Genomic DNA, 115,343 nt, shown 5'->3' with positions numbered 1-115,343 from the left:
CTGCCCGGTGCAAGTGCGCCATCGCATGCGCTACGTCTCGGAGCTCGTCAAGGACAGCATCGGCAACCTGCGCATTCAGTCCGAAGGGTTGGCGCTGGCCCGCCGCCCGGAGGAGTACAGCAAGAAGTTTCGTTATAACCAGCGTCGCGAGCAGCGCCTGCTGGAGGAAGCCGGAGGCCTGATCCGGCCAATGAGCGAGTTGACCTCCGAAGAGCAGGCAGCCATCTACGCCGACCTGTTTCACAAGCGATGGGGTTTTGATGTGCCGGGCAAGGCGCATCTGGTCGAGGTGTTTTCGCTGTTGCGGGAATTCATGACCGGTTCGGTTATATATGTGGCCGATCGGCCTGCCGCCATCCAGGTGCTGTACCGCGCCGAGGCACCTGAATGGGTGAGCCTTGAATATGTGAATGGTGGTGTCGATCCGCAGTTCAACGAGCTGAGCCCGGGCAGTGTCCTGAGTTTCGTGAATACCCAGACGCAATGGGAATATGCCAACTCTGTGGGCAAGCCCTTGCGTTATTCGTTTGGTCGCGCAGACCGGGAATACAAGACCCGCTGGTGTAACACGCACCCGGTCTATCAGATTTGAAAGGAGGGCTGCCATGAGTGGACGTAAGGACGAGTTGCTGAAACGCCACCGGCGGCGCAAACGTTACTCGGCCGTTCTGGTGCTGAGTGTGCTGGTGCTGGCGGGGGTTCTTGTCGCGTGGTGGCTGCCACCGGTGCTCGCCGTTCTGGCGTGGGTGGCTCACGAAGCCTGGTTTGCAGATCACCTGTTCTACGAACCTGACAGCGACTATCGCTACGACTTTCCTGACAGTGCCCGAACCTTTGACGTCAGGCTGCGCAATGACCGGCTGGAGCTGGATGCCGGAGCCTCACTGTCAGGCAGCGACACGCTGATTCTGGCGGTTCGCCTGAAGGCCACCTGGCTGGGACGCTGGCTTGATCCTTATGTGCTGCTGGGTAACGATCGTCAGGACTTTGAGCGTGGGGTTGCAGGCCGGCGCTACCTGAACCTGTCCGGCCAGGAAGCGGCATTGCTGCAAGGCGAGCTGTCTCTTGTATCGCGACGCTGCAAGGCGTTGGGTTCTTTTACGCTGTATGCGATGCACAATCCCGACTACAGCGCGCAATCTCTGCTGGTGCTGGCACCGCATGCCGACGATGCCGAGCTGGCTGCTTTCGGTCTTTACAGTCGCGCAGCCGATGCGGCAATCATGACTGTGACTCAAGGTGAGATCGAAGCCGAAAACTATCGTCGCCTGGGTCTGGATTCCACGCAGGCTGCTGTGCTCAAGGGCCGCTTGCGGACCTGGGACAGTCTGGCAGTGCCCTTGTGGGGCGGTGTGGCACAAAGTCATTGCGTGCAACTGGGCTATTACTGTTTGCGTCTTGCCGAAATGCAGGAGCAGCCAGCGCAACCGTTCGGCTCCCGTGAGTCCGGCGAGAGCGATATTCGTAGCTGGCGCCGGGCTTCAGCCTTTGCCCTGCCTTCCGAGGCCGATGGTCTTCCTACCTGGAAGAATCTGGTGGATGACATTGTGCGGGTTCTGGAACATTTCAGACCGCAAGTAGTTGTCACGCCGCATCTGGAGCTGGATCCTCATCGTGATCATGTCGCGGCGACCGAGGCGTTGTTGCAGGCTATCGAGTTGAGTGAATGGCGCCCCGGTACCTTGCTGTTGTACGCCAATCATTTGCATGACAATGATCGCTGGCCCATGGGCCCGGCAGGCTATGGTGTTGCCTTGCCACCGGCGACTGTCCCGATGAAGCCGTTACCGGTCTGTAGCCTTTTCTTGAATGATGCCCAGCGCATTGACAAGGCAATGGCCCTGGCCATGCAGCACGACCTGCAGGGGCCGCAGCCTTTCAAGAAGCAGGTTCGGCGCTGGATCCAGCGTCTGCTGGCAGGCCGGAGCTGGCCCGATACGGGGGAGAGCGAGTTTTTCCGCAAGGCCGTACGGCGTCACGAGTTGTTCTGGGTGCAGGACGTCAAGCCTCGTTCTGCTGCTGAAAAGGTATAACTGCGTTAGCGTCTTGAGCCAAATTGGCTATGTTATGATCCGCGTCGTTTTTTGTCTTCGGAGTTTCCATGAAGTTGTCCATGCCGCGTTTCGATCAAGCGCCTGTCCTTGTGGTCGGTGACGTCATGCTCGACCGTTACTGGCATGGCGGTACCTCACGGATTTCTCCCGAGGCACCGGTGCCGGTGGTTAAGGTCGACCAGATCGAGGATCGTCCCGGTGGTGCGGCAAACGTCGCGCTGAACATCGCCGCTCTCGGCGCCCCGGCTGCGCTGGTTGGCGTGACCGGTGAAGACGAGGCCGCCGACAGTCTGACCAACAGCCTGAAAGCTGCCGGGGTGCGTGCGCATTTCCAGCGCATCGCCCATCAGCCGACCATCGTCAAGTTGCGGGTCATGAGTCGCCACCAGCAATTGCTGCGTATCGACTTTGAAGAACCGTTCATGACGGATTCCCTCGCTCTGGGCGTGGAAGTCGACAACCTGCTCGACGGCATCAAGGTGCTGGTACTTTCCGATTACGGCAAAGGCGCCCTGAAAAACCATCAGGTGCTGATCAATGCCGCCCGTGAACGCGGCATTCCGGTGCTGGCCGATCCGAAGGGCAAGGACTTCGCCATCTATCGTGGCGCGAGCCTGATTACCCCGAACCTGAGCGAGTTTGAAGCCATCGTCGGCCATTGTGTCGATGAGAGCGATCTGGTCGCCAAGGGCGCGAAACTGATGCACGAGCTGGAGCTGGGTGCATTGCTGGTCACCCGTGGCGAACACGGCATGACCCTGTTGCGTCCGGAGCAGCCTGCCTTGCATCTGCCTGCCCGTGCCCGTGAAGTGTTCGACGTGACCGGTGCTGGCGATACGGTCATCTCCACTCTGGCGGCGGCTATTGCGGCTGGCGAGGAACTGCCCCATGCGGTGGCGCTGGCGAATCTGGCTGCCGGCATTGTGGTCGGCAAGCTGGGGACCGCGGCGATCAGCGCCCCGGAGTTGCGCCGTGCCATCCAGCGTGAAGAAGGTTCCGAGCGTGGCGTTCTGGGCCTGGAGCAACTGCTGCTGGCCATCGATGACGCCCGTGCCCATCAGGAAAGGATCGTGTTCACCAATGGATGCTTCGACATCCTGCATGCAGGCCACGTGACCTATCTGGAACAGGCCCGAGCCCAGGGTGACCGACTGATCGTGGCAATCAATGACGATGCCTCCGTCAGCCGTCTCAAGGGGCCAGGGCGCCCGATCAACAGCGTTGACCGACGCATGGCGGTACTGGCCGGTCTGGGGGCTGTGGACTGGGTGATCAGCTTCCCCGAAGGCACCCCGGAAAACCTGCTGCGCCACGTCAAGCCGGATGTACTGGTCAAGGGCGGTGATTACGGTATCGATCAGGTAGTCGGTGCCGAAATCGTCCAGGCTTATGGCGGCGAAGTCAAGGTGCTGGGCCTGGTGGAAAACAGCTCGACCACGGCGATTGTCGAGAAGATCCGCGGGCAGTGATCGTACAAGCGAATTAAGTGTTGTGGTGTCTCTGGTACAGCGCGGTTAATGTTGTGGGAGGCAGCTTGCTGGCGACAAGGTGAAGTCGCCAGCAAGCTGCCTCCCACAGTCCGGTGACGGACTTGCAACACTTGATGCAGACAGAGCCAATGAATTTGCTACGGGTTATTTGCTCAGGCTCTTGCGCGCCATCTGCAGCAGTTCCCTGGCCTTGCCGGTCAGGTTCTTTAGACCACTCTTGCCTGCTGGCGCGGTCAGGCCCTGCTGGCGCAGCCAGTCTTTCCAGCGTATCCGCTCTTCACGCACCACCCAGCCATCCTGGGCGGCGAAGCTTTCTGCCAGATATAACCCGCGCGTGCTCACCGGGCTCAGCTTGTCCTGCTTGAGCGTATAGAGCTCGGGCAGCGGCACACCGTTTTCCAGGGGCATCAGATACAGGTCGGGCTTGCTGCGATTGAGGCGGGCGACCAGTTGCTCTTTTTCCAGCGTCTCATCGACGTGGAACAGGCTCAGCGGACGTGCCTCCTTGGGGATTTCCAGGCGCATGTCGTAAATCAGTTGCAGTGAAGCCGTCGGCAAATGCACGTAGGCCCGCGGACGTTCAATCAACGGCATATTGCCGCAACGTACCGGTCTGGCCGCGCCTGACAGCGAACTCAGGCGAAAAGGCATGGCTTCGCGATAATGCAGCGCCGCCGCATACGGCGCCGGCAGCCAGGTTTCGTTGAAGCGCCCGCTCAGCCAGCCTTGAGGTGTCTCGATCAGGCACTCTTCGGCAACTTCCTGAATGGCGGTGTGCAAGGGCAGGGTAAGCTCGTGAGCTGGCACGTAGCCGGAAATCAGCTTGAGCACCACATCGCCGCGGTCTTGCCGCCGTTGCCTGACCAGCACCCAGTAATCGCGATTCTGCCAATGCAGGGTCAGCCGTATCGACACGCCCAGATTGGCCAGCTCGGTCGCGAAGCGCTCGTTGTCCGGCACTTCGATCTTGCGCCGACGCTGCAGGGTCTGGGAGAAATTCAACGGCATCCCTCCGCTCTGATAGCTCAGACCGTCTGGAGTGGCTTCTACGAACAACGGCAGGGTCTTGAAGTCGCTGGGGTTTTTCCGGATCAGGGTTCGCGGCATATCGGCTCCTTCTTGCGTTGGGGTCGGCCGCCTACATCAGGCTTGACGGCGAATGACAGCAGCTGCGCTGGCAACGTTGTGGGCCAGATGCAGGGGATTGATGGTCCCGACAATAGCACTGGCAACACCCGGATGTTCAAACAGCAACTGGAAACTGGCTTGCACCGGATCGATACCGGGGCTCAGGCATATGTGACCACTGGCCAATGCTTTCTTCACCAGAATTCCCTTGCCGTGTGCCGCAGCGTAGTCCAGAACCGGTTTTTCACCCTGCTCATTGAGATTGTAGGTGACCATCGCACAGTCGCCTTCGCGCAATGCCAGCAGGCCTCCCTCGACGGTCTTGCCGGAAAAACCGAAGCCGCGGATCTTGCCTTCGCGCTTCAGATCGGCAAGCGCCTGATAGACGTCTGTGTCGTTGAGAATCGCCAGGTCATTGCCGTCCGAATGCACCAGAACCAGGTCGATGAAATCGGTTTCAAGACGTTTCAGGCTGCGCTCCACCGACAGACGCGTGTGCCCGGCACTGAAGTCGTGGCGCGATTGTCCGCTCTCGAATTCTTCCCCGACCTTGCTGACGATGACCCAGTCCTGACGCTGGCCGCGCAACAGCGGGCCGAGGCGTTCTTCGCTGGTGCCGTAGGCTGGCGCAGTGTCGATCAGGTTGATGCCCATGTCGCGGGCCATCTTCAACAGCATCTGCGCTTGTTGATCGTCGGGGATCGTGAAGCCATTGGGATACTTCACGCCTTGATCGCGGCCCAGTTTGACGGTGCCCAGCCCCAGAGGCGAAATGCTCAGGCCGGTGCTGCCCAGAGGGCGATGCAGTTCATGCAGGGTCTTTACGGTCATGGCAGCAGTTGATCCCAGACAGGTATCGCCAGAGGCGGTTTGGGCAGGTCGCTCATGGATGGCTGGGGTATTGGCTGGATAGCATCTTTTGCCAGCGCGGCCAGTACCCGGTCAGCGAAGTCCGGCGCCAGTGCCAGTTTGGTCGGCCAGCCGACCATGAGCCGTTGCTGGACATCCAGGAATGCGTTGTCCGGACGTACCAGGCCCGATTGCGCCGGTTCTGCCCGATCAACCCGCAAGGTTGCCCATTGAGCCTGGCCGAGATCGACCCATGGCAGCAACGATTCCAGTTCCTTTCTGGCCGCCGCGATCTGCGCTGCCGGCTCGCGAGCCACGCCATCGGCTTCGGCAAGATCGCCACCCAGATACCAGACCCACTGGCCATCGGCGGCCGGATGGGTGGTAACGGTAATCCGCGGCTTGGGTCCGCCGCCCAGGCAGTGGGCGAACAGCGGTTTCAGGGTCGGGCCTTTGACCAGCACCATATGCAGAGGACGGCGTTGCATCTGCGGTTGGGAAACGCCCAGGGCGGCAAGCAGCTCGGCATTGCCTGAACCCGCACTGAGTACGACGCGCTGGGCACGGATCTCGCGGTCATCGACGCGCAGACCGACCAGTTCGCCACTTTCGTGCAATGGCTCGATCTGCCGGGCGGCGAGCAGGCTGTCGCCCGCCAGTTCGGCAAGGCGCTCGATCAGGCTCGGCACGTCGACCACCAGTTCGGCCAGCCGATACACCTTGCCCTTGAATTTCGGATTTTGCAGGGCGGGCGGCAGTTGCTCGCCCTTGACCTGATCCACGCGGCCACGCACCGCCTTGCTGGCGAAGAAGCTGGTCAGGTTGCCGGCGATGGTGCCGGGCGACCACAGATAATGCGCCTCGGACAGCAGGCGCACGCCGGACAGATCCAGTTCGCCTGTGCCATCGAGCGATTCACGCCAGCGGCGCGGCATGTCGGCAATCGCCTCGGAAGCACCCGACAGCGCGCCATGCAGCGCGTACTTGGCGCCGCCATGGATGATGCCCTGCGACTTCAGGCTTTGCCCGCCACCCAGGCTCGCGCTTTCTACCAGGACTGTCGAGAACCCTTGACGACGTAACCGGGCATTGAGCCAGAGACCGGCAACACCCCCTCCGACAATCAGGACGTCAGTGGAAATAACAGATGGCATGGACACCTCAGTGGCGTGAAGAATGGGCCATTATAGGGGATCGTGTTTTCAATGCCCGGCGGTTTTCGAGAACAACTGGATCACCACCACGCCGAGCACGATCATTCCCATGCCCAGCAAGGCGGGAAGATCCAGTTTCTGCCCATAGATAAAGAACGCCGCGATGCTCACCAGGACGATTCCCATGCCCGACCAGATGGCGTAGGTAATGCCGACCGGGATGGTGCGCATCACCAGGATCAGCATCCAGAACGCAATCCCGTAGCCGACGATGACCAGCAGCAGAGGCAGCGGTGTGCTCAGGCCCTTGACTGCTTTCATGGATGTGGTGGCAATGACTTCGGCGCAGATTGCGATGGCCAGCAGATAGTAGGCAGTCATGGTGTTACTCCTTTTTCAGGCTGCGTATGTTAGCGACTTTGCTACGGGCCATGGCATCCCGGTGCGCCATGGCCTGATGTATTCACGTCGGCAGGTAAGCGTGGCTTTGAGCAGACGTGCTGATAAACTCCGCGCCCATGAATAGAACTCTTTATACCCTGCTGTTTCATCTTGGCTTGCCGCTGGTTGCCCTGCGGCTGTGGTTGCGGGCGCGCAAGGCTCCGGCCTACCGCCAGCGCATCGGCGAGCGTTTCGCTATTGGCTTGCCTGCGATGCAGCGTGGCGGCATCTGGGTGCATGCGGTATCGGTGGGCGAGAGCATCGCCGCCGCGCCGATGATTCGAGCGCTGCTGGCGCTTTATCCGCAATTGCCGATTACTGTGACCTGCATGACGCCAACCGGTTCGGAGCGGATCAAGGCGCTGTTCGCCAGCGAGCCGCGCATCCAGCATTGTTACCTGCCTTATGATTTGCCGTGGGCGGCAGGGCGCTTTCTCGATCATGTCCAGCCCCGACTCGGCATCATCATGGAAACCGAGTTATGGCCCAATCACATTAACCAGTGCGCCAGGCGCGGGATTCCGGTGATGCTCGCCAACGCGCGGCTGTCGGAGCGCTCGGCGCGTGGCTACGGCCGTTTTGCCGGACTGACCCGGCCGATGCTGGCGCAAATGAGCGGCTTTGCGGTACAGACCGAAGCTGAAGCCCAGCGCTTTCTTGAGCTGGGTGCGCGACCTGAATGCGTGACGGTGACCGGCTCGATCAAGTTCGACCTGAGCATCGACCCGCAACTGCTGGAGCGGGCTGCACAGTTGCGTGAGCAATTGCAGACCACCCGGCGCCCGGTGTGGATCGCTGCCAGTACCCATGCCGGTGAAGACGAGAGCGTGCTGTCGGCTCATCGGCAGATCCTGGTGAGTCACCCCGAGGCGTTGCTGATTCTGGTGCCGCGTCATCCCGAGCGCTTCGACAGTGTGTACGGATTATGTCAGCAGACCGGTTTCGCTACCGTGCGCCGCTCATCCGGGCAGGCAGTAACGCCGGACACGTCGGTATTGCTGGGCGACACCATGGGTGAATTGCTGTTTCTGTATGCCCTGGCAGACCATGCCTTCGTTGGCGGCAGCCTGGTGCCCAATGGCGGGCATAACCTGCTGGAGCCTGCCGCACTGGCCAAGCCGGTGTTGAGCGGTCCGCACCTGTTCAACTTCCTGGAAATTGCCGCGCTGTTGCGCAAAGCCGGGGCGCTGGAGGAAGTGAGCGATTCGGTCGGCTTGGCGGTTGCGATACAGCGGCTTTTCGATCAGCCACAACTGGCGCGCACCATGGCCGAAGCCGGGCTTGGCGTGATGAAGACCAATCAGGGTGCATTGCAGCGTCTGCTGGATGGAATAGCCAAATATCTGTGAATGTGGAGCGAATTCATTCGCGAATGAATTCGCTCCCACACCACTTGTGCAGTGTGCTTAGCGCTGTGCCGGCTTCTCGAAATTCTTCTGCGCGGCGGCTGCCAGATCCGGTGGCAGGAAGTCCTTGTCCGGGTTGTAGTCTGACTTCAGGTAGCGTGACAGGTCCTGCAAATCTCCCGGGTTCAGCGTGCCGGCGGCCTGTTTCAGGCGCAGGTTGTCGATGATGTAGTCGTAACGGGTGTTGTTGTAGTTGCGCACCGACGCATAGAGCTGACGTTGCGCATCGAGCACATCGACGATGTTGCGCGTGCCCACCTGATAGCCGATTTCCGTGGCTTCCAGCGCACTCTGGTTGGAAATGATCGATTGCTTGCGCGCCTGGACCTGCTCCACGTCGGTATTCACCGCACGATGCAGGTTGCGGGTGTTTTCCACGACCTGGCGACGCAGGCTTTCCCGGCGCTGCTCGCTCTGGGTCAGGCGCGAATAGGCTTCACGGACCTGCGAGCTGGTCAGGCCACCACTGTAGATCGGGATATTCAACTGCACGCCAATACTGCGCTGCTCGACATCGCCGCTGAAGTTGCGCCCCGTGTAGTTGGGGTTGTTGAAACCCAGTGCATCGTTGTCGCCGCGCTGGTAGGTGGCGACGGCGTCGAGAGTCGGTGCGTGGCCGGCCTTGCGCTGGCGCAGGGTTTCCTCGGCGGCGCTGACCGCATAGTTGCTGGCCAGCAGGTTCAGGTTCTGCTGGGCGGCGGTATCCACCCAGGCCTTGGCATCGTTGGGGATCGGCGCCAGCACCGGCAAGGTGTGGACGATGCCCTCGATGGAGTTGTATTCGCGATTGGTCAGGGTTACCAGCGCCTGAAAGGCATCGTCTACCTGACGCTTGGCGATGATCCGGTTGGCCCGGGCGGTGTCATAGCTGGCCTGGGCCTGCAAGACGTCGGTCTTGTCGGAAAGGCCGACATCGAAACGCTCGTTGGCCTGATCCAGCTGCCGCTTGAAGGCCGCTTCCTCGGCCTTGGTCGAGGCCAGGTTGTCCTGGGCGCGCAATACCGCGAAGTAGCTCTGGGCCGAATCCAGGATCAGGTTCTGCTCGGTGGCCGAGAGCTCCAGGGCTGCCTGCTCGTTGACAGCTTCGGCGGCTTGCAACTGGAACCAGCGGTCGGCGCGGAAGATCGGCTGGCTCAGGGTTGCCTGATAGACCGTGCCGCTGCGCGTCGTCGTGGCGCTGGGCTGGTCGATGCTGGTCCGGGTGTTGTTGGCCTGGGCGTTGGCCGACAGGTTGGGCAGCAAACCGGCGCGAGCCTGGGGCACGACTTCCTTGCGGGCTTCGTAGTCGGCACGGGCTGCCGCCAGGTCGGCGTTATTGTCCACGGCCTGCTGGTAGACATTGACCAGTCCGGTCTTGGTCGGAAGCGGCGCATCCGCTGCCCAGGTCTGTACGCTGTAGGCACATGACACGGCAATGACCAACGAAAGTTTGCGCAGCATGAGGCAGTCCCTGTTCATGGTAATGATGCCGGTTTGATGCAAAACCGGGTTAGCGAGTGTAGAGCCAGTTGTTGACTGCAACAATCGGCCATTAGCCATTTATCGATGGCGGCATAAATAGACTGGTGTTTCCCGGGCTGCCCATCATAGACTGGCGACGTTCTTGTCGGGGTGCCTTGCTATGAGGCTGAGATCGGTTAAACCGGATCCCGTTGAACCTGATCAGGTTAGCGCCTGCGTAGGGAACAAGATTTCTCGTCTCCCGGCGAGTCCTCTTGAGTGTCGTCCGGGGTCGATTGTTCAAAAAATGAACAGTAGCACGCCCGCCGATACTCAGCACCTGTAAGGGTGCGTCCGTCCGTTTATCAGGTTACTCCGACAATAAATTCGTCTGGAGAGCCGTGATGACTAAAAAAGCAAAAAACGCCCCCCACTTGAGTGAATCCGCCCAGGTCGATTCTGGATCGGTACAACCTTTTACCCGTTCGCAGAAAGTCTATGTCCAGGGCTCGCGTCCTGACATTCGCGTGCCGATGCGGGAAATCACTCTGGATGTAACCCCGACCGACTTCGGTGGCGAAATCAACGCCCCGGTCACGGTCTACGACACTTCCGGTCCCTACACCGACCCGAATGTGATCATTGATGTGCGCAAGGGCCTGGCCGATGTGCGTTCGCCGTGGATCGACTCGCGCAACGACACCGAGCGTCTGGCCGGCCTGAGTTCGCATTTCGGGCAGCAGCGCCTGAGCGATGCCGAGCTGACTGCACTGCGTTTCGCCCATGTGCGCAATCCGCGCCGGGCCAGGGCGGGTGCCAACGTCAGCCAGATGCACTATGCGCGTCAGGGAATCATTACCGCCGAGATGGAATACGTCGCCATCCGCGAGAACATGAAGCTCCAGGAAGCTCGCGCCGCAGGACTGCTGAAGCAGCAACACGCCGGGCACAGTTTCGGTGCCAGCATCCCGAAGGAAATCACCGCCGAATTCGTGCGTGAAGAAATCGCCCGTGGCCGGGCAATCATCCCGGCCAACATCAACCACGTCGAACTGGAGCCGATGATCATTGGCCGTAACTTCCTGGTGAAGATCAACGGCAATATTGGCAACAGCGCGCTGGGTTCTTCCATCGAGGAAGAAGTCGCCAAGCTGACCTGGGGGATTCGCTGGGGTTCGGACACGGTCATGGACCTGTCCACCGGCAAGCATATTCATGAAACCCGCGAGTGGATCATCCGCAACTCGCCGGTTCCGATCGGTACCGTGCCGATCTATCAGGCGCTGGAAAAAGTCGGCGGCGTGGCCGAGGACCTGACCTGGGAGTTGTTCCGCGACACGCTGATCGAACAGGCCGAGCAGGGCGTCGATTACTTCACCATCCATGCTGGCGTCCTGCTGCGCTATGTACCGATGACCGCCAAACGCGTCACCGGGATCGTAAGCCGTGGCGGCTCGATCATGGCCAAGTGGTGTCTGGCGCATCACAAGGAAAACTTCCTCTATACCCACTTCGAGGACATCTGCGAAATCATGAAGGCCTATGACGTCAGCTTCTCGCTGGGCGATGGCCTGCGTCCTGGCTCGATTGCCGACGCCAATGACGAAGCACAGTTCGGCGAGCTGGAAACCCTTGGTGAACTGACCAAGATTGCCTGGAAGCACGATGTCCAGACCATGATCGAAGGCCCGGGCCATGTGCCGATGCAACTGATCAAGGAGAACATGGACAAGCAACTGGAGTGTTGCGACGAAGCGCCGTTCTACACTCTCGGCCCGCTGACCACGGACATCGCCCCCGGTTATGACCACATCACTTCCGGTATCGGTGCGGCGATGATCGGCTGGTTCGGTTGCGCCATGCTCTGCTACGTCACGCCCAAGGAACACCTGGGGCTGCCGAACAAGGATGATGTGAAGACCGGGATCATCACCTACAAGATCGCAGCCCACGCGGCGGATCTGGCCAAGGGGCATCCGGGCGCGCAGATTCGCGACAACGCCTTGAGCAAGGCGCGTTTCGAGTTTCGCTGGGAAGACCAGTTCAACCTCGGCCTGGACCCGGACACCGCCCGTTCGTACCACGACGAAACCCTGCCCAAGGATTCGGCCAAGGTCGCGCACTTCTGCTCCATGTGCGGGCCGAAGTTCTGCTCGATGAAGATCACCCAGGAAGTACGCGAATACGCGGCCAACCAGAAGATCGAAGCGGTGGACCTGTCGGTCGAGGAGGGTTTGCGTGAACAGGCCGAACGCTTCAGGCAGGAAGGCAGCCAGCTTTACAAGAAGGTCTGATTCAGCCCTGTAGGAGCGAATTTATTCGCGAAAAACGTTGATTCGCGAATGAATTCGCTCCTACAGGGGGGGCATTAGCCGCGACCGGGGAACAGCTCCGGTTTGATGACGCCATTGAGCTGTGGATAAGGAATCTTCAGCTCAATGTGGCCCATGGAGTAGGGCGCAATGGTGGTCACCGGATACTTGAGGATCACCGAGCCGTAAGTCAGGGCAATGTTCGGCGTGCGCTTGAACGGCCAGGTCTGCATGAACTCGCTGTCCTGATTCATCTTGGTCGAAACCAGCCAGGCCTGATGGGCCAGTTCGGCCTTTTCCCAGAACTCGTTTTCCTTGCCCGGTACGACCATGTCGGCCAGGGTCAGGACTTTCTGCTGCTGGCGCGAATAGTTGATGAACGCTCGGCCGGGGTTGCCGTGGGCGCCGCCGGTATCCAGATAGCTCGACAGCTCGACCACCACGATACCGTCATGCTGCTCGCGTACTTTGGCTTGCAGATAGCTGCTGTTGCGGCCCGTGGCCCGGCTCAGAAACTGTTCCTGATAGTCCTTGATCGAGGCTGGCAGCGGTGCGTTCGAGTCCGTGCGGGTCAGTTGCAGCAAGGTTTTCTGGACGATGGCGTCCAGCCTTGGTTCGTCGGGAAAGTGTACGGTGTCGATATTCACCAGCGGGCAATCGGTGCTGGTGCAGCCCGGCTTTATCAGCTCGGAAGCATCGCGCTGCACTTGCAGCGGTGCGCGCATGTTGGGCGTGAAGAGGCTTTGACAGGCGCTCAGTATCAGCCCCAGACAAGCCAGCGAAGTGATCCTCAATAACGACATGTTGGTCCTTGGCGGTATCAATGGAGGCGGTTGCGTTGTGCGTATGCAGGCTGCTTGGACTGCAAACCACGTGTTCGGTTCGCCACTTGGCGGATTAGAAGTGTTTTATGCCATGGCCGTCTACCCTGCATCTTCAGGGGGGCTGCATCCGGGTATCGATGCGCGTTAGGATGGTCCGCAGTCAAAGATCACCGCAAGCGAGAAACCTATGCCCCAGAACACCCGTTCAACGCCAACGGCGTTTGAGATTACCCGGCGCGAAAGCTGCTTTCGGGGTTTCTACAAGCTCGACAAGCTGTACCTGCGCCATGAGCTGTTTGCCGGTGGCATGGGCAAGGAACTCAGCCGCGAACTGTTCGTTCGCCATGACGCGGTGTGTGTCCTGCCTTATGACGCCAAACGCGATGAAGTGGTGCTGATCGAACAGTTTCGCGTGGGTGCCGTTGAGAAAAGTGGCAATCCCTGGCTGATCGAACTGGTGGCTGGCCTGATCGACAAGGACGAACAGCCGGAAGAAGTTGCTCATCGCGAAGCAGAAGAGGAAGCTGGACTTGTTTTCGGCGCCTTGTGGCCGATAACCAGATACTTCCCTTCGCCCGGTGGCAGTGACGAATTCGTTCATCTGTTCATGGGCCAGTGCGACAGTCAGGGGGCGGGCGGTCTGCACGGGCTTGAGTCCGAAGGCGAGGATATCCGCGTGACGGTCTGGTCGTTCGACGACGCAATGCAGGCTGTGGCTGACGGACGAATCATGAATGCGGCAACGATCATTGCCTTGCAATGGCTGGCGTTGAACCGTACGGAAATAAGGGGGTTATGGTCGTGAATCTCTTGCGCGAGCGCTACCGTGTCGATCTTTCCGGGCTACAGGCAGCGTGCGAGGCCAACTACGCGCGCTTGATGCGTCTGCTTCCCGACATGCGTAACCAGAAAAGCTCGCGCCGGGTGGCGATGACCCAGGGTGAGCAGATGCTCGGTGTGCTGGCCGTCGAAGTGCTGCTCGACTGCCCGTACACCACGACCCTGCAGGTTCGCCAGGAGCACAGTCTGCCCTGGCTGCCGGTCCCGCGCCTCGAAGTCCAGGTCTACCACGATGCGCGGATGGCCGAAGTCATCGGCGCCGAGCATGCCCGGCGTTTTCGGGGGATTTACCCGTATCCCAATGCCGACATGCACCAGCCGGACGAAAAGGCCCAGCTCAATCTGTTCCTGGGCGAGTGGCTGAGCCACTGTCTAGCCTGTGGCCATGAGTTTGAAGTGGTACGCTGAAACCTCCCCGCATACACAAATGTGACCTCAGGCCCGCTTTGCGGATTTACCTGCTCCTTTGCGCATCTCATAATCGTGCTGAATTCGCCTCAGGAGACGGCCTTGCCGAGCGCATCCCGATCATCGTCAGTTTTAGTGGTGCAACTGTCCGACAGTCATCTGTTCGCCGAGACGGACGGCACGTTGCTGGGCATGAATACCCGGGACAGCCTGGAAAAGGTTGTCGATCTGGTGCTGGCCGAGCAATCGGCTGTCGACCTGCTGATTGCCAGCGGCGATATCTCCCAGGATGGCAGCGTGGAGTCTTACCAGGCCTTTGCCCGGCTCAGCGCTCAGATCGCGGCCCCGGCGCGCTGGTTGCCCGGCAACCATGACGAACTGCCGCAAATGGCCCATGCCGCGCAGCACAGCGACCTGCTGGAGTCTGTGGTGGATGTTGGCCAATGGCGCGTGACGCTGCTGGATTCCGCTGTTCCCGGCTCGGTGCCCGGCTTCCTGCAGGACTCGCAGTTGCAATTGCTGGAGCAGTCCCTGCGCGAAGCCCCCGATCGCCATCATCTGGTGTGCCTGCATCACCATCCGGTGCCGATCGGGTGTGACTGGATGGCGCCCATTGGCCTGCGCAATGCCGATGCGCTGTTCGCCGTACTGGACCGTTATCCACAGGTGAGTGCCGTGCTGTGGGGGCATGTGCACCAGGAATTCGATCAGCCGCGTAACGGCGTGCGCCTGCTGGCTTCGCCGTCCACTTGTATCCAGTTCGCGCCGGGCAAGGTGGATTTCACCCTCGATAGCCTCGCACCGGGCTATCGCTGGCTGCGCCTGCATGATGACGGACGGCTCGAAACCGGCGTGTCCCGTGTGGTCGGCCTGAAATTTGAAGTCGATTATGGTGGCACCGGCTATTGATCGATGTCGATCCAGGCATTCCAGTGAGGCCTTGAGCCGTTCATCCCTGTAAACTACGTGGTTTTGTTTTGGGCTCCGGGAGAGACCGCTTGATCAGCGACACACCAGCATTGCTGTACATTCACGGCCTGAACAGCTCGGCTCAGTCATACAAGGCCCGTCAGTTGCTTGCCCTGATGAACTCATTGGGATTGGGCGAGCGATTGCGTGTGCCGGAATTGCACCACCATCCGCGCCAGGCCATGGAGCAACTGGAGTCCGCGATACAGGCGCTTGGGCGGCCTTTGCTGGTCGGCAGCTCGCTCGGCGGCTACTATGCGACTCATTTGGCGCAACGGCACGGCCTGAAAGCGATCCTGATCAACCCGGCGGTCAATCCGCACCAGTTGTTCGATGGTGTCCTTGGCCCCCAGCAAAACCTGTACACAGGTGAGCTCTGGGAACTGAGCCACGATCACATCGCGGCACTGGCGGCGCTTGAAGTGCCTGCTCCCCGAGATCCGGAACGTATCCAGGTATGGCTGCAGACCGGAGATGAAACCCTGGACTACCGACGCGCCGAGTCGTTCTACCGTGCCTGCGCCCTGCGTATCCAGGCCGGAGGCGACCACAGTTATCAAGGCTTTGCCGAGCAGATGCCGGCATTGTTGAGTTTTGCCGGATTCAAAGTGCAGTAACGGGCGATCCGCTCACTCGCTGCCACGGTCCGTATCAACCCCATGAACAATTGATGATGAGAACCCATGGCCACTCCCAGCGCTAGCTCTTATAACGCAGACGCCATCGAAGTCCTCTCGGGCCTCGACCCGGTTCGCAAGCGTCCGGGCATGTATACCGACACCTCGCGGCCGAATCACCTTGCCCAGGAAGTGATCGACAACAGTGTCGACGAAGCGCTGGCCGGACACGCCAAGGCTGTCCAGGTGATTCTGCATGCCGACAACTCGCTGGAAGTGTCCGACGACGGTCGAGGCATGCCGGTCGACATTCACCCTGAAGAGGGGGTTTCGGGTGTCGAGCTGATCCTGACCAAGCTGCATGCCGGTGGCAAGTTCTCCAACAAGAACTACCAGTTCTCCGGTGGCCTGCACGGCGTGGGGATTTCCGTGGTCAACGCGCTCTCGACCCAGGTCCGGGTTCGGGTCAAGCGCGATGGCAACGAATACGAGATGACCTTTGCCGATGGCTTCAAGGCCTCGGAGCTGGCGGTGGTCGGCACCGTCGGCAAGCGCAATACCGGCACCAGCGTGTATTTCGCGCCGGACCCCAAGTATTTCGACAGCCCGAAATTCTCGGTCAGCCGCCTCAAGCATGTGCTCAAGGCCAAGGCGGTACTCTGTCCGGGGCTGCTGGTCAGTTTCGAGGACAAGTCCACCGGCGAAAAGGTCGAGTGGCATTACGAAGACGGTTTGCGTTCCTATCTGCAGGATTCGGTCAGCGATTTCCTGCGCCTGCCGGACGAGCCGTTCTGCGGCAGCTTCGCGGGTAACAAGGAAGCTGTGGACTGGGCACTGCTCTGGCTGCCCGAAGGTGGCGACAGTGTCCAGGAAAGCTACGTCAACCTGATCCCGACCGCGCAGGGCGGTACCCATGTCAACGGTCTGCGTCAGGGCCTGCTCGATGCGATGCGCGAGTTCTGCGAGTTCCGCAACCTGCTGCCGCGTGGCGTGAAGCTGGCCCCGGAAGACGTCTGGGAACGAATTGCCTTCGTGCTGTCGATGAAGATGCAGGAGCCGCAGTTCTCCGGCCAGACCAAGGAGCGCCTGTCGTCCCGTGAGGCGGCGGCTTTCGTTTCGGGCATTGTCAAAGACGCTTTCAGCCTGTGGCTGAACACCCACTCCGAGCTGGGGCTGCAACTGGCGGATCTGGCGATCAACAACGCTGGACGGCGCCTGAAGGCCAGCAAGAAAGTCGAGCGCAAGCGCATCACCCAAGGGCCTGCGTTGCCCGGCAAGCTGGCTGACTGTGCCGGGCAGGACCCGGCGCGCTCCGAACTGTTCCTGGTCGAAGGCGACTCTGCCGGTGGTTCGGCCAAGCAGGCGCGGGACAAGGAATTCCAGGCCATCCTGCCGTTGCGCGGCAAGATCCTCAATACCTGGGAAGTCGATGGCGGCGAAGTGCTTGCCAGCCAGGAGGTTCACAATATCGCGGTCGCCATTGGCGTCGATCCCGGGGCGACCGATATCAGCCAGTTGCGCTATGGCAAGATCTGCATCCTCGCCGACGCCGACTCGGACGGGCTGCACATCGCTACATTGCTGTGCGCGCTGTTCGTCCAGCACTTCCGGCCACTGGTGGATGCAGGCCATGTGTATGTCGCCATGCCGCCGCTGTACCGGATCGACCTGGGCAAGGAAATCTTCTACGCCCTCGATGAAGAGGAGCGCAATGGCATCATGGATCGCCTGGTGGCCGAGAAAAAGCGCGGCAAGCCTCAGGTCACCCGATTCAAGGGGCTGGGCGAGATGAATCCGCCGCAACTGCGGGAAACCACCATGGACCCGAACACCCGGCGTCTGGTACAGCTCACGCTGGACGACTTCGCCGCGACTTCGGAAATGATGGACATGCTGCTGGCCAAGAAACGCGCCGGTGACCGCAAGTCCTGGCTGGAAACCAATGGCAACCTTGTCGAGGTCCTGATTTGACGAGAAGCTGGCTTGCCGCCCTGATGCTGGTCGCTGCACCGGCTCTTGCTGCGCCATTTGAAGAACTGGCACTGGTGTCCGAGCATCCGGTAGACGGTATGGTCGGTGGCAACCTGTCCGGGCTGGCGATGTGCAATGGGCGCATGTGGACGGTGTCGGACCGTGACGACAACCTGCTTTATAGCCTCGATATGTCGCAGCAGGCCTGGAAGGCCGAGCCGCATTCCATGGTCGTGCCTGAGCCGGTCAGCTATCTGCCGCTGAATCTGCGCTCGCTGGCCAGCCTGTCGGCGGTGGTGCGCGGCGGCAGTATGGATTTTGAAGGCGTGAGCTGCGACGCAGCGGGCAATCGCTATCTGGTCAGCGAAGCCCACGGCACGGTGCTGAAAGTACCGGTCGCCGGGGCTCCGGTGTGGCTCGATCTGCCGCAGGCATTGGTGGATCAGGCTCGCGCCCAGGGCATGTTGCAGCGTTTCAATGCGATCTTTGAAGGGATTGCGGTGAATGCCGCCGGTGACCGCATCTGGCTGGCTGCCGAGCGCGAAAGCCGTGGCTTGCTGGTAGTGCGTCGTGAACAGGATAAATGGAGCTGCAAGGACAGCTGTGTGCTGCTTGCCGACCCCGGAAAGGTAACTCCACCGCCGCAATTGAAGGGCGACAAGTTATCCACCAAGGATTTTTCGGATATTTCGCTGTTCAACGGCAAGCTGTTCACCCTGGAGCGTTCGGTCTATCGCATCTGCCGTCGTACTCTGGAAACCGGTAAGGTCGAGCATTGTTGGTCGTTCGCTGCTGAAGCCTTGTTGCCCAGGCGCGTCTACGACCAGCCGTATGGCTTGACCGAGGCCCTGGTGGTCGATGAAAACGGTGCCTGGATCGGTATCGATAACAACTTCAGCGCCCGTGCCGATGGCGAGAAGCGCCCGATCGTCTGGCGCTTTGCGGCGCCGGCAGGTGGCTGGAGTGCCGGACAATGAGCGCGCCGCTTCCCGGCAAGCGGGCAGGCAAGGTATTGATGCTGCTGGCCTGGGGCGCCGGGCTGTTTCTGGCCACGCGCTTTTTCGGCGACTGGGAAGACCGGCAGCAGAACCCCAATACCCACGTCGCTTCGCAACGCGGCGAGGGTTATGTAGAAGTGCAATTGCTGGCTAACCGCCAGGGGCACTTCGTCAGTAGTGGCCGGATCAATGGCCAGCCGGTGGAGTTCATGATCGATACGGGCGCCACCGATGTGGCGATACCGGCTGAAATGGCCGACGACCTTGGCCTGCAGCGCGGCTTGCCGGTCACGGTAAGTACCGCCAATGGCGAAAGCCGCGGTTATCGGGCGGTGCTCGACAGCCTGCAGGTTGGCGATATTGTCCTGCGTAACGTGCGCGCCATTGTGGCGCCCGGCTTTCAGGGCGAACAGGCGCTGCTGGGCATGAGCGCAATGAAACAACTCGAATTTACCCAGCGCGGTGGCACCTTGCTGCTGCGTCAGACGACAAAATGATGAGGCCCGCATGAGCGACACCCTTGACCTCAGCCTGGATGGCGTAGAACGCCGATCACTGGCTGACTTCACCGAACAGGCCTATCTCACCTACTCCATGTACGTGATCATGGACCGTGCCTTGCCGCACATCGGCGATGGCCTCAAGCCCGTACAGCGACGCATTGTCTACGCCATGAGCGAGTTGGGCCTGGGTGCCGACGCCAAGCACAAGAAGTCGGCACGGACCGTCGGCGATGTGCTCGGCAAGTTCCACCCGCACGGCGACTCGGCTTGCTACGAAGCCATGGTGCTCATGGCCCAGCCGTTCAGCTATCGCTACACGCTGGTGGACGGGCAGGGCAACTGGGGTGCGCCGGACGATCCCAAGTCGTTCGCGGCCATGCGTTATACCGAAGCCCGTCTGGCGCGCTATTCCGAAGTGCTGCTCAGCGAGCTGGGCCAGGGCACGGCGGACTGGGTGCCGAACTTCGACGGAACCCTGGACGAACCTGCGGTTTTACCGGCACGTTTGCCGAATATCCTTCTCAATGGCACCACCGGTATCGCCGTGGGCATGGCCACCGATGTGCCGCCGCATAACCTGCGGGAAGTGGCCAGCGCCTGTGTGCGACTGCTCGATGAGCCGAAGACCAGCATTGAAGAGCTGTGCGAACACATCCTGGGCCCGGATTATCCGACCGAGGCGGAAATCGTCACGCCACGCGCCGATCTGCTGAAAATCTACGAAACCGGTCGCGGTTCGGTGCGCATGCGTGCCGTATATCGCGTCGAGGATGGCGACATCGTGGTCACGGCGCTGCCGCATCAGGTGTCCGGCGCCAAGGTGCTGGAGCAGATTGCTGCGCAGATGCAGGCCAAGAAGCTGCCGATGGTGGCTGACCTGCGTGACGAATCGGACCACGAAAACCCGTGCCGTATCGTGATCATCCCGCGCTCCAACCGGGTCGAACTCGACGAGTTGATGCAGCATCTGTTTGCCACTACCGAGCTGGAATCCAGCTATCGGGTGAACATCAACATCATTGGCCTGGACCGCAAGCCGCAGCTCAAGAACCTCAAGACCTTGCTCAACGAGTGGCTGGTATTCCGTATCTCCACCGTACGCCGTCGCCTGCAGTTTCGTCTCGACAAGGTCGAGCATCGCCTGCACCTGTTGGACGGTTTGCTCACTGCGTACCTGAACCTGGATGAAGTGATTCACATCATCCGGACCGCCGAGCATCCCAAGGCCGAACTGATCGCTCGCTTTGCCCTGTCGGAAATCCAGGCCGACTACATTCTCGATACCCGTCTGCGTCAGTTGGCGCGTCTGGAAGAGATGAAGCTGCGCAGCGAACAGGATGCCTTGCTCAAGGAGCAGGCCAAACTCCAGGCCCTGCTGGGCAGCGAATCCAAGCTGCGCAAGCTGGTGCGCAGCGAGCTGATTGCCGATGCTGAAACCTATGGCGATGATCGTCGCTCGCCAATCGTCGAGCGCACCGAAGCCAAGGCGTTGTCGGAAAACGAACTGATGCCGACCGAGCCGGTGACGGTAGTCATGTCCGAGAAAGGCTGGGTGCGTTGTGCCAAGGGCCACGATGTCGACGCTACGGGGCTTTCCTATAAGGCCGGCGATGGATTCAAGACCTCGGCCATCGGACGCTCCAATCAGTTTGCCGTGTTCATCGACTCGACCGGGCGCAGCTACTCGGTGGCGGCGCATACCTTGCCGAACGCTCGCGGTCAGGGCGAACCCCTGACCGGCAAGCTGCAACCGCCGCCGGGCGCGACTTTCGAGTGCGTGCTGCTGCCCGACGACGACGCGCTGTATGTGATCGCATCCGATGCCGGTTATGGTTTTGTGGTAAAAGGTGAGGACTTGCAGGCCAAGAACAAGGCGGGCAAGGCATTGTTGAGTCTGCCGACCGGCGCGAAAGTCATTCTGCCGCGTCCTGTTGCAGACCGTGAACAGAACTGGCTGGCAGCCGTGACCACTGAAGGTCGGTTGCTGGTCTTCAAGATCAGCGATTTGCCGCAACTGGGCAAAGGCAAAGGCAACAAGATCATCGGTATTCCGGGCGAGCGTGTCGCGAGCCGTGAAGAGTACGTGACAGACCTGGCGGTAATTGCGCAAGGCGCTACGCTGGTGCTTCAGGCCGGTAAACGCACTCTGTCGCTCAAGGCCGAGGATCTTGAACACTACAAGGGAGAACGTGGCCGAAGAGGGAATAAACTGCCAAGAGGCTTCCAGCGTGTGGATGCCCTGTTGGTGGAAAACAGCTAAGAATATTCATTTAGAGCCAGCGGTCTTCGTTTTGCAACGAAGATCGACGCATAATCGCTGGAGTCATGGCGAATATTCACGGATGATATGGTGTCTTGGGGTCTCTGCGTGGCGCTGTGCCTGCATGAGCCTGATAAGTATCTACACTGTGGCTGCCTGAGGCGGCCACCTGGATGGGACGATGAATTTTCTACGCCTTCCCTTTGTCTTGTTGATGACGGGCGTTTTAGGGTTGGCTGGTTGCAGCATGCATCAGCCGACCGCGCTGTATCAGCTCGATAGTGGTGAGCCCGGTCAGCCGAAACAGAGTTCCGGACTGGCAGTTTTGCTGGGTCCGGTTTCGGTTGCCGATTACCTGCAACGTGAAACCCTGCTGCAACGTCAACCTGATGGTACGTTGACTGCTTCACCGGATGGCCGTTGGGCTGGCAACCTGTCCTCGGACATCGACCAGCTTCTTCTGCGCCAACTGGCCTGGAAGCTGGATAGCCAACGAGTCGTGCTGGCACCTGCGGTCGCCAACTTCACGCCTGATGTTCAGGTCGTATTGTCGATCACTCGCCTGGATTCGGGCTCGAAGCAACCTGCAGTGCTCGACGCACAATGGCGTTTGCTGGACCGCAAGGGCAATGTCCGCGACAGCCGCCTGGTTCACCTCGAAGAGGTCCACAGCGGCAGTTCTGCCGATCAGGTAAGGGCGCAAGGCATTCTGCTGCAGCGTCTTGCCGAGCAGGTCAGCATTGCGGTCAAGCCGATTGCCTGGCAAGTGATCGACGAACCGAAGAAAGCGCCTGTCGCACGGGCCAAAGAACCCGAGAAGCCAAGGATCCCAATGGCTTCACCGATCCGGACAGATCTTGAAGTATTCCGCTTCTGATCCGGACCCAACAAAAAGCCCGCAGCGATGCGGGCTTTTTTGTGGGTAACTGTTGTATGCAATGGCTCTCAAGGCATCAATGGATGTCTCTAAATCGCATGGCTACTGCTGAAAGGTAATTCATGATCTTCTTGTCGTTCGCTTGGGTGTGAGCGCTAGGATGGAGAATGGCTATGAGTGAATAGTGATTCTCATCGTACAAGCCCTGCGTATATACCAATGCAGCATCTTGTGCAGGATTGCCATTGTTGGGGCATTTCCTGTCGGCTTGAGGCCTGTTTTTTGGAAAGACGACAGGGGGAATCGCTAGATGAATATGCATCAACCCTGCTTTATAGGCGCCTGGATGCTTGACGTAAGGAACATCACAACCAAAATAGCTCGGGATCTTCAGCCGGTTTGACTCAATGTAACCTTTGAAATCAGCGATAATCCCGCTTAGTAAATGAGGATATTGCGAGGTTATCGGCTGAAAAAGTGCTGCGTAGGTTTCTGCGTTGTAGTTGACGATCACTGTCATTTTGTTTTGCTTAACTGACAAGCTGCAGGAGCCGTCCTGAGGTCATGGTCGCCAGGCCGCCAATTCCACTGACATCCGTCTCGGTTTCAATTGTCTCGACAGGATGCCCCATCTGTTTAAGCAGCATCGAGTTCTGAGCCGCCCGCGACCTTGCAGTGGCAAGAGCTTTGCGCAGTGCTAGCACCTCATCGCCAATAATTGGCATATCGGTGAACTCAGCCCATTTAGGTGCCATGGCTGCTTCCAGGTCCCTGAGCGTGTTTGCGACTTGCGTAAAAGGCTCGGATTCTATGGCGGCAGGGCTCACTGGTTCCGTCATGATAATCCTGCAGGAGTCCTGCAGTGTGCTGTTGAGCTTTGCCAGCTGAGTGATGCCTTTTTTGATGCTACTCCTCAGTTTGCTCTTTTCGGAAGCAGACATTTGCGTCTTGTCTGAGTCTGATCGAGTCTCAAGGATGCCAGTGGCAGACACCGGAGTGGTGGCCACGAAAAGAAACGCTGCAGAGATTCCCAGGGCTAGCGTCAGCAACGCATCCCTGGCCTGTAAGTGGCCATTGGCCTTTTTCATGTTGCCTCCTCGCATCCGTGCGGTGCGCATTTGCGCAGTAATGGCTTAAACAGTTCGGGCGCCGATTATCGTTATCCAGCCACGGCAGTCAATACATTCCCGATCCGCGGGATAATGCTTTCTCGAGCAGTATCTCGAGAGATGCATAGTAGTTTAGTGGGGTGTTTAACGTATCGGTTCAACCATTTATTCGGCTTATGGAGCAGAATCTTTATGGCTATGGAAGGTGTGTCGCCTGTCTATGGCCCAGCAGACATCAAGCCAGGAACGGGCGGCCGGGCTTGTGTCTGTGAGCCAGAATCAGACCTTATGCGTCTCGTGCATGCGCGCCAGCTGGCGTTCGAGCATTGACGGGTAGGGTTCCATCAGGCGTTCGACGCAGCAGGCGCCTTCCGGGCTGGCGATCGGGCGGATGCGGGCGCGTTGGCGGATCAGCGCGTCATCGTTGATCTGGCGTTCCACCAGCAGCAGGTTGCGGCTGTGTTGTGACAGCGCCAGGGCGTCCTGGGCGGTTTCGGTCAGCAGCAGGTCGATCTGGCTCAGGCCGGACAGGCCTTCGCCCAGCGTCAGGCCCAGTTGCAATTGCAGGGTGATGCCGCTGTCGGCGACTTCGATCTGCAAGGCATGGCTGAGGGCGCGCAGCAGTTCGCCACAGCAGATTGCATTGGTCAGGTAATCCTCACCGCTTTCCTGGCTGTGGAACAGCATCAGGGTGCTGCCGTCATTCAGGGTGTGCAGTTCGCTGTCATACAGCGAGGCTGCCTGATCGAGGCAGTCGCGATAGCGTTGCAGCAGGTCGGTCAGGCGCGCACGGGGCAGGCGGCGCAGTTGATCCTGAGCACCCAGTTGCACGGCCAGAACCGCGCTGTGCTGTGGCTCGCTCGGGGTCGATGGCGCGGCAGCCGGGCGAATGGCCGGGGCGTTGCTGGAGCTGTCACGAAGATCGGCAAACGGATCGTCGCTGTCGTCTTCATCTTCTTCGGCCACGAAATGACGTTGCACCGGTGCGGCAATCACCCGAGGCCTTGGCGGTTCATCAAAGCCGGTATCGCGTGCGGAAAAGGCCGGTTCCGGCTTGTCTTCGGGTTCCGGATAGGAATCGTCGTCCTCGCTGTACTCGGGCTCTGGAGGCAGCTCGGGCTCCGGAGCCGGTGGTGCGAAGGAGGTGCGCAGTTGCCGGGCCAGATCGCCGATTTCATCCTGACGGTCGGTGGCGGGCGTGTACGGGTCGATATCGCGCAGCCAGATCCGCAGTTGCAGCAGCGGCGTGGAGATATGACGGCCCAGGCGCAGGCTCAGGGTCAATGCCAGCGCGAGCAGAATGCCGGCCAGAATGCCCATGCTTTGCAGGCTGATGGTCATCGGTTGCTGGAATTGCGACATGTCCAGGCTGATGCGCAGGTGGCCAGCCATCACGTCCTGAAAGGTGATTTTTATCTCATACAGCCCCTGGGCTTCACCCAGCAGGCTGTTTTTCGGGCGTTGCCCGGCCTCCGCGAGGATGCGGTTGTCCACGCTGTAGATAGCGGCGTGTGCCACCAGCGGGTTCTTGACCAGGTTGCCCAGCAGCACATTGAGACTGAGGATGTCGTTGGACACCAGCAGCTCGGTCGCCGAGGTTGCGGTCTGCGTGGTCAGGGCCTGGCCCAGCGCATCGGCCTGCTCATGCATTGCCTGCTTGAATTGCAGGCCCATGACGCCGGCGTAGATCACCAGCGCCAGAGCGACCAGGATCACGTTATGGCTGGCAATACGCAAAGCGATCGGAACACGGCGGTGACGCAATGCACGAAAGATCAGCAGGAAGAAATTATCGGTTTTAACGGGCGTGGGCCGGTTCACAGAGCACGGCTCTTTCGGTGAAGTTGCGCGCAGTATAACGACCGTCCCTGTAGCGGCAAAGCGCTGGCTGTGCCCGACGGTCACAGAAAGTGGTTAGAATGCGGTTTTTTTCCACTGCTGGGGTGCGCCTTGCGCGAAATCGTCCTGATTAACATCACTGGTGTCGACCGTCCGGGTCTCACTGCGGCCATCACCGGCGTTCTCGCCCAGGGCGGCGTGAATATTCTCGATATTGGTCAGGCAGTGATTCATGACACCTTGTCGTTCGGCATTCTGGTCGAGATTCCGGATACCGAGCAGGGTTCTTCGGTCCTCAAGGACATCCTGTTCACGGCCTACAAGCTCGATCAGCAGGTGCGTTTCACTGCGGTGTCCGAAGAGGACTATCAGCAATGGGTCAACGGGCAAGGCAAGGCGCGGCATATCGTGACCCTGCTGACGCGCAAGGTCACCGCCGAGCAGTTGCAGTGTGTCAGTTCGATCACTGCCAAATATGGTTTGAATATCGACCATATCGACCGTCTGTCCGGACGCATGCCACTCGACACGCCGGCTGACAAAGGCAAGGGTTGTATCGAGTTTTCCGTGCGCGGCGAGCCGGCGGACCCCAAGGCCATGCAGGCCGAGTTTCTCAGCGTTGCCCAGGAGCTGAACGTCGATATCGCGTTCCAGCAGGATTCGCTGTTCCGTCGTAACCGCCGTCTGGCCGTGTTCGACATGGACTCGACACTGATCGAGGCCGAAGTCATCGACGAGCTGGCCAAGGCGGCAGGCGTAGGTGAGCAGGTTTCGGAAATCACCGAGCGCGCCATGCGCGGCGAACTGGATTTCCGCGCCAGCTTCAAGGAGCGTCTGGCGCTGCTCAAGGGCCTGGATGTGAGTGTACTGGATGAAATCGGTGCTTCGCTGCGCTTGACCGAAGGCGCTGAAACGCTGTTCGCCGAACTCAAGCGTCTGGGTTACAAGACGGCGATCCTGTCGGGCGGCTTCACCTACTTTGCCAGGCAGTTGCAGGCCAGACTGGGCATCGACTATGTGTTCGCCAACGAACTGGAAGTGGCGGACGGCAAGGTTACCGGCGTCGCTGTCGAGCCGATTGTCGATGCGCAACGCAAGGCCGATCTGCTGCGTGAACTGGCGCACAAGGAAGGCTTGAGCCTGGAGCAGACCATCGCGGTGGGTGACGGTGCCAACGATTTGCCGATGCTGGCGATTGCCGGTCTTGGCGTTGCGTTCCGTGCCAAGCCGCTGGTCAAGCAGTCGGCCAGGCAGGCAATTTCGACGCTGGGGCTGGACGGGGTTCTCTACCTGCTGGGCTTCCGTGATCGCGAAGGGCGCGGCTGACAATCGGCAGCCGTCGCAGCCTTTGCAGGGTTGCGGCGGCTACAGCGAACTCCACAACGAATCGAATTCCTGGCCGGGCTTCGGCTTTTCATTCTCGGTCGCCTTGGGCGCATCGTAGATCTTGTACTCGAACTGGTTATAGCTGGCACTGCTGATGTGTCGGTTGCTCAGCGCTGCCCGGCGTTCTTCGCCGTTGACGTTGATCATGACCTGGCTGCCTTCCTGGAACGGCAGGCGTGGCGCCAGCACGGTCGGCGGCTTGCCCATGGCGCGGACTTCCGGAAGCATCAGGGTACGCAGGTACTGGCTGCTCTGTTCTTCGCGTATCAGTTGCATGCCGCAGGGCTGGGCAAATGGCGCGACCAGTTCGATCCCCATCTGGGTTCCGCCGCTGCGCACCTGCCTGACCCAACGCACGATGGCAATGCTCCAGCCTTGTCCCGAGTCATCCTGAATCCCTACCAGTTCACCCGCCTGCAACTGTGGCGGGACTTCCTTGGGCCAGGCCAGGCAATAGCCGCCGGGACTGTGGTTGACGATATTCAGCTCGAAGGTCGCGAACACATGCTGGGAATTGGATGCAGATTCGTTGTCGCTCTCCGCAGACTGGTATTCGATTTCTTCAAAGGGCAGCAGGACCGATGAGGTATTGCCGCGCTGTGTATCGAAGGCGTTGGACCACGGATCGTCGGAATTCTCGTTGACGACCTTGAGGCTGAAATCCGCAACGCTGACGACAGGCAACAGCAATTGCTCGCTGAACGATTTCTGGCCGCCGACGTAGTAGTGCAGGGCACTCATGCCGATGCACAGCTTCAGCGTGCCCTGGCCCGCGGTGCGCTGAAAGGTTCGCTCTGCCACGTCGCCCCATGCCGCCGCCAGATGTTGCAGCAGGTCGGTGGTGATACGCGGCGGCATCAGCAGTTTCGACTGCGAGCGTTGCTCGACAGGCAGCGACAGGTATCTGTTGATCGCCTCGGCCAGCGCCAGAGAGTTGATCCCCAGCAGGGCGGGCAATTGCTCCTCGGTGAACAGCGTGCGGTACAGCGGCGGCTTGTCGGACGCGGGATCCAGAACGAACAGGCTGCTTTCATTGGCAGGTGATTGCAGCGTGACCACTGCGCTCCAGGCTTCGAGCGCATCCGCCATTTTGCCAATATTCAGTTGGCGCATCTGGTTACTGCGTGAACAACCCATCAGCAGCGCGATGCAATAGGTCTGTTCGATGCTCAGGGTGCGCGTGTGGGCGGCCAGTGGTTCGTTTACCGGCGTGGTGTGCAACTGGTATTGGCGAGCGATCTGATAGATATGGTGCAGTTCGAGCCAAAGACCGTCCTGAACCGGGCAATACAGCTGGCTGGCGCGAATCAGCGGGCCGTTGAGGGCATGCAGGGCGCGTTGCAGTGCGGTGGTGAGCAGTGCTGCGCGTTCCTTGCTGTAGCGCGCCGTCACTCTGAGGATGATCTGTTTGTAACCGGTTGCCAGGTGGTTTTGCAGGGCCTGGCAGAGATTGGCGACCTTGCGCGGACGCTCATCGAGGACGATGGCCTGATTGAGAAAGTGCCGCTCCAGATGGCTGCAGACGAAATAGACTTCCGGGCGCAGCAGCTCCAGCAACTGCAGGCGGTTTTCGCTGGGGGTCAATAACTGGTTGAGTTCGGACAGCCCTTGATAGAGCTGGCGGGCCATCTCGCCTATGTTTGCTTTGGGCAGGCTGGAGATCCAGCGTTTCAGGTCGCGGGGATTGGATTCACAGAATGACAGGCTCGACTGTGTTGGCGTGGGGGCACGCAACAACAGAGGTAAGCTCAAATTACTCATGTGACAGGCAAACTCCATCTACTCCACAGGCCCGGACGGTGGCTTTCAATTGGCGAACTTCCTGCTTCTTTGCAGGAGTATTTAACGTCTGTGCGCCAATAAAGTGCGATGTGTCCCTCTGCACCGATGTGCCGACTTTAACAGCATCGACGTTTTCACGCAGCTTTTGTGGCCTGATGCCAGTATTCGCTTGCCGGTTCGAAGGCACAAGCCCCGTCGGGCCTGTGCACTTCAAGTCAGGGCAGGTTTCAGACCTGTGCCGGAGCAGCCATTGCCTGGCCCATTTGTACCTTGGAGCCAGCCAGCAGTTCTTCAGACCATTTGACCTGATCCGGGCCAAACAGAACGATTGCGGTCGAACCCAGTTTGAAGCGGCCCATTTCTGCGCCTTTCTCCAGATGGATCGGCGCGCGTGCTGCTTCGTCGTAGCTCACGGTTTTCAGTTCGCGCTTGGGTGGCGTGACCAGCCCGGCCCAGACGGTTTCGACCGAAGCGACGATCATCGCGCCGACCAGTACGACCGCCATCGGCCCGCGCTCGGTATCGAACAGGCACACCACGCGCTCATTGCGGGCGAACAGCTCGGGAACGTTTTCGGCGGTGGTCTGGTTGACCGAGAACAGGCGGCCTGGCACGTAGACCATTTCACGCAGGGTACCGGCCAGAGGCATGTGTACCCGATGGTAGTCCTTGGGTGACAGATAGACTGTCGCGAACTGGCCGCCCATGAATGGCGCGGACAGTTTCGGATCACCGCCCAGCAGTTCGAGGGCGCTGAAGCTGTGGCCCTTGGCCTGGAAAATCCGGCCATGCTCAATGGAACCCAACTGGCTGATGGCGCCGTCGGCCGGGCACAGGATTGCGCCAGGGGTGGTATCCAGTGGGCGCGCATCGGGTTTCAGGGCGCGGGTGAAGAAATCGTTGAAGTGCTCGTAGGCGGTCAGGTCTTCAACCTGGGCCTGAGACATGTCTACCTGATAGCGGCGGGCAAACCATGCAGTGAATGCATTCTTGAACCAGCGCACCCGGCATTCGGCTACACAGCCCGCCAGGCGGGACAGCAGGTGGTGCGGCAGCAGGTGTTGACTGAGGATGAACAGACGCTCTTTCATTGATATTCCTAAAGCTTGAAGGGATTGCCGACTCGTGTGCTGAAGTGTTCTGGTCACTTCTCGACAGGTGTGTCCGGATGATTGCCCCATTCACCCCATGAGCCTGCGTAAGCCTTGACCCGTGGATAACCGAGTGCCTTGGCGACCAGATAGGTGAAGCCGGAGCGGTGGTGGGTCTGGCAGTGGGTGATCACTTCCTTGTCGGGGGTGATGCCCAGGTTTTCCAGAATCTGTGGCATGTCCTGGCGGATGCGCAGGTTGCGCGCCTTGTCCATGCCGGCAGTCCACTCGAAGTTGACTGCGCCGGGAATGTGACCGCCTTTGGCCGCCACGACCTTTTCGCCCGAGTATTCGGTAGGGCCGCGAGCATCCCAGATGGCCAGGTCGGCAGCACCGAGGCGGGACTGCACATATTCGCGGGTCGCGGTGGGCTCTGCATGTACAGTCAGTGCCACGGCAGGGCCTGCAATTGCCGGAATATCTCTACTCAGCGGCAGTGCCTGTGCTTCCCATGCCAGCAGGCCGCCATCCAGGTAGTGATAATTGCCGTGTCCGATGACGTCCAGCAGCCAGATGAAGCGTCCGGCCCAGCCACCGCCTTCGTCGTCATAGACCACGTAGACGGCGTCCGGATTGTGGCCCAGTTCGCCGAACAGGGTTTCCAGATCCGCCAGGGCAGGTAGCAGGCCCGGTACGGGAGGCTGGCCCAGTTGGGTGCGCTTGGGTTCGACGAAACGTGCGCCGCGGATATGACCAGCCTCGTAACGGGCGCTGCTGGTCAGATCGACGAGGATCAGTTGCGAGGCGTCAAGGCGCTCAAGCAGATCTTGTGGCTCGATGACCAGCGGCAAACCTGTGAAGACGGACATTTGCAGCCTCCAGTAAAAGGAAAGTGCGAATTGTACGCCAGCCCTCAGGCTTTGCGTTGGCTAAAGATGGTCAGGGATCGTTCAATACATTGCGCGGTTTTTCCGAATGCCTGAACGGATATTTCCGACAGCGGGCCTCCACCCTGATCCGCGACCACCAGCATCAGCACCTTGCCGTTGTTGCTGAGCGAACGGATCAGCCAGTGCTCGCCGTTGAACACCCCCTGGAGAGAGGCGGGCAGCAGTGCAGAAAACTGCGCGTGGTTGGTCGGAGTGATACGCAACTGGGTCGCCTGGATCAGCAAGCGTTGCAGAACCGTGCTCTCCTTTATGAAGAACTGCATGCCGGCAGTTTCCTTCGGCAGGCCGCCAATCAGGTGCGCGCGCAGGACGCTGGCAGTCTTGTCCGCCATCAGCAGCATTACCCGCTCCATACCGCAGGCCATGAAAGCATCGCGGGCGGCAGTGGTCAGGTGCATGGAGTTTATGAACGGCGTGGGCTCGGTCAGCAATTCGGCGCACTGTTTGCGCCATTGTTGCAGCGCATCGGCCGACGGTGGCGGCGCAGGTTCGTTGTCGCGTCGGATGCGGCGGGCTTCCCAGGGCCAGATCAGCGCTTGGGCCGGGTGCCACAAGTCTGCTTCGGCATGCACGCGCGCGCTGCTGGCGGCGTTCTGGTGCGCCTGTTGCTGGACTTCCGCCAGTGGCTGTTGCAGATAAAGGCTGGCAAGCCGCTCCCAGCGCAGGCAATGCGGCGTATCCCAGGCCTGTTGTGCGGACAGCGCCAGGCCATTGCCCAGCAGCACGGTGTTGGCCGGCTGATTCAGCCAGCGTCGCAGGTTGGGGTCGGCATCCATCAGTTGCTGCTGGCGCAGCGGGTCGTGATCCTCGCGGGCGATGTGCAGGGCCTTGATCAGCTCGCGCCGTTCATTGATCAGCACTTTATAGCCGCGGGTTACCCATACCGGCAGGCGCCAGAATTCGGCCAGCGCCAGGCACAGGTCCAGCAGGCTGACACCGAACAGTTCCTGCTCGACGTCGCGACTGGATTCGCCCTTGTGAATGACCCGCAGTTCCCAGTCTTCCAGAAGGCCCGGATGGGCAAGTGCCATTGGCCAAAGCGGAGACAGAAACAGCAGGCTGCCCAGGTGAATGTCCTGCCATAGCCGGGCCAGTCGGCTGGCGAACAGGCCGTTGGCCTGTTGCGTGGCATGCTGGCTGATGAGGATCAACTGGCGGAAGGCGGTCGGTATGTCCTTGGGTTCTCTGGCGGGCAGGCGGCCCAGCAGTACTTCGGTGCGCGCCAGCCCCAGGCGGTTGATTGCAATCTCCAGGCTTTCCGCAGGCTCCACCATGCCGTGGCTTTTATGGTTGGCCTCACGCAGCACGCTCAATACCAGCTCCGGGCTTTCCTGCATCATGTCGGCGATGTCGCGCAGCGAGCGACGGCTGTCTTTCAGGGCCTCGCGGACATGATTGTGGTTCTCCACCGGAATGGGCAGATCCACAGCATCCAGATGCCGGATCCAGGCATCGAGGGTTTTGGGTGTCGAGTGCTTCGTGGAGCTTGCTGGCGACATTCGAGGGCCTTTACAGCTGGATTTTTTTTAGCAGCGCAGGCTGCGATTCTTCAGGGCTGGGCAGCTGTTTTCAAGCCCTCGTTTGCGGCTTGAACTGGTTTTTAACAAGAACTGACTATAGTCTGGACCAATGAGGCCGATACGTAGAATAAGAGTTTCCGCACCTGTCCCTGAACCCGACTCGATAAGTATTTTCTATCTATGGCTAAAATTATCGGCATCATCGTCGTTTTCGCGAGCGTGCTCGGCGGATACGTTCTATCCCACGGCCAGGTCGCAGCGCTGTTTCAGCCCTATGAAGTGCTGATCATCGGTGGTGCAGCCCTGGGGGCATTCCTCCAGGCCAACCCTGGCTATATGACCATGCACGTCTTCAAGAAGTCCTTGCAGATGTTCGGTACGCGTTTTACTCACGCCTACTATCTGGAAGTGCTTGGTCTGGTCTACGAGATTCTCAACAAGAGCCGCCGCGAAGGCATGATGGCGATTGAAGGGGATATCGAGGAGCCGGCTTCCAGCCCGATTTTCGCCAAGTACCCTGGCGTGCTCAAGGATGTACGCATGACGGCCTACATCTGCGACTACTTGCGGATCATGTCGTCGGGCAACATGGCGCCCCACGAACTCGAAGGCCTGTTCGACATGGAATTGTTGAGCATGAAGGAAGAGCTTGAACACCCTTCCCATGCCGTTACCGGTATCGCCGACGGTATGCCTGGTTTCGGTATCGTGGCAGCGGTACTCGGTATCGTGATCACCATGGCTTCCCTGGGTTCCGGCGACAAGGCGGCCATCGGTGCGCACGTAGGTGCGGCTCTGGTAGGTACTTTCTTCGGTATTCTGGCGGCCTACGGCTTCTTCGGCCCGCTGGCCACTTCCCTGGCCCACGATGCCAAGGAAGAAATGAACGTCTATGAATGCATCAAGGCTTCCCTGGTGGCTTCGGCTTCCGGCATGCCACCTTCGCTGGCCGTGGAGTTCGGTCGCAAGGTTCTGTATCCGGCACATCGGCCCAGCTTCAGCGAGCTGGAACAAGCGGTTCGCGGTCGTTAAGTCATGGAAAATAATCAGCCGATAATCATCAAGCGCGTCAAGCGCTTTGGTGGTGGACACCACGGTGGCGCCTGGAAGATTGCCTTCGCCGACTTTGCGACAGCAATGATGGCGTTCTTCCTGGTGCTGTGGCTTTTGTCTGCTGCCACACCGGAGCAGTTGATCGCGGTCGCTGGTTACTTCAAGGACCCGGTCGGCTTCACTGACAGTGGCTCGCCTTATGTGATCGATCTGGGCGGCTCGCCCGAGATGTCACCGAACCAGACTCTCAACCCCGAGGTCAAGACCACGCCGTCCCCGGATACCGTGCCTATCGAGTCGGATACTTCCGAATCCAAGGCCGAGCAGGTCGAGCAGGAGCGTCTTGAGATGCTACTGCAGGAACTGCAGAACAAGGTTGAAGAGAATCCGCAACTGCAGAAGTTCAAGGATCAGATCCTGTTCGAGATTACGCAGGATGGTCTGCGGATCCAGATCATGGATGCCGACAACCGGCCGATGTTCGACTCTGGCAGTGCGCGTCTGAAACCGTATTTTGAAGATATTTTGCTGGCCATGGCCGACACCATCCGTACGGTGCCGAACAAGACCAGTATCAGTGGCCACACCGATGCCAAGCCTTATGTAGGCAGCGGTGAGTTCGGCAACTGGGAGCTGTCGGCAAACCGTGCCAACGCGGCCCGCCGGGCACTGGTTGCAGGCGGTTATCCCGATCCGCAAGTGGCGCGAGTCGTTGGCTACGCTTCTTCGGCACTGTATGACCGCGAGCATCCGTTCAATCCGGTGAACCGTCGTATCGATATCGTCGTGCTGACCAAGAAAGCCCAGCAGCGTATCGAGGGTGACCAGAACACCGGCGGCGCGCCGCAGACACCAGCAGCGCCGGCACCGGCTGCACCGGGCGCACCGGGCGCGTCGACCACGACACCGCCCGATCCGCAGGCGTATGCCCAGCCTCACGAGATTCGGCAAAAGCTGAATATCTTTGAAGAAGGCCAGTTGCGCGCCGAACCGGCCAGGAACTGAGTGTGACAGATGCAAGAACGCCGCGATGATCGCGGCGTTCTTGTGTGTGGCTCAGTAGCTGTCTTGCGGCAGGCTGGCGATGATCGAGCGGTAGCTGTTCATGCGCTGCTGCTGGACCCTGCCATCTTCAAGGGCCATGAGCAGGGCGCAGCCCGGTTCGCGGTCATGCTTGCAGTCGCGGAAACGGCAAGTGCCGATCAGGTCGTTGAACTCGATGAAACCGGCTTCCACATCGGCCCGGCTGACATGACCCAGGCCGAACTCGCGAATGCCCGGTGAATCGATCAGGTCGCCGCCACGCGGGAAGTGGAACAGGCGGGCGGTGGTCGTGGTGTGCGTGCCCTGGCCGGAAAGCTCCGACAAAGGGCCGACCCGTGTACCGACTTCCGGCAGCAGGCTGTTGACCAGCGAGGACTTGCCCACGCCGGACTGGCCCACGAACACACTGATATGGCCATCGAGACGCGCTTGCAACTGCTGCATGCCGTCGCCCTGATGTGCCGAGACTTCCATGACCGGATAACCCAGAGTCCGGTACACCGCCAGCAAGGCGTTGAGTGCCGTAGCGTTCTGTTCGTCGATCAGATCGGCCTTGTTGAGCAGCAACAGCGGATGAATGCCGGCATGTTCCGCCGCAACCAGATAGCGGTCGATCAGGTTGGCGTGAGGCTCGGGCATGGGCGCGAAGACAATCACGATCAGATCGACGTTGGCGGCTACCGGCTTGAGCTGGCCACGAGTGTCCGGGCGGCATAGTTCGGTGCTGCGTGGCAGTTGCGCCACGATAACCCCGATGCCCTGATTGCCGGCCCGCCAGACCACCTGGTCGCCGGTGACCAGCGCTGGCAGGTTGGCGCGCAAGTGGCAGCGAAAAACCTGGCCACGCTGGTCGCCGTCCTGGGCTTCGACTTCAACCTGCACACCGAAGTGAGCGATCACCAGCCCGGTCTGCTCAGGGCCCAGATCGCCGCCCTCCAGAGTTTCCAGAGCCTGCGTCTCGCGTTTGGCAGCGCGGGCAGCGCGCTCGCCCTGGATCTTTTCGATGCGCCAGTTCTGGCGGCGATTGAGTTGGCGTTTGGCCATGCGTGTTCCGAGTCGATAGAGCGGATGGTTGAATCGGGCGGAGTCTAGCACGCCGGGGTGAGCTAAACTGCGCACCAATGCCTAGGAGACCACACATGCAGAATAAGCAAAACCTGATCTGGATCGATCTGGAAATGACCGGTCTGGACCCGGACACCGATGTCATCATCGAAATGGCCACGATCATCACCGACAGTGAACTCAATACCCTGGCCGAAGGCCCGGTGATTGCGGTGCACCAGAGCGACGAGAAGCTGGCGGCAATGGACGAGTGGAACACCCGTCAGCATGGCGGTTCCGGTCTGACCCAGCGGGTTCGCGAAAGTACCATCAGCATGGCCGAGGCCGAGGCGCAGACCCTGGCGTTCATCAAACAGTGGGTGCCGGAGCGCAGTTCGCCGATCTGTGGCAACAGCATCTGCCAGGACCGCCGCTTCCTGTATCGCCATATGCCGGCTCTGGAAAACTACTTCCATTACCGCAACCTCGACGTTTCCACGCTCAAGGAGCTGGCTGCACGCTGGTCGCCGGAGTTGCGATTCAAGAAGGGCAACACCCATCTGGCGCTGGACGACATTCGTGAGTCGATTGCCGAACTGCGTTTCTATCGCGAAAATTTCATCAAGTAACGGGTTGGCCGCAAGTGCGGCGAATAAACTTCGCTGCACTCTTTCAGTGCGTTGATCCGCTGGTTAGACTGCGCGCCTTTGTCGCAGGTGTAGTCGCCATGTTGCTGATGCTTTATCTGATCGCCATCACTGCTGAAGCCATGACCGGCGCCTTGTCTGCCGGTCGCCGCGGCATGGACTGGTTCGGTGTGGTGCTGATCGCCTGCATCACTGCGCTGGGTGGCGGTTCGGTGCGCGACGTGCTGATCGGGCATTACCCGCTGACCTGGGTCAAACACCCGGAATATCTGGTCCTGACCAGCGTGGCGGCACTGGTGACAATCTTTATTGCCCCGTTGATGCGCCACCTGCGCTCGCTGTTTCTGGTGCTCGATGCATTGGGGCTGGTGGCCTTCACCCTGATCGGTTGCATGACCGCCCTGGAAGCCGGGCACGGCATGCTGATCGCTTCGGTTTGCGGAGTGATTACCGGGGTGTTCGGCGGCATTCTGCGCGATATCTTCTGTAACGACATTCCCTTGATCTTCCGCCGCGAGCTCTATGCCAGCGTTTCCTTTCTGGCAGCGTGGTGTTTTTTGCTTTGCCAGTATCTGCAATTGCCAGCGGAGCAGGGCGTGCTGATTACCCTGTTTGGCGGATTTCTGCTGCGCCTGCTGGCGATTCGTTTCAAGTGGGAAATGCCGAAATTCGTGTACAAGGACGAACATTGAGCAGGAGCCAATTCATTCGCGAAATGCCCTTTGCGCAAATGAATTCGCTCTTACAGGTTGTGTTGTTTCAGCGCCCATTCCACATGCTCGCGGACCATCTGCGACGGATATTCGCGTCGTGCCTGCAGCGCCTGGAGCACAGGGATCGTGGACGGTGCGTTACCCAGCCCGACAGCCAGATTGCGCAGCCAGCGTTCATAACCGGCACGTCGCAGCGGTGAGCCTTCGGTATTGCTGAGGAATTTTTCTTCATCCCACAGAAACAGTTCGGCCAGCCCCGCATTGTCCAGGTTGTGGCGTGGTTTGAAGTCGTTCTGGTCGGTCGGGCGGGCGAAGCGGTTCCAGGGGCAGACAATCTGGCAGTCGTCGCAGCCAAATACCCGGTTGCCGATCAAGGCGCGCAGTTCTTCGGGAATGGCGGTCTTGAGTTCGATGGTCAGGTAAGAAATGCAGCGCCGGGCATCCAGCACATAGGGGCCGACAAAAGCGGCAGTGGGGCAGATATCCAGGCAGGCCGTGCAGCGTCCGCAATGCTCGGTCGCATGAGGCTGGTCCACAGGCAGCGGCAGGTCGACGAACAGCTCGCCAAGAAAGAAAAAGCTGCCCGCCTTGCGGTTCAGTACCAGCGTATTCTTGCCGATCCAGCCCAGTCCGGCCTGTTCGGCGATGGCCTTTTCCAGCACCGGTGCACTGTCGACAAAGGCCCTGAAGCCAAACGGCCCGATAGCCTGCTGGATGCGTTCGGCCAGTTGCTGGACGCGCTTGCGGACCAGCTTGTGGTAATCGCGACCCAGTGCATAACGCGAGACGTAGGCCTTTTCCGATTCGGTCAGGCGTTGCGCCATTTCGGTATCGCCCGGCAGATAATCCATGCGCAGCGACACCACACGCAAGGTCCCCGGCACCAGTTCCTCGGGGTGGGAACGTTTGCTGCCGTGGGCTGCCATATAGTCCATTTCGCCGTGATAACCCGCTTCGAGCCAGCGTTGCAGATGCTGCTCGTGCTCTGCCAGATCGAGCCCCGATATGCCGACCTGTTGAAAGCCCAGCTCACGGCCCCACTCCTTGATCGATTGCGCAAGGGTGATGAGATCGTCGGAAGTTACAGGTTCAGCAGTAATAGCAGGCATGCGCAGAGAGAAACCGGGTCCAAGGTGCGTATAATTCTGCCAGACATCGGAGCCCGGATACGCATGTTCGACACTAAACCTCATTTACCCGACGCGCTGTACAGTGCTGCGCAAGTCCGGGATCTCGATTCCCGGCTGATTGCAGCGGGTACGCCGGGCCTGGAATTGATGCAGCGTGCCGCCCATGCGACCTGGCGCGCGATCCGCCGACAGTGGCCTCAGGCAGAGGTCCTGACCGTACTGGCCGGGCGCGGCAATAACGCGGGCGACGGCTATCTGGTTGCAGCGCTGGCCCACAAGGCCGGCTGGCAGGTGAAAGTGCTGACTGTCGCTGATCCGGCAGGGCTGTCGGGCGATGCGGCTACGGCCCATGGCGAGGCGCTTGCAGCGGGTGTCGATATTCAGCCGTGGGCTTCTCAAGCACTTTTCGGTGTGGTGCTGGATGCCTTGCTGGGCACCGGCTTGAGCGGCGAGGTGCGCGAGCCTTATTTGTCAGCGATCAAGGCCATCAACGCCGGTGGCCTGCCGGTCGCGGCCGTGGATATTCCCTCCGGCCTGAGTGCCGATACCGGGCGTGCGCTGGGTATTGCCGTGCGGGCTGAGCTTACCGTGACCTTTATCGGGCTGAAGCTGGGGCTGCTGACCGGCGATGCAGTGGATCTGGTCGGGCAGCTGGTTTTCGATGATCTGCAGGCCGATGCGGCTTTGGTTGCACAAACACCGGTCAGTGCGAAACGTCTGGATGCCTTCAGTCTTCCGGTTTTGGCAGTGCGTGCGCAGGGTGCTCATAAAGGCCTGTATGGGCGAGTGCTGGTCATCGGTGGTGATCGTGGATTTGGCGGCGCGGCCCTGTTGAGTGCCGAAAGCGCCTTGCGCAGCGGCGCGGGTATGGTCACGCTGGCGACCCGCAGTGAACATGTTCCGGCGGCGCTGGCGAGAATGCCGGAAGTCATGAGCGCGGGCATACATTCGGCCAATCAGTTGCTGGCCTTGATCGAGCCGGCGGCGGTGCTGGTGGTCGGTCCCGGCCTGGGGCAGGCGAGCTGGGGCCGCAGCCTGTTGTCGGCGGCGAGCAATGCACAGCGCCCGCAAGTCTGGGATGCCGATGCCTTGAATCAACTGGCGGGCGGTCACGTGAGCCTGCCGCAGGGTAGCGTCATCACCCCGCATCCCGGCGAAGCTGCACGATTGCTGGGTATCGGCACTCGGGAGGTTCAGGCCGATCGCCCGGCGGCGGCCCATGCCCTGGCCCGCAAATTCAATGCCGTATGCGTGCTCAAGGGCAGCGGCAGCCTGATCGCCGATGCCGACGGGCGACTGGCCTTGTGTGACCGTGGCCATCCGGCCATGGCTACCGCAGGTCTGGGCGATGTACTGGCCGGGCTGATCGGCGCACTGATGGCGCAACACATGGCACCGTTCGATGCGGCTTGCCTGGCTGTCTGGCTGCATGCCAGGGCAGGAGAGCAAGCCGGTGTTTCAGGCCGTGGGCTGGCGGCAAGCGATATGATTCCAGCCATTCGTCAGTTATTGGAGGAGTTACAACCGTGTCAGAGTTAACGCTGCATTTGACTGGCGAAGAGGCCATGATGGGCTTTGGTGCGCGTCTGGGCCAGATCACCCAGGGCGTTGGCGTGATTTTTCTCGAAGGTGATCTCGGTGCAGGCAAAACCACGCTTTCACGCGGTCTGATCCGCGGGCTTGGGCATGTCGGTGCAGTCAAGAGCCCGACCTTTACCCTGGTCGAACCCTATGAAATCGGCTCGATACGGGCCTTTCACTTCGATCTTTATCGTCTGGTGGACCCGGAAGAACTGGAGTTCATGGGCGTGCGCGATTACTTCGACGGGGAGGCGCTGTGCCTGATCGAATGGCCTCGTCGTGGTACAGGCTTTTTGCCAAAGCCGGACCTGACCATTACCATTAGGCCGCATGAGCAAGGTCGGTCTGTAACATTGAGTCCGCAAGGCTTGCGTGGCGAAACCTGGTGTGCCGCTTTGGCGTTGGAATTCAAATAGATATGGGGTTAGGTATGCGCATGCGCGCGCTGGTTACTGTAGTGGGTCTGCTGGTGATGGCCGTGGCCGTCGAAGCGCTGGCCGCTACCCAAGTACGAAGTGTCCGCTTATGGCGTGCACCGGATAACACCCGGCTGGTGTTCGATCTGTCCGGGCCTGTCCAGCACAGTGTCTTTACTCTGACATCGCCTGATCGTCTGGTCATCGATATCAACGGGGCAACCCTTGCCGGCCCCCTGAATGTGGCCACGGCCAATACGCCGATCAGCAGCATGCGTTCGGCCCAGCGTACTCCGACCGATCTGCGGGTGGTCATCGACCTGAAAAAGGTGGTCACGCCCAAGAGCTTCACTCTGGCGCCCAACCAGCAGTACGGCAATCGTCTGGTGGTGGATCTGTTCGACAATGCTGCCGACGCCAACCCGACGCCGACCATTCCCGATAACGTTGCCAATACCGCGCCTGCGGTTCCGGTGAGCCCGGCCAAGCCCGAAATCAAGCTGGCGCCGGTGCCCAACGGCAAGCGCGACATCGTGGTAGTGATCGATGCCGGACACGGCGGCGAAGACCCGGGCGCTTCCGGCGGCCGTGGTCAGCAGGAAAAACATGTGGTGTTGTCCATCGCCAAGGAGCTGCAACGCCAGATCAATGGCGAGAAGGGCTATCGTGCCGAGCTGACCCGCACCGGCGACTACTTCATTCCTTTGCGTAAACGTACCGAGATCGCCCGTGCCAAGGGGGCCGACCTGTTTGTTTCCATCCACGCCGACGCCGCGCCTTCAAAGGCAGCATTCGGTGCTTCGGTATTTGCCTTGTCCGACAAGGGTGCGACGTCCGAAACGGCGCGCTGGCTGGCGGACAGTGAAAACCGTTCCGACCTGATCGGCGGTGCCGGTGCAGTGAGCCTGGACGACAAGGACCGGATGCTGGCGGGCGTGTTGCTGGACCTGTCCATGACAGCCTCGCTGTCGTCGAGCCTGAACGTCGGGCAGAAGGTCCTGAGCAATATCGGGCGCGTGACTTCGCTGCACAAGTCCCGTGTCGAGCAGGCCGGGTTCATGGTGCTCAAGTCCCCGGATATTCCGTCGATCCTGGTGGAAACCGGCTTCATTTCCAATGCCAACGAAGCCAACAAGCTGACTACCGCTTCTCACCAGCAGGCACTGGCACGCTCGATCAACTCGGGCGTCAAACAGTTCTTCCAGCAGAACCCGCCACAAGGCACCTACATCGCCTGGCTGCGCGACAACGGCAAGCTGGCGCAGGGGCCGCGTACGCATGTCGTGCGCTCCGGGGAAACCCTGGCGATGGTCGCTGCCCGTTATGACATGAACGTGGCGACCTTGCGCAATGCCAACAACCTGAAGACCGATGCTCTGCGCATTGGCCAGGACCTGAACATCCCGAGCACGGAGGTCGCGGCGCAATAATGAGTGACCTTCTTCTCGATGGCGATGAGTCCGACGCCGCGAGCGCGGCCTTGAGTGCTGCTGCCCGCATCGAACTGCTCAGCCCGCGACTGGCCAACCAGATTGCCGCTGGTGAGGTGGTGGAGCGGCCGGCCTCGGTAATCAAGGAGCTGCTGGAAAACAGCCTGGATTCCGGTGCCCGACGCATTGACGTCGATGTCGAGCAGGCAGGCGTCAAACTGCTGAAAGTCCGTGATGACGGCAGCGGTATTTCTGCCGATGACCTGCCGCTGGCATTGGCGCGCCATGCCACCAGCAAGATTCGTGAGCTGGAAGACCTTGAGCGAGTGATGAGCCTGGGCTTTCGCGGTGAGGCGCTGGCTTCGATCAGTTCCGTGGCACGTCTGACCCTGACGTCCCGGACTCGTGGTGCCGACAAGGCCTGGCAGGTCGAAACCGAAGGTCGCGACATGGAGCCGCGCGTGCAGCCCGCCGCGCATCCGGTCGGTACATCGGTGGAAGTGCGCGACCTGTTTTTCAATACGCCGGCGCGCCGCAAGTTCCTCAAGGCCGAGAAGACCGAGTTCGACCATCTGCAGGAAGTCATCAAGCGCATGGCGCTGGCGCGTTTCGACGTCGCCTTCCATCTGCGGCACAACGGCAAGACGGTACTGGGTCTGCACGAAGCCCATGACGATGCCGCACGGGCGCGACGTGTCTCGGCGATCTGCGGGCCGGGCTTCCTGGAGCAGGCGCTGCCGATAGAGATCGAGCGCAATGGCTTGCATCTGTGGGGCTGGGTTGGCCTGCCGACTTTCTCGCGCAGCCAGGCCGACCTGCAGTATTTCTTCGTCAATGGGCGTGCGGTGCGCGACAAACTGGTGGCGCATGCTGTCCGTCAGGCCTATCGCGACGTGCTGTTCAACGGCCGCCATCCGACTTTTGTGCTGTTCTTCGAGATCGATCCGGCTGCAGTGGACGTCAACGTTCACCCGACCAAGCATGAAGTGCGTTTCCGTGACGGGCGCATGGTGCATGACTTCCTGTACGGCACCCTGCACCGTGCCCTGGGCGATGTGCGTCCCGACGACCAGTTGAGCAGTGCGCCGATACCTGTGGTCGAGCGTCCTTCCGGGCCGCAGGCCGGTGAGTTCGGGCCACAGGGTGAAATGCGCCTGGCCAACAATGTGCTGGAACAGCCGCAAGGCGAGCCTTATGCGCGGCCAACAGCTGGCGGTTCGGGCGGCTCGGGCAGTGGCTATCAATATCAGTACTCGCCACGTCCGGTGTCTGCTCTGCCGACCGCTGAAGCGCAAAGTGCCTACCGCGAGTTTTTCGCGCCGTTGCCCGAGACGGCACCGGCTTCTCTGCCCGAGTCGCAGAGCGATATTCCGCCATTGGGTTACGCACTGGCGCAGCTCAAGGGCATTTATATCCTCGCTGAAAACGCTCACGGGCTGGTGCTGGTGGATATGCATGCTGCCCACGAGCGGATCATGTATGAGCGCCTGAAAATCGCCATGGCCAGTGAAGGCCTGAGCGGCCAGCCGCTGCTGGTGCCCGAATCGCTGGCGGTCAGTCAGCGTGAGGCTGATTGTGCCGAAGAGCATGTCGCGACGTTCCAGCGCCTGGGCTTCGAGTTGCAGCGTCTTGGCCCGGAAACCCTGGCGATCCGGCAGATTCCGGCACTGCTCAAGCAGGCCGAGGCGAACCGGCTGGTCAGCGATGTGCTGGCCGACCTGATGGAATACGGCACCAGCGACCGGGTGCAGGCGCATATCAACGAACTGCTGGGCACCATGGCCTGCCATGGCGCGGTTCGGGCCAATCGCCGCCTGGCCATCCCGGAAATGAACGCTCTGCTGCGCGACATGGAAAACACCGAGCGCAGCGGCCAATGCAATCATGGTCGACCAACCTGGACCCAGATGGGACTGGACGACCTGGACAAATTATTCCTGCGCGGTCGTTGAATGAATGCTTTACCACCGGCCATCTTTCTCATGGGGCCAACCGCCGCTGGCAAGACCGATCTTGCCATCGAGCTGACCAAAGTCCTGCCCTGCGAACTGATCAGTGTCGATTCGGCGCTGGTCTATCGCGGCATGGACATCGGTACTGCCAAGCCTTCCCGGGAACAACTGGCTGAATTTCCCCACCGGTTGATCGATATCATCGACCCGTCGCAAAGCTATAGCGCCTCCGATTTCCGTACTGACGCACTGGCCGCTATGGCCGAAATCACCGCACGAGGAAATATTCCTTTGCTGGTGGGCGGCACTATGTTGTATTTCAAGGCTCTATTGGACGGGCTGGCTGACATGCCCGCCGCCGATGCCCAGGTCAGAGCCGAGCTTGAAGCCCAGGCAAAGGCCCATGGCTGGCAGGCTTTGCATGACCAGTTGGCTGCTGTGGACCCGGTGTCTGCGGCACGCATCCATCCCAACGATCCGCAACGTCTGATCAGGGCTATGGAGGTTTATCGTGTCAGCGGGATGAGCATGACGGCCCATCGCGAGCAACAATCTGAGCAAACTGCTCAAGCCGCTGCGTCCGGGCGTCAGCAATTGCCCTATACTGTGGCCAGTCTCGCGATAGCTCCGGCTGATCGCAAGGTGCTACATGACCGCATCGCGCTACGCTTTTTGCAAATGCTGGATCAGGGGTTTCTGGACGAAGTACTGGCTTTGCGCTCAAGAGGAGACCTGCATTCGGGTTTGCCATCGATACGAGCTGTCGGTTATCGCCAGGTCTGGGATCACCTGGATGGAAAGCTGACATGGGATGAAATGCAGGAACGGGGCATCATTGCAACGCGCCAGCTGGCCAAACGGCAATTCACCTGGTTACGCAGTTGGGAGAATTTGCACTGGTTGGACAGCCTGGCACGCGACAATCTGCCACGTGCCTTGAAATACCTGGGATCGGTCTCCATATTGAGCTGAGTCCCTGCAATAGCCGTCTATCCTTGGGGGGTGGCGGTTCAAGCCAATTGAATTCGTTTTATTATTATTGATCCTTAAAGGAGTGCGGCACATGTCAAAAGGGCATTCGCTACAAGACCCTTACCTGAACACCTTACGTAAAGAAAAGGTCGGGGTTTCGATCTACCTGGTAAACGGCATCAAGCTGCAAGGCACGATCGAGTCTTTTGACCAGTTCGTCATTTTGCTGAAAAACACTGTCAGCCAGATGGTCTACAAGCACGCCATTTCCACCGTTGTTCCAGTTCGCCCAATTCGCCTGCCTAGCGCTACCGATTCCGATGCGGGTGACGCTGAGCCAGGTAACGCCTGATAGGAGTCTGCCTTGTTCTTTGAGCGCCACAGTGGTGGTGAGCGGGCAATTCTCGTTCACTTGGATGGTCAGGACCCTGAGGCGCGTGAAGATCCGCAGGAGTTTCAGGAGCTGGCCATATCGGCTGGTGCCGATACCGTCGCGTTTATCAACGTGCCGCGTCATCGGCCATCGGCCAAATACCTGATTGGCACTGGCAAGGTCGAAGAGCTTCGCGACCAGGTCAAGGCTGAAGAGGCCGATCTGGTTATTTTCAATCACACCCTTTCGCCCAGCCAGGAACGTAACCTCGAACGTGCTTTCGAGTGTCGCGTGCTGGACCGTACCGGTCTGATTCTGGATATCTTCGCGCAGCGTGCGCGCACTCACGAAGGCAAGCTGCAGGTCGAACTGGCCCAGCTTGAGCATATGAGTACCCGTCTGGTTCGCGGCTGGACCCACCTTGAGCGTCAGAAGGGTGGTATCGGTCTGCGCGGCCCGGGTGAAACCCAGCTGGAAACCGACCGCCGCCTGCTTCGGGTTCGCCTGCGGCAGATCAAGGCGCGTCTGGAGAAGGTTCGCAGCCAGCGCGATCAGGCTCGCAGAGGGCGTCGGCGTGCCGATATCCCTTCGGTTTCACTGGTGGGCTACACCAACGCCGGCAAATCGACGCTGTTCAATGCAGTGACGGATTCCGATGTGTTTGCGGCCGATCAGTTGTTCGCCACCCTCGATCCGACCCTTCGCCGTCTGCAACTCGACGACCTGGGGCCGATTGTGCTGGCCGACACCGTGGGCTTCATTCGCCACCTTCCGCACAAGCTGGTCGAAGCATTCCGGGCGACGCTCGAAGAATCGAGCAACTCGGATCTGCTGTTGCATGTCATCGACTCCCATGAGCCCGATCGCATGTCGCAGATCGAACAGGTCATGGCGGTGCTGGGCGAGATCGGTGCCGAGGGCTTGCCGATCCTTGAGGTGTATAACAAACTCGATTTACTGGAAGGGGTCGACCCTCAGATACAGCGCGATGCCGATGGCAAGCCGCAACGTGTCTGGTTGTCTGCCCATGACGGTCGAGGGCTGGACCTGCTCAAGCAGGCTGTAGCCGAACTGCTGGGCGACGATTTGTTTGTCGGGACCTTGCGTTTGCCTCAGCGTTTTGCTCGACTGCGCGCACAGTTTTTTGAGCTGGGTGCGGTGCAGAGCGAGGCGCATGACGAGGAAGGTGCCAGTCTGTTGGCAGTACGTTTGCCGCGCGTTGAATTCAATCGTTTGGTGAGTCGCGAAGGACTGCAGCCGCTGGAATTCATCGAGCAACACACTTTGCAATAAAAGCGCGTTAAAGCCATTGTACGGCTTTAACGGGCATTCTGTAGCATTGGTCGGCGCGCCGTGGGCGCGTCTTTGCTTTATCAGATGGAGAGCGCTATGGCTTGGAATGAGCCGGGTGGCAACTCGAATAATCAAGATCCCTGGGGTGGAAAGCGCCGTGGCGGCGACCGCAAGGGACCACCTGATCTCGACGAGGCCTTCCGTAAGCTGCAGGAAAGCCTGAATGGGTTGTTCGGCGGCGGTAAGAAACGCAGCAGTGACGGCAATGGCGGTGGCTCGGGTGGTGGCGGCGGTGGCTTCGGCCTGCTGGGCATCGGCCTGGTCGTGCTTTTCGCTTTCTGGCTGTACAACGCCGTCTATGTCGTTGATGAGCAGGAGCAGGCTGTCGTGCTGCGTTTCGGCCAATACTACGAAACCGTCGGTTCGGGTCTGAATATCTATTTCCCGCCGTTCGATCGCAAGTACATGGAAAACGTTACTCGCGAACGTGCCTACAGCAAGCAGGGCCAGATGCTGACCGAAGACGAGAACATCGTCGAAGTGCCGCTGACCGTGCAATACAAGATCAGCAACCTGCAGGACTTCGTGCTGAACGTCGATCAGCCTGAAATCAGCCTGCAACACGCCACCGAAAGTGCGTTGCGCCATGTCGTGGGTTCCACGGCGATGGATCAGGTGCTGACCGAAGGTCGTGAACTGATGGCGAGCGAAATCAAGGAGCGCCTGCAGCGTTTCCTCGATACCTACCGCACAGGTATCACGATCACCCAGGTGAACGTGCAGAGTGCTGCTGCGCCGCGTGAAGTGCAGGAAGCCTTCGATGACGTGATCCGTGCCCGTGAAGACGAGCAGCGTGCCCGCAACCAGGCCGAGAGCTACGCCAATGGCGTGATTCCTGAAGCCCGTGGTCAGGCACAGCGCATCATCGAGGATGCCAATGGCTATCGCGATGAAGTGGTTTCCCGCTCCAAGGGTGAGGCTGACCGCTTTACCAAGCTGGTTGCCGAATACCGCAAGGCGCCTGAGGTTACCCGTCAGCGTCTGTATCTGGACACCATGCAGGAAGTCTTCAGCAATACCAGCAAGGTTCTCGTGACTGGCGATAAAGGCCAGAACAACCTGCTTTACCTGCCGCTCGACAAGATGATCGAAAGCAGTCGTGGCGGGAGTGCCGGTAATGCTGCGGGTTCCGTTAATCCGTCCGCGAATGGAACGGATGTCGGTACGCGAGCGACCGATACTCAGCAGCGCGATGTACGTACCAGGGAGAGTCGCTGATGAGCAATAAATCGCTGATCACCCTTATTGTTGGCGTAGTGCTGGCAATCGTTGCCTGGAACAGCCTCTATATCGTGTCCCAGACCGAGCGTGCGGTGTTGCTGCAATTTGGTCGTGTGGTCAAGACTGACGTGCCGCCAGGCCTTCATGTGAAGATTCCTTACATGAACCAGGTGCGCAAGTTCGATGGTCGCCTGTTGACCCTCGATGCGCCTACCCAGCGTTTCCTGACCCTGGAAAAGAAAGCGGTCATGGTCGATGCCTACGCCAAATGGCGTGTGAAGGATGCGGAGCGTTTCTATACCGCTACTTCCGGCCTCAAGCAGATTGCCGACGAGCGTCTGTCGCGTCGTCTGGAGTCCGGCCTGCGTGACCAGTTCGGCAAGCGCACCCTGCACGAAGTTGTGTCGGGTGAGCGTGACGCACTGATGGCTGACATCACCGGTTCCCTGAACCGGATGGCCGAGAAAGAGCTGGGTATCGAAGTGATCGATGTCCGGGTCAAGGCCATCGACCTGCCCAAGGAAGTCAATCGCAGCGTGTTCGAGCGTATGAGCACCGAGCGTGAGCGTGAAGCGCGTGAGCACCGTGCCAAGGGTAACGAGCTGGCAGAAGGTATTCGTGCCGATGCCGATCGTCAGCGCCGCGTGTTGCTGGCAGAAGCCTATCGCGAGTCTGAAGAGACACGCGGTGATGGTGATGCCCAGGCTGCTGCGATCTACTCCAAGGCTTATGGCCAGGACCAGGAGTTCTATGCGTTCTACCGTAGCCTGCGTGCCTACCGCGAAAGCTTTTCGAGCAAGAGTGACGTGATGGTGCTTGACCCGGACAGCGATTTCTTCCGCTTCCTGGAAAAGGCCAAACCGTAATTCATCAACCCGCCGGGCGGCAAAACCGCCCGGTGGGGTGATCGTACGGTGAAACGTGTGTATGATGCGGCAGCCGGGAAATTCCCGGCTTTTTTGCGTCTGCACGATTGATTGGCCGCAGCCCGAATGGGCGGGCGGCAAGATTTTTCGAGGAGAGTGGTCTGCAAGGCCTGTCTCGGGTGTTTGTCGTGCCCGTCATACGGGGCGACCACTCTCTGCTTCACTCAAGGCTTGCCTCACGGCGGGCCACCCGGATCATAGGGGAATGGCGTAATGGCAACGGTTGACCGCTGGCTGCTACCAGATGGCATCGAAGAAGTACTGCCACCAGAAGCGGCGCGTATCGAAGTAGCGCGCCGTCAGGTGTTGGATCTGTTCCAGAGCTGGGGCTATGAGTTTGTCGTCACCCCGCATATCGAATATCTGGAGTCCCTGCTCACGGGAGCAGGCTCCGATCTGGATCTGCGCACCTTCAAGGTGATCGATCCGCAGTCGGGTCGGCAAATGGGCTTTCGTGCCGATATCACGCCGCAGGTGGCGCGTATCGATGCGCATACCCTCAAGCGTGAAGGGCCAAGCCGTCTCTGCTATGCGGGCAGCGTCCTGCATGCCCAGCCGCGCGCACTGTCATCCTCGCGCAGCCCGATTCAGCTGGGCGCCGAGTTGTATGGCGATGCGAGCCCGAGCAGCGATGTCGAAGTCATCAGCCTGATGCTGGCGATGCTGCAACTGGCGGATGTGCCGGATGTGCACATGGACCTGGGGCATGTCGGTATCTATCGCGGTCTGGCGCGTGCTGCCGGTCTGTCGGGCGAAGTCGAGCAGCAGCTTTTCGATGCGCTGCAACGCAAGGCCATCGCTGAAGTGATTGCCCTGACCGCCGATCTGCCGCAGGAACTGGCCACCATGTTGCGTGCGCTGGTCGATCTGTGTGGTGGTCGCGAGGTTCTGGCGGCTGCGCGTGATCGCCTGGCCGGTGCGCCTGCACCTGTGCTGGCTGCGCTGGACGATCTGCTGAGCATCGCCGAGCGTCTTTCGGTGCGTTTCCCGCAGTTGCCTCTATATTTCGACCTCGGTGAGCTGCGCGGCTACCACTACCATACCGGTGTGGTGTTCGCAGTGTTTGTACCGGGTGTGGGTCAATCGATTGCCCAGGGCGGTCGTTATGATGATATCGGCGCCGACTTCGGTCGCGCCCGTCCGGCCACCGGTTTCTCCACGGACCTGAAAACCCTGGTGACACTGGGGCGTGCGGAAATCGAACTGCCATCTGGTGGTATCTGGATGCCGGACAGCACGGATGCAGCGCTCTGGCAGCAGGTTTGCCAGTTGCGCAGCGAAGGGCAGCGTGTGGTTCAGGCTTTGCCTGGGCAGCAGGTGAGTGCAGCGCGTGAAGCCGATTGCGATCGGCAATTGATTCAGCATGGCGAGCGTTGGCAGGTAATGCCGCTGGCTTCTTGAGTATTCCTGCCGGCCGCCGCCGGCACCAAGTTTGCGTGAATGAGGACAAGTGTTATGGGTAAGAATGTCGTAGTCCTGGGCACCCAATGGGGTGATGAGGGCAAAGGCAAGATCGTTGATCTGCTGACCGAACATGCTACCGCCGTAGTTCGCTATCAAGGTGGCCACAACGCAGGTCACACTCTGGTGATCGATGGCGAGAAGACCGTATTGCACCTGATTCCGTCCGGTGTACTGCGCGAAGGCGTGCAGTGCCTGATCGGTAACGGTGTGGTGGTTGCACCCGATGCGCTCATGCGCGAAATCATCAAGCTTGAAGAGAAAGGCATTCCGGTGCGCGAGCGTCTGCGCATCAGCCCTTCCTGCCCGCTGATCCTGTCGTACCACGTTGCGCTGGACCAGGCGCGTGAAAAGGCTCGTGGCGAACTGAAGATCGGCACCACCGGTCGCGGTATCGGCCCGGCCTACGAAGACAAGGTTGCCCGTCGCGGCCTGCGCATCGGTGACCTGTTCCACCGTGAGCGTTTCGCGGCCAAGCTGGGCGAGCTGCTCGACTACCACAACTTCGTGCTGGTCAATTACTACAAAGAGCCGGCCATCGACTTCCAGAAGACTCTCGACGAGTGCATGGAGTACGCCGAACTGCTCAAGCCGCTGATGCTCGACGTCACCGCTGCGCTGCATGACATGCGTCGCGACGGCAAGGACATCATGTTCGAGGGCGCCCAGGGTTCGCTGCTGGATATCGACCACGGGACCTACCCGTACGTCACCAGCTCCAACACCACGGCTGGCGGTATCGCTACCGGTTCGGGTTTCGGTCCGATGTACCTGGATTACATCCTGGGCATCACCAAGGCCTACACCACTCGCGTCGGTTCGGGTCCTTTCCCTACCGAGCTGTTCGACGATGTCGGTGCTTTCCTGGCCAAGCGTGGCCACGAGTTCGGCGCTACCACTGGTCGTGCCCGTCGTTGTGGCTGGTTCGATGCCGTCATCCTGCGTCGCGCTATCGAAATCAACAGCATCTCGGGTCTGTGCCTGACCAAGCTGGACGTTCTCGATGGCCTGGAAACCATCAATATCTGCATCGGCTACGAAAATGAAGACGGTGCCGTGATCGAAGCGCCTACCGATGCCGACAGCTACAACGGTCTGCGTCCGGTCTACGAGCAGATGCCAGGCTGGAGCGAATCCACTCTGGGTGCCAAGACCCTGGAAGAGCTGCCTGAGAATGCGCGTGCCTACATCAAGCGTGTGGAAGAGTTGGTAGGCGCGCCTATCGATATCATCTCCACCGGTCCTGACCGCAACGAAACCATCGTTCTGCGTCATCCGTTTGCCTGATCGAGCTCGATGAGCTACTAAAGAAGGGCCGCATATTGCGGCCCTTCTTCGTTTCCGGCTGTTGGTCATTCGGGGCACGGGATTGTGCTTGCCGAACGGCACGCCGCTTGCTACATAGAAGCGTCAGAAAGGTGCCATTATTTTAATGTCACCCATGGTGGAGGGATTCTCCTGTGTCAGCTGTGCTCTCTCTTTTACGCAGCCGCTTGCTGCGTCCGGTTTTCATTGCGCTTGGCATTGCTCTTTTGGTGCAGGTGCTGGTTGCGGTTGCTCTTACCCGGAGCACCGTCAAGGCGCTCGAGGCGGATCTTGCCAGTCGCCTGGGGGTAGATTCGCAACATCTGTCCTCTGAGCTGGAGCGAGCGAGTAGCGAGGTGACATCCAGTCTCGATGCGCTGTCGGCCAGTACGCGCCAGCGCTTGAGCGCGGGGTTGTCCACGCGCCTGAAGGATGAACAGGGGCATTTGCGCGCCACCCTGGAAAAGAGTCTCAAGGACTCGGCCACCGATATGGCCGAACTGCTGGCAGCGGTAGCGCCGCGGGCCATGTGGGATAACGATACGCCGACATTGTCCGAGTTCGCCCGGCGTGCCCAGCGCAATCCCAATGTGCTGTTCGTCGTCTACGACGACGCCGCCGGAGAGCACCTGACCCGCTATCTGAATCGTGACAATGCCCTGATCAAGGCGCTGCTTGCCAAAGGTGAAGGCGAGCGGGCCATGGACAAGGTTCTGAATGCCGCGAAAAACGATCCTTCGGTCTACTACATCGAGGCGCCTATCAGCCCTAATGGCGTAGAAATCGGCAAGGTGCGCATGGGGGTTTCCACGGCGACGGTCGAGGAGAATCTGGTGGCGCTGGACAAGCGCTTCTCGTCCCTGATCACCAATGGCGAGCAATTGGTTTCCGAGAGCCTGGCCAGTGCCTCGAAAGACAGCTCGGCGGCGCTGCGTACCCGTTTGCAATCTGCTCAGTCAGCGGCGACGGCGATGACCAGCAATACCAGCCTTGCGGTACAGGGCGCGGCCGAGGACTTGCGCTGGAGGATCGGCCTGGGTCTGGCGTTGGTCGGCCTGGGTGTCTTGCTGTTGCTGGCGGTCGTGCTTGGCCGTCGCGTGGTCAGCAAGCTGCATCTGTTGATTGCTGCCCTGAATGATCTGGCGGCGGGTGAGGGCGACCTGACCAAGCGTGTCAAACTCGACAGCAATGACGAGATTGGCGACATGTCGGCGGCGGTCAACCGTTTCATCGACAAGTTGCAGCCTATCGTCCGCGAGGCGGGTGAAGTGGCCCAGCGCACTGGTGTTGAAATCAGTGTGATGAGTGAGCGTAACGCTGGTGCGGATGCTGCGGCCGAACGGCAGCGTGACGAAGTGGCTGCCAGTCTCAAGGCGCTGGAGCAGATGGCCGAAGAGGCGCAGTCGGAAAGTCATGTCATGCAGGCGGCCTTGCGGCAGGTGGTCGATATCAAGCAGGCGACCGACGAAAATACGCGCACCTCGAATCAGGTAGGCGGTTTGATCGAAGCGCTGGCCGGTCAGGTGGAGAACGGTGCGCAGGTGATCGAGCGTCTGGCCCAGCAAAGCGAGCAGATCGAAGTCGTGCTTGAGGTTATCCATGGGATTGCCGAGCAAACCAACCTGTTGGCCTTGAACGCGGCAATCGAGGCGGCGCGGGCCGGGGAAACCGGGCGTGGCTTTGCGGTGGTGGCCGATGAGGTGCGGGCGCTGGCCAGCAAGACGCAAAGCTCTACCGGAGATATCCAGGAGCATATTGGTGCATTGCAGCGTGGTGCCAAGGAAGCAGTGGCTGCCATCGGCGTTGCCGGGCGTCAGGCCAAGGAAGGTTTGGCGGTCCTGCGTAGCAGCGCGAAGCTGCAGCAGACGGTGCAGGAGTCGGTCGAGCAGGTGCATGCGGCAATCGGTTTGGCAACCAAGGCAGCCGAGCATCAGGCGGAAGGTGCCCAGGCGGTGCGTGGCCGGGTCGAGGTGATTCATGCCCAGGCCGAGCGTGCTGCCAAGGCCGTGGTCGAGACGACAGCCAGCGGCAAGGTGCTCAATGGCCTGGCTGCGCAGTTGAAGGCCAGTCTGGGGCAGTTCCGCGCCTAAGTCGTGTGGGAGCGAATTCATTCGCGAAGACGGTATGAATCAAAACCGCTTCGCGAATGAATTCGCTCCTACAGTTTTCAAACCCCGAAAAGCACAAAACCGAGCACAAGGCTCGGTTTTGTTTGAATTGGTGCCCAGAAGAAGACTCGAACTTCCACGACCTTGCGGTCACCAGCACCTGAAGCTGGCGTGTCTACCAATTTCACCATCTGGGCAGCATCTTCAGCGTTGTACGCCGTTGATGGGGCGCACTATACGGAGAGCGTTTCGATCTGTAAACCCCTGTTTTGGTTTTAATAATCAAAACCCGAAAATGCAAAAACCCGCTTTCGCGGGTTTTTGTGGGAGTCTGAAGATTAAGGTAATCTACAGCTCTGAATTGGTGCCCAGAAGAAGACTCGAACTTCCACGACCTTGCGGTCACCAGCACCTGAAGCTGGCGTGTCTACCAATTTCACCATCTGGGCAGTATCTAGGGGCGTTTGCCTGTCGATGGCGCGCACTATACGGAGCGTCTTTTGAGCTGTAAACCCCTGATGCCAAAAATAATTGGAAAATTTCGCAAGTGGCGTCCAGCGCGGTTTTTCGCGCCTTGCGGAAGGTTTTTTAACGGGTGTATGAGTCTGAAATTTCCCGTTTCAATGGGTGTATGCCAAACTAACCCGCATATAGACAAGGTGAAAACTCTCTAATGGCCGATTGGCAGTCCCTCGATCCCGAGGCCGCTCGTGAAGCGGAAAAATACGAAAACCCTATTCCCAGCCGTGAGCTGATTCTGCAGCACCTTGCCGAGCGCGGTTCGCCGGCAAGTCGCGAGCAACTGGTCGAAGAGTTCGGCCTGTCCACCGAAGACCAGTTCGAGGCCTTGCGCCGTCGTCTGCGGGCGATGGAGCGTGATGCTCAATTGATCTACACCCGTCGCGGCACCTACGCGCCGGTGGACAAGCTGGACCTGATCCTCGGCCGCATCAGCGGGCACCGTGACGGTTTCGGCTTCCTGATTCCTGACGACGGCTCTGATGACCTGTTCATGAGCCCGGCACAAATGCGTCTGGTGTTCGATGGCGACCGTGCCCTGGCGCGTGTTTCGGGGCTTGATCGTCGTGGTCGCCGCGAAGGCGTCATCGTCGAAGTCATCTCCCGTGCTCACGAAACCATCGTGGGTCGCTACTTTGAAGAGAGCGGCATCGGTTTCGTCATTCCGGACAACCCGAAGATCCAGCAGGAAGTGCTGGTCACGCCGGGTCGTAACAACAACGCGAAGATCGGTCAGTTCGTCGAGGTGAAAATCACCCACTGGCCTACGCCGCGCTTCCAGCCGCAAGGTGATGTGGTCGAAGTGGTGGGCAATTACATGGCGCCCGGCATGGAAATCGATGTCGCGTTGCGCACCTACGACATTCCTCACGTCTGGCCCGAAGCGGTGCTCAAGGAAGCTGCCAAGCTCAAGCCGGAAGTCGAAGAGAAGGACAAGGAAAACCGCGTCGACCTGCGGCACTTGCCGTTCGTGACCATCGACGGCGAAGACGCTCGCGACTTCGACGATGCTGTTTACTGCGAAGCCAGGCCCGGCAAGCTGCGCCTGTTCTCCGGTGGCTGGAAGCTATACGTGGCAATTGCCGACGTATCGAGCTACGTGAAGATCGGCTCGGCGCTGGATGCCGAATCCCAGGTGCGCGGCAACTCGGTGTACTTCCCCGAGCGCGTGGTGCCGATGCTGCCGGAGCAGCTTTCCAACGGTTTGTGCTCGCTGAATCCGCTGGTTGATCGTCTGGCCATGGTTTGCGAGATGACCATCTCCAAGACCGGCGAAATGACCGACTACGTATTCTACGAAGCGGTGATTCACTCCCATGCCCGTCTGACCTACAACAAGGTCAGCACGATCCTGGAGCAGCCGAAGACTGCCGATGCTAAGGCGCTGCGCGGCGAATACGCCGAAGTGGTTCCGCATCTCAAGCAGCTTTACGCGATGTACAAGGTGCTGCTGGGTGCGCGCCACGTGCGCGGTGCGATCGATTTCGAGACTCAGGAAACCCGGATCATTTTCGGTTCCGAGCGCAAGATTGCCGAAATCCGTCCGACCACTCGCAACGATGCGCATAAACTGATCGAAGAGTGCATGCTGGCGGCGAACGTGGCGACGGCCGAGTTCCTGAAAAAACACGAAATCCCTGCGCTTTACCGTGTCCACGATGGTCCGCCGCCGGAGCGTCTGGAAAAGCTGCGTGCTTTCCTGGGTGAGCTGGGTCTGTCGCTGCACAAGGGCAAGGAAGGGCCGACGCCGAAGGATTATCAGGCGCTGCTCGAAACCGTGCGTGATCGCCCGGATTACCACCTGATCCAGACCGTTATGCTGCGTTCGTTGAGCCAGGCTGTGTACAGCTCGGACAATAACGGTCACTTCGGCCTGAATTACGAAGCGTACACGCACTTCACCTCGCCGATTCGTCGTTATCCCGACCTGCTCACGCACCGCGCTATCCGCAGCGTGATCCGCTCGAAGCAGGATACGCCGCATGTCCGCCGTGCCGGTGCTGCGACGATTCCCAAGGCGCGTATCTATCCTTACGACGAAGCGATACTGGAGCAGTTGGGCGAACAGTGCTCGATGAGCGAGCGCCGTGCCGACGAAGCTACACGCGACGTGGTCAACTGGCTCAAGTGCGAGTTCATGAAGGACCGCGTGGGCGAGTCGTTCCCGGGCGTGATCACTGCCGTGACCGGCTTTGGTCTGTTCGTCGAGCTGACCGATATCTACGTCGAGGGTCTGGTCCACGTGACCGCCTTGCCGGACGATTACTACCACTTCGATCCAGTGCATCACCGCCTTGCGGGTGAGCGCAGTGGTCGCAGTTTCCGTCTGGGCGACACCGTTGAAGTGCGGGTCATGCGCGTCGATCTGGATGAGCGCAAGATCGACTTCGAGATGTCCGACAAGACAGCCACCGCACCCGTCGGTCGCAAGCGTCGTACTCAGGAAACGGCACCGGCACCTGCTGCCGACAAGGGCAAGCCTGCTGCCAAGCCGGCCGGACGTCGCGGTTCTTCTGCCAAGGATGCTTCCGTCGAGGCCTATCGCCCTGGCGACGCCGCTGCGAAAAACGCCGAAGTGCGCAAAAGCCGGGAAATGAAGAAGGCTTTGCTGGAACAGGCAAAGACCGGTGGCAAGGCGTCTTCGGGCAAGTCCGACGCTGTTGCATCGAAACCCGGTAAACATCGTAAGGGCCCGTCCAAGTCGGGCTCTGCTCCAGCCGCGAAAAGTGGTGGGGCGCGTAAACCCAAGGCCAAGTCATGAGTCAGTTGGAAAAAATCTACGGCGTACATGCCGTGGAAGCGTTGCTGCGTCACCACCCCAAGCGGGTCAAGCATATCTGGCTGGCTGAGGGCCGGAATGATCCGCGAGTGCAGGTCCTGGTCGAACTGGCTGGCCAGAATCGCGTCACCATCGGCCAGGCCGAGCGTCGCGAAATGGATGCCTGGGTCGAAGGCGTCCACCAGGGCGTGGTTGCCGACGTCAGCCCCAGCCAGGTCTGGGGCGAAGCAATGCTCGACGAGTTGCTGGATCGTACCGAAGGTGCGCCGCTGATTCTGGTGCTCGATGGTGTGACCGATCCGCATAACCTCGGCGCCTGCCTGCGTACCGCCGATGCGGCCGGTGCGCTGGCGGTGATCGTGCCCAAGGACAAGTCGGCGACCCTGACGCCAGCAGTGCGTAAAGTGGCGTGCGGCGCGGCGGAGGTGATTCCGCTGGTTGCCGTGACCAACCTGGCGCGCAGCCTGGAAAAACTCCAGCAGCGCGGCCTGTGGGTCGTGGGCACTGCCGGCGAAGCCGAGCAGGAACTGTATCAGCAGGACCTGACCGGGCCGACCATCCTGATCATGGGTGCCGAAGGCAAGGGCATGCGCCGCCTGACCCGCGAGCACTGCGACTATCTGGTACGCCTGCCGATGGCCGGTAGCGTCAGCAGCCTCAACGTCTCGGTCGCGACCGGCGTCTGCCTGTTCGAGGCGATGCGTCAGCGTAGTGTGAAGGCTGCCGCTGGCAAATCTGGCAAATAAAGTCGGTACAGGCCGCGTAGGGGCGAATTCATCCGCAAAGGCTTTCGCGAATGAATTCGCTTCCACGCGGGTTGCTCAAATATTCACCAATATCCTTGCACCTCGCCCGGCCCTTCTCTACAATTGCGCCCCTTGCTGTCACGGCAGGCGCTTTCGTGTCTGTCCCTGAGCAAGACTAACAGTGTCATTCACTCCTTGTCTGACCGCTTTTGGCGGCAGGCTACAACCCGTAAGGAGCATTCATGCGTCATTACGAAATTATCTTTTTGGTCCACCCGGATCAAAGCGAGCAAGTCGGCGGCATGGTTGAGCGTTACACCAAGCTGATCGAAGAAGACGGCGGCAAAATCCACCGTCTGGAAGATTGGGGTCGTCGTCAACTGGCCTACGCAATCAACAATGTTCACAAGGCTCACTACGTGATGCTGAACGTTGAGTGCACTGGCAAGGCCCTGGCCGAGCTGGAAGACAACTTCCGTTACAACGATGCTGTGATCCGTAACCTGGTCATCCGTCGCGACGAAGCCGTAACTGGCCAGTCCGAGATGCTCAAGGCTGAAGAGAACCGCAGTGAGCGCCGTGAGCGTCGTGACCGTCCTGAGCACTCCGACAGCGCCGATGGCGATGACGGTGACAACAGCGACGTTAGCGATAACGCTGACGAGTAATCCACGGACCTTTTGAGGAGCCAATTACATGGCACGTTTCTTCCGTCGTCGTAAATTCTGCCGCTTCACCGCTGAAGACGTGAAAGAGATCGATTACAAAGATCTCAACACTCTGAAAGCTTACGTATCCGAAACCGGCAAAATCGTTCCAAGCCGTATCACCGGTACCAAAGCACGTTATCAGCGTCAGCTGGCCACCGCTATCAAGCGCGCCCGCTTCCTGGCCTTGCTGGCCTACACCGACAGCCACGGCCGCTGAGACCAGGTAGTCGACAAAACGTAACAAGGGATAGAACGCATGCGCGCCCTGGCTGAATTCATCATGCGCGGCCGTATGCAGGCCACTCTGTTAGTGGCCGGATGCGCGGCATTGCCGCTGCTGTTCTGGTTAAGTGCTGCCGCAGGTTGCCTTGTGCTCCTGCGACGCGGGTTCAGTGATGCCGTTGGCGTCCTGGCCTGGGCTCTGCTGCCGGCTTTGGCCTGGTGGTATTTCGGTGAACCGCGTACAGCCATGGTGCTGTTCGGGGCGCTGAGTTTGGCAATGGTTTTGCGTGCCAGCGAGTCCTGGGTCCGCGTGCTGCTCGTCAGCGTGGCGTTGGGTATGTTGTATGCAGTGATTCTGGGCACGGTTTTCCGCGAACCCATTGAAGCGATGTCGCAGGAGTTGCAGAAACACCTGCCGGCAATGCTCACGGGGCTCTACGAGCAAATGAACGTAGAGGAGCGAGCGCGTCTGGGAGCACTGATTACACCGGTTCTCAATGGCCTGATAGCGTCGTTGCTGCAAGTCCTTACAGTGCTGACCCTGATCCTGGGGCGCTACTGGCAAGCGTTGTTGTACAACCCGGGTGGTTTCGGGCGCGAGTTTCGTGCCCTGCGACTCCCGCTGATACCGACGTCGGTGCTGTTGGTGTGCATGCTGCTGGGGCCGAACTTCGGTCCACAGATGGCGATGCTGACACCGCTGTGCAGCGTACCGCTGGTATTCGCCGGGCTGGCCTTGATGCATGGTCTGGTGGCTGAAAAGCAACTGGCCAAGTTCTGGCTGGTAGGGATGTACATAACGCTGCTGGTATTCATGCAGCTGATCTATCCGTTGCTCGTGGTGTTAGCCATTGTCGACAGCCTGATTGATTTTCGCGGTCGCCGGAAGCCGAAAGACTCCGGAAAAGGCCCTGCGAACGGTGAAGGTTAAAAGTTAAGAGGATTTTCACATGCAACTGATCCTTCTGGAAAAAGTCGCGAACCTGGGCAACCTGGGCGACAAAGTAAATGTTAAGGCCGGCTACGGTCGTAACTACCTGCTGCCATACGGCAAAGCAACCGCTGCAACCGCTGCCAACCTGGCTGCGTTTGAAGAGCGTCGTGCAGAGCTGGAAAAACTGGCTGCAGAGAAAAAGGCTTCTGCCGAAACTCGCGCTGCTCAACTGGCTGAGCTGGAAGTGACTATCACTGCCACCGCTGGTGACGAAGGCAAGCTGTTCGGTTCGATCGGTACTCACGACATCGCTGATGCACTGACCGCCTCTGGCGTTGAAGTTGCAAAAAGCGAAGTTCGTCTGCCGAACGGCACTATCCGTAACGTCGGCGAATACGACGTTGCCGTGCACCTGCACAGCGACGTTGAAGCAACCGTTCGCGTTGTCGTGGTAGCTGCTTAAGCAGTCCAATCGTCTGGCGGCTTGTCCGCTAGAGGATTAACATCGGGCACGATCCTGTTTTGCAGGTCGTGCCTTTTGTTTTTCTGTCAGCCCTATTCTGTAACCCTCGAATTCAAGTGGCCATGAACGATATTTCCGCCCCCGAGCAATACGATCTGCAAACCGCTGCCCTCAAGGTGCCTCCACACTCCATCGAGGCCGAACAGGCCGTGCTCGGTGGTCTGATGCTGGACAACAACGCCTGGGAGCGTGTGCTCGATCAAGTGTCCGATGGCGATTTCTATCGGCATGACCACCGCCTGATCTTCCGCGCAATTACCCGACTGGCTGACCAGAACAGCCCGATTGACGTGGTGACCCTGTCCGAGCAACTGGACAAGGAAGGTCAGACTTCCCAGGTCGGTGGCCTGGCGTATCTCAGCGAACTGGCGAAAAACACGCCCTCGGTCGCCAACATCAAGGCTTATGCCCAGATCGTTCGCCAAAGGGCCACCCTGCGGCAGTTGATTGGCATCAGTAACGAAATTGCCGACAGTGCCTTCAATCCGGAAGGCCGCACCGCCGAGGAGATTCTCGACGAGGCCGAGCGGCAGATCTTCCAGATTGCCGAAGCACGGCCAAAGACCGGCGGTCCAGTGGGCGTCAATGACCTGCTGACCAAGGCCATCGACCGTATCGACACGCTGTTCAACAGTGATAACGCGATTACCGGCCTGTCCACCGGCTATACCGATCTGGACGACAAGACCAGCGGCCTGCAACCGGCCGACCTGATCATCGTCGCCGGTCGTCCGTCCATGGGTAAGACCACTTTCGCCATGAACCTGGTGGAAAACGCGGTGCTGCGCAGCGACAAGGTCGTACTGGTCTACTCGCTGGAGATGCCAGGTGAATCGCTGATCATGCGTATGCTGTCCTCGCTGGGGCGTATCGACCAGACCAAGGTTCGTGCCGGTCAGCTCGATGACGACGACTGGCCGCGCCTGACCTCGGCGGTCAACCTGCTCAATGACCGCAAGTTGTTCATCGATGATACGGCGGGTATCAGCCCGTCCGAGATGCGTGCCCGTACTCGCCGCGTTGCCCGCGAGCATGGTGATATCGCGATGATCATGATCGACTACCTGCAGTTGATGCAGATCCCGGGTTCCAGCGGTGATAACCGGACCAACGAGATTTCCGAGATTTCCCGCTCCCTGAAAGCCCTGGCCAAGGAATTCAACTGTCCGGTCATCGCTCTCTCGCAGCTCAACCGCTCGCTGGAGCAGCGCCCGAACAAGCGTCCGATCAACTCCGACCTGCGGGAATCCGGAGCGATCGAGCAGGACGCTGACGTCATCATGTTCGTGTATCGCGACGAGGTGTACCACCCGGAAACCGAGCACAAGGGCATTGCCGAGATCATTATCGGCAAGCAGCGTAACGGTCCTATCGGTACCTCGCGGCTGGCCTTTATCGGTAAATACACCCGCTTCGAGAACCTGGCCCCGGGTAGCTATAACTTCGACGACGAGTGATTTCCGGTTTTCAGGTGGGAGCCAATTCATTCGCGAATGAAATTGCCCCAACCTGTACTCAGTAATCCGACCACTATCGTCGGATTTGATCATTTTTTGTGCTATATTCCGCGCCCGCGATTTTTCCAACGTGCAAACGTAGGTCCTGACATGCAAGCAGCCAAGCCGTTATTTGACTATCCCAAGTACTGGGCCGAATGTTTCGGACCAGCACCTTTCCTGCCGATGAGCCGGGAAGAAATGGATCTGCTTGGCTGGGATTCCTGTGATGTGATCATCGTCACGGGCGATGCCTATGTGGATCACCCGTCTTTCGGCATGGCGATCATTGGCCGCCTGCTCGAAGCGCAGGGTTTTCGCGTGGGCATCATCGCGCAGCCTGACTGGCAGTCCAAGGACGACTTCATGAAGCTCGGCGAGCCGAATCTGTTCTTCGGTGTCGCTGCCGGCAACATGGACTCGATGATCAACCGCTACACCGCAGACAAGAAGATCCGCTCCGACGACGCCTACACGCCTGGCGGTATGGCCGGCAAGCGTCCGGATCGCGCCAGTCTGGTCTACAGCCAGCGCTGCAAGGAAGCCTATAAGCATGTGCCGATCGTGCTCGGTGGTATTGAGGCCTCGCTGCGTCGCATCGCGCATTACGATTACTGGCAGGACAAGGTCCGCAACTCGATCCTGATCGATGCCTGCGCCGATATCCTGCTGTACGGCAACGCCGAACGGGCGATTGTCGAAGTTGCCCAGCGCCTGTCCTATGGCCAGAAAGTCGAAGACATCACCGATGTGCGCGGTACAGCGTTCATCCGCCGCGATACGCCGGCCGGCTGGTACGAAGTCGACTCCACGCGCATTGACCGTCCGGGCAAGATCGACAAGATCATCAACCCGTACGTGAATACCCAGGACACCCAGGCCTGCGCCATCGAGCAGGAAAAGGGGCCGGTCGAAGACCCGAACGAAGCCAAGGTCGTGCAGATCCTGGCCAGCCCGCGCATGACCCGCGACAAGACCGTCATTCGCCTGCCTTCGGTAGAGAAAGTCCGTAACGATGCGGTGCTCTATGCCCACGCCAACCGTGTGCTGCACCTGGAAACTAACCCCGGTAACGCCCGGGCTCTGGTGCAGAAGCATGGCGAAGTGGATGTCTGGTTCAATCCGCCGCCCATTCCGATGACCACTGAAGAAATGGACTACGTGTTCGGCATGCCTTACGCGCGTGTTCCGCACCCGGCGTATGGCAAGGAGAAGATCCCGGCCTACGACATGATCCGTTTCTCGGTGAACATCATGCGCGGCTGTTTTGGTGGATGCACCTTCTGCTCGATCACCGAGCACGAAGGACGCATCATCCAGAACCGTTCCGAAGATTCGATCATTCGTGAAATCGAAGAAATTCGTGACAAGGTGCCAGGTTTTACCGGGGTTATTTCCGATCTGGGCGGGCCGACCGCGAACATGTATCGCATCGCCTGCAAGACTCCGGAAATCGAATCCGCATGCCGCAAGCCGTCCTGCGTGTTCCCCGGTATCTGCCCGAACCTGAACACCGACCACTCGGCGCTGATCCAGTTGTATCGCAGCGCACGTGCCTTGCCGGGCGTGAAGAAGATCCTGATCGCCTCCGGCCTGCGCTATGACCTCGCGGTCGAGTCGCCGGAGTACGTCAAGGAGCTGGTGACCCACCACGTTGGTGGTTACCTGAAGATCGCCCCGGAGCATACCGAGGAAGGTCCGCTCAATCAGATGATGAAACCGGGCATCGGCAGCTATGAAAAATTCAAGCGCATGTTCGAGAAGTATTCCAAGGAAGCGGGCAAGGAGCAGTACCTGATTCCTTACTTCATCGCCGCCCACCCGGGCACCACCGATGAAGACATGATGAATCTGGCCTTGTGGCTCAAGGGCAATGGCTTCCGTGCCGACCAGGTGCAGGCGTTCTATCCGTCGCCAATGGCTTCGGCGACCGCCATGTATCACTCGGGCAAGAACCCGCTGCGCAAGGTTACCTACAAGAGCGATGGCGTCACCATCGTCAAGAGCGAGGCGCAGCGTCGTCTGCACAAGGCGTTCCTGCGTTATCACGACCCTAAAGGCTGGCCGATGCTTCGCGAAGCGCTGGAGCGCATGGGCCGTGCCGACCTGATCGGGCCGGGCAAGAACCAGTTGATCCCGTTGCATCAGCCGACGACCGACACCTATCAGAGTGCCCGACGCAAGAACTCGACGCCTGCTGGCAGCCACAAGGTCGGCAAGAACACCAAGACCACGCTGATCCAGACTCAACACACCGGTCTGCCGCCGCGTGGCAGTGATGGCAGCAAGCCTTGGGACAAGCGTGAAGAAGCCAAGGCTGCAGCGCAGGCGCGTAACAAGCAGGCCGCCAAGGAACGCATGGAAGCTGCCAAGGGCGGGAAGGGCAAGAAGCCAGCCCGCAAGCCTGTGGTGCCGCGCTAAAACCGGTTCGCTCCCATGCAGATTGGCTGTAGATTGTGTGGGGGCGAATTTATTCGCGAATTGCAATTTTCGCGACTGAAGTCGCTCCTGTAGGGGCCTTGCGGATAAGTCCTTTCTTGCCTGAAAGGCCAATCTACCCCCCTTGCCTTATTTTCGTGCGTGGTTGGCGCGATCTTGGTGCTGTGCTTAGCTGATCCAGTCACTTCACTATCGCTGGCGCAGGCTTTGCTCCGCATGGCATAAGTCTTGCGCGGTTCAATGACCGTCCAGGCCGCAGGAGGCACGCCGTGTCGATTCATATTGCCTTGCACCATGTTACGCACTACCGCTACGAACGTGCCGTTGAGCTGGGTCCTCAGATTGTTCGCTTGCGCCCGGCCGCCCACAGCCGCACCCGCGTGCTGTCGTACTCCTTGAAAGTCCTGCCTGAAAACCACTTCATCAACTGGCAACAGGACCCCCAGGGCAATTACCTGGCGCGTCTGGTCTTCCCGGAAAAAACCACCGAGTTGCGGGTCGAGGTCGATCTGGTTGCCGAAATGGCAGTGTTCAACCCCTTCGATTTTTTTCTTGAACCCTATGCGGAAAAGATCCCGTTCGCCTACGCCAGCGAAGAACAGCGCGAGCTGGCGCCGTATCTGGAAAAGCTGCCGCTGACGCCGCGCTTTGCAGCGTACCTGGCAAGCATCAGCCGTGAGCCCGTGCCAGCCATCGATTTTCTGGTGGGTCTCAATCAGCGCCTGAGCCAGGACATCGATTACCTGATTCGCATGGAGCCCGGTGTGCAGACCCCGGAGTTCACCCTGGAACAGGCTTCCGGCTCCTGCCGCGATTCGGCCTGGCTGCTGGTGCAACTGCTGCGCCATCTGGGGTTGGCAGCGCGCTTTGTGTCGGGCTACCTGATTCAGCTCAAGGCTGACGTCAAGGCGCTGGACGGGCCGTCCGGTACGGATGTCGACTTCACTGACCTGCATGCCTGGTGCGAGGTCTATCTGCCGGGCGCCGGCTGGATCGGCCTGGATGCGACGTCCGGGCTGTTTGCCGGTGAAGGGCACATTCCTCTGGCCTGTAGCCCTGAGCCTTCTTCGGCCGCGCCGATCAGTGGCCTGGTCGAGCCTTGCGAAACCGAATTCAGCCATGAAATGTCGGTGGAGCGCATCTGGGAAGCGCCGCGTGTCACCCAGCCTTATACCGAGGAGCAGTGGCAGGCGATCCAGGCCCTTGGCCAACAGATCGACGCTGATCTGGCTGCCGATGACGTACGCCTGACCATGGGCGGTGAGCCCACGTTCGTTTCCATTGATGATCGCGATGGCAGTGAATGGAATACCGCCGCACTGGGGCCGAACAAGCGAGCCCTTTCGGCAGAGTTGTTTCAGCGCATGCGCACACATTACGCGCCCAATGGCATCGTGCATTTTGGTCAGGGCAAATGGTATCCGGGCGAGCAATTGCCGCGCTGGTCGCTCAATTGCTTCTGGCGCAAGGATGGCAAGCCGGTCTGGAGCAACAATGCGCTGATCGCCGAGGAAACCCGCGATTACGGCGCAACCGGTGAACTGGCTGGACGTTTTCTGGGCAGCGTTGCCGAGCGTTTGAAACTGCCGACCCGCTTCGTCTTCCCGGCCTACGAAGACAATTTCTATTACCTGTGGCGCGAAGGCGCCTTGCCGGTGAACGTGACTGCCGAGGATTCCCGACTGGGCGATGAGCTTGAGCGGGCGCGCTTGCGCAAGGTGTTCGAGCAGGGGCTGGATAAAGTCATTGGCCAGGTGCTGCCACTGGCGAGAACCGCAGCCGGGGATCGCTGGCAGAGTGGCCGCTGGTACTTGCGTGACAACCACTGTCGTCTGGTGCCGGGCGATTCGGCTCTTGGCTATCGCCTGCCGCTGGCTTCGCAGCCGTGGGTCAAGGCGGCCGAGTATCCGTTCATTCATCCGACCGACCACAATCAGGACTTCCCGGAGCTGCCTGAGCACGATGCGCTGCACTCCGAGTCTTCGGTCGACACCGACCAGCCGCAACCCGCCATCGACCAGTCCGCAGACTGGCTGACTCGCACGGCCTTGTGTGCCGAGGCACGTGACGGGCGCCTGTACCTGTTCATGCCGCCGTTGCAGAAGCTGGAAGAGTATCTGGAGCTGGTTGCGGTGATCGAAGCCACTGCCGAAGAGTTGCAGTGCCCGGTATTGCTGGAGGGTTACGAGCCGCCGAGCGATCCGCGCCTGAGCAACTTTCGCATCACGCCTGATCCGGGTGTGATCGAGGTCAACGTGCAGCCTTCCTCTTCCTGGGATCAACTGGTTGAGCGCACTGAATTCCTTTATGAACAGGCGCGCCTGACGCGCCTGACCACCGAGAAATTCATGATCGACGGGCGCCATACCGGTACGGGCGGTGGTAACCACTTCGTACTGGGCGGTGCCACGCCGGCCAACTCGCCGTTCCTGCGCCGTCCAGACCTGCTGCGCAGCCTGATCAGCTATTGGCACAATCATCCGTCCCTGTCGTATCTGTTCTCCGGCCTGTTCGTTGGCCCGACGTCCCAGGCGCCGCGCATCGATGAGGCACGCAACGATTCGCTGTATGAAATGGAAGTTGCCTTTGCGCAAATGCCTGCACCGGGTGAGGAAGTTGCACCGTGGCTGGTCGACCGTTTGCTGCGCAACCTGTTGATCGATGTTACCGGCAATACCCATCGCGCCGAATTCTGCATCGACAAGCTGTATTCGCCGGACGGCGCGACAGGGCGCCTGGGGCTGCTGGAGTTGCGAGCCTTTGAAATGCCGCCTCATGCGCGCATGAGCCTTGCCCAGCAATTACTGCTGCGGGCGCTGGTTGCCCGGTTCTGGCGTGAGCCCTATGCACCGGCCAGACTGGCGCGCTGGGGAACGGAACTGCATGACCGCTTCATGCTGCCGTATTTCATCGAGCAGGATTTTGCCGACGTCATTGCCGAACTCAATACTGCCGGTTATCCACTGCGCGCCGACTGGTTTGCCGCGCATCTGGAGTTCCGCTTTCCGAAGGTCGGCGATTACGCGGTCAACGGCATCGAGCTGGAACTGCGCCAGGCGCTGGAGCCCTGGCATGTCCTGGGCGAAGAGGGTTCGGGCGGTGGCGCGGTACGTTATGTGGATTCGTCCCTGGAGCGCCTGCAAGTGCGGATCAAGGGATTGCCGCCGCAACGCTACATACTGACCTGCAACGGCATTGCGGTGCCCTTGCAGCCCACCGGGCGGGTCGGCGAGTTCGTTGCGGGGGTGCGCTACCGTGCCTGGCAGCCAGCCAATTGCCTGCAACCGACCATCGGTGTTCATGCGCCGCTGGTCTTCGACCTCGTGGATACCTGGATGCAGCGTTCGCTGGGCGGCTGCGAGTATCATGTCGCCCATCCGGGCGGGCGCAACTATGAAACCTTGCCGGTCAACGCCAACGAAGCGGAAAGCCGACGTCTGGCACGGTTCTTCCGGGTCGGGCATAGCGCAGGCAAGTTGGAGGTTCCAGCGCTCAATATTAACGATGAGTTGCCGATGACGCTGGATATGCGCCTGCATTGATAAAAACGGCTCAGTCAGTTGGATGCACACGGACGTGTCCACATCGGTGTGACATCTGACTGCGCTAATCTGAAGTCCTTACGCTGTTTGCCGAGCCTTCCATGCCCGACCTGCTTGACCGTTACCCGCTTTCCGAGGGGACTTATCACGAGATGCTCGATGCCAGTGGGGCGGTCCGTCCGCACTGGCAACGCCTGTACGAGCACATGCAACGCAGTACTTCTGCGCAGTTGATCCAGCGTCAGGCCCTGTTGACCCGGCAGATCCAGGAAAACGGCGTGACCTATAACGTCTATGCCGATCCCAAGGGCGCCGATCGTCCCTGGGAGCTGGATCTGCTGCCGCATGTCATCGCCGCGGATGAATGGCAGCATGTCTCAGCCGGTATCGCCCAGCGCGCCCGCCTGCTGAATGCGGTGCTTGCGGATCTGTATGGTCCGCAGACCCTGATTGCCAATGGCCTGCTGCCTGCCGAGCTGGTGTTCGGCCATAACAACTTCCTCTGGCCCTGCCAGGGCATCAAGCCCCCGGAAGGCACGTTCCTGCATATGTATGCCGTCGATCTGGCGCGTACCCCGGACGGCCGCTGGTGGGTGACTGCCGATCGGACCCAGGCACCGTCGGGTGCCGGTTATGCTCTGGAAAACCGCCAGATCGTTGCGCGGGCGTTGCCTGAAGCCTATCGCGATCTGCAGGTCCGGCATTTGTCGGGTTTCTTCGGCGCCTTGCAGCAGACCCTTGCGCGTCAGGCCCCGACCAGCAACGAAGCGCCGCTGGTGGTGCTGCTGACACCGGGCCGCTTCAATGAAAGCTATTTCGAGCATCTGTATCTGGCCCGCCAGTTGGGTTATCCACTGGTCGAGGGCAGCGACCTCACGGTGCGGGATGCCACGGTTTATCTGAAGACCCTCAGCGGTCTGCGTCGGGTACACGCAATCATGCGTCGGCTGGACGATGACTTCTGCGACCCGCTTGAGCTGCGTACCGATTCCGCGCTCGGCGTGCCGGGGCTGCTGGAAGCCGTACGGCAAGGCAATGTGCTGGTGGCCAACGCCTTGGGCAGTGGTGTACTGGAGTCGCCGGGTTTGCTGGGCTTCCTGCCGAAAATCAGTCAGTACCTGTTTGGTGAGGACCTGATCCTGCCATCGGTCGCGACCTGGTGGTGCGGCGAGCCGCCGGTGCTGGCCCAGGCGCTGGAAAAACTTCCCGAACTGTTGATCAAGCCCGCGTTTCCTTCGCAGCGCTTCGCGCCGGTGTTCGGCCGTGATCTGGACGAAGAACAACGCAAGGCCCTGGCCGCGCGCATGCAGGCGCGGCCTTACGCTTATGTCGCGCAGGAGCTGGCGCAGTTGTCCCATGCGCCGGTCCTGCAACCTGACGGCCAGGGCCTGCAACCGCGTGCGATTGGCATGAGGCTGTATGCGGTGGCAGGAATGGAAGGTTACCGGGTGCTGCCGGGCGGCCTGACCCGGGTGGCCGCCGAAGCCGATGCCGATGTGATTTCCATGCAGCGCGGTGGTGCGAGCAAGGACACCTGGGTGCTGGGCGAGCATTACTCGCATCTCGGCGAGCCGTGGAAGGGCCAGCGCCCGCTGGGGGTCTACGACCTGATTCGTCGCGATCCTTATCTGCCGTCCCGAGTGGTGGAAAACCTGTACTGGTTCGGACGTTATTGCGAGCGTTGCGATGACAGTGCGCGGTTGTTGCGGATCATGCTGACGCGCTATATCGATGGCGATGATCCATCGGCCCTGCAGGCTTCCGTGGAGCTTGCCGAAAGCCTGAACCTGTTGCCTGAGGCGCAGGAAGACGAAGAGTTGCCTGAGCGCTTGCTTACCGCCTTGCTGGGCGATGACTGGGTCTTCAGTCTGCGCTCCAATCTGCAACGCCTGCAGTGGGCGGCGTCTCAGGTGCGCGGCAAGCTCTCCAGGGAAAACTGGCAGGCGCTGGTCGAGTTGCAGCGCGAAGCCGCGAGCCTGGAAACCGAAGATCCGGACTTCGGCGAATTGCTGGATTTCCTCAACCGGCTGGTGATGTCGCTGGCCGCCTTGTCCGGCTTTGCCCTGGACGACATGACCCGTGACGAAGGCTGGAGCTTTCTGATGATCGGTCGGCGCATCGAGCGCCTGCGGTTCCTCAGTTCGAGCCTGGCGGCCTTCCTGCGTGCTGCAGCGGTTTCCGACCATTCAGGTCTGGACTGGTTGCTGGAACTGGGCAACAGCAGCATTACCTACCGTTCCCGCTACATGGCGGTGCCGCATCTGATCCCGGTGCTGGACCTGTTGCTGCTCGACGAACAGAACCCGCATGCCGTGCTGTTCCAGCTCAAACAGGTAGAGCGCTCGCTGCGACGGCTGAACGACGACTTCGGAGCGCCCTGCGACAGAAGTCTTGCAGTGCTGATCCAGCGCCTGTCCAACTTCGATCTGGGCAGCCTGGAAAATCCATTGTTCGGTGAAAGCAGCCTCAAGGCTGTGCTGGAAGGGCTGGCGGATCTGCTGCAAAACATTGGCGATACCAGCGGTCAGGTTTCCGACCGCCTGGCGTTGCGCCATTTCGCCCATGTCGATGATGTCAGCCAACGTACGGTATCCGTTTGATGAGTGCCCATTACCAGATCCTTCACGACACCCATTACAAGTACGACAGCCCGGTTTCCCTGGCTCAGCAACTGGCGCATCTATGGCCGCGCAGCAGTCCATGGCAGCGCTGCACCGAGCAGCATCTGGAGATTCTGCCGACGCCCACCACGCGCCGCGACGAACTGGATGTGTTCGGCAACCCGCTGACTCGCCTGGCCTTTGAACGCCCCCATGACGAATTGCAGGTCAACGCCCGCTTGCGTGTGGAAGTGCTGGAGCGGCCGGAGCTGGATTTCAATCTCTCGCCTGAATGGGAAGTGACACGTAGCGCCCTGACCTACAGCGCCCAGAAAATGACCAGCGATATTCTCGAAGCCTGCCGCTATCGTTTCGAGTCGCCGTATGTGCACCTCAAGCGTTCGTTCGCCGAGTTCTCCGAGGATTGCTTTGCGCCGGGGCGCCCGTTGTTGCTGTGCGTGCAGGCCCTGATGGAAAAGATCTTCGAGGAATTCACCTTCGACGGTGAAGCCACGCAAGTGGCGACACCGCTGGTGGAGGTGCTGGAGAGGCGGCGTGGAGTGTGCCAGGACTTTGCCCACCTGATGCTGGCTTGCCTGCGCTCCCGTGGGCTGGCGGCGCGTTACGTCAGTGGCTATCTGCTGACCCAGCCGCCACCCGGCCAGCCACGGCTTATCGGTGCCGATGCTTCCCATGCCTGGGTGTCGGTGTTCTGTCCGGCATCGGGCTGGGTCGATTTCGATCCGACCAACAATATCCAGCCGGCGCTGGAGCATATCAGCCTGGCATGGGGCCGGGACTTCTCAGATGTCTCGCCCTTGCGCGGCGTGATTCTGGGCGGTGGCAGTCACGATCCCGAAGTGCGGGTGACGGTCATGCCGCTCGGCGATTAATTCCTCGGGCCTGTGAATCGTTCATTGAATGGCTACGCTCAATTATCGGGCGGCGCGGCGTGCCTGTTCGCAGGCATCGTGTGGGCAACTTGCAGTGGCTCCGCATGCATAAGCGGCAAGCAAACGGCGAAACAGGCTATTGAGCTGCATGATGACTCTCCATGGTGGGCAATGTGCCGATGGTAGAGTGGCGTGCTCGGGCTGGCTGTTTGATTGTTTCGATGATGGCGATAGTCGACATCATGCCGGCGCCATGGATTGAGAAGCCTACCTTGAGAGTCACGTTGACGCAGGTCATTGGAACCCGGCCGCGAATCGGGCAGTCTCTCATCACATTAATGAAGCACCCAGCCTTGGAGATTCATATGATTCGCAAGCTTGTAGCTATTTCTCTGTTGACGTTGGCCAGTGGTCAGTTGTTGGCTGCCGAGTGTTCGACCACCGTCGATTCGACGGATCAGATGTCGTTCAACACCAAAGCCATCGAAATCGACAAGAGCTGCAAGACGTTTACCGTCAACCTCACGCACTCCGGCAAGTTGCCAGCGCAGGTCATGGGCCATAACTGGGTATTGAGCAAGGCGGCCGAAGCTCAGGCTATTGCCACCGACGGCCTGGGCGCCGGAATCGACAAGAGTTACCTGAAGGAAGGCGACACCCGCGTTATCGCCCATACCAAGGTGATTGGCGCTGGCGAAACCGACTCGGTGACCTTCGATGTGGCGAAGCTTGATCCGGCCGAGAAATACCTGTTTTTCTGCACGTTCCCGGGCCACATCAGCATGATGAAAGGCACCGTTACGCTGAAGTAAGTTGCACGAGCCGGTGCAGATGTGTGGGAGCGTCCTTGGTCGCGAAGACAGCATGGAGGACGATGCCTTTCTGCTGACTGTACCGGCCTCTTCGCGAGCAAGCTCGCTCCCACGGGGCCATCATCGGTTGTCGTGCCCGCTACTCACGGTGCGTAAGGCAGCTCGCGCTTGTGCTGGGTCTTGGCGTAGGTGTCGCAAATGATCCTGAACGCCTCTTCGCGTATCGATTCGCCATGCAGAAACGCATCGATTTCCGCATAGGTCACGCCGTGGGAAGCTTCGTCCGGCTTGCCGGGTACCAGGTCTTCCAGGTCCGCCGTCGGTACTTTCTCGACCAGTGATTCCGGGGCGCCGAAATGGCGGGCGATGGCGCGTACCTGATTTTTGACCAGGCCACTCAGTGGCGCCAGGTCGCAGGCGCCGTCACCGAATTTGGTAAAGAAGCCCATTACCGCTTCCGCCGCGTGATCGGTACCGACCACCAGGCCCTGATAAGCCCCGGCGATGGTGTACTGGGCAACCATGCGGATACGCGCCTTGGTATTGCCGAGAACGAAGTCCACGGTACTGGCCGGTTTGCCGTCGAAGGCTTTTACTTCAGCGGCCAGCGCCTTGACGCTGTCGCCGATATTCACGGTGTGGCGCTCGTCCGGCTCGATGAAATCCACCGACGCCTGGGCTTCGTGTTCGTCATGTTGCACCACATACGGCAGGCGTACGGCAACGAAACGATAGCCGTCGTCGCCTGTGCTGCTGCGCAGTTCCTTGACGGCGCGCTGGCACAAGAGCCCGGCGGTCAGTGAGTCGACGCCGCCGCTGATCCCCAGTACCAGCGTCTTGAGCCGCGCATTGAGCAGGCATTCCTTGATGAAGTCGACGCGGCGGGCCACTTCGGCCTGCAGAGCGTTATGGTCGGCGAAAGGCGGCTGGACATTGAGTTGTTCAGCGATCTGCAGTTGTACGGCGTGCATGAGTCACTCCTTGCTAGTGGGGACAAATCAAACGGGTTTTTCAGGGGCAGTCAACGCCGGCACCTTGAACACGTGTCGCAGATACGAGACGAAATTCGGGTCCTTGCATTGCGCCTTGCCTGGCTCATCGGAAATCTTGGCCACCGGTTGTCCGGCGCAGGCGGTCATTTTCAGCACCATGTTCATCGGGGCGATACCCGGAATGTCGGCAGTGAGGTTGGTGCCGATGCCGAAGCTGACATTGATGCGTCCACGCAGGGCGCGGAAGATTCCCAGCGCCTTGGGCAGGCTCAGGCCGTCGGAGAACACCAGGGTCTTGCTGGTCGGATCGATGCCCAGCCTCTGGTAATGGGTAATGCATTTTTCGGCCCATTTCACCGGATCGCCCGAGTCATGGCGCAGGCCGTCGAACAGCTTGGCGAAATACAGATCGAAGTCGCTCAGGAACGCGTCGGTGGTGATGCAGTCGGTCAGGGCAATCCCCAGCAGCCCGCGATATTCGCGGACCCAGCAGTCGAGCGCGGCGATCTGGCTGTCGATCAGGCGCGGGCCGAGTTGCTGGTGGGCCATGATCCATTCATGGGCCATGGTGCCCAAGGGCTTGAGATCCAGTTCCCGCGCCAGATGCACATTGCTGGTGCCGACGAACTGGCCGGGGAAGTCGCGCTTGAGCACTTGCAGGACTGCTTCCTGCACACCGTAGGAGAAGCGACGGCGAGTACCGAAGTCGGCGACTTTCAGCTCGGCCAGTTCGTCAGCGCTGGCGTTGCTGGTCAGCCACTCGAACTTGTCGTAGAGACGTTCCCGAGCCTGGCTGAGCATTATTTCCGGGTAGCGATGACGGTTGCGCACTTCGCTGACGATCGCCAGGAGCGGCACTTCAAACAGGATCACATGCAGCCATGGGCCGTGCAGGCGAATGCACAGTTCATCGTTTTCGATGCTGGTCTTCACGTAGCGGGTATTGAAGCGGAACAGCCCGAGGAACCTGAGGAAGTCCGGTTTCAGAAAGCTGATGCGTTCCAGAAACTTCAGGTGCTCGTCGCTCAGCGACAACTCGCAGAGCAGCTCGATCTGGTGCCTGATTTCGGTCAGATAGGGCCGCAGGTCTTCGCCGTTGCGGCAACGGAACTCCCACTCCACATCGGTATTGGGATAGTTATGCAGTACCGCCTGCATCATGGTGAGCTTGTAGAAGTCGGTATCGAGCAGATTTTGCACGATGCGATTCGAGAAAGCGCTCCCGCTCATTGATTCGAGTCTCCAGGGCAGCCGATAACATTTGGCTCGCGAACCCGGATTGGAGTGCTCGCGGCCAGCAGGGTTCGCATTGTCACCCCTAACTTGCCTGATGATCCAACGGTTCCGCATTTCAATGCAGGAAAACCCCGGCAACATTTTCCCGTGCTTCCACTAACCTCAAATGGTGCGTCTCGTAGCGCATGCGCACCGGGGGTGTGCACTTCGGTGACGTGCCCGGTTACAGCCGGGTTGCACGTCTTGGGGCATATCGGTTGTCGTTTCTGTCTGGCGATGGTTGCGCCGATTTTTAGATTGGTTGCACCTTTGTCGTTACAGAGGGTTGCACGGCCCTTTTGCAAAGGGCTGAAGCGAGTGACGCGACTGCCGAATCCCGACATTTTTCTGAATGAAAAAGTGATGGCACGCCCCTTGCTCTAGGCAACTCTTGTAGTTGCAGTGCTAATTAAAAAACCTCAGGAGCACCACTCATGTCGCATACGTTTTACAGGAAAGGTTTTCTGGCAATCGCAGTGGCAACTGCATTGGGCGTGTCTTCGTTTGCACAGGCTGATGTAAAGATTGGCGTGGCAGGCCCGATGACCGGCGCAAACGCATCGTTTGGCGAACAGTATATGAGGGGCGCTCAGGCGGCTGCGGATGCCATCAATGCGGCAGGTGGTATCAATGGAGAGAAGATTAAACTGGTCAGAGGCGACGATGCCTGTGAGCCTAAACAGGCCGTGGCGGTTGCCAACCGTCTGGTCGATCAGGACAAGGTCGTGGGTGTCGTCGGGCATTTCTGCTCTTCATCCACGATTCCGGCTTCCGAGGTCTACAGCGATGCGGGCGTGATTGTCATTACTCCGGGGTCGACCAACCCGGCAGTTACCGAACGCGGTCTCAAGGAAGTATTCCGCATGTGCGGACGTGACGATCAGCAGGGCGTGGTTGCCGGTGATTACATCGTCGATGTGCTCAAGGGCAAGAAAATCGCGGTCATCCATGACAAGGACACCTACGGCCAGGGTCTTGCCGATGCGACCCGTGCGCAACTGGCCAAGCGCGGCGTGAAAGAGGTTCTTTACGAAGGCCTGACCCGTGGCGAGAAAGACTTCAGCGCTCTGGTCACCAAGATCCGCTCGGTAGGTGCCGATGTCGTCTACTTCGGCGGCCTGCACCCGGAAGCCGGTCCATTGGTGCGCCAGTTGCGTGAACAGGGTCTCCAGGACATCAAGTTCATGTCCGATGACGGTGTCGTGACCGATGAACTGGTGACCACTGCCGGTGGTGCCCAGTACGTAAATGGCGTGTACATGACCTTTGGTGCCGACCCGCGCCTGCTACCGGACAGCAAGACTGTGGTCGACGAATTCCGCAAGTCCGGCTACGAGCCTGAAGGCTACACCCTGTACGCCTACGCCTCGATTCAGGCCCTGGCGGCCGGTTTCAACGGCGCCAAGTCCAACAAGGGCGATGCTGCTGCCGAGTGGCTGAAAGCCAACCCGGTCAAGACCGTCATGGGCGAGAAGGCCTGGGATACCAAGGGCGACCTGAAAGTCTCCGACTATGTGGTTTACCAGTGGGACGCTACTGGCAAGTACAAGCAGCTCGAACAGCAGAAGTAAGATAGACGCAGCGTCGAACCTGTCCCTGAGGCGGGTTCGGCAGGGTAATGGGCTCACACCTCAGCGGGCCCGGACTTTTCTGTTACCTGACGGCCTGCTCGTTGTACCTGGCAAGGTATGGCGAGCAGGACCCTGAGCGACCTTCAAGTTTGTGAGCGTGCGTGATGGACGGTATTTTCCTGCAGCAAATGGTCAACGGACTGACTCTCGGGTCTGTCTACGGCCTCATTGCCATCGGCTACACGATGGTCTACGGCATTATCGGCATGATCAACTTCGCCCACGGCGACGTTTACATGATTTCCGCCTACCTGGCCGCAATCGGCCTGGCGGTCCTGTCTTTCTTCGGTCTGGAGTCCTTTCCATTCCTGATTCTGGGCACGCTGGTCTTCACCATCGTAGTGACCGGTGTCTACGGTTTCGTCATCGAGCGAGTGGCCTACAAGCCGCTGCGCAACTCGACCCGCTTGGCACCGCTGATCAGCGCCATCGGTATTTCCCTGATCCTGCAGAACTATGCACAGATCAGTCAGGGTGCACGGCAACAGGGCGTACCAACGCTGCTCGAAGGTGCCTGGCGCTTTGAGATCGGTACCGGCTTCGTGCAGATCACCTACACCAAGATCTTCATCCTCATTGCGGCATTCGCCGGCATGGCGCTGCTGACCTACATCATCAAGTACACCAGGCTGGGCCGCATGTGCCGCGCGACACAGCAGGATCGCAAGATGGCTTCGATTCTGGGGATCAACACTGACCGGGTCATTTCCTACGTGTTCATCATCGGTGCCGCCATGGCTGCGCTGGCCGGTGTGTTGATCACCATGAACTACGGCACCTTCGACTTCTATGCCGGCTTCATCATCGGCATCAAGGCATTCACCGCTGCGGTGCTGGGCGGCATCGGATCGCTGCCGGGCGCGATGCTCGGTGGTTTGATCCTTGGGGTTGCCGAGTCGCAGTTCTCCGGCCTGATCAACTCCGACTACAAGGATGTATTCAGTTTCGGCCTGCTGGTCCTGATCCTGATTTTCCGTCCTCAAGGCCTGCTGGGTCGCCCACTCGTGGCGAAGGTATAAGTATGTCTGCTCCTATCGCTAAACCCATCGATATCAAGAAAAGTCTGATCGACGCCGTGGTTGCCGGCCTGCTGGCGCTGATTGTCTTCGGCCCCATCGTCGGTATCGTGCTCGACGGCTACAGCTTCAATCTGCAACCGGCCCGGGTCACTCTGCTGGTGGCGGTGGTCATGGCCGGCCGGTTCCTCATGAGCCTGTTCCTGCAGACGCCCAAGGGCATTCGCATCAGCCAGAGTTTCGAGAGTTCCGGCTCGGGCGTGCATGTGCTCAAGCCTGATCACAAATCGAGCCTGTACTGGATCATCCCGCTGCTGATCGTGATCGCCATCGTGTTCCCGATCTTTGCCAACAAGTACCTGCTGACCGTGGTCATCCTCGGGCTGATTTACGTACTGCTGGGGCTGGGTTTGAATATTGTGGTCGGTCTGGCCGGATTGCTCGACCTGGGTTACGTGGCGTTCTATGCCATCGGTGCCTATGGCCTGGCGCTGGGCTATCAGTATCTCGGGCTGGGATTCTGGTCGGCATTGCCACTGGCGGCCATCGCGGCGGCATTGGCCGGATGCATTCTGGGCTTTCCGGTATTGCGCATGCACGGCGACTATCTGGCCATCGTGACTCTGGGTTTCGGTGAAATCATCCGTCTGGTGCTCAATAACTGGCTGTCCTTCACCGGCGGCCCGAATGGTGTGCCAGTACCGTCGCCGACCTTCTTTGGCCTGGAGTTCGGGCGTCGCGCCAAAGAGGGCGGGATTCCGATTCACGAATATTTCGGTTTCGATTACAACCCGGACCTGAAATTCCTGTTCATCTACACCGTGCTGTTTCTGGTGGTTCTGGCGGTGCTGTTCATCAAGCATCGTCTGACCCGCATGCCGATCGGCCGCGCCTGGGAGGCCCTGCGTGAAGATGAAATCGCCTGCCGCTCGATGGGTCTCAACCATGTGCTGGTCAAGCTCTCGGCGTTCACCATCGGCGCTTCGACGGCCGGTCTGGCAGGGGTGTTCTTCGCCAGCTATCAGGGCTTCGTCAACCCGACGTCGTTCACCTTCTTCGAGTCGGCGCTGATCCTCGCCATTGTGGTGCTGGGCGGTATGGGCTCGACGGTGGGCGTGGTGATCGCAGCTTTTGTGCTGACGGTGGCGCCCGAGCTGCTGCGCAGCTTTTCCGAATACCGGGTGCTGCTGTTCGGCATCCTGATGGTGCTGATGATGATCTGGCGACCGCGTGGCCTGATTCGCATCAGCCGTACCGGCGTGGTGCCGCGCAAAGGCGTGCTGGCCAAAGAAGGAGTGGCATCATGAGCAATGAAGTCATTCTCTCGGTAGAGCATCTGATGATGCATTTTGGCGGCATCAAGGCGTTGAGCGATGTCAGCCTGCAGGTGCGGCGCAACTCGATCTTCGCCCTGATCGGCCCTAACGGTGCCGGCAAGACCACGGTCTTCAATTGCCTGACCGGTTTCTACAAGGCAACCGGCGGGCGTATCGAACTGCATACCCGTGGCAAGACCACCGATGTGATCAAGCTGCTGGGCGAGTCGTTTGCCGCGACAGACTTTGTATCGCCGAAAAGCTTCTTCAGTCGCGTGTACTACAAGATGTTCGGCGGCACCCATCTGGTCAACCGGGCCGGGCTGGCGCGTACCTTCCAGAACATCCGGCTGTTCAAGGAAATGTCGGTGATCGAGAACCTGCTGGTGGCTCAGCACATGTGGGTCAACCGCAGCCTGATCAGCGGCATCCTCAATACCAGGGGTTATCGCAAGGCCGAGGAGGACGCGCTCAATACCGCGTTCTACTGGCTGGAAGTGGTGGACCTGGTGGATTGCGCCAACCGTCTGGCCGGTGAACTGTCCTACGGCCAGCAACGCCGCCTGGAAATCGCCCGGGCGATGTGTACCCGCCCGCAGGTAATCTGCCTCGATGAGCCGGCTGCCGGCCTCAACCCGCAGGAAACCGAAGCCCTGAGCGGCATGATTCGCCTGCTACGTGACGAGCATGACATGACCATTGTGCTGATCGAGCACGACATGGGCATGGTCATGGGCATTTCCGACGATATTGTGGTGCTCGACCATGGCAACGTGATTGCCACGGGAGGGCCGGAGCAGATCCGCAACGACCCGAAAGTGATCGCTGCCTATCTGGGCGCTGATGAAGAGGAATTGGTATGAACCAGCCGATCCTCGAAATGAAAGAGATCGATGTGTTTTACGGGCCGATCCAGGCCCTCAAGAAGGTCTCGCTGCATATCGACCATGGCGAAACGGTCAGCCTGATCGGCTCCAACGGTGCGGGCAAGTCCACGCTGCTGATGTCGATCTTCGGCCAGCCGCGGGCGGCCAGCGGGCAGATCATCTATCAGGGCACCGACATCACCCAGAAATCGTCGCACTACATCGCCTCCAACGGTATCGCGCAGTCGCCGGAAGGGCGGCGGGTATTCCCCGATATGTCGGTCGAGGAAAACCTGCTGATGGGCACCATTCCCATCGGTGACAAGTATTCGGCCGAAGACATGCAGCGCATGTTCGAGCTGTTCCCCAGGCTCAAGGAGCGTCGCAACCAGCGGGCCATGACCATGTCAGGTGGCGAACAGCAGATGCTGGCCATTGCCCGCGCCCTGATGAGCCGTCCGAAACTGTTGCTGCTCGATGAGCCGAGCCTTGGCCTGGCGCCGATCGTCGTCAAGCAGATCTTCTCGACCCTTCGTGAACTGGCGGCTAGCGGCATGACGATCTTTCTGGTCGAGCAGAATGCCAACCATGCGCTCAAGCTTTCCGACCGTGCCTACGTGATGGTCAACGGGGAAATCCGGCTGTCCGGGACCGGCCAGGAATTGCTGGTAAATGAAGAGGTCAGGAACGCTTATCTGGGCGGACACTGATTCAGTCAAAAAAGCAGCACTTTCCATCGGCGCCCTGCGTGTTTTACACGCGGGGCGCTGTTTTTTCCATTTGTGGAAAACAATTTTGACATGGCTCTCAAGCGCGACATAAAGCCGCTGCAAACGGTTGTTTTGTCACGGTTTTGACTTGTTCAGGTTTACTGTGGAAGTGGCTGTTAATAACTTGGGAGTATTTGCCTGGAGCCCTTTATATATAAGGGCTATAGCGGTGTGGTTGTTTTTTGATCAGGCTTTTTTGGATGTCCTTGGCGGGGTTTTGTCAACGTCTGAATACCTGGTTGTTCATACAGTTTCCATGTGGCGCCAGCCTGTGGATAAGTCTGTGGGCAAGCACTGGAAATAGTCGGCAAGGCGTTATCCTTGGTGGCCTGGAGAGCGATGCAGGTTTTTTCCTGTTTTTCGGGGGCCAGTCTGTCGCTTGCAAAGTCAAGGGAAAAACTTCTTCAGGTCCGCTACAGCCCTTTAAATGCAAGCCATTCAGGGTTTTACACTTACCCCCGGAGATTGTGGGCTTGACTGTGGATAAGGTGGGTAAAACAGCGTGCAGCCCTTATGGAACGTGGCTTTGCTGGTGTTGATCGTTTTTTGTACAGTTACTGCTTTTGCCGGGCGACGTTATCCACATGCTTGATCCAGACGGCTCCGGGCGGGCATTCTGCCGCTCTTGCCGAGAACTTATTAACAGGCTGCGCTTTGATTGCGCCATGTCAGGAGAACGAAATGACTTCCACTGTATTCATCACGGGCGCTACTTCCGGGTTTGGCGAAGCCTGCGCCCGCCGTTTTGCCGAGGCGGGCTGGTCGCTGGTGCTGACCGGTCGCCGTCAGGAGCGCCTGGACGCCTTGAGCGCCGAACTGTCGAAGCAGACCAGGGTGCATACCCTGACACTGGATGTGCGTGACCGTGCCGCCATGGAAAGCGCCATCGCGGATCTGCCGGAAGAGTTCTCGACCATTCGTGGACTTATCAACAACGCCGGTCTGGCTCTGGGGATCGATCCGGCACCCAAGTGCGATCTGGATGACTGGGACACCATGATCGACACCAACGTCAAAGGCCTGGTCTACACCACGCGCCTGCTGTTGCCGCGTCTGATCGGTCACGGGCGTGGCGCGAGTATCGTCAACCTGGGGTCGGTGGCGGGCAACTACCCGTATCCGGGCGGCAACGTCTACGGCGGCACCAAGGCGTTTGTTGGCCAGTTCTCGTTGAACCTGCGCAACGACCTGATCGGCACCGGCGTGCGGGTTACCAATCTGGAGCCGGGTCTGTGTGAAAGCGAGTTCTCGCTGGTGCGCTTCGGCGGCGATCAGGCCAAGTACGACGCGACCTATGCCGGCGCCGAGCCGATCCAGCCGCAGGACATTGCCGACACGATCTTCTGGATCATGAATACTCCGGCGCACGTCAACATCAACAGCCTTGAACTGATGCCGGTCAGCCAGACCTGGGCCGGATTCGCGATTGACCGCAATCGCGGTTGATCGGCTGTGGGAGCCAAGTCATTCGCGAAAATTGCGTAATCGCGAATGACTTGGCACCTACAGGGTGTCGGCCAATCCGATGTAACAGGTGGCCAGGTGATAAGGCGTTGTTGAAGGCATATCGCTGCGGCTGATCTGGCCATTGGCGTCCAGGCATTCATGCCAGCCTTTGGCATGCAGGAAGCGCTGTTGCAGCGCAATCATCTGATTACCCAGGCGGCTTCTGCTCTCCGGGCGCAATGCCAGGGCTCGCAGATATTCGGCCTGTGCCCAGATTCGCTGGGTGCCATCAAGTACCACGCCATCAAGCGTCAGCATCGCACCGACCGCACCGGTTGTGCTGTCGACACCCTGAGCCTCGGCGAAAGTGAATGCCCGCTCCAATGACGCATGCAGGGCGCTGCCGCGCATCTCGGGTGTTGAGTGCAGCAGAAAGAACCACTCGAACTGATGCCCGGGCTCATACCAGTTATCCACAGCGCCCAGCGGTTTCTCCAGCATCACGCCAGTCGCCGGATCGACGAAACGACGCTGCATGTGAGTCACCAATCCATCCAGAGCCGTCTGGGTCCTTGGATCGGGGCGTACCGACAAGGTGGCCAGAAACGCTTCGGCCAGATGCATCAACGGATTCTGCAACGGCCCGCTTCCCAGCGCTGACCAGTCCTCGTCCAGGCTGGCTTCATAAAGCCCTGCGCCATCGGTAAAGCGCTCGGCGACCACGCTCAGCGCGGCATTGAGTACCGATTCGGCCAGCGGCTCCTTGACCCGGGCCCAGTAGTGGGCGCAGGCAAAAATGATGAAGGCGTGGGTGTAGAGATCCTTGCGCCGGTCCAGAGGCTGGCCTTGGGGATCGATACTGTAGAACCAGCCGCCATGCTCGCCATCATGAAAGTGCTGCTGCAGGGAACGAAACAGCGCGCTTGCGCGGGTCGCCGCGTTTGGAAAGTCCGGATTGCCGATCAGGCTGGAAAACAGGAACAACTGCCGGGCACAGGCCATTGCCCGATAGCGTTGCGGCGGCAAGGGCTGATGATTGGCGTCCAGGGCTTCATAGGGCAACGCCAGTTGCGCATTCCAGCCGGGACCTTGCCACAGCGGCACGACTACCTTGAGGAAGTGTTCCTGAAGGCGGGCAAGGAAAGCGGTCGGTTCAGGCTGTGTGGCAGAGCTGGAAGCATCGGGCATCGGCTGGAGTCATGGCAGTGTCGAGATGCGGGCCATGTTAACAGGCGGCGGTTTATCCGGCTCGGGATTGTGCTGATGCCCCGCGTGACACTGGGAGCCAATTCATTCGCGAACAGGCCCTTGAACAATCACGACTTGCCCAGCCCCGCATAAAAACCCGGCCGCCGATCCTGGAAATAGGTATTGATCGCTCGCGAGCGTTCCATCAATGAGCGGTCCAGTGTGCCAGCCAGCAACACCTCATCCCGGCCAGCGATTACCGGGCGGCAGCCATCCGGTGCGCAAAGGCTGCTTTGTCCGCAATAATCAATCTCGCCCTCACTGCCACAGTAATTGGCATACAGCAGATAACACTGATTCTCGAACGCACGGGCGCGCACGGTAACCTCACAGACGAAATCGTAAGGCACCATGTTTGCCGTGGGCACCAGAATCAGCTCGGCACCGGCCAGGGCCAGACGACGGGTGTTTTCCGGAAACTCCACGTCGTAGCAAATCAGCAGGCCCAGACGCCAGCCATTGAGTTCGACCACCGGAAAGTCGTCTTTGCCTGCCGCGAACATGGACTTGTCCAGCTCACCGAACAGGTGCGTCTTGCGGTAATTGCCCAGGCTTTTCCCGTGGCTGTCGATCAACTGCGCGGCGTTGTAAATCTGTCCATCCGTACCAAGCTCCGGATAGCCATACACAATCGCGATGCCATTGGCGCGGGCGATCTCGGCAACCCGGGCGGCAGCCATCCCATCCGCCGGCTGCGCCAGTTTGCGGGCCGTCTCTGCGCCGATGTTGTAGCCGGTCAGAAACATCTCCGGGCAGACCAGCAGCCCGGCCTTTTGCAGCGCAGCGGCCTGGGCCTGCTGCTCCAGGCGCAGCAGGTTGCCAGCAATATCCAGCGGCAGAGGCGGGCATTGATACAGCGCGATGCGCATGGCGGTTATTCCTTCTGATCAGTCAGCAAGTGCGATGGGGCCGATCTCGTGGAACACATCGCCGGGTCCGGGGTTTTCGGCGAATGTCTTGCCACCAAAATGAGTCATGATGCCCCACACGGCATTCAACGACGTCTGCACCGCGCCTTCAACCCAGGCGGGCGTCCAGGAAATATCGTCGCCGGCCAGAAACATGCCGCGATGTTCGCCAGGCATGTCCTGCTGCATGAAGTGCGAATACATCCTCTGGTTATAGCGGTAATGCCCCGGCAGTGCACCTTTGAAGGCACCCAGAAAATGCGGGTCGGCTTCCCATGAAATCGTGATCGGGTCACCGATGATCCGGGCGGCGATATCCACTTTCGGGTAGATCTTCTTCAAGGCATCCAGCGCCAGTTTGACCCGCTTGTCGATAGGTTGCGGCAGCATCTTCAGCGCATCGCTCATCCACGAATAGGACAGGCAGATCACTCCTGGCCTGTCGTCGCCGTTATCGAACAGATAGGTGCCGCGTGTCAGGCGGTCAGTGAGGGTCATGCTCATCAGGTCTCGACCGGTTTCCGGGTCCTTGTCCTTCCAGAACGGACGATCGACCATGACGAAGGTTTTCGAGGATTGCATATAGCGGGTGCGATCCAGAGCCATCCACATCTTTTGTGAAAACAGCGACTCTTCGCACTCGATCTGGGTGGTCAGCAGCCAGCTCTGGCAGGTGGTCAATACTGCCGAATAGTGGCGGGTGTCGCCCCAGTTGTCGGTAACGGCCAGGTTGCCGTCGTCGGCTCGGGCAATGCGTTTCACGCCGGTACGCGGTGCGCCACGATGCAGCGATGACAGGCTGGTGCCTTGCGGCCAGTGTGCGCAACGTTCCGGCACATGACGCCAGATGCCCAGCGGCACCTGTTCCACGCCGCCGACAATCAGATGCTGATGGTCGTCGCAGTTGGTCATGACTACGCGAAAGATTTCCAGCATCGAATTGGGGAAATCCGAGTCCCAGCCACCGGTGCCGAAACCGACCTGGCCGAACACTTCACGATGGTAGAACGACAGCTTGGCGAACGCTTTCGAGGTGGCGACAAAGTCATAAAAGGTGCGGTCGTCCCACAGCGGAACCAGTTTGTTCCACAGTTCCTTGAGGCGCGGCACATCGCGGTCGCGGATGGCCTGCTGGATATCGGAGAACTGCGAACCGGCTTCCAGCGCATCGGCCCAGGCGTCGGCGACTTCCTGAAATATCACCGGCAAGTCCGACAGTTTTTGTGCGTAGTAGGTCGTACCTTCCAGGTCGATGACGGTGCTGCCGGAAGCGGCTGTCAGCGGATTGGGAAAGGGCCTGGACTCAAGGCCCAGCTTGTCGACGTAGTGATAGAACGCCGTGGACGACACTGGAAAACGCATCCCGCCCAGTTCCGCAATGATCCCTTCAGCGCCTTCAAAGGCCTGGGAGCGCAGGCGGCCGCCCATTTTCGAGGCTTCGTACACAACCGGTTTGAGGCCCAGTTTCATCAGTTCATAAGCCGCCACCAGCCCGGCGATGCCGGCACCAATGATCGCCACTTCCTTGCCGTGATTTTCTTCCGGGATGCTGCCCAGGCCTGCCGGGTGCTCGATCCACTCATCAAAGGGAAAAGGAAAGTCCGGACCAAACATGGTGATCGGCTTTTTGCCGTCCTGGGGATGACGATTGTTTTTCATGACGGACCTTGATCGGCTACAACGAAAAACAACAGTCTAGATAAGCATGAGCACGTTAATAAGACGAAAAGTGTCGTCGTAATGAAGTGTTTTTATGCGATATGACGAAGCAGGAAGTCATTTTGCGTGTCGGCCGCTAAAGAGGCTGCCCGCGATCAATCTTGCTGCTGAGGATGATCGAGGTGGTGGTCTTTTCCACGCCATCGATGCTGCCGATCAAATCCAGCAACTGGTCCAGTTGCTCCGGCGAGTCAGTGCGCAGCCAGGCGACATAATCGAATTCGCCACTGACCGCACACAACTGCTGGACCTGCGCCAGAGTGCCGAGGCGGCGTAGCACTTCCTTGCCCGAGCGAGGTTGCACGGTAATGCCGACATAGGCTTGCAAGCCACCATCGACGACCCGCTGACTCAGCCGTACACCATAGCCGGTGATGACCTTGGTGCTTTCCAGGCGCGCCAGACGGGAAGTGACCGTCGTCCGGGCAATCCCCAATTGTCGAGCCAGCATGGCCACGCTCTCGCGGGCGTTGAGCTGCAGGGCCGCAATCAATTGACGGTCGATATCGTCGAGGGCGAGAGGGCGGCTATCGGGCACAACGGTCTCCTTCAAAACTTCCAGCGCCTGGCGGTCTTGGCCAGACGCTCTTGCAGGCCATCCAGGTTGTGCGCCAACTGTTGGGTCATCAAGTGATAGCCGGTCAGCTCGGCCGGTATCACCGACTGGGTGGCCGCAGCCTCGGATGGACGTGCCAGGCGTTCGGTCGCGCCGGTTTGCAGGGCGCGGGCCATGCCGACCAGCTGCCGACGGATCTGGCGGTAGTCCGCGTCCATGGTGGTCTTCAGGGAAGTGCCGGCGGCTTGATCGAGATCAACTGGCCGAATGTTGGAAAGGATTTCCAACGTGCTCAGGCACATGCGGAAATGCCCCTGTATGGCGTCCAGCTCGACCATGGAAATCTTCACTTCCTTGGAAACCGACGGCAGCAACGAGCGCAATTGCAGCATCGTGGCATTGAGCCGGGCGGTCAGCTTCAGATGCTCGTCGGCGGTGATCGGTTCGCCTTGATGGATGCGCCCGTAAACCTTGGCGCAATCACGCAGCCCGCTGGCCAGGTTGTAGCGCCAGGAAAAGACTGCATACAACGGCAAGGCAAAGGAGAAGGCCAATGCCAGCGCGATACCGATCATGATATCCAGCGTGCGCCACAGCCCGTCACTGATCGGGTTGACCCCGTGACCGGCCACGATAAACAGGGTAATCGCCGACAACAGCGCGGTGTAACCGCCCTTGCCGATCGCGTGATAAGCGAAGAAACCGCACATCACCGACATCATCACGTAGGTCAGCAACGGGATTTCCAGATAGCCCTGCTGCACCACCACAAACAGTCCAAGGCCTGCACCAATCAGCGTGCCATAGGCGCGCTCCACGGACTTCTTGCCGATGTTGCCATGATGCTGCAACCCGCCGATCACGATCAGCATGGTCACCGAGGCCCACTCGCCGTGGGGCATGTTCAGGCCCGACGTCAGCAGAATCGACACCAGCAGTCCGACCACGATTCGCGCCGCATGAATCAGCCGCGCATGCCGATAGCGGCGATACGGATCGAGTACAGGGCGCAGAACAGGGCGAAGCCAGGAAGGGATGAAAACAGAGCGCGAATTCGTCATGCGTTAAAGACCGCGAGGCTGGTAAGGGGTCGATGCTTTGATGATGGTGAGGTCCAGTAAGCCACAAGTTAAGGGTGAATTGTTTATTGCTTGCACACTTTGAGTCATTGTTAGAGGTAACCAGTTTCTACGGAAAAGCCGATGCCCCATCTCACAATCACCCCGCTTGACGCACTTCTGGACGAGCCGCGACGTATTTGTGTAAGCGGCCTGGCGGCTGGTCAGCAGATTACCCTGACGGCTACTACCTGCCGTGGTGCCGGGCAACCCTGGCAGAGCCATGCGACCTTTGCGGCAGATGCTCAGGGCGTTGTAGACCTTGAGCGGGACGCGCCGATAGCGGGTGACTACGCTAATGTCTCGGCCATGGGCTTGCTCTGGAGCCAGCGCCCGCAGGGTGAGGCCAGCAAGGACATCTTCCCGGACTCGGTGCTTGAACCGCTGCAAACCGAGGTGCGGCTTTCGGACAGCGATCAGGCCGTGACCATGATCCAGCGTCTGGCGGGTGAAGGTGTCAGCCGCCGTGAAATCCGCGAAGACGGGCTGGTCGGTACATTGTTCATGCCCTCTGGGTTCATGCCCTCTGGCGTACGGCCGCATCCTGCGGTGATGGTCCTCAACGGTTCCGGTGGCGGTATCAACGAAGCGCGGGCAGCGCTCTACGCCTCGCGAGGCTATGCCGCCCTGGCGCTGGGCTATTTCAAGGCGCCGGGCTTGCCGGCCTACATCTCCAATACACCGCTGGAGTATTTCCAGCAGGCGTTGCTCTGGATGCGCCGCGAACTCAAGCCGGCCCATGATTTCATCGCCCTGAGCGGCCAGTCCCGTGGCGGCGAACTGGTTCTATTGCTCGGCAGCCTGTTTCCTGAGCTGGTATCCGCCGTGATCGGCTATGTTCCCAGCGCACTGGTGCATGGCGGCCAGGCCGCTGCCGATCCCGCCGTGGGCCGTGACGGCCCGACCTGGTTGTATCGCGGCCAGCCGCTGGTTCACGTATGGAACAACAATCGCACCGCTTCCTGGGAAGCCCGCGATGCCGGACGCCGCAATGCCGAATCGATACTCACCGCCCTCGACGACCCCGAAGCCGTGGCGCGTGCCGTCATCGAAGTCGAGCGGATTCGTGGGCCTGTCATGTTGCTCTCTGGCAGCGACGATGCTGCATGGCCTTCCAGCCGTTTTGCGCGCATGGTCGAACAGCGCCTGCAGGACCACCAACACCCCTGGCCGGTCCAGCGCCTTGATTTCCAGGATGCCGGACATAGCATTCTCTTGCCCTATATCCCGGCAACTTATAGCGATGACGGCAATCCCGAGGCCAACGCGCTGGCCAATGAGCAGTCATGGAGTGGGGTGAAATGCTTTTTGCAGCGGGCAGTTGCCGGAGTACAGGCTTGATCGCGACAGTGGCGTGTCTACGAAAGCATGAGCGATTCCAGTAACATTGCAGGGATATATAAACCGGGCCCAGCAGTCTTGAACCCGGTAATCGCTGTTTTCAGTTAAAAGTACTGAAGGCCGCACAGAGGCAACCCAGGGGATTTTTTATGTGTGCTCAACGTCAGGATGTCACTGATACACCATTGGTGACAGTGATCATCGCTTCCTACAATCATGCACGCTATATAGAGGACAGCATCAACAGCGTCATCAATCAGACCTACCCGAATATCGAACTTTTGGTGGTTGACGATGGCTCCAAGGACGAAAGCCCGGAACTGCTGAAAAAGCTCCAGGAACAGCACGGTTTTGATTTGCGCTTTCAGGCCAACCAGGGCCTGGCCCGTACGCTGAATGACGCGATTGAACGTGCACAAGGTGAGCTGATCGTGCCGTTTGGCTCCGACGACATCATGTTTCCCCATCGTATTGCCACCCAGGTGGAATACATGAAGGACAAGCCCGAAGTGGGCATCTGCGCAGCCAACATCGAAACCATCGACCAGGATGGCCAGATCATGGGCGCGCGTGAGCAGCGCAACCGCAACCTTGCATTCCGCCGTCTGGATTTCGATGATCTGTTTCTCAATCGCAAGCCGGGACCGGCGTCAGCCACCCTGATGTTTCGACGGGAAGCGCTGGACAAGGTCGGCTGTTTCAACCCTGAGATTCGTCTGGAAGATATCTATATCGAACTAGCGATTGCACGCGCCGGTTACTTTATCGACATACTTGGCGAGGTGTTGGCGCAGTACCGTGACCACCCGAGTAATACCTTCAAGAACGGGCGGTTCATGGTCGAGAATGTTTTGAAAACCTACGAAGTGTTCAGTGATCACCCGCAGTACGAAAGAGTGTGCATGAACTTTCGTAATTCCACGGTGCTCAAGTACGCCAACCGCGACAAGACCCTGGCCCGGGAAGTCCTGGCGGAGATCCCGGTCAAGTACTGGAACAGGAAAACCCTGCGCGGTGTTTGGCGGTTGATTACTTCCTGAGTGCGCGCTCCTGCTTCCAGTGAATCAGCGACTGGGCATAGATCAAGGCCAGCGGCATCCAGATAAGGAACCAGTGTTCCTTGGGGCGTGACATGAAGGCATTGCCTTCAGTCAGCCCGGAAGCAAATCCAAAAATAAGCCAGGTCGCCGCGATGGTGACGGCGGCGTTACTGCGGTAGATCCAGCAGAAACGGATCGCCAGGCCATACAGCGTCATCCACAGGGCCAGCCCTACGATACCGCCCGAATAGAGCACACCCAGCTCCATATTGTGTGGATCGGCAAGATTGAAGGACAGGCCCGGAATGACCACTGTCATCGATGTGCCGAAACCGTGGCCTAGCCAAGGGTGTTCGCCGATCTGGCGCAGCGACTCCATCCATATCGCGGGCCGGTAGGATAGACCGCGTTGTGTGATTGCGTCTGGGTGAATCAGCAGAACAGCAATCAGGACAGCAACAGCTGCTCCTATGGCCAACAGGCTGCGGCGTCGGTCGCCCACGAGTAACAGCCACCCCAGAGCGGCCGCGAGCCCGATCAAGGGCGTCCTTGATCCGGTGGCCATGATGGCTGCGCCTAGAACCGCCAGACAGATAATCGGTACCAGATTCCAGGCCTTGCGCGCCTGAAACCATGTGGCCAGCCAGAATGCAGCGAATGCGCCCAATACATGAGCGGTGAGCAACGGGTTTTCGAGCACGCCGTAGCCATTCAGGCGTTTTTCACCGGCCGGCATCTCGAAAGCCAGGAAATAGAGCAGTGACAGGCCTGCGACCAAGGCCGCAACCATAGCCGAAAGACGTGTGTACTGCTCCAGCCGTGCAGGGTAATGCAAGGCAATGAGGCCGGTAGAAAACAACAGCAACATGACGTACATCGGGCGCTTGATAAGGCCTGGCAGATCATCTTCCGTCACGGCCCACGCAATGCTGATGAGGATATATACACTGAAGGCACTGAATGCGATGAATAACGGGTTACAGGTCAGGGCCTTCAGCAAGCGTGGCTGCAGGACCAGCGCCAGAAAGGTGGGGAAGGCCAGGAAAATATAAAAAAGCTTGTGGTAGAGCGCTCTATCCCAGATCCAGAAAATCCCTGTCAGAGTAATCAGCCAGCCTAGCGGTAATAAGTATTTGGTGATCAGATTGCTCAAACGGTGGTTTCTACTCTCTAGTGATACATCAACTGACATTTTTCGTGCCCATCTATATAAACCCTGTAATTGTATGGGATACGCCTTTGATTTATCAGGAGTATCTTGCGGGCTGTTTTAGTCTTCATGAAAACGGTTGGCCGTGTTTTGCGCCAAAGAAGTTCAAAAATTACCGGTCTTTATCGCAGACCGGTGGTCCTCAATTTCCGAACAAGCCAGCGTCCCCAACATTGCCGGCGCCGGTAGCTTACACGTCAGCGGGTGAAAAGGGCGTGAGGCTTTATTCAAAATCATTGCAAGCTCATCATTTATATAGAGAAATCCCCGGTTAGGAGGGTGAGATGCTCGCATGAGGCGATTCGACACCTGTGGGCGGGAGATTTTCAGAGAGCTACGCACGAGTGCTGGGAACGCTGGACTGTGAGCCCTCGGTTATACCAGCTGTCATGCCGACGCTTGATGAAATTCATGGGGTGTTTGAATGGTGACGACCTTGCCGCAGGTTGCGACGCCTGAGCGCTCTGCTCAGAGACATATCGGCACTGGCTCTCGCCAGGACACATGCGCTTTGTCACGTATGCACATTAGCCATCTGTTGGCGTATCTCAATGGCAGTCTTGCCCTTGGTTTCAACCATCGTGCCCGATGTCTGAATCTGTGCAATATCCGCATCGTTCAGGCCCAGGCTGCGCAAGCTGTCAATCCACCGCTGCAGACGTCCTGGAGCCGTATGCCTTGCATTGGGGCCCTTGGCCTTCAGGCAAGAATTGCACATGTCATCAGGAAACGGTCGGCTTTCCCATGTGCCCGGTCGACGGTATTCAAACAGCCCGCAATCACAGCGGCACCACCAGAGAGTTCCCTTTCCTGACCGACTTGGCCGATACCAGGCTATCGCAGTCATCTTTCCACGTCGCTTGCCGGTGTAATCGGCAGCGTTTTCGGGGCGGGGAGAGACGGGTGGCAGACGATTGAGGATGGTTTGGCTCCTTGTAGTGTTCATGCATGCTTCCTTGAGTAATTGCTGTCTTTCAGGCAGGTAAGCCTTTGGTTCAGTAGTGGTAAATTGATGACGTAGGACATATGCCAACTGCTTAAGGCTAGCCCCGAAACCAAGTGGGTTTGTCTTGAATAGGAAATATACTTCCTGTTCTGGGTTTTGTGCAACGTGTTGAATGCTTATTTTTGAGCAGCCCCTGATGGACTACAACGTTGCCTTTGGCACAACCTTCAAGCGCTTGCGACGCCTGAAACGCATGACCCAGGAAGATTTCGGAGCGGTGGTGAGCGAGCGCTATGTTCGGATGTTGGAGAAGGGTGAATACTCGCCAACCTTAGGGACTGTTGCCGATCTTGCTCAGGTTTTGCAGATGAGCCCGGTCACGTTGATTGGGTTGGTGCAGGCGGAGTACTTGGGTGTAGATGCGGAAAAGCTGATGGAAGAGGCTCTGAGTGAGGCGCAGGTTTTTGGTGAACTTGACTCATTGAGATGATGCAGGGCTTGTGACGATTTGTTTTGTGCGGTTGCCATATGATTGGCGAAGTGGATTCTGAGGTGGGTGGGGGCTGCGCCGTCTGGGCCATAGTCGCCGACAGCGGTTTTTCATTGGTATTTCTGAACGCCGAAAAGAAGAAGGCCAGCTCTGAGGCTGGCCTCTCTTTGATCTGGTGGGCCCACACGGACTCGAACCGTGACCAAAGGATTATGAGTTGCTGGGCGAGCAGGTATGCCTAGAGAAATCGTACGTAGGTGAACGTAGGTTGGCATAGCTGGAGGCCCCGTGGTTACTGATGTTGAGCGTAGTTTTGAGAAGGTTGGTCAAGCTGGGTACTGTACCGTGGTTGTACTGATTTTGCAGCGTATGAGCTTCGACTTAATGTAACGCGGTTACCATGTTCAATTCTGAAGAGGCGAATGCTTGGCCTCGAATGGGCGCTTGGCATTGGTAGCGGCTGAGCCCGGCTTCCGGTTACATCAGGAGGCCGCAATCTGTCGCAGCAAGCTCCCTCTTGAAGCACTGCCCCAGCCGGATCATCATTCGGGATGCGCATTCTCTGCTTTTGCGCCTTAATGTCGTTCATGCTGAGAAATTGGTACGGCACCACTTTCCGTGAACACCTCGGCACGCGAGTCTGTAACCTATTCAGGAGGCCCCTTGCTAACTCTCTCAGGATCGCTCGCGATTCGTCACCAATCCTGACAAGCCCCATGACTGCATCCATCCGCCGAGCAACATCCCTTCGCCCTGGACAATTCAAACACTTAATCCGCGTAGCATCTGTGACTGGCCGTTTACCAGAGCGCGACGTGATGCTTTTGTGGCTCACACATACCACTGGGGTTCGCGTCACCGAATTGGCCTTGCTGGAGGTCGTTGATGTGCTGTATTCCAGCGGGGCTATCAAGCCCGAAGTGTATCTACGCGCAGAAATCACCAAGGGCTGTCGACCGCGCAATGTGTACCTGACCAATCCACGATGCCTGCGCCCATGTTCAAAACTGGTCACTACACACAAGGGCCAAGCATTTGAATTGGCGTTGAAGCACCGCGAGCTGGACAGTGGGCTGGGCCTGTGATTCGCTCCAACAGACAATCAGCAGGCTTTATCGGCAGGCGGGCATAAAGCAAGGTTCATCGCACAGCGGACGGCGCTCATTGGCGGCAAAGGTGCTGGCTGCGACTGGCGACGTGGAGACGGTACAGACCATCCTCGGTCATGCTTGCCTTGATCACAGCAAACCCTATTTGACTGTGGATCAAGCAACAATCCGACATGCTTTTGCGATTGCGATGGCATAGTGCTATCGATAGTATTAATTGGATCCATTTTTCCCGGGGTCGAAACTACCCTTAAGCCTGCAATATTGTGGGCTATTGGAGTAAACGATTTAATTTTAAGGAGAGGTCTTATGGCTCTTAAACCAGGCCCAAAGCCAATTGCTAAATCAACCGGCGAAGTAGATAAGCGTCGTCGTGACAATAAAGATACACAAGGAAATAATCCCGATTTAAAGCCTAGCAAGTCCTCAAAGAAATAGGTTTTTAGCTGACAGAAGCTACCATGATGGTAGCTTTTGTCATTGGATCATGCCCCCACGCTTGCAGGTATTGATCGACCAGGTGGGTGCAGATGAGATTGGCTACAGCGGCCTTGCAAGCGGTGTAGAGCTGTTGAACGATGCGCTGTCGCAAGGCGATCACTCAATGGCTGAGACGTGGGCTAAAAGGATGATCGAGCGACAGCGCAACATCCATGCCCGGAAGACCAACACTACTCAATCAAACTGACCACGGAAAAATCGATGAGCGCGTTGAGTAGCTACAAGAGTCAGATCCATCTGATGCGGCAGATTCACGAAGCCATATACTACATCAGCAGAGCAGAAGAGCTAGGCGATCCTAATTTATGGACCTCGTACCCCCCGTCCTAGAGTTCTTTGGCCACTTCAAAAGTGCGGTCAACTCGTATGCCAAATGCTTTATAAGCGCTGGGAAGGGACGCCGAAAGCTAGAAGCTTCTTCGGTATTTGAATCTAAGCCCACGTATTTGGATCAGCACAGCAGAATCATTGACTTGCGCCATACTTACGTCGCCCATAATGACGAAAACGCGTTTGAGACGGTAACAGTTCGCGAAGAGGATGCACCAGGAGAGCTTGCGCTGCACCTCCAGTATGCAATCTCCTTTCCTTTTGACCGCCTTTACGAACTGCGTAAGCTGATCCGGCTGGTTGAACTTCACATTGTTGATCTTCAGAAGGCTCATCTCGCCGCCATTGAGCGTGAGGTAGGTAAGCCTGTACGACTCATAATAGATGGGAACGCAGACACTGCGCTCTGATACTTAGGAAAACCGCATAGGGACGCCGATTTCGCGTCCACGATATTGCAGGGGCGATTCGATATGGCGTTAATCCAGTGGTGGACCAGCATATCTTCATCAGAACAAGCAGCTTGGATCCAAGCTGTAGGATCGGTAGCAGCAATCTGCGTAGCTGTGGCAATTCCCGCCATTACTAGCTTGAGCCAAAGACGGGCAAAGACAGCTGACAATGCAGAAAAGGCGAAAAACCTAATCCTCAGCTTCTACCCGTCGTTGCTCAGAATGAACCGATCATTAGACCGATTCATAGAAACAAGCGACTCCGCATATTCTGAGGACGATGGTGTCATCAACATCGATCCCGATGACGGCGACTTTCAAAAGCACATTCCAGATCTGTTGGCCGCAGCTACTTCGCTCGCACAATTTTCCTCAGCCGTCGCTGGGCCTCTGAGGGCATTGTTGTATCGCTTGATAGACATGCAGCACTGGCTCGAATCCATTCCTGCAATCCAGCGTTCTGGGTCGCCAGGTTTCTACAGAAATAATCTGGATGACATTCGCGAGCGAGCGATTGAACTGAATGTGCTGACAGGCGAAGCACTTGAAGCGTGCTCCACCTCGCTCCAGGAAAAACCGAATCATTGAGGAAAAAGCGGCGATGAGCGAAAAAGTGCGGAAAGTTAAACCGACCCAGCCTGCGGCAGACACGCCGATTGACTGGCCTCGCTCAGATCCCGCCGCCCTGGCCAGCTTCGACCCTGCGACAAAGACGTGCAACATGAACTGCGGCCCGCATGCGCAAGACCGCGCTGTTGTAATGAGCGCCTCTTGCTATGTAGCGATTGCTAGCTAAGCAGCGACCCCTGAAGCCGCTCATGTGGGGCCGAGGACGTAGAAGGACGTCCGTTTCGCGTCCACGAAAACAAGGAAGCAGCATGTTCAAACTGAAGTTGAGTACTTATTTGGCTGTTTTAGCTGCCATAGCTGTGATGGTACTGCTTTACGGCGCTCAGAAAGAATCTGAGAAAATCAGCAGAAGCGGCAGACTGAAACGTCTTCGCAAAATGCAGCCGTTCAGGAACGTATTGCGGATCAACCTAATTAGCACGGAAAATCATGATCAAACGTCTGACCAAAATTGCATTTTTATCTTGCCTAAGCGCGTCGGTAATCAGTCTTATCTTAGGCGTATGGTCCGTTTGGGAGTTGCCCGCCTTCAGCGGCAAGCTAGTGACCTCGGGAGGTATTTTGATGGCTCTGGCTGGTGTGCTTCAGCTGGAGATCAGCAATTTTTTTCAAAACCTTTTTTCCGATTATTCAGACTTGGAGCGGTATCCTAGATGGGCCCCATCACGCGTTGCACGACAGGTCATAGACAACCCAGACCGACCCATAGCCACCAAGTTACGTAACCTCTCGTTCTTCAACGTCCGCACGGCTCTATGTGCGCGTTTACTGCAGCCAGCAACCGACGTTCCTCCTCGGCAGATAAGCGCCGATCTCTGCCTTCGCCGGGGCTTGGCTTGCGTATGTTCAGCACCAGGTTGAAACTTATCCCCAACCCCCACTCTTGGATTGCCACGGTGTACAGGTGGCTCAGGAGAGCAAGCTCCAGACGCACAGTGTTGTTGCTTGTTGGCTTGCCGCGATTGGTGATCGAGGCTAGGCGCGTATCCCGGTAATTGGCGATGATTTCTGCGGAGAGTGCAGCCATCGAGTACTTGCCTAGATGACTGATTAGCTGCTGAGCCTTTGTTGCCTCGACGCGCTGAGTTGTCGGTTTCTTCGTCGGGCTGATTTCGGCCAGATAGCGTTTCAATGCCATGGCCAGAGTCATACGTTCGGACCCACTTCGCTGGATATACACGCCTCTGACCATTTCATCTTCTGTGCGACGGGTCCAGTCTTCGGCATCACGTTTTGTACGAAAGGTCTTGGCGTTGGCGGGCCAGCCGGTTTTCCGCACCAGGGCTTTCCAAGTGCCGGCGTCTGTTTTGACGATGGTGGCCATGCTATTTCTGCTCCAAAAACGTACCGTTGTTTTGGCACTGTACTGATTTTGTACCTGTGGACCATAGGACTGGCAGCTGTTTTTGTCGCAGACAGCAAAAAGCCGCGCAATGCGCGGCTTTGAGTTTGGTGGGCCCACACGGACTCGAACCGTGGACCAAAGGATTATGAGTCCTCTGCTCTAACCAACTGAGCTATGGGCCCTCAGTAGGCCGCGGATTATAACGGCGGTTTCGCGGCTGTGCTATCCGAAAAATCCGAAAGATTCATAAGAAGAAATCTGGAGCAGAATTCTTCCGGTGGCAAGGGCAGGCTGACGATGTAGCCCTGGATCTGTTCGCAGCCGTGTTCAGCGAGGAATTTCTGTTGGTCGCTGTTCTCCACGCCTTCGGCGATGATGGTCAGTTGCATGCTGCGGCCCAGGGCGATGATGGCGCGGACGATGGCTGCGTCGTGGGTGTCTTCCGGGAGGCCGCGGACGAAGGACTGGTCGATCTTCAGGATGTCCAGCGGCAGTCGCTTGAGGTAGCTCAGTGACGAATAGCCAGTGCCGAAGTCGTCGATGGCCAGCTGGACGCCGAGTTTTTTCAGTTTGTGCAGCACCGACAGGGCTTCTTCGGTCTGGCTCATGATGAAGTTTTCGGTGATTTCCAGTTGCAGGCAGCCGGGCTCCAGGTCGTTGTCCGTGAGCAGTTGTTCGATGCGAGCGAGCAGGTTGGGCTGGCGCAACTGGGCGCCGGCCAGGTTTACCGAGAGCGGGCCGAAGGGTTCGTACACCTTGCGCCATTCACACATCTGGCGGCAGGCGTGTTCCAGTACCCAGTCGCCTATTTGCAGGATCATGCCGTTTTCTTCTGCCAGCGGGATGAAGTGCTCGGGCGGTACTTCGCCGAAAGTCGGGTGGCTCCAGCGAATCAGGGCTTCGGCGCCGACCATTCTGTTGGTCAGCAGGCTGGTCTTGGGCTGGTAGGACAGGCTCAGTTCGTTGCGTTCGATGGCGCGGCGCAGTTCCTGTTCGAGGGCGATTCGTTCGCTGGCCTGGGAGGTCAGGTCACGGGTGTAGCTTTCGATCCGGTTGCGGCCCTTGGCCTTGGAGCGGTACATCGCGGCATCAGCGTTCTTGACCAGTGTGGCGACGTCGCTGCCATCGGTCGGGAACAGGCTGCTGCCGATACTGGCGCTCATGAAGAACTCATGTTCGCCCGCCTGGAATGGCGCGGTGAAGCAGGCCAGGAGCTTGTTACCGATGGTTTCCGCGTCGCTGGGTTGCAGCAGGCCGGGTAGCAGGACGATGAACTCATCGCCGCCGATCCGGGCCACGGTGTCGATATCGCGCAGGTTCTCCTTGAGGCGCTGTGCGATGCCTTTGAGGAGCAGATCGCCCACCGGATGGCCGAGGCTGTCGTTGATATGTTTGAAGCGGTCCAGGTCGAGGAACAGCACGGCTCCCAGGCTGCCCGACTCTTCGCTGTGCAGCAGCGCGGATTGCAGGCGGCTTTCAAACAGGGTGCGGTTGGGCAGGCCGGTCAAGGGGTCATGATGGGCCTGGTAGTCCAGGCGGGCCTGGGCATGCTTGAGGCTGGAAATATCGGCAAACACGGCGACGAAGTGGGTGATGAAGCGGTCCTTGTTGCGCACGGCGCTGATCGTCAGCCAGCACGGGTAAAGCTCGCCATTCTTGCGGCGGTTGCAGATTTCGCCCTGCCAGTGCCCTTCGGCGCCCAGTTGATGCCACATCGCGGCATAGAACGCGCTGTCATGCTGGCCGGAAGCGAGCAGGCGAGGGGTCAGGCCCAGGGCTTCGTTTTCGCTGTACCCGGTAATATTGCTGAACGCCCGGTTGACGGCGTTGATGCGCTGGCGGGTATCGGTAATCAGTACGCCTTCGGCGGTGCTCTCGAACACGGTGGCGGCCAGGTGCAGCTTTTCCTGCATCTGTTGGCGTTCGGTTATGTCGCGGGACAGGGTCATGATGCATTCTTCGCCGGCAATCAGCAGAGGGTGCGATGACATTTCGCACAGCCGGATCTGGCCGTCCAGGCGCCGGATCTGGCCGCGAAAGTCCCGTACGACGCCATTCTGTTGCAGTTGCCTGATCAGTTGCTGGCGCTCGTTCGGGTCGACCCAGATCTGCAGGTCGAGGCTTGAGCGCTCCAGGCACTGGCTTTCGCTGTAGCCAGTCAGCAGACAGAAGCCTTCGTTGACATCCATCAGCACGCCGTCGCGGCTGCGGGTGATAGCCAGGCCGTCGGGCGAGGAGTGGAAGGCCTTGGCGAATTTTTCTTCGGAGAGTTGCAGTTGCTGCTGGGCCTGCTTGAGCGGCGTGATATCGATGAGGGTGAGCAATACGGCTTGCGTTGCACTCATCTCGAAGGATTCGGCTGACATCAGGCAGGAAAAGCTACTGCCGTCCCGGCGGCGCAGAGGCATTTCCAGGTTGCGGATCCCGCCTTGCTGCAAACGCTCCAGCAGGCCCGGGCCAATGCCGGGAACAGCCCACAGGTTGATTTGCGTCGCGGTCTTGCCGATCACTTCGTCGCAGGTCATGCCGGTCTGGGTCACGAAAGCCTGGTTGGCCTCAAGAATGATGCCGTCTGACAGGCGGGCGATTATCAGGATATCCGGGCACTGGGCAAAGACCGAGGCGAATTTCCCTTCCGACAGGCGCAAGGCTTCCTCGGTTTTCTTGCTGTCGCTGATATCGATCATCAGCCCGCGTCTGACGGGTTCTGCGCCGCGCTTGATCAGGCTGACGATGTCGCGGATCCAGAGGACTCGGCCTTCGGCATTGCAGACTCGATAGTCGAGGCTGTGAGCGTTACCGCTCAGGGTCTGTTGCTTGCAGAAGGCTTCGGCGGCCTCGACATCCTCCGGGTGCACGATGCTGCGCCAGAAGCCGGGCGTCAGCCATTTTGCCAGTGGATAGCCCAGCAGGCTTTCTGCCTGCGGCGATACGTAGTTGTACGTCAGGTCCTTCGGGTTGGCTTCCCAGGCGACTGCCGAAAGGCTTTCAACCAGCCCGCGATAATGATGTTCGCTGCCGCGAAGCTTTTGCTCCAGCTCGACTCCGCGAGAGATTTCCAGGCTGAGTTTTCGGTTGTTGCGAATGACTACTGCAAGAGCCGCTGAAAGCAATAACAAGCCGGGCAGGCCATATAGAAGGAAATTTTCCCAATGCACCGGGTGATGGGGCGCGTTGTTTTCCCATCTGTCGATTTCCGGTTGCTGGGTGCTTGTGAACGTTGTGTCCGATGCCAGCAACAGGTTTTTCGAGTCTTGCCGGGTAAGCCTGAATTCCGGGCTTTCCAGCTCCGCAGGGCGGTGGGAGGGCATCTCGTTGTGCAGTTGTGCGCTGACGTGATTGGGCTTGAAGGCGGTGTCCGGCAGGTCCGGAGTGTTGGCGTGTGCTATGGAGCCGATCAGGAAAAAGAGTGTAATGGCCGACAGTCGTAACATGGCAGCCTCATAGCGGCGGATAGTAATGAGACGAGTGTAGACGGGGTTGGAAAAGGCGTGAAAAAACTCGACTGCCAGAAATCGTTACACCAGAAAAGCAAAACCCCCGGCGGGCCGGGGGGTTGTTTACTTGCTTGCTCGATTACTCGTCAAGGAACGAACGCAGGTGTTCGCTTCTTGTCGGGTGACGCAGCTTGCGCAGTGCCTTGGCTTCGATCTGACGAATCCGCTCGCGGGTTACGTCAAACTGCTTACCAACCTCTTCCAGAGTGTGGTCGGTATTCATGTCGATGCCGAAGCGCATGCGCAGAACCTTGGCTTCACGGGCGGTAAGGCCCGACAGCACTTCGCGTGTGGCTTCTTTCAGGCTTTCAACCGTGGCTACATCGATTGGCGACTGCATGGTCGAGTCTTCGATGAAGTCACCCAGATGCGAATCTTCGTCGTCACCGATCGGGGTTTCCATGGAGATCGGCTCTTTGGCGATCTTCAATACCTTGCGGATCTTGTCCTCAGGCATTTCCATGCGTTCGCCCAGCTCTTCCGGAGTCGGTTCGCGACCCATTTCCTGCAGCATCTGCCGGGAAATACGGTTGAGCTTGTTGATCGTCTCGATCATGTGCACCGGAATACGGATGGTGCGTGCCTGGTCGGCGATCGAGCGAGTGATCGCCTGACGGATCCACCAGGTGGCATAAGTCGAGAACTTGTAACCACGACGGTATTCGAACTTGTCCACCGCCTTCATCAGGCCGATGTTGCCTTCCTGGATCAGATCGAGGAATTGCAGGCCGCGGTTGGTGTACTTCTTGGCGATGGAGATCACCAGACGCAAGTTCGCTTCGACCATCTCTTTCTTCGCGCGGCGGGCCTTGGCCTCACCGATCGACATGCGACGGTTGATGTCCTTGATCTCGGCAATCTTCAGGCCGGTTTCTTCTTCGAGCGCGGTCAGCTTCTGCTGGCAACGCTGGATATCCGGCTGCAGACGGGCAATGGCTTCGGCATATTTGCTTTTGCCTTTGGCCAGTGCGTCGGTCCAGCTTTCGTCGACTTCGTTGCCAGGGAACTGGCGCAGGAAGTCGGCGCGTGGCATGCGGGCGTCACGAACACACAATTGCATGATCGCGCGCTCTTGGGCACGGAGGCGATCAAGGGCACTGCGCACGCGCTCGACCAGGCCTTCAAACTGTTTTGGAACCAGTTTGATCGGCATGAACAGCTCGGCCAGGGCGACCAGCTCGGCGATGGCATTCTTGTCGTCACGACCGAACTTCTTCAGCGCCTTGCGGGTGATTTCCATCTGCTCGGAAACGGCACCGAAGCGCTGTTGAGCAATGACCGGATCCGGACCGCTTTCGGTTTCTTCTTCGTCGTCGGAAGAGTCGCCCGATTCGTCTTCCTCATCGTCGCCGTCTTCAGCCTTGGCTGCTTTTGCGTCGATGGGTGGAGGCACTTCGGCAGGCGGCGCAATGCCGTCGTCCGGGTCGATATAACCGCTCAGAACGTCAGACAGGCGGCCGCCTTCGCTCGTGACACGGTCGTATTCGGAGAGAATATGGTCAACCGTGCCAGGGAAGTGCGCGATTGCGCTCATCACTTCACGGATGCCTTCCTCGATACGCTTGGCGATTTCGATCTCGCCTTCACGGGTCAGGAGTTCAACGGTACCCATTTCGCGCATGTACATACGCACGGGATCGGTAGTACGACCGATGTCGGTTTCAACCGCTGCCAATGCTGCGGCCGCTTCTTCTGCGGCAGCTTCATCGGTATCGGCATCGGCCAGCATCAGGGCGTCTGCGTCCGGAGCACTCTCGTGTACCGGGATCCCCATGTCGTTGATCATGCGGATGATGTCTTCCACCTGCTCAGGATCTGAAATATCCTCAGGCAAGTGGTCGTTGACCTCTGCGTAAGTCAGATACTTCTGCTCACGACCCAGGGTGATCAACTCTTTGATACGAGATTGCTGTTGCGCTTTTCCGGACATAACACCCTATCCACTGAAGGTCTTGGCGGGCAAAAAACAAGCCGAGGATTATACCCGAGCTATGACCTCACGCGCCAGTTGAGGTCGGGTTTTGTGCAGAAACATTGCGACTAAGCAGCTGCAGCAATAGAGTTTTCTCTTCTGCTGTCAGGCCGACCTGACGATCTTTGATGATCAATTGATCAATGTTCCGCTCACGTTGGTTTGCCGATAGCCTAGTTATAGTGTCGAAAAACTGTTGTTCAAGGTTGTCGGCCTCGATCAACCATTCCTTCTCTGCCAATGCACGCAACAATCGGCCCTGTTCCGTGCCATGCCAGCGTGCTATCAACTGTAACGACCGAAGCTTCGGATTCTTTTGCCGGGCCTCGATCAGAGAAACCAGCAGTTGCGCCTGTACCTGGTCTTCTGCGGCGAAATGGCTGGCATTTTCGACCTTTTCGGCCAGTTCGGGATGGTGCAGCAGGGTTCTCAGTGCAGCCTGCATCGGCGGCTCGACGGCCGTGGGGATGCGTGGCGTGCGCGGTTCAAACTCCTGACGCTTGCCTTTTTTGTCCCAGGGTTTCTTTTCCCATTTTTTCTGATTCTGACCACCGGCTTTCTTCGGTGACCATTGCTGTTGCTCTTCGTAGCCGCCGTGCTGCTGGTAATCGGCGAAATCCGGCATTGCGTCGTAATCGACGTACGGATCGTAGCTGGGAGGCACATCGGCGGGTGCACTTTGTACCAGTTGGCTGACGGCTTCGTTGTTGAGGCCGGTGATTTCGCTCAGGCGCTGGCGCATGAGGGTGCGCAGATTGGCGCCGGGAACCTTGTCGATCAACGGTGCTGCAAGGGTGGCCATGTGGGCCTTGCCTTCGAGCGAGCGCGGGTCGGATTCCTTGGTCAACTGCTCAAAGAAATAGTCGGCCAGCGGCTGGGCGTGCTGGTTGATGCGTGCCTTGAAGGCGTCGGTGCCTTCGGAGCGCACCAGGGTGTCCGGGTCTTCACCCTCGGGCAGAAACAGGAAGCGTGCGCGCCGTCCGTCCTGCAGGCTCGGCAGGGTGGCTTCCAGTGCGCGCCAGGCGGCATTGCGGCCGGCCTGGTCGCCGTCGAAGCAGAACAGCACGTTGGGTACGACCCTGAACAGCCGTTTCAGGTGCTCTTCGCTGGTTGCGGTGCCCAGTGTGGCGACGGCATTGCGCAGGCCTTGCTGGGCCAGGGCAATGACATCCATATAGCCTTCGACGACGATGATTTCGTCGAGGTTGCGGTTGTACTTGCGTGCCTCGAACAGGCCGTAAAGCTCCTGGCCCTTGTGAAACACCGGGGTTTCAGGGGAGTTCAGGTACTTGGGCTTGTCGTCGCCCAATACCCGGCCACCAAAGGCGATGACGCGGCCGCGTGAGTCGCGGATCGGAAACATGACCCGGTCACGAAAGCGATCGTAGCGTTTGCCGGTTTCCGCGTTCTCGATCAGCAGGCCGGCATCGATCATGACCTTTTGCTGAAGCGTGTCGCTGCTCAGGTGCTTGTAGAGATTGTCCCAGCCGGGCGGGGCGAATCCCATGCCGAAGTCCCGGGCTATTTCTCCCGACAGGCCACGGCCCTTGAGGTAATCCACGGCGGCCTTGCGCATTGGGTGGCTTTTCAGGGCCTGGCGATAGAACTCGGCCGCGGCGGTGAGCAGCGGGTACAGCGGAGAGTCGGTCGGCTGGCGCGGTTTCTGGCCTTTGACGCTCTGTTCGCGCGGGACTTCCATGCCTGCGGCTTTGGCCAGGTCCTCGACCGCCTGGGGGAAATCCAGGTTGTCGTGGTCCATGATGAAGCCCAGCGCGTTACCGCCTGCGCCACAGCCGAAGCAGTAATAGAACTGTTTGTCGGGGCTGACGCTGAAAGAGGGGGTTTTCTCTTTGTGGAACGGACAGCAGGCGCTGAAGTTTTTCCCGGTTTTCTTCAGTTGCACGCGCGAACTGACAACATCGACGATGTCGGTGCGGTTCAGAAGGTCGTCAATGAAGCTTTGGGGAATTAGCCCTGCCATGGCGTTCTCGTCATCAGGCGTACTGCGAAAGTATCGTGGCGAATCTGCAGGCGTGCACTCACATATCTACCCGCGTTGTCAGCCATGTTAGCGACACGCAGACAGGTATCGGCATCCGATGATCGGGCCTGTAGCTTTGAAAGGAAATATGCGTGCAGCGATTTCATGTGAATTCGACAGCCTGTAGCTTCGGTGTTCACGTAACCATCGTTCACGTAGCTTCGAGAGAGACGCTGCCTTGGCTGAGCTTCTTGCGAAGTCATCAAGGCATGCTCGTCATGCTCATTGGTCAAGCCTGTCCGATGGACAGATCGATCAATGTTGCCTGAAGCAGGCTGGACGTGCTTTGACGGAGTGCTCTTGGTCGCATGTGCGACTTCAGGCAGTCTCTGTCAATCAAGCGTATTGCTGGTGTTCCAAACTGCCGACAGCCCGGCTTTGAGGCCGGGCAAGGCAGAAGCTTGCGACGTAAGGCTGTAAATTAATACAGACGAACGGCGCGGCGCTGTTCGCGCTGGACTTTCTTGGCGTGACGCTTGACAGCAGCTGCTGCCTTACGCTTACGCTCGGAAGTCGGCTTCTCGTAAAATTCGCGGCTACGAACTTCAGCCAGAACACCGGCTTTTTCGCAGGAGCGCTTGAAACGACGCAGAGCTACGTCGAAGGGTTCGTTCTCTTTAACTTTGACGGCTGGCATCCAGAGCTACCTTCATTCATTACCGGGGTCAACGCCTCGTGCAAACACTGCACAAAAGTACGTCGGTTTTTAAGGGTTGCGGATGTTAACCCCTCATTGAGAGGAATGCAAAGCCTCTGATCGAAAACCGCTGGTCGGAGCCTTGGACGACGACTATCATGCGCGCCTTCAAATCTGCCCCCTACAAGGCGCAAACCCATGTTAGTACTGGGATTAGAAACTTCCTGCGACGAAACCGGCGTCGCACTCTACGACAGCGAACGCGGTTTGCTGGCTGATGCATTGTTCAGTCAGATCGACCTGCATCGCGCCTATGGTGGCGTGGTGCCGGAGCTGGCTTCGCGTGATCACGTCAAGCGCATGTTGCCGCTGATTCGTCAGACTCTGGCCGAAGCGGACTGCGTTGCGACCGACATCGATGCCATTGCCTACACGGCCGGGCCGGGTCTGGTCGGTGCATTGCTGGTGGGTGCTTCCTGTGCCCAGGCCCTGGCCTTTGCCTGGGACATTCCGGCCCTGGGCGTGCATCACATGGAAGGCCATTTACTGGCGCCGATGCTTGAAGAGCAGCCGCCCCGGTTTCCGTTCGTCGCTTTATTGGTTTCCGGCGGCCACACGCAACTGGTTCGTGTGGATGGCATTGGCCGTTACGAGCTGCTGGGTGAAACCCTGGATGACGCCGCAGGCGAGGCTTTCGACAAGACCGCGAAGATGATGGGCCTGCAATATCCCGGTGGTCCCGAGATTTCCCGGCTGGCGACGCGGGGTGTGGCGGGGCGTTTTGCATTCCCGCGGCCAATGACCGACCGTCCGGGCCTGGAATTCAGCTTCAGCGGCCTGAAAACCTCTGCGCTCAATACCTGGCAGCAATGCCAGAGCGCTGGGGACGACAGTGAGCAAACCCGTTGCGACATCGCTCTGGCCTTCCAGCAGGCGGTAGTGGAGACTTTGACCATCAAGTGCAAGCGCGCACTCAAGCAGACCGGCCTCAAGAGCCTGGTTATCGCCGGTGGTGTGAGTGCCAACAAGGCGTTGCGAGTGTCGCTTGAGAGCATGCTGGCGGATCTGCGTGGGAATGTTTACTACGCACGTCCCGAGTTCTGCACCGATAACGGTGCAATGATCGCCTACGCCGGTTGTCAGCGGCTGCTGGCGGGGCAGAAGGAAGATTTGAGCATCAGCGTGCAGGCGCGCTGGCCGATGGAGCAGTTGTCGGGTATCTGATGCTGTTTGTCGGTTTGGCATGAAGTTGAACGGTTTTCATGCCGTCCATCAAAAATGCCGTTCGCGCCCGGCCAGCAGGTCGCGTAAATTGCCGCGATGGCGCCAGACGATCAGCAAGGTCAGGACACTCATGGGCAGCAGCGCCCGCGGTTCCTGCCAGGCCAGCAATGGCAGGGTCAATGGCGTGGCGATCAGCGCTGCCAGCGAGCTGGTGCGGGTCAGATAGAACGTCAGCAGCCAGGTGGTGATTGCCAAGGCAGCAGCGGGAGGGTAGAGCCCCAGCAGCATTCCGGCTGCGGTCGCGACGCCTTTGCCGCCGCGAAAACGGAAGTACAACGGAAACAGATGGCCCAATACGGCGCAAACGCCTATCCAGGCCTGTTGTCTGGGGTCCAGGCCGCCAAGGCTGGCAAGCAGCACAGGCAGCAGGCCTTTGCAGAGGTCGCCGAGCAAGGTCAGAACGGCCAGTTTTTTACCGGCCAGACGCAGCATGTTGGTTGCGCCGGCATTGCCCGAGCCGCTGGCACGCGGGTCCGGGCTGCCATTGAGGCGGCTGAGCAGGATGGCGAAGGACAGTGAGCCGAGCAGGTAGGCGAAAATAGCCAGTAACCAAAACATGCTAACCATTCCGGGCGAGGATGCCCTGATTCTAACGGCGCATCGCGCCCTTGTCGTGCAGTGGAGAGTAGTGCTTGGACAGAGTTTTCATCGACGGTCTGGAGGTCGACACGGTGATCGGCGCTTATGACTGGGAGCGTGGCATTCGCCAGTGCCTGCGACTGGACCTGAGTTTTGCCTGGGATAACCGGCCTGCCGCAGCGGGCGACGACCTGAGCAAGGCACTGGACTATGCGACCGTTTGCACCCGTATCCAGGCCTTTGCCGACGAGGCCCAGTTCCAGTTGGTGGAAACCTTTGCCGAACGCCTGGCCGAGGTGTTGATGAGTGAGTTTCATATTCCCTGGTTGCACCTGAGGCTGACCAAGCCGGGTGCGGTTGCCGCTGCTGCGGGCGTGGGCGTGGAGATTGAGCGCGGATGTCGCTGACTCGGGTTTTCCTCGGGCTCGGCAGTAATATCGAGCGCGAAAGGCATTTGCATGCCGGGCTGGATGCGCTGGACTCGTTCCTGAGCGACCTGACCTGCTCGCCGGTGTTTGAAAGTCATCCGGTGGGAATCAAGAGTGGCCCGTTCTTCAATCTGGTGGTGTCGGCCCTGACCGATCTGCCGTTGATGGACCTGGATCGCCGCTTGAAGATGATCGAAGCGGATAACGGTCGTTATGCCCCGGATCGCAAGGGATTGCCGCTGGATATCGACGTGCTTCTGTATGGCGAGCAGGTCGGCAATTTCGACGGCCTGATCCTGCCGCGTGCAGAGATTCTCAAGAATGCCTTTGTGTTGTTGCCCTTGTCGCTGATCGCGGCCGATCGGCTGCATCCCGGTGTTGGCGTGTCGTTCGCTAGGTTATGGGCCGAGGCGCAGATCGATCAGCAGCTCTGGCCTGTGGCCTTTGAGTGGCGCGGGATGCAATTGACGCCTTGAGCCATCTGTAGGAGTGAATTCATTCGCGGGAGGCCAGTGCTGCCGATGTGTTTTCAATGCCGTCTTCGCGGATAAATCCGCTCCTGCAGGGTGCAGCTCAAATCCCCGACTTGTGTTCAGCCTTGTACACCCTCAAGGCATCCAGTCGTTCGCTCTTCAGCGCATTGCCCAGTTCCTGACCCTTCAAACCCTTCTCCACCAATGGCTGGACAGCAACCGTCCGGGCCGCATGGGCTGCGCCGCGCAGGTATTCGGCCTGTGGGTAACTGCGTTGCTCGAAGCCGTCGCGTCCTCGGGCGTCCATCTCGCAGGCAGCAATGAATTCTTCAAAGCGCTGCGGACGGCGGTAGACGTCGAAACTCTGCAGCAACTCCAGCAGGGTCGAGGGTTTGAGTTCCAGCGCACGATGTCCGTGGGTGTGATACTGACCCACCAGCAGCGCCAGTTCCTGACATTCCTTTGGTGCCCGAAAGCGTTCGTTGACAGCTTTTATCAAGCGCAGGCCGGTGTGTTCATGGGCGATGTGCCGTGGCCATTCGGACTCTGGTGTCAGACCTTTGCCCAGATCATGCAGCAGGCAGGCCCAGCGCACGCTCAGCGGATGCTTATGAATGGCGGATTGCCCAAGTACGCTTAGCACGTGTTTGCCGGTGTCTATTTCCGGGTGATGGGCAGCAGGTTGCGGCACGCCGAACAGGGCATCGATTTCAGGAAGCAGTTCCTTGAGAGCGCCGCAGTCATGCAGGACCTGTATGAACACCTGGGGCTGGTTTTCCATCAGCGCTCTGGAGATCTCCTTCCAGCTACGCTCGGGTGTCAGGGCCTTGAGTTCGCCGGATTCGCTGAGTTGACGCATCAGCTCCAGAGTCTGTGGTGCGATGCTGAAACCCATGGGAGCATAGCGCGCGGCAAAGCGGGCCACACGCAGGACCCTGAGAGGATCTTCGGCGAATGCCGGGGAAACGTGACGCAACAAGCGCGCTTCGATATCGTTCTGACCGCCATAGGGATCGGTCAGATTACCGTCCTTGTCTTCGGCAATGGCGTTGATGGTCAGGTCGCGGCGAATCAGATCCTGTTCCAGCGTGACTTCCGGGCTGGCGTGAAAGATGAAACCGCCGTAGCCGACGCCGTTCTTGCGCTCGGTGCGGGCCAGCGCGTATTCCTCGCCGGTCAGAGGATGAAGAAAGACCGGAAAGTCAGTGCCGACCGGGCGATAGCCCTTGATCAGCATTTCTTCGGCGGTGGCGCCTACGACTACCCAGTCGGTGTCGGTAACGGGTTGACCCAGCAGGCGGTCGCGGACAGCACCACCAACTTTATAAATCTGCATAAAAAACCTCCGTAAGCACGACAGGATAAACCTGAGTCGCCCTCACGGAGGTTAAAACTTATCGATTACCCGTTAAAAACGTTTCATGGTAATGCGCTTCAGAGGTGAACGACCGCCAGATCGAGTCTCGGGTATTCGCCGTCAGCGTGCTCGCCTCGTGGCGGTACGTGGTGAGTTTTCATTACCTGATCGCCTTGCAGGGTTTCCAGATGAATATCGAAGCCCCACAGGCGGTGCAGGTGTTTGAGCACTTCGTCCGTCGATTCCCCCAGCGGTTTACGGTTGTGTTGTTGGTGGCGCAGGGTCAGCGAGCGGTCGCCACGGCGGTCGATGCTGTAGATCTGCACGTTGGGTTCACGGTTGCCCAGGTTGTATTGAGCGGCCAGGGTTTCCCGGATGGTGCGATAACCGGCCTCGTCATGGATCGCGGGCACCAGCAGGTCGTCTTTCTGGTCGTCGTCCATGATGCTGAACAGCTTGAGGTCACGAATGACCTTGGGCGACAGGTACTGGAGAATGAAACTCTCGTCCTTGAAGCTGGACATGGCGAACTTGATTGCCGTCAGCCAGTCGGTGCCGGCAATTTCCGGGAACCAGCGACGATCCTCTTCGGTGGGGTGTTCGCACATCCGCCGAATGTCCTGATACATGGCAAAACCCAGCGTGTAAGGGTTGATGCCGCTGTAATAAGGGCTATCGAAGCCTGGCTGGTAGACCACGCTGGTATGCGATTGCAGGAACTCCATCATGAAGCCGTCGGTGACCAGCCCTTCGTCATACAGGTCGTTCATCAGCGTGTAGTGCCAGAACGTCGCCCAGCCTTCGTTCATGACCTGAGTCTGGCGCTGCGGGTAGAAGTACTGGGCAATCTTGCGCACGATGCGCACCACTTCGCGCTGCCATGGCTCCAGCAGCGGCGCGTGTTTCTCGATGAAATACAGGATGTTTTCCTGTGGTTCTGCCGGGAAGCGGGCGTTGTCTTCCTTGCTGCCCTTGTCGGCACTTTTCGGGATGGTGCGCCACAGGTCGTTGATCTGCCGCTGCAGGTGCTCTTCGCGATCCTTCTGCCGGCGCCGCTCTTCTTCGGCTGAAATCGGGTAAGGACGCTTGTAGCGGTCCACGCCGTAGTTCATCAGGGCATGGCAGGAGTCGAGCAGGTCCTCCACCGCATCGATGCCGTGGCGCTCTTCGCACTGCATGATGTACTGCTTGGCGAACACCAGGTAGTCGATGATCGAGCTGGCATCGGTCCAGGTGCGGAACAGGTAGTTGCCCTTGAAGAAGCTGTTATGCCCGTAGCAGGCGTGGGCAACCACCAGCGCCTGCATACAGATGGTGTTTTCTTCCATCAGATAGGCGATGCACGGGTCCGAGTTGATCACGATTTCGTAGGCTAGCCCCATCTGCCCGCGACTGTAGGATTTCTCGGTGCTGAGAAAGTGTTTGCCATAGGACCAGTGGTGATAACCCAGTGGCATGCCCACCGAGGCGTAGGCATCCATCATCTGTTCGGCAGTGATGACCTCGATCTGGTTCGGATAGGTATCCAGGGCATAACGCTCGGCAATACGGCTGATTTCGCGGTCGTAGGCCTGGATCAGTTCAAATGTCCACTCGGATCCCGTGGAGAGGGGTTGGCGTTTCTGCTCTCTAGCGGTCATGTCACTAACCTGCGCTGGAAGAGTTCACGGAATACCGGGTAGATATCACCGGCAGTGACCAGCTGCTGCTGGGCAAACGTGTCGGCAAATTCCTCGCCGATGCGTTCGTATTCAAACCATAGCGCCTGATGCTCGCGCGGGGTGATCTCCACATAGGTGTAGTACTGCACGAAAGGCATGATCTGCTTGGTAAGGATTTCACGGCAGATCGGTGAATCATCGTTCCAGTTGTCGCCGTCCGAAGCCTGGGCGGCATAGATGTTCCATTCGTTGCTCGGATAGCGCTCGGCCATGATCTCCTGCATCAGTTTCAGAGCGCTGGAAACGATGGTGCCGCCGGTTTCCCGTGAATAGAAGAATTCCTCTTCGTCCACTTCCCGGGCGCTGGTGTGGTGGCGAATGAACACGACTTCGATCTTGTCGTAGTTACGCTTGAGAAACAGGTACAGCAAGATGAAAAAGCGCTTGGCAATGTCCTTGGTCGCCTGGGTCATGGAGCCGGAGACGTCCATCAGGCAGAACATCACTGCCTTGGAACTGGGGTTGGGTTGCTTGACCAGCAGGTTGTACTTGAGGTCGAAGGTGTCCAGGTAGGGCACGCGACGAATCCGCGCTTTCAAGCGCTCGACTTCTCCTTCCAGTTCCTGGATATCGCCGAAGTTGTCCGGTTCTTCTCGCTTGAGTCGCTCCAGTTCGCTCATCGTTTCCTTGAGCCTGGCGCGGCTGCTGCCCGACAGGGCAATGCGCCGAGCGTGGGCTGAGCGCAGGGTGCGAATGATGTTGATGCGTGAGGGGTTGCCCTCGTTGCTGATGCCGGCGCGCACGGTCTTGAACGTGTCGGTGCCGGTCAGGTTGCGCTTGACCAGATTGGGCAGTTCCAGGTCCTCGAACATGAATTCGAGAAATTCTTCCTGGGTGATCTGGAAGACGAACTCGTCCATGCCTTCGCCGGAGTTGCTGGCCTTGCCAGGTCCCTTGCCAGCGCCGCCACCCTGGGGGCGGGCGATATGTTCGCCGCTGGAAAACTCCTTGTTGCCGGGGTGTACAACGGTCTGTTTGCCACCGCGGCCATGATGAAGCACCGGTTCGTCGATATCACGACCGGGGATACTGATCTGCTCGCCATGCTCCATATCGGTGATGGAGCGACGGCTGACTGCTTCTTCCACCGCTTTTTTGATGTGGTCACGATAACGCCGCAGAAAACGCTGGCGATTTACCGTGCTCTTGTTCTTGCCATTGAGGCGTCGGTCGATCACATAGCTCATAGGCCCTCCGGGCAGCCGCAAGTAGAAAGCAGCTTCAAGCCACAAGCTGGTGACGGTTGTATCGGTAGGTCCGACCGTTCCAGCCTGTTGCTTGAGGCCTGTAGCTTACCGCTGCATTACTGCGACTTGCGCACGCGCAGATACCACTCGGAGAGTAGACGTACCTGTTTGTCGGTGTAGCCCCGCTCGACCATTCGGGTGACGAAGTCGTTGTGTTTCTGTTGATCCTCTTTGCTGGCCTTGGCGTTGAAACTGATGACTGGCAGCAGGTCCTCGGTGTTGGAGAACATTTTCTTCTCGATCACCACCCGCAGTTTTTCATAGCTGAGCCAGGTCGGATTCTTGCCGTTGTTGTTGGCCCGGGCACGCAGCACAAAGTTGACGATTTCGTTGCGGAAATCCTTCGGATTGCTGATGCCGGCCGGTTTCTCGATCTTTTCCAGCTCCTCGTTGAGGGCAACACGGTTGAGGATTTCGCCGGTTTCCGGATCGCGGTATTCCTGGTCCTGAATCCAGAAGTCTGCATACAGCACGTAGCGGTCGAAGATGTTCTGACCGTATTCGCTATAGGACTCAAGGTAGGCGGTCTGGATTTCCTTGCCGATGAACTCGATGTAGCGCGGCGCCAGGTATTCCTTGATGAAGCGCAGATAGCGCTCACGGGTTTCGGCCGGGAATTGTTCCTGCTCGATCTGCTGTTCCAGCACGTACAGCAGGTGCACCGGGTTGGCAGCGATTTCGTGTGGGTCGAAGTTGAAAACCTTGGAAAGGATCTTGAACGCGAAACGGGTGGAAAGCCCGTTCATGCCTTCGTCGACGCCTGCGCTGTCGCGGTACTCCTGGATCGACTTGGCCTTGGGGTCGGTATCTTTCAGGTTTTCGCCGTCGTAGACCCGCATCTTGGAGTAGATGTTGGAGTTTTCCGGCTCTTTCAGGCGCGACAGGGTAGTGAACTGCGCCAGCATCTTCAGCGTATCGGGCGCGCAATGGGCCTTGGCCAGCGAACTGTTGAACAGCAGCTTGTCATAGATCTTGATCTCGTCGCTGACACGCAGGCAGTACGGCACCTTGACGATGTAGATCCGGTCGATGAAGGCTTCGTTGTTCTTGTTGTTGCGGAAGCTGTGCCATTCCGATTCGTTGGAGTGGGCCAGCAGGATACCGGTGAACGGTATCGCGCCCAGGCCTTCGGTGCTGTTGTAGTTGCCTTCCTGGGTCGCGGTCAGCAACGGGTGCAGGACCTTGATCGGCGCCTTGAACATTTCGACGAATTCCATCAGGCCCTGGTTGGCCCGGCAGAGAGCGCCAGAGTAGCTGTAGGCGTCGGCATCGTTCTGCGGGAATTCTTCCAGCTTGCGAATATCGACCTTACCCACCAGTGCCGAAATATCCTGGTTGTTCTCGTCGCCCGGCTCGGTTTTCGCCACGCCGATCTGGTTGAGAATCGACGGATAGAGTTTCACTACCTTGAACTGGCTGATGTCGCCCCCGAACTCAGCCAGACGTTTGGTCGCCCATGGCGACATGATGGTATTGAGGTAACGCCGCGGGATGCCGAAATCCTCTTCGAGAATCGCGCCATCTTCGGTGGCATTGAACAGCCCCAATGGCGACTCGAAGACTGGCGAGCCCTTGATGGCGTAGAAGGGCACTTTTTCGATCAGTTGCTTGAGCTTTTCAGCCAGAGACGACTTGCCGCCACCTACCGGACCCAGCAGATAGAGAATCTGTTTCTTCTCTTCCAGGCCTTGGGCTGCATGGCGGAAATACGACACGATCTGGTCGATGCATTCTTCCATGCCATGGAAGTCGGCAAAGGCCGGATAACGCCGGATCACCTTGTTGGAAAAAATCCGCGACAACCTGGAATTGGTGGAGGTATCCACCAGCTCGGGCTCGCCAATGGCCAGCAGAAGACGTTCTGCGGCAGAGGCGTAGGCGCTGCGATCCTGTTTGCAGAGCTCCAGATACTCCTGTAACGAGAGCTCTTCCTGACGTGTGGTTTCAAAGCGTTGTTGGAAGTGGCTAAAAATACTCATGACGTCACCTCGCTCGATACGTTGAGCCGGCGGCGGATCGTCAGTCGATGCTGGTAGCAGCTGAGTATCCAGATGCCGTTTACCCCCCAGAACACCATAAAAGTAACTACCGATGACCCACGCGCCGGTGTACCGGCTCTCCCCTGATTACGGATGGCCTGAGGCTAAGGATAGTTCGGATTCGCAAAGATAAAGAAGGGATGAGCAAGAAGACGGGCTGACCGTTCGTCACTTGAGGCGCGAACCCGCGCAGGACGCGGGATCAGGCGGATAAAAATATTTTTTCAGAGTTGTACCGGCTGTTTCTGCATGTCTGCACCAGCAGCCGTTCTGTCGTTAACCTTGCACTGTTTCGCCAGGGAAAGTGTTGCGCCACAACTCGAAGCCGCCGTCCATGCTGTACACCTCGGAGAAGCCCTGGCCAGCAAGGTAGGCCGCAGCACTCTGGCTGGAGTTGCCGTGGTAGCAGACCACTACCAGGGGTTTGTCCAGATCGGCCTTGGCGATGAAGTCCACGATCGAGTGGTTGTCCAGGTGACGGGATTCGGTGATGTGATTGCTGGCAAATGCCTGCGGATCGCGAATGTCCACCAGTACGGCACCCTGTTCGCGCAGGGCGTGGGCCTGTTCAGGGGGAATGCGTTTGAATTCGGTCATGGGTGAACTCCTGGGCTGATCTTTTAGCGCCGTGCCTCGCTGGGCTGTGGCGCAATGATAGGGGGCTTGGCCGGGCGACTGGCGGCATTGCCGGTAGCATCGCAATCGCAGCGATGACGTTCAAGGGTGTCGACATTCATCAGGGTCATCGCCCCGCCCCAGACGCAGCCGCTGTCCAGCGCATGGACGCCGGGTTCGTCGCACTGGCCTTCCAGGGCTGCCCAGTGGCCGAAGATGATCTGCAGGTCCCGGGTCTTGCGATTCTGGTGCCTGAACCATGGCTCGTAGCCCGGCAGCGCGGTTTCGATGCCTTCCTTGCTCTTGAGGTCGAGCTTGCCGTCGCTGGTGCAGAAACGCATGCGGGTGAAGTAGTTGGTTATCACGCGCAGTCGTGTCACGCCTTTCAGGTCGTTGTCCCAGCTAGCGGGATCATTGCCGTACATGCCATCCAGGAAAGGTTGGTACAGGTTGTCGTCCTGTAGCGCCTGTTCGACTTCGCTGGCGTACCTGAGGGCTTTTTTCAGCGACCATTGCGGAGGAATGCCAGCGTGCGTCATGGCGATATTGCGCTCGGCGTCGTAGTGCATCAGTTTTTGCCGACGCAGCCACTCCAGCAGCTCGGGACCGTCCGGCGCTTCAATGATTTCGCGCAGGGTGTCGGACTTCTTCAGGCGTTCGATCTTGCGGGATACTGCCAGAAGGTGCAGGTCATGATTGCCCAGGACACAGACCACCGACTCGCGAATGCTGTAAAGAAAGCGCAGGGTTTCCAGCGATTGCGGGCCACGGTTGACCAGATCGCCGACCAGCCAGAGCTGGTCCTTGTCCGGCTCGAAGCCGACATGATCCAGCAGGCATTTCAGTGGTTCAAGGCAGCCTTGCAGGTCACCCGCGGCATATACTGCCATCAGTGAAGAGAGCCCGGAACGGCGAGACGGAAAGGCGCAATCACCGCATCGAAGCGTTTGCCGTCCTCGGCGAGCATCTGATACGAGCCCTGCATGTTGCCGACCTTGGTCGTCATCACCGTACCGCTGCTGTAGGTATGGCTCTGGCCTGCCTTGATCAATGGCTGCTGGCCCACCACGCCCTCGCCACGCACTTCTTCCACATGACCGTCGCCGTCAGTGATGACCCAGTGCCGGGACAGCAGTCTGGCTGGCAGCTCGCCGTTATTGTGGACGGTGATGGTATAAGCGAAGGCGAAGCGGTTCTGCTCGGGTTGCGACTGTTCGGCGAGGAAGCGCGTGACGACGCTGACGTCGACCTGATAACGGGAATCGGGCATGCGGTAGACCTTGAAAGCTATAGCGGAAAAAACTGGAGCGTTCGATAGATAGGTCAGTCTAGGACAAGTAAACGAAAAAAGACTAATGGCACATGGCTGTTTACTTGTCCCTTCAGATTATTCCACCCCTGCCTTTTCGCTGAGTTTGTCCGCCAGGCGGACGAATGCAGCAAGATCCAGCTGCTCGGGACGCAGGCTGCCATCGACGCCGGCGGCTGCAATGTCATCGGCGCTCAGCAACAGCTTGAGCGTGTTGCGCAGGGTCTTGCGGCGCTGATTGAAGGCTTCGCGCACCAGACGTTCAAGCAGGCGGTGATCCTTGGCCGGGTGCGGCAGGGTTTCATGAGGCACCAGACGGACAATCGCCGAGTCCACCTTGGGCGGCGGATTGAACGCGCCTGGCCCGACGTTGAACAGGTGTTCGACGCGGCAATGGTACTGAACCATGATCGACAGGCGGCCCCAGTCTCCGCCGCCCGGTCCTGCTGCCAGACGCTCGACCACTTCCTTTTGCAGCATGAAGTGCATGTCGCGGATCAGGCTGGCGTTTTGCAGCAGGTGGAAAATCAGCGGCGTGGAGATGTTGTAGGGCAGGTTGCCGACGACGCGCAGGCTGTGGGGCGCAGCACCGAGGCTGTTGAAGTCGAACTTCAAGGCATCGCCCTGATGCAGGTTGAAGTTCGGCTTGCCGGCGAACTGGCTGTTGAGGATCGGGATCAGGTCCTTGTCCAGTTCAACCACATCAAGGTGTGCGCCGCTGTTGAGC

General features: G+C 59.1%; 97 protein-coding genes, 3 tRNA genes, 4 pseudogenes and 1 riboswitch (2 of these 105 only partly in view). Of the genes and pseudogenes, 63 read left to right on the top strand and 41 right to left on the bottom strand.

What is annotated here, in order from left to right; genetic code table 11:
- The 3 genes from ALQ04_RS12300 to hldE all read left to right on the top strand — a co-directional run.
- Positions 1 to 592: the 3' portion of a GNAT family N-acetyltransferase gene (locus tag ALQ04_RS12300; protein WP_122316062.1), read on the top strand. The gene continues 305 nt to the left of window position 1, outside the view; the window shows 592 of its 897 coding nt (coding positions 306-897); its start codon lies off the left edge, out of view; the stop codon is at positions 590 to 592.
- A 13-nt stretch (positions 593 to 605) separates the two neighbouring features.
- Entirely contained in the window at positions 606 to 2,033 is a 1,428-nt protein-coding gene (locus tag ALQ04_RS12295; protein ID WP_122316032.1) for a PIG-L deacetylase family protein, read from the top strand.
- Between the two features lie 68 nt (positions 2,034 to 2,101).
- The gene (gene hldE / locus ALQ04_RS12290) at positions 2,102 to 3,523 is read left to right on the top strand and encodes a bifunctional D-glycero-beta-D-manno-heptose-7-phosphate kinase/D-glycero-beta-D-manno-heptose 1-phosphate adenylyltransferase HldE (RefSeq protein ID WP_122316031.1); all 1,422 of its coding nucleotides are present in this window, start codon (positions 2,102 to 2,104) and stop codon (positions 3,521 to 3,523) included.
- A 165-nt stretch (positions 3,524 to 3,688) separates the two neighbouring features.
- Here hldE and ALQ04_RS12285 read toward each other — a convergent pair whose 3' ends face one another.
- The 4 genes from ALQ04_RS12285 to ALQ04_RS12270 are packed head-to-tail and all read right to left on the bottom strand — an operon-like array spanning position 3,689 to position 7,056.
- Complete coding sequence (locus ALQ04_RS12285) at positions 3,689 to 4,651, bottom strand: metal ABC transporter ATPase (protein ID WP_122316030.1); 963 nt, start codon at positions 4,649 to 4,651, stop codon at positions 3,689 to 3,691.
- Between the two features lie 36 nt (positions 4,652 to 4,687).
- Positions 4,688 to 5,503, bottom strand: coding sequence for an aldo/keto reductase (locus tag ALQ04_RS12280; RefSeq protein ID WP_122316029.1), 816 nt, complete (start codon positions 5,501 to 5,503; stop codon positions 4,688 to 4,690).
- On the bottom strand, positions 5,500 to 6,675 hold the full coding sequence (locus ALQ04_RS12275) for an FAD-binding oxidoreductase (protein WP_122316028.1): 1,176 nt from the start codon (positions 6,673 to 6,675) through the stop codon (positions 5,500 to 5,502). The genes ALQ04_RS12280 and ALQ04_RS12275 overlap by 4 nt, the downstream gene beginning before the upstream one ends.
- 48 nt (positions 6,676 to 6,723) lie before the next feature.
- Positions 6,724 to 7,056 carry a multidrug efflux SMR transporter gene (locus tag ALQ04_RS12270; protein ID WP_122316027.1) on the bottom strand — a complete coding sequence of 111 codons (333 nt, stop codon included), beginning with the start codon at positions 7,054 to 7,056 and terminating at the stop codon, positions 6,724 to 6,726.
- A gap of 137 nt (positions 7,057 to 7,193) precedes the next feature.
- On the opposite strand from ALQ04_RS12270, the gene waaA reads away from it, so the two are divergent.
- Positions 7,194 to 8,465: a lipid IV(A) 3-deoxy-D-manno-octulosonic acid transferase gene (gene waaA, locus ALQ04_RS12265; protein WP_122316026.1), complete on the top strand. Its 1,272-nt coding sequence runs from the start codon at positions 7,194 to 7,196 to the stop codon at positions 8,463 to 8,465.
- Positions 8,466 to 8,522: 57 nt separating this feature from the next.
- On the opposite strand, the gene ALQ04_RS12260 is transcribed toward waaA, so the two are convergent.
- A complete protein-coding gene (locus tag ALQ04_RS12260) occupies positions 8,523 to 9,962 on the bottom strand; it encodes a TolC family outer membrane protein (RefSeq protein ID WP_122316025.1) in 1,440 nt (479 codons plus the stop codon).
- A 157-nt stretch (positions 9,963 to 10,119) separates the two neighbouring features.
- Positions 10,120 to 10,224: riboswitch (TPP riboswitch) on the top strand.
- 142 nt (positions 10,225 to 10,366) lie between these two features.
- Here ALQ04_RS12260 and thiC point away from each other — a divergent pair.
- On the top strand, positions 10,367 to 12,256 hold the full coding sequence (gene thiC, locus ALQ04_RS12255; RefSeq protein WP_122316024.1) for a phosphomethylpyrimidine synthase ThiC: 1,890 nt from the start codon (positions 10,367 to 10,369) through the stop codon (positions 12,254 to 12,256).
- Positions 12,257 to 12,330: 74 nt separating this feature from the next.
- On the opposite strand, the gene ALQ04_RS12250 is transcribed toward thiC, so the two are convergent.
- The gene (locus ALQ04_RS12250) at positions 12,331 to 13,077 is read right to left on the bottom strand and encodes an RsiV family protein (protein WP_122316023.1); all 747 of its coding nucleotides are present in this window, start codon (positions 13,075 to 13,077) and stop codon (positions 12,331 to 12,333) included.
- Positions 13,078 to 13,285: 208 nt separating this feature from the next.
- Here ALQ04_RS12250 and ALQ04_RS12245 point away from each other — a divergent pair, with 208 nt between their 5' ends.
- The 9 genes from ALQ04_RS12245 to ALQ04_RS12205 all read left to right on the top strand — a co-directional run bounded on the left by ALQ04_RS12245 (position 13,286) and on the right by ALQ04_RS12205 (position 22,541).
- A complete protein-coding gene (locus ALQ04_RS12245; protein ID WP_122316022.1) occupies positions 13,286 to 13,903 on the top strand; it encodes an NUDIX domain-containing protein in 618 nt (205 codons plus the stop codon).
- Positions 13,894 to 14,346: a DUF1249 domain-containing protein gene (locus tag ALQ04_RS12240; RefSeq protein ID WP_122316021.1), complete on the top strand. Its 453-nt coding sequence runs from the start codon at positions 13,894 to 13,896 to the stop codon at positions 14,344 to 14,346. Before ALQ04_RS12245 ends, ALQ04_RS12240 begins: the two co-directional genes overlap by 10 nt.
- Before the next feature lie 102 nt (positions 14,347 to 14,448).
- Positions 14,449 to 15,255, top strand: a complete 807-nt coding sequence (cpdA, locus tag ALQ04_RS12235; protein WP_122316020.1) for a 3',5'-cyclic-AMP phosphodiesterase — start codon at positions 14,449 to 14,451, stop codon at positions 15,253 to 15,255.
- 89 nt (positions 15,256 to 15,344) lie between these two features.
- On the top strand, positions 15,345 to 15,932 hold the full coding sequence (locus tag ALQ04_RS12230) for a YqiA/YcfP family alpha/beta fold hydrolase (RefSeq protein ID WP_122316019.1): 588 nt from the start codon (positions 15,345 to 15,347) through the stop codon (positions 15,930 to 15,932).
- A gap of 66 nt (positions 15,933 to 15,998) precedes the next feature.
- Positions 15,999 to 17,903, top strand: coding sequence for a DNA topoisomerase IV subunit B (gene parE, locus ALQ04_RS12225; protein ID WP_122316018.1), 1,905 nt, complete (start codon positions 15,999 to 16,001; stop codon positions 17,901 to 17,903).
- Positions 17,900 to 18,880, top strand: a complete 981-nt coding sequence (locus ALQ04_RS12220; RefSeq protein WP_122316017.1) for an esterase-like activity of phytase family protein — start codon at positions 17,900 to 17,902, stop codon at positions 18,878 to 18,880. Before parE ends, ALQ04_RS12220 begins: the two co-directional genes overlap by 4 nt.
- Positions 18,877 to 19,398 carry a TIGR02281 family clan AA aspartic protease gene (locus tag ALQ04_RS12215; RefSeq protein ID WP_122316016.1) on the top strand — a complete coding sequence of 174 codons (522 nt, stop codon included), beginning with the start codon at positions 18,877 to 18,879 and terminating at the stop codon, positions 19,396 to 19,398. Before ALQ04_RS12220 ends, ALQ04_RS12215 begins: the two co-directional genes overlap by 4 nt.
- A gap of 10 nt (positions 19,399 to 19,408) precedes the next feature.
- Entirely contained in the window at positions 19,409 to 21,664 is a 2,256-nt protein-coding gene (gene parC / locus ALQ04_RS12210) for a DNA topoisomerase IV subunit A (RefSeq protein WP_122316015.1), read from the top strand.
- A gap of 181 nt (positions 21,665 to 21,845) precedes the next feature.
- On the top strand, positions 21,846 to 22,541 hold the full coding sequence (locus ALQ04_RS12205; protein WP_122316014.1) for a membrane integrity-associated transporter subunit PqiC: 696 nt from the start codon (positions 21,846 to 21,848) through the stop codon (positions 22,539 to 22,541).
- Between the two features lie 76 nt (positions 22,542 to 22,617).
- On the opposite strand, the gene ALQ04_RS12200 is transcribed toward ALQ04_RS12205, so the two are convergent.
- The 3 genes from ALQ04_RS12200 to ALQ04_RS12190 all read right to left on the bottom strand — a co-directional run bounded on the left by ALQ04_RS12200 (position 22,618) and on the right by ALQ04_RS12190 (position 25,471).
- On the bottom strand, positions 22,618 to 23,061 hold the full coding sequence (locus tag ALQ04_RS12200; RefSeq protein ID WP_122316013.1) for a type II toxin-antitoxin system YafO family toxin: 444 nt from the start codon (positions 23,059 to 23,061) through the stop codon (positions 22,618 to 22,620).
- Positions 23,062 to 23,071: 10 nt separating this feature from the next.
- Positions 23,072 to 23,629 carry a hypothetical protein gene (locus tag ALQ04_RS12195; protein ID WP_122316012.1) on the bottom strand — a complete coding sequence of 186 codons (558 nt, stop codon included), beginning with the start codon at positions 23,627 to 23,629 and terminating at the stop codon, positions 23,072 to 23,074.
- Positions 23,630 to 23,929: 300 nt separating this feature from the next.
- Positions 23,930 to 25,471, bottom strand: a complete 1,542-nt coding sequence (locus ALQ04_RS12190; protein WP_122316011.1) for a HAMP domain-containing protein — start codon at positions 25,469 to 25,471, stop codon at positions 23,930 to 23,932.
- Between the two features lie 129 nt (positions 25,472 to 25,600).
- On the opposite strand from ALQ04_RS12190, the gene serB reads away from it, so the two are divergent.
- Positions 25,601 to 26,815 (top strand): phosphoserine phosphatase SerB, encoded by a 1,215-nt coding sequence (gene serB, locus ALQ04_RS12185; protein WP_183142160.1) that lies wholly within the window; start codon positions 25,601 to 25,603, stop codon positions 26,813 to 26,815.
- Positions 26,816 to 26,854: 39 nt separating this feature from the next.
- Here serB and ALQ04_RS12180 read toward each other — a convergent pair whose 3' ends face one another.
- The 4 genes from ALQ04_RS12180 to ALQ04_RS12165 all read right to left on the bottom strand — a co-directional run bounded on the left by ALQ04_RS12180 (position 26,855) and on the right by ALQ04_RS12165 (position 32,197).
- Entirely contained in the window at positions 26,855 to 28,636 is a 1,782-nt protein-coding gene (locus ALQ04_RS12180; protein ID WP_122316009.1) for a molecular chaperone, read from the bottom strand.
- 248 nt (positions 28,637 to 28,884) lie between these two features.
- Positions 28,885 to 29,754, bottom strand: coding sequence for an archaetidylserine decarboxylase (gene asd, locus ALQ04_RS12175; protein ID WP_183142162.1), 870 nt, complete (start codon positions 29,752 to 29,754; stop codon positions 28,885 to 28,887).
- A 47-nt stretch (positions 29,755 to 29,801) separates the two neighbouring features.
- Positions 29,802 to 30,617 carry a rhodanese-like domain-containing protein gene (locus ALQ04_RS12170; protein WP_122316007.1) on the bottom strand — a complete coding sequence of 272 codons (816 nt, stop codon included), beginning with the start codon at positions 30,615 to 30,617 and terminating at the stop codon, positions 29,802 to 29,804.
- Between the two features lie 44 nt (positions 30,618 to 30,661).
- On the bottom strand, positions 30,662 to 32,197 hold the full coding sequence (locus ALQ04_RS12165; RefSeq protein ID WP_122316006.1) for an HDOD domain-containing protein: 1,536 nt from the start codon (positions 32,195 to 32,197) through the stop codon (positions 30,662 to 30,664).
- Between the two features lie 201 nt (positions 32,198 to 32,398).
- On the opposite strand from ALQ04_RS12165, the gene motA reads away from it, so the two are divergent.
- Both motA and motB read left to right on the top strand, forming a co-directional pair.
- A complete protein-coding gene (gene motA, locus ALQ04_RS12160; RefSeq protein ID WP_122316005.1) occupies positions 32,399 to 33,250 on the top strand; it encodes a flagellar motor stator protein MotA in 852 nt (283 codons plus the stop codon).
- Positions 33,251 to 33,253: 3 nt separating this feature from the next.
- A complete protein-coding gene (gene motB, locus ALQ04_RS12155) occupies positions 33,254 to 34,276 on the top strand; it encodes a flagellar motor protein MotB (protein ID WP_122316004.1) in 1,023 nt (340 codons plus the stop codon).
- 51 nt (positions 34,277 to 34,327) lie between these two features.
- Here motB and rsgA read toward each other — a convergent pair whose 3' ends face one another.
- A complete protein-coding gene (rsgA, locus tag ALQ04_RS12150; protein ID WP_122316003.1) occupies positions 34,328 to 35,359 on the bottom strand; it encodes a small ribosomal subunit biogenesis GTPase RsgA in 1,032 nt (343 codons plus the stop codon).
- A gap of 95 nt (positions 35,360 to 35,454) precedes the next feature.
- Between rsgA and orn the strand changes: the two genes are divergently transcribed.
- Positions 35,455 to 35,988, top strand: a complete 534-nt coding sequence (gene orn / locus ALQ04_RS12145) for an oligoribonuclease (protein WP_122316002.1) — start codon at positions 35,455 to 35,457, stop codon at positions 35,986 to 35,988.
- A gap of 98 nt (positions 35,989 to 36,086) precedes the next feature.
- Positions 36,087 to 36,698, top strand: coding sequence for a trimeric intracellular cation channel family protein (locus ALQ04_RS12140; protein WP_122316001.1), 612 nt, complete (start codon positions 36,087 to 36,089; stop codon positions 36,696 to 36,698).
- A 50-nt stretch (positions 36,699 to 36,748) separates the two neighbouring features.
- On the opposite strand, the gene queG is transcribed toward ALQ04_RS12140, so the two are convergent.
- Positions 36,749 to 37,828: a tRNA epoxyqueuosine(34) reductase QueG gene (gene queG, locus ALQ04_RS12135; RefSeq protein ID WP_122316000.1), complete on the bottom strand. Its 1,080-nt coding sequence runs from the start codon at positions 37,826 to 37,828 to the stop codon at positions 36,749 to 36,751.
- Between the two features lie 63 nt (positions 37,829 to 37,891).
- Here queG and ALQ04_RS12130 point away from each other — a divergent pair, with 63 nt between their 5' ends.
- From ALQ04_RS12130 to ALQ04_RS27660, 13 genes and pseudogenes are all read left to right on the top strand, one after another.
- Entirely contained in the window at positions 37,892 to 39,388 is a 1,497-nt protein-coding gene (locus ALQ04_RS12130) for an NAD(P)H-hydrate dehydratase (RefSeq protein ID WP_122315999.1), read from the top strand.
- Positions 39,376 to 39,846, top strand: a complete 471-nt coding sequence (gene tsaE / locus ALQ04_RS12125; RefSeq protein WP_122315998.1) for a tRNA (adenosine(37)-N6)-threonylcarbamoyltransferase complex ATPase subunit type 1 TsaE — start codon at positions 39,376 to 39,378, stop codon at positions 39,844 to 39,846. Before ALQ04_RS12130 ends, tsaE begins: the two co-directional genes overlap by 13 nt.
- Before the next feature lie 14 nt (positions 39,847 to 39,860).
- Positions 39,861 to 41,276, top strand: a complete 1,416-nt coding sequence (locus ALQ04_RS12120) for an N-acetylmuramoyl-L-alanine amidase (RefSeq protein ID WP_122315997.1) — start codon at positions 39,861 to 39,863, stop codon at positions 41,274 to 41,276.
- A gap of 50 nt (positions 41,277 to 41,326) precedes the next feature.
- The gene (gene mutL / locus ALQ04_RS12115) at positions 41,327 to 43,228 is read left to right on the top strand and encodes a DNA mismatch repair endonuclease MutL (RefSeq protein WP_183142161.1); all 1,902 of its coding nucleotides are present in this window, start codon (positions 41,327 to 41,329) and stop codon (positions 43,226 to 43,228) included.
- Complete coding sequence (miaA, locus tag ALQ04_RS12110; protein WP_122315995.1) at positions 43,229 to 44,200, top strand: tRNA (adenosine(37)-N6)-dimethylallyltransferase MiaA; 972 nt, start codon at positions 43,229 to 43,231, stop codon at positions 44,198 to 44,200.
- Positions 44,201 to 44,291: 91 nt separating this feature from the next.
- Positions 44,292 to 44,552, top strand: a complete 261-nt coding sequence (gene hfq, locus ALQ04_RS12105) for an RNA chaperone Hfq (protein ID WP_122315994.1) — start codon at positions 44,292 to 44,294, stop codon at positions 44,550 to 44,552.
- A gap of 12 nt (positions 44,553 to 44,564) precedes the next feature.
- Positions 44,565 to 45,866 carry a ribosome rescue GTPase HflX gene (gene hflX / locus ALQ04_RS12100; RefSeq protein WP_122315993.1) on the top strand — a complete coding sequence of 434 codons (1,302 nt, stop codon included), beginning with the start codon at positions 44,565 to 44,567 and terminating at the stop codon, positions 45,864 to 45,866.
- A gap of 96 nt (positions 45,867 to 45,962) precedes the next feature.
- On the top strand, positions 45,963 to 47,144 hold the full coding sequence (gene hflK, locus ALQ04_RS12095; RefSeq protein ID WP_122315992.1) for an FtsH protease activity modulator HflK: 1,182 nt from the start codon (positions 45,963 to 45,965) through the stop codon (positions 47,142 to 47,144).
- On the top strand, positions 47,144 to 48,013 hold the full coding sequence (gene hflC / locus ALQ04_RS12090; protein ID WP_122315991.1) for a protease modulator HflC: 870 nt from the start codon (positions 47,144 to 47,146) through the stop codon (positions 48,011 to 48,013). The genes hflK and hflC overlap by 1 nt, the downstream gene beginning before the upstream one ends.
- A gap of 273 nt (positions 48,014 to 48,286) precedes the next feature.
- Positions 48,287 to 49,474 carry an ATP phosphoribosyltransferase regulatory subunit gene (locus ALQ04_RS12085; protein ID WP_122315990.1) on the top strand — a complete coding sequence of 396 codons (1,188 nt, stop codon included), beginning with the start codon at positions 48,287 to 48,289 and terminating at the stop codon, positions 49,472 to 49,474.
- Positions 49,475 to 49,528: 54 nt separating this feature from the next.
- Complete coding sequence (locus ALQ04_RS12080; protein ID WP_122315989.1) at positions 49,529 to 50,821, top strand: adenylosuccinate synthase; 1,293 nt, start codon at positions 49,529 to 49,531, stop codon at positions 50,819 to 50,821.
- 509 nt (positions 50,822 to 51,330) lie between these two features.
- Positions 51,331 to 52,023: pseudogene (locus tag ALQ04_RS27665) on the top strand (methyl-accepting chemotaxis protein); the annotation flags it as partial.
- A 21-nt stretch (positions 52,024 to 52,044) separates the two neighbouring features.
- On the top strand, positions 52,045 to 52,929 hold the full coding sequence (locus ALQ04_RS27660; RefSeq protein WP_409077254.1) for a methyl-accepting chemotaxis protein: 885 nt from the start codon (positions 52,045 to 52,047) through the stop codon (positions 52,927 to 52,929).
- Between the two features lie 128 nt (positions 52,930 to 53,057).
- Here ALQ04_RS27660 and ALQ04_RS12070 read toward each other — a convergent pair.
- Positions 53,058 to 53,144 (bottom strand) — tRNA-Leu (locus ALQ04_RS12070).
- A gap of 165 nt (positions 53,145 to 53,309) precedes the next feature.
- Positions 53,310 to 53,396 (bottom strand) — tRNA-Leu (locus tag ALQ04_RS12065).
- 224 nt (positions 53,397 to 53,620) lie between these two features.
- Here ALQ04_RS12065 and rnr point away from each other — a divergent pair.
- The 12 genes from rnr (at position 53,621) to azu (ending at position 71,162) form a co-directional block, all read left to right on the top strand.
- The gene (gene rnr, locus ALQ04_RS12060) at positions 53,621 to 56,227 is read left to right on the top strand and encodes a ribonuclease R (RefSeq protein WP_122315987.1); all 2,607 of its coding nucleotides are present in this window, start codon (positions 53,621 to 53,623) and stop codon (positions 56,225 to 56,227) included.
- Positions 56,224 to 56,991, top strand: coding sequence for a 23S rRNA (guanosine(2251)-2'-O)-methyltransferase RlmB (gene rlmB / locus ALQ04_RS12055; protein WP_122315986.1), 768 nt, complete (start codon positions 56,224 to 56,226; stop codon positions 56,989 to 56,991). Before rnr ends, rlmB begins: the two co-directional genes overlap by 4 nt.
- Before the next feature lie 242 nt (positions 56,992 to 57,233).
- The gene (rpsF, locus tag ALQ04_RS12050; RefSeq protein ID WP_002551828.1) at positions 57,234 to 57,659 is read left to right on the top strand and encodes a 30S ribosomal protein S6; all 426 of its coding nucleotides are present in this window, start codon (positions 57,234 to 57,236) and stop codon (positions 57,657 to 57,659) included.
- Between the two features lie 28 nt (positions 57,660 to 57,687).
- Positions 57,688 to 57,918 carry a 30S ribosomal protein S18 gene (gene rpsR / locus ALQ04_RS12045; protein WP_002551829.1) on the top strand — a complete coding sequence of 77 codons (231 nt, stop codon included), beginning with the start codon at positions 57,688 to 57,690 and terminating at the stop codon, positions 57,916 to 57,918.
- A gap of 39 nt (positions 57,919 to 57,957) precedes the next feature.
- On the top strand, positions 57,958 to 58,854 hold the full coding sequence (locus ALQ04_RS12040; RefSeq protein ID WP_122315985.1) for a hypothetical protein: 897 nt from the start codon (positions 57,958 to 57,960) through the stop codon (positions 58,852 to 58,854).
- A 19-nt stretch (positions 58,855 to 58,873) separates the two neighbouring features.
- Positions 58,874 to 59,320, top strand: a complete 447-nt coding sequence (rplI, locus tag ALQ04_RS12035; protein ID WP_025258306.1) for a 50S ribosomal protein L9 — start codon at positions 58,874 to 58,876, stop codon at positions 59,318 to 59,320.
- Between the two features lie 122 nt (positions 59,321 to 59,442).
- Positions 59,443 to 60,837, top strand: a complete 1,395-nt coding sequence (gene dnaB / locus ALQ04_RS12030; RefSeq protein WP_122315984.1) for a replicative DNA helicase — start codon at positions 59,443 to 59,445, stop codon at positions 60,835 to 60,837.
- Positions 60,838 to 60,987: 150 nt separating this feature from the next.
- The gene (locus ALQ04_RS12025) at positions 60,988 to 63,297 is read left to right on the top strand and encodes a YgiQ family radical SAM protein (RefSeq protein ID WP_122315983.1); all 2,310 of its coding nucleotides are present in this window, start codon (positions 60,988 to 60,990) and stop codon (positions 63,295 to 63,297) included.
- Between the two features lie 287 nt (positions 63,298 to 63,584).
- Positions 63,585 to 66,857 (top strand): DUF2126 domain-containing protein, encoded by a 3,273-nt coding sequence (locus ALQ04_RS12020; RefSeq protein WP_122315982.1) that lies wholly within the window; start codon positions 63,585 to 63,587, stop codon positions 66,855 to 66,857.
- A gap of 101 nt (positions 66,858 to 66,958) precedes the next feature.
- Positions 66,959 to 69,457, top strand: coding sequence for a circularly permuted type 2 ATP-grasp protein (locus ALQ04_RS12015; protein ID WP_122315981.1), 2,499 nt, complete (start codon positions 66,959 to 66,961; stop codon positions 69,455 to 69,457).
- On the top strand, positions 69,457 to 70,350 hold the full coding sequence (locus ALQ04_RS12010) for a transglutaminase family protein (RefSeq protein ID WP_122315980.1): 894 nt from the start codon (positions 69,457 to 69,459) through the stop codon (positions 70,348 to 70,350). Before ALQ04_RS12015 ends, ALQ04_RS12010 begins: the two co-directional genes overlap by 1 nt.
- 365 nt (positions 70,351 to 70,715) lie before the next feature.
- Positions 70,716 to 71,162 (top strand): azurin, encoded by a 447-nt coding sequence (gene azu, locus ALQ04_RS12005; protein ID WP_122315979.1) that lies wholly within the window; start codon positions 70,716 to 70,718, stop codon positions 71,160 to 71,162.
- A 143-nt stretch (positions 71,163 to 71,305) separates the two neighbouring features.
- Here azu and nadE read toward each other — a convergent pair whose 3' ends face one another.
- Complete coding sequence (gene nadE, locus ALQ04_RS12000) at positions 71,306 to 72,133, bottom strand: ammonia-dependent NAD(+) synthetase (RefSeq protein ID WP_122315978.1); 828 nt, start codon at positions 72,131 to 72,133, stop codon at positions 71,306 to 71,308.
- Between the two features lie 27 nt (positions 72,134 to 72,160).
- Positions 72,161 to 73,384 (bottom strand): nicotinate phosphoribosyltransferase, encoded by a 1,224-nt coding sequence (pncB, locus tag ALQ04_RS11995; protein WP_122315977.1) that lies wholly within the window; start codon positions 73,382 to 73,384, stop codon positions 72,161 to 72,163.
- Between the two features lie 479 nt (positions 73,385 to 73,863).
- Here pncB and ALQ04_RS11990 point away from each other — a divergent pair, with 479 nt between their 5' ends.
- The 6 genes from ALQ04_RS11990 to ALQ04_RS11965 all read left to right on the top strand — a co-directional run bounded on the left by ALQ04_RS11990 (position 73,864) and on the right by ALQ04_RS11965 (position 80,474).
- The gene (locus ALQ04_RS11990; protein ID WP_122315976.1) at positions 73,864 to 75,000 is read left to right on the top strand and encodes an ABC transporter substrate-binding protein; all 1,137 of its coding nucleotides are present in this window, start codon (positions 73,864 to 73,866) and stop codon (positions 74,998 to 75,000) included.
- Between the two features lie 164 nt (positions 75,001 to 75,164).
- On the top strand, positions 75,165 to 76,079 hold the full coding sequence (locus ALQ04_RS11985; RefSeq protein WP_122315975.1) for an ABC transporter permease subunit: 915 nt from the start codon (positions 75,165 to 75,167) through the stop codon (positions 76,077 to 76,079).
- Positions 76,080 to 76,081: 2 nt separating this feature from the next.
- Entirely contained in the window at positions 76,082 to 77,383 is a 1,302-nt protein-coding gene (gene livM, locus ALQ04_RS11980) for a high-affinity branched-chain amino acid ABC transporter permease LivM (protein WP_122315974.1), read from the top strand.
- On the top strand, positions 77,380 to 78,255 hold the full coding sequence (locus ALQ04_RS11975; RefSeq protein WP_122315973.1) for an ABC transporter ATP-binding protein: 876 nt from the start codon (positions 77,380 to 77,382) through the stop codon (positions 78,253 to 78,255). Before livM ends, ALQ04_RS11975 begins: the two co-directional genes overlap by 4 nt.
- Complete coding sequence (locus ALQ04_RS11970; RefSeq protein WP_122315972.1) at positions 78,252 to 78,968, top strand: ABC transporter ATP-binding protein; 717 nt, start codon at positions 78,252 to 78,254, stop codon at positions 78,966 to 78,968. The genes ALQ04_RS11975 and ALQ04_RS11970 overlap by 4 nt, the downstream gene beginning before the upstream one ends.
- A gap of 741 nt (positions 78,969 to 79,709) precedes the next feature.
- Entirely contained in the window at positions 79,710 to 80,474 is a 765-nt protein-coding gene (locus tag ALQ04_RS11965; RefSeq protein ID WP_122315971.1) for an SDR family oxidoreductase, read from the top strand.
- 57 nt (positions 80,475 to 80,531) lie between these two features.
- On the opposite strand, the gene ALQ04_RS11960 is transcribed toward ALQ04_RS11965, so the two are convergent.
- The 5 genes from ALQ04_RS11960 to ALQ04_RS11940 form a co-directional block, all read right to left on the bottom strand.
- A complete protein-coding gene (locus ALQ04_RS11960; protein ID WP_122315970.1) occupies positions 80,532 to 81,662 on the bottom strand; it encodes an AGE family epimerase/isomerase in 1,131 nt (376 codons plus the stop codon).
- Positions 81,663 to 81,790: 128 nt separating this feature from the next.
- Entirely contained in the window at positions 81,791 to 82,591 is an 801-nt protein-coding gene (locus ALQ04_RS11955) for a carbon-nitrogen hydrolase family protein (RefSeq protein ID WP_122315969.1), read from the bottom strand.
- A gap of 18 nt (positions 82,592 to 82,609) precedes the next feature.
- Positions 82,610 to 84,289 carry an NAD(P)/FAD-dependent oxidoreductase gene (locus tag ALQ04_RS11950; protein WP_122315968.1) on the bottom strand — a complete coding sequence of 560 codons (1,680 nt, stop codon included), beginning with the start codon at positions 84,287 to 84,289 and terminating at the stop codon, positions 82,610 to 82,612.
- Positions 84,290 to 84,425: 136 nt separating this feature from the next.
- On the bottom strand, positions 84,426 to 84,887 hold the full coding sequence (locus ALQ04_RS11945; RefSeq protein ID WP_122315967.1) for an Lrp/AsnC family transcriptional regulator: 462 nt from the start codon (positions 84,885 to 84,887) through the stop codon (positions 84,426 to 84,428).
- Between the two features lie 11 nt (positions 84,888 to 84,898).
- The gene (locus ALQ04_RS11940) at positions 84,899 to 85,966 is read right to left on the bottom strand and encodes an FUSC family protein (protein ID WP_122315966.1); all 1,068 of its coding nucleotides are present in this window, start codon (positions 85,964 to 85,966) and stop codon (positions 84,899 to 84,901) included.
- Between the two features lie 141 nt (positions 85,967 to 86,107).
- Between ALQ04_RS11940 and ALQ04_RS11935 the strand changes: the two genes are divergently transcribed.
- Together ALQ04_RS11935 and ALQ04_RS11930 are read left to right on the top strand one after the other, a co-directional pair.
- The gene (locus tag ALQ04_RS11935) at positions 86,108 to 87,364 is read left to right on the top strand and encodes an acyl-CoA thioesterase/bile acid-CoA:amino acid N-acyltransferase family protein (RefSeq protein ID WP_122315965.1); all 1,257 of its coding nucleotides are present in this window, start codon (positions 86,108 to 86,110) and stop codon (positions 87,362 to 87,364) included.
- 149 nt (positions 87,365 to 87,513) lie between these two features.
- A complete protein-coding gene (locus tag ALQ04_RS11930; protein ID WP_122315964.1) occupies positions 87,514 to 88,404 on the top strand; it encodes a glycosyltransferase in 891 nt (296 codons plus the stop codon).
- Here ALQ04_RS11930 and ALQ04_RS11925 read toward each other — a convergent pair.
- A complete protein-coding gene (locus ALQ04_RS11925) occupies positions 88,394 to 89,596 on the bottom strand; it encodes an O-antigen ligase (RefSeq protein ID WP_122315963.1) in 1,203 nt (400 codons plus the stop codon). The genes ALQ04_RS11930 and ALQ04_RS11925 overlap by 11 nt on opposite strands.
- Positions 89,597 to 89,946: 350 nt before the next feature.
- Between ALQ04_RS11925 and ALQ04_RS27260 the strand changes: the two are divergent.
- Positions 89,947 to 90,045 (top strand): annotated as a pseudogene (locus ALQ04_RS27260) (transcriptional regulator); the annotation flags it as partial.
- Positions 90,046 to 90,128: 83 nt separating this feature from the next.
- Here ALQ04_RS27260 and ALQ04_RS26745 read toward each other — a convergent pair.
- Positions 90,129 to 90,560, bottom strand: a complete 432-nt coding sequence (locus tag ALQ04_RS26745; RefSeq protein ID WP_147466589.1) for a hypothetical protein — start codon at positions 90,558 to 90,560, stop codon at positions 90,129 to 90,131.
- Between the two features lie 196 nt (positions 90,561 to 90,756).
- On the opposite strand from ALQ04_RS26745, the gene ALQ04_RS11910 reads away from it, so the two are divergent.
- The 7 genes from ALQ04_RS11910 (at position 90,757) to ALQ04_RS11880 (ending at position 94,725) form a co-directional block, all read left to right on the top strand.
- Positions 90,757 to 91,050: a helix-turn-helix domain-containing protein gene (locus ALQ04_RS11910; protein ID WP_183142159.1), complete on the top strand. Its 294-nt coding sequence runs from the start codon at positions 90,757 to 90,759 to the stop codon at positions 91,048 to 91,050.
- A 716-nt stretch (positions 91,051 to 91,766) separates the two neighbouring features.
- A complete protein-coding gene (locus ALQ04_RS27255; RefSeq protein ID WP_259644994.1) occupies positions 91,767 to 92,135 on the top strand; it encodes an integrase in 369 nt (122 codons plus the stop codon).
- Entirely contained in the window at positions 92,119 to 92,358 is a 240-nt protein-coding gene (locus tag ALQ04_RS27250; protein ID WP_259644993.1) for a tyrosine-type recombinase/integrase, read from the top strand. Before ALQ04_RS27255 ends, ALQ04_RS27250 begins: the two co-directional genes overlap by 17 nt.
- A 110-nt stretch (positions 92,359 to 92,468) precedes the next feature.
- A complete protein-coding gene (locus tag ALQ04_RS27245; protein WP_256214295.1) occupies positions 92,469 to 92,597 on the top strand; it encodes a hypothetical protein in 129 nt (42 codons plus the stop codon).
- 536 nt (positions 92,598 to 93,133) lie between these two features.
- Positions 93,134 to 93,400 (top strand): hypothetical protein, encoded by a 267-nt coding sequence (locus ALQ04_RS26740; RefSeq protein ID WP_147466588.1) that lies wholly within the window; start codon positions 93,134 to 93,136, stop codon positions 93,398 to 93,400.
- A gap of 63 nt (positions 93,401 to 93,463) precedes the next feature.
- Positions 93,464 to 94,030, top strand: a complete 567-nt coding sequence (locus ALQ04_RS11885) for a hypothetical protein (RefSeq protein ID WP_147466587.1) — start codon at positions 93,464 to 93,466, stop codon at positions 94,028 to 94,030.
- 290 nt (positions 94,031 to 94,320) lie between these two features.
- Entirely contained in the window at positions 94,321 to 94,725 is a 405-nt protein-coding gene (locus ALQ04_RS11880) for a hypothetical protein (RefSeq protein WP_122315956.1), read from the top strand.
- A gap of 95 nt (positions 94,726 to 94,820) precedes the next feature.
- Here ALQ04_RS11880 and ALQ04_RS11875 read toward each other — a convergent pair.
- The 6 genes and pseudogenes from ALQ04_RS11875 to rpsU all read right to left on the bottom strand — a co-directional run.
- Positions 94,821 to 95,396, bottom strand: a pseudogene (locus ALQ04_RS11875) (site-specific integrase); the annotation flags it as partial.
- A gap of 126 nt (positions 95,397 to 95,522) precedes the next feature.
- A tRNA-Ile gene (locus ALQ04_RS11870) sits at positions 95,523 to 95,599 on the bottom strand.
- Positions 95,600 to 95,614: 15 nt separating this feature from the next.
- Positions 95,615 to 98,560, bottom strand: a pseudogene (locus ALQ04_RS11865) (EAL domain-containing protein); the annotation flags it as partial.
- Between the two features lie 433 nt (positions 98,561 to 98,993).
- Positions 98,994 to 100,844, bottom strand: coding sequence for an RNA polymerase sigma factor RpoD (rpoD, locus tag ALQ04_RS11860; RefSeq protein WP_122315954.1), 1,851 nt, complete (start codon positions 100,842 to 100,844; stop codon positions 98,994 to 98,996).
- Positions 100,845 to 100,911: 67 nt separating this feature from the next.
- A complete protein-coding gene (gene dnaG, locus ALQ04_RS11855) occupies positions 100,912 to 102,867 on the bottom strand; it encodes a DNA primase (protein ID WP_122315953.1) in 1,956 nt (651 codons plus the stop codon).
- Positions 102,868 to 103,348: 481 nt separating this feature from the next.
- Complete coding sequence (gene rpsU / locus ALQ04_RS11850; protein ID WP_002551877.1) at positions 103,349 to 103,564, bottom strand: 30S ribosomal protein S21; 216 nt, start codon at positions 103,562 to 103,564, stop codon at positions 103,349 to 103,351.
- Positions 103,565 to 103,762: 198 nt separating this feature from the next.
- Here rpsU and tsaD point away from each other — a divergent pair, with 198 nt between their 5' ends.
- Positions 103,763 to 104,788 carry a tRNA (adenosine(37)-N6)-threonylcarbamoyltransferase complex transferase subunit TsaD gene (tsaD, locus tag ALQ04_RS11845; protein WP_122315952.1) on the top strand — a complete coding sequence of 342 codons (1,026 nt, stop codon included), beginning with the start codon at positions 103,763 to 103,765 and terminating at the stop codon, positions 104,786 to 104,788.
- A 48-nt stretch (positions 104,789 to 104,836) separates the two neighbouring features.
- Here tsaD and plsY read toward each other — a convergent pair whose 3' ends face one another.
- On the bottom strand, positions 104,837 to 105,406 hold the full coding sequence (gene plsY / locus ALQ04_RS11840) for a glycerol-3-phosphate 1-O-acyltransferase PlsY (RefSeq protein ID WP_183142158.1): 570 nt from the start codon (positions 105,404 to 105,406) through the stop codon (positions 104,837 to 104,839).
- A 74-nt stretch (positions 105,407 to 105,480) separates the two neighbouring features.
- Here plsY and folB point away from each other — a divergent pair, with 74 nt between their 5' ends.
- Together folB and folK are read left to right on the top strand one after the other, a co-directional pair.
- A complete protein-coding gene (gene folB / locus ALQ04_RS11835; protein WP_122315950.1) occupies positions 105,481 to 105,834 on the top strand; it encodes a dihydroneopterin aldolase in 354 nt (117 codons plus the stop codon).
- Complete coding sequence (gene folK, locus ALQ04_RS11830; protein ID WP_122315949.1) at positions 105,825 to 106,331, top strand: 2-amino-4-hydroxy-6-hydroxymethyldihydropteridine diphosphokinase; 507 nt, start codon at positions 105,825 to 105,827, stop codon at positions 106,329 to 106,331. The genes folB and folK overlap by 10 nt, the downstream gene beginning before the upstream one ends.
- 97 nt (positions 106,332 to 106,428) lie before the next feature.
- On the opposite strand, the gene ALQ04_RS11825 is transcribed toward folK, so the two are convergent.
- The 8 genes from ALQ04_RS11825 to rsmA form a co-directional block, all read right to left on the bottom strand.
- Complete coding sequence (locus tag ALQ04_RS11825) at positions 106,429 to 107,664, bottom strand: multifunctional CCA addition/repair protein (RefSeq protein WP_122315948.1); 1,236 nt, start codon at positions 107,662 to 107,664, stop codon at positions 106,429 to 106,431.
- Between the two features lie 98 nt (positions 107,665 to 107,762).
- The gene (locus ALQ04_RS11820; protein WP_122315947.1) at positions 107,763 to 109,325 is read right to left on the bottom strand and encodes a SpoVR family protein; all 1,563 of its coding nucleotides are present in this window, start codon (positions 109,323 to 109,325) and stop codon (positions 107,763 to 107,765) included.
- Positions 109,322 to 110,593, bottom strand: coding sequence for a YeaH/YhbH family protein (locus ALQ04_RS11815; protein WP_122315946.1), 1,272 nt, complete (start codon positions 110,591 to 110,593; stop codon positions 109,322 to 109,324). The genes ALQ04_RS11820 and ALQ04_RS11815 overlap by 4 nt, the downstream gene beginning before the upstream one ends.
- 116 nt (positions 110,594 to 110,709) lie before the next feature.
- The gene (locus ALQ04_RS11810; RefSeq protein WP_122315945.1) at positions 110,710 to 112,632 is read right to left on the bottom strand and encodes a PrkA family serine protein kinase; all 1,923 of its coding nucleotides are present in this window, start codon (positions 112,630 to 112,632) and stop codon (positions 110,710 to 110,712) included.
- 336 nt (positions 112,633 to 112,968) lie between these two features.
- A complete protein-coding gene (glpE, locus tag ALQ04_RS11805; protein ID WP_122315944.1) occupies positions 112,969 to 113,289 on the bottom strand; it encodes a thiosulfate sulfurtransferase GlpE in 321 nt (106 codons plus the stop codon).
- Between the two features lie 23 nt (positions 113,290 to 113,312).
- Complete coding sequence (locus ALQ04_RS11800) at positions 113,313 to 114,197, bottom strand: symmetrical bis(5'-nucleosyl)-tetraphosphatase (RefSeq protein ID WP_122315943.1); 885 nt, start codon at positions 114,195 to 114,197, stop codon at positions 113,313 to 113,315.
- Positions 114,197 to 114,577, bottom strand: coding sequence for a Co2+/Mg2+ efflux protein ApaG (gene apaG, locus ALQ04_RS11795; protein ID WP_122315942.1), 381 nt, complete (start codon positions 114,575 to 114,577; stop codon positions 114,197 to 114,199). The genes ALQ04_RS11800 and apaG overlap by 1 nt, the downstream gene beginning before the upstream one ends.
- A gap of 117 nt (positions 114,578 to 114,694) precedes the next feature.
- Positions 114,695 to 115,343: the 3' portion of a 16S rRNA (adenine(1518)-N(6)/adenine(1519)-N(6))-dimethyltransferase RsmA gene (rsmA, locus tag ALQ04_RS11790; protein ID WP_122315941.1), read on the bottom strand. 158 nt of this gene lie beyond the right edge of the window; 649 of the gene's 807 nt are visible here — the last part of the coding sequence; its start codon lies beyond the right edge, outside the window; its stop codon occupies positions 114,695 to 114,697.

Source organism: Pseudomonas cichorii, assembly GCF_003700275.1.
GTDB lineage: Bacteria > Pseudomonadota > Gammaproteobacteria > Pseudomonadales > Pseudomonadaceae > Aquipseudomonas > Aquipseudomonas cichorii_B.
This window is presented reverse-complemented; position numbering and strand designations above follow the sequence as displayed.

Coding starts and splice junctions, on each gene's coding strand:
- azu (WP_122315979.1), top strand. CDS start 70,716: ATGATTCGCAAGCTTGTAGCTATTTCTCTGTTGACGTTGGCCAGTGGT.
- ALQ04_RS11970 (WP_122315972.1), top strand. CDS start 78,252: ATGAACCAGCCGATCCTCGAAATGAAAGAGATCGATGTGTTTTACGGG.
- nadE (WP_122315978.1), bottom strand. CDS start 72,133: ATGCACGCCGTACAACTGCAGATCGCTGAACAACTCAATGTCCAGCCG.
- waaA (WP_122316026.1), top strand. CDS start 7,194: ATGAATAGAACTCTTTATACCCTGCTGTTTCATCTTGGCTTGCCGCTG.
- ALQ04_RS12170 (WP_122316007.1), bottom strand. CDS start 30,617: ATGTCCGTCTTCACAGGTTTGCCGCTGGTCATCGAGCCACAAGATCTG.
- queG (WP_122316000.1), bottom strand. CDS start 37,828: ATGCCTGCTATTACTGCTGAACCTGTAACTTCCGACGATCTCATCACC.
- tsaD (WP_122315952.1), top strand. CDS start 103,763: ATGTTAGTACTGGGATTAGAAACTTCCTGCGACGAAACCGGCGTCGCA.
- rsgA (WP_122316003.1), bottom strand. CDS start 35,359: ATGGCCAAACGCCAACTCAATCGCCGCCAGAACTGGCGCATCGAAAAG.
- thiC (WP_122316024.1), top strand. CDS start 10,367: ATGACTAAAAAAGCAAAAAACGCCCCCCACTTGAGTGAATCCGCCCAG.
- apaG (WP_122315942.1), bottom strand. CDS start 114,577: ATGCCCGATTCCCGTTATCAGGTCGACGTCAGCGTCGTCACGCGCTTC.
- ALQ04_RS12270 (WP_122316027.1), bottom strand. CDS start 7,056: ATGACTGCCTACTATCTGCTGGCCATCGCAATCTGCGCCGAAGTCATT.
- hflC (WP_122315991.1), top strand. CDS start 47,144: ATGAGCAATAAATCGCTGATCACCCTTATTGTTGGCGTAGTGCTGGCA.
- miaA (WP_122315995.1), top strand. CDS start 43,229: ATGAATGCTTTACCACCGGCCATCTTTCTCATGGGGCCAACCGCCGCT.
- ALQ04_RS11910 (WP_183142159.1), top strand. CDS start 90,757: ATGGACTACAACGTTGCCTTTGGCACAACCTTCAAGCGCTTGCGACGC.
- ALQ04_RS11815 (WP_122315946.1), bottom strand. CDS start 110,593: ATGAGCTATGTGATCGACCGACGCCTCAATGGCAAGAACAAGAGCACG.
- orn (WP_122316002.1), top strand. CDS start 35,455: ATGCAGAATAAGCAAAACCTGATCTGGATCGATCTGGAAATGACCGGT.
- ALQ04_RS12140 (WP_122316001.1), top strand. CDS start 36,087: ATGTTGCTGATGCTTTATCTGATCGCCATCACTGCTGAAGCCATGACC.
- ALQ04_RS12250 (WP_122316023.1), bottom strand. CDS start 13,077: ATGTCGTTATTGAGGATCACTTCGCTGGCTTGTCTGGGGCTGATACTG.
- ALQ04_RS11950 (WP_122315968.1), bottom strand. CDS start 84,289: ATGAAAAACAATCGTCATCCCCAGGACGGCAAAAAGCCGATCACCATG.
- ALQ04_RS12040 (WP_122315985.1), top strand. CDS start 57,958: ATGCGCGCCCTGGCTGAATTCATCATGCGCGGCCGTATGCAGGCCACT.
- ALQ04_RS12275 (WP_122316028.1), bottom strand. CDS start 6,675: ATGCCATCTGTTATTTCCACTGACGTCCTGATTGTCGGAGGGGGTGTT.
- dnaB (WP_122315984.1), top strand. CDS start 59,443: ATGAACGATATTTCCGCCCCCGAGCAATACGATCTGCAAACCGCTGCC.
- motA (WP_122316005.1), top strand. CDS start 32,399: ATGGCTAAAATTATCGGCATCATCGTCGTTTTCGCGAGCGTGCTCGGC.
- ALQ04_RS11935 (WP_122315965.1), top strand. CDS start 86,108: ATGCCCCATCTCACAATCACCCCGCTTGACGCACTTCTGGACGAGCCG.
- ALQ04_RS12195 (WP_122316012.1), bottom strand. CDS start 23,629: ATGAAAAAGGCCAATGGCCACTTACAGGCCAGGGATGCGTTGCTGACG.
- ALQ04_RS12280 (WP_122316029.1), bottom strand. CDS start 5,503: ATGACCGTAAAGACCCTGCATGAACTGCATCGCCCTCTGGGCAGCACC.
- ALQ04_RS12165 (WP_122316006.1), bottom strand. CDS start 32,197: ATGTCGCCAGCAAGCTCCACGAAGCACTCGACACCCAAAACCCTCGAT.
- folK (WP_122315949.1), top strand. CDS start 105,825: ATGTCGCTGACTCGGGTTTTCCTCGGGCTCGGCAGTAATATCGAGCGC.
- ALQ04_RS12260 (WP_122316025.1), bottom strand. CDS start 9,962: ATGCTGCGCAAACTTTCGTTGGTCATTGCCGTGTCATGTGCCTACAGC.
- ALQ04_RS12080 (WP_122315989.1), top strand. CDS start 49,529: ATGGGTAAGAATGTCGTAGTCCTGGGCACCCAATGGGGTGATGAGGGC.
- ALQ04_RS12215 (WP_122316016.1), top strand. CDS start 18,877: ATGAGCGCGCCGCTTCCCGGCAAGCGGGCAGGCAAGGTATTGATGCTG.
- rpoD (WP_122315954.1), bottom strand. CDS start 100,844: ATGTCCGGAAAAGCGCAACAGCAATCTCGTATCAAAGAGTTGATCACC.
- ALQ04_RS12295 (WP_122316032.1), top strand. CDS start 606: ATGAGTGGACGTAAGGACGAGTTGCTGAAACGCCACCGGCGGCGCAAA.
- dnaG (WP_122315953.1), bottom strand. CDS start 102,867: ATGGCAGGGCTAATTCCCCAAAGCTTCATTGACGACCTTCTGAACCGC.
- ALQ04_RS11800 (WP_122315943.1), bottom strand. CDS start 114,197: ATGGCAGTATATGCCGCGGGTGACCTGCAAGGCTGCCTTGAACCACTG.
- rnr (WP_122315987.1), top strand. CDS start 53,621: ATGGCCGATTGGCAGTCCCTCGATCCCGAGGCCGCTCGTGAAGCGGAA.
- parE (WP_122316018.1), top strand. CDS start 15,999: ATGGCCACTCCCAGCGCTAGCTCTTATAACGCAGACGCCATCGAAGTC.
- glpE (WP_122315944.1), bottom strand. CDS start 113,289: ATGACCGAATTCAAACGCATTCCCCCTGAACAGGCCCACGCCCTGCGC.
- parC (WP_122316015.1), top strand. CDS start 19,409: ATGAGCGACACCCTTGACCTCAGCCTGGATGGCGTAGAACGCCGATCA.
- rpsU (WP_002551877.1), bottom strand. CDS start 103,564: ATGCCAGCCGTCAAAGTTAAAGAGAACGAACCCTTCGACGTAGCTCTG.
- ALQ04_RS11885 (WP_147466587.1), top strand. CDS start 93,464: ATGGCGTTAATCCAGTGGTGGACCAGCATATCTTCATCAGAACAAGCA.
- hfq (WP_122315994.1), top strand. CDS start 44,292: ATGTCAAAAGGGCATTCGCTACAAGACCCTTACCTGAACACCTTACGT.
- pncB (WP_122315977.1), bottom strand. CDS start 73,384: ATGAGCGGGAGCGCTTTCTCGAATCGCATCGTGCAAAATCTGCTCGAT.
- ALQ04_RS12285 (WP_122316030.1), bottom strand. CDS start 4,651: ATGCCGCGAACCCTGATCCGGAAAAACCCCAGCGACTTCAAGACCCTG.
- ALQ04_RS11930 (WP_122315964.1), top strand. CDS start 87,514: ATGTGTGCTCAACGTCAGGATGTCACTGATACACCATTGGTGACAGTG.
- ALQ04_RS12015 (WP_122315981.1), top strand. CDS start 66,959: ATGCCCGACCTGCTTGACCGTTACCCGCTTTCCGAGGGGACTTATCAC.
- plsY (WP_183142158.1), bottom strand. CDS start 105,406: ATGTTTTGGTTACTGGCTATTTTCGCCTACCTGCTCGGCTCACTGTCC.
- motB (WP_122316004.1), top strand. CDS start 33,254: ATGGAAAATAATCAGCCGATAATCATCAAGCGCGTCAAGCGCTTTGGT.
- ALQ04_RS11965 (WP_122315971.1), top strand. CDS start 79,710: ATGACTTCCACTGTATTCATCACGGGCGCTACTTCCGGGTTTGGCGAA.
- ALQ04_RS12085 (WP_122315990.1), top strand. CDS start 48,287: ATGGCAACGGTTGACCGCTGGCTGCTACCAGATGGCATCGAAGAAGTA.
- livM (WP_122315974.1), top strand. CDS start 76,082: ATGTCTGCTCCTATCGCTAAACCCATCGATATCAAGAAAAGTCTGATC.
- ALQ04_RS11820 (WP_122315947.1), bottom strand. CDS start 109,325: ATGACCGCTAGAGAGCAGAAACGCCAACCCCTCTCCACGGGATCCGAG.
- ALQ04_RS27245 (WP_256214295.1), top strand. CDS start 92,469: ATGGCTCTTAAACCAGGCCCAAAGCCAATTGCTAAATCAACCGGCGAA.
- ALQ04_RS12130 (WP_122315999.1), top strand. CDS start 37,892: ATGTTCGACACTAAACCTCATTTACCCGACGCGCTGTACAGTGCTGCG.
- ALQ04_RS11925 (WP_122315963.1), bottom strand. CDS start 89,596: ATGTCAGTTGATGTATCACTAGAGAGTAGAAACCACCGTTTGAGCAAT.
- ALQ04_RS12200 (WP_122316013.1), bottom strand. CDS start 23,061: ATGACAGTGATCGTCAACTACAACGCAGAAACCTACGCAGCACTTTTT.
- rlmB (WP_122315986.1), top strand. CDS start 56,224: ATGAGTCAGTTGGAAAAAATCTACGGCGTACATGCCGTGGAAGCGTTG.
- rplI (WP_025258306.1), top strand. CDS start 58,874: ATGCAACTGATCCTTCTGGAAAAAGTCGCGAACCTGGGCAACCTGGGC.
- ALQ04_RS12120 (WP_122315997.1), top strand. CDS start 39,861: ATGCGCATGCGCGCGCTGGTTACTGTAGTGGGTCTGCTGGTGATGGCC.
- ALQ04_RS12205 (WP_122316014.1), top strand. CDS start 21,846: ATGAATTTTCTACGCCTTCCCTTTGTCTTGTTGATGACGGGCGTTTTA.
- ALQ04_RS27255 (WP_259644994.1), top strand. CDS start 91,767: ATGACTGCATCCATCCGCCGAGCAACATCCCTTCGCCCTGGACAATTC.
- ALQ04_RS26745 (WP_147466589.1), bottom strand. CDS start 90,560: ATGAACACTACAAGGAGCCAAACCATCCTCAATCGTCTGCCACCCGTC.
- rpsF (WP_002551828.1), top strand. CDS start 57,234: ATGCGTCATTACGAAATTATCTTTTTGGTCCACCCGGATCAAAGCGAG.
- ALQ04_RS11975 (WP_122315973.1), top strand. CDS start 77,380: ATGAGCAATGAAGTCATTCTCTCGGTAGAGCATCTGATGATGCATTTT.
- ALQ04_RS11940 (WP_122315966.1), bottom strand. CDS start 85,966: ATGACGAATTCGCGCTCTGTTTTCATCCCTTCCTGGCTTCGCCCTGTT.
- hldE (WP_122316031.1), top strand. CDS start 2,102: ATGAAGTTGTCCATGCCGCGTTTCGATCAAGCGCCTGTCCTTGTGGTC.
- ALQ04_RS12025 (WP_122315983.1), top strand. CDS start 60,988: ATGCAAGCAGCCAAGCCGTTATTTGACTATCCCAAGTACTGGGCCGAA.
- rpsR (WP_002551829.1), top strand. CDS start 57,688: ATGGCACGTTTCTTCCGTCGTCGTAAATTCTGCCGCTTCACCGCTGAA.
- ALQ04_RS11990 (WP_122315976.1), top strand. CDS start 73,864: ATGTCGCATACGTTTTACAGGAAAGGTTTTCTGGCAATCGCAGTGGCA.
- ALQ04_RS12240 (WP_122316021.1), top strand. CDS start 13,894: ATGGTCGTGAATCTCTTGCGCGAGCGCTACCGTGTCGATCTTTCCGGG.
- ALQ04_RS12245 (WP_122316022.1), top strand. CDS start 13,286: ATGCCCCAGAACACCCGTTCAACGCCAACGGCGTTTGAGATTACCCGG.
- ALQ04_RS12180 (WP_122316009.1), bottom strand. CDS start 28,636: ATGAGTAATTTGAGCTTACCTCTGTTGTTGCGTGCCCCCACGCCAACA.
- ALQ04_RS12010 (WP_122315980.1), top strand. CDS start 69,457: ATGAGTGCCCATTACCAGATCCTTCACGACACCCATTACAAGTACGAC.
- ALQ04_RS11960 (WP_122315970.1), bottom strand. CDS start 81,662: ATGCCCGATGCTTCCAGCTCTGCCACACAGCCTGAACCGACCGCTTTC.
- ALQ04_RS11880 (WP_122315956.1), top strand. CDS start 94,321: ATGTTCAAACTGAAGTTGAGTACTTATTTGGCTGTTTTAGCTGCCATA.
- ALQ04_RS11810 (WP_122315945.1), bottom strand. CDS start 112,632: ATGAGTATTTTTAGCCACTTCCAACAACGCTTTGAAACCACACGTCAG.
- ALQ04_RS11825 (WP_122315948.1), bottom strand. CDS start 107,664: ATGCAGATTTATAAAGTTGGTGGTGCTGTCCGCGACCGCCTGCTGGGT.
- ALQ04_RS11985 (WP_122315975.1), top strand. CDS start 75,165: ATGGACGGTATTTTCCTGCAGCAAATGGTCAACGGACTGACTCTCGGG.
- hflK (WP_122315992.1), top strand. CDS start 45,963: ATGGCTTGGAATGAGCCGGGTGGCAACTCGAATAATCAAGATCCCTGG.
- ALQ04_RS11955 (WP_122315969.1), bottom strand. CDS start 82,591: ATGCGCATCGCGCTGTATCAATGCCCGCCTCTGCCGCTGGATATTGCT.
- ALQ04_RS27660 (WP_409077254.1), top strand. CDS start 52,045: ATGTCGGCGGCGGTCAACCGTTTCATCGACAAGTTGCAGCCTATCGTC.